Here is a 115343-nt window from a genome sequence, read left to right on the forward strand (position 1 = left end):
CCTTCGAGGTGCGCGAGTTCCTGGACGGCGTGCTGCGCGGGGTCACCGTGGACGGCGCGACGGCGGGCGGGGCCTTCTCCCGGCGCGGGGACGTCCGGCTGGCCCTGGAGGTCAGTCCGGCCGGCCTGACCGGCGTGGCGGACCCGGAACGGCTCCACCAGGTGGTCGCCAACCTGGTCGACAACGCCTGCAAGCACTCGCCGCCCGGCGGCACCGTGACGGTGCGCGCGCGCCCCGGCGGCGAGGACGGCGCCCTGCTGCTGGAGGTCCAGGACGAGGGCCCGGGCATCCCCCTGGCCGACCGCACCCGGGTCTTCGAGCGGTTCAGCCGCAGCGGCACCGCGACCGCGTCCGGAGCGGGCGCGGACGGCGGCACCGGCCTGGGCCTGGCCATCGCCCGCTGGGCGGTGGAGCTGCACGGCGGACGGATCGCGGTGGCCGAGTCGCCGAGCGGCTGCCGGATCGAGGTCCGCCTGCCCGGGCAGCGTCAGGACGACGGCCGGGACATTTGTCACAGATCCGACACAGACGCATACGAAGATCGTTAGAGGATTTCCGCAGGTCTTTGTCCGGTTTCATCCGGATATAGACGCAGTTCGGGGCCGATCGCTTCCCTGCAGATACGGCTTTCTAACGCACTTTTTCAGCCAAAGTGCAGGTCAGGACTGTGATCTGGACGACGCCTGGCCCCCGGGGACTGCGCGATCACCGGTCAGGGGCGTAGCCTTAATCCCCGCTGTCCAAACATCCCAAAAGGAAGCGGAAGAGGGCGGTTGCCGCCGTGTCGCCACAGTCCCCTGAAACCCCCAACAGCTCGGCTAGCTCCACAGGCTTCGGCCCCAATGAGTGGCTCGTCGACGAGATCTACCAGCAGTACCTCCAGGACCCGAACTCGGTCGACCGAGCCTGGTGGGACTTTTTCGCCGACTACAAGCCCGGTACCGAGGTGACCCCAGTGACCCAGGCCGCGACCCAGGCCGGCCCCACGCCGACCCCTGCCGCTGCCCCCGCGCCCGCCGCCGCTGCTCCGGCCGCGACCGCCCCCGCCGCACCGGCCGCCCAGGCCGCTCCGGCGCCGGCTGCCGCCCCGCTCGCCGCCGCGCCCGCCGCGCCCCCGGCTCCGAAGGCCGCCGCCCCGGCCGCGGCCGCGCCCGCCGCCACCGCCGGACCCGAACTGGTCCAGCTGCGCGGCCCGGCGAAGGCCGTCGCCACCAACATGGACGCCTCGCTGGAGGTGCCGACCGCCACCTCGGTCCGCGCCGTGCCGGCAAAGCTGTTGATCGACAACCGCATCGTCATCAACAACCACCTGCAGCGCGCCCGCGGTGGCAAGGTCTCCTTCACCCACCTGATCGGTTACGCCCTGGTCCAGGCCATCAAGGCCGCCCCGGGCATGAACCACAGCTACAAGGTGGAGGACGGCAAGGCCTTCCTGGTCAAGCCGGAGCACGTCAACCTCGGCCTGGCCATCGACCTGGTCAAGCCGAACGGCGACCGCCAGCTCGTCGTCGCGGCCATCAAGAAGGCCGAGACGCTCGACTTCTTCGGCTTCTGGCAGGCCTACGAGGACATCGTCCGCCGGGCCCGCGCCAACAAGCTGACCATGGACGACTTCACCGGCGTCACGGTCTCGCTGACCAACCCCGGCGGCATCGGCACCGTGCACTCCGTGCCGCGCCTGATGCAGAACCAGGGCACCATCGTCGGCGTCGGCGCCATGGAGTACCCGGCCGAGTTCCAGGGCTCCGCCCCGGAGACCCTGTCCCGCCTGGGCGTCTCCAAGATCATGACGCTGACCTCGACCTACGACCACCGCGTCATCCAGGGCGCGGCGTCCGGCGAGTTCCTGCGCGAGATCCACCGTCTGCTGCTCGGCGAGAACGGCTTCTACGACGAGATCTTCGAGTCGCTGCGGATCCCGTACGAGCCGGTCCGCTGGGCCACCGACGTCGCCACCACCCACGACGACGAGGTCAACAAGACCGCGCGCGTCATGGAGCTGATCCACTCCTACCGGGTCCGCGGTCACCTGATGGCCGACACCGACCCGCTGGAGTACAAGCAGCGCAAGCACCCCGACCTGGACGTCACCACGCACGGCCTCACCCTGTGGGACCTGGAGCGCGAGTTCGCGGTCGGCGGCTTCGGCGGCCAGAAGATGATGAAGCTCCGCGACATCCTCGGCCTGCTGCGCAACACGTACTGCCGCACCGTCGGCATCGAGTACATGCACATCCAAGACCCGAAGCAGCGCAAGTGGCTGCAGGACCGCCTGGAGAAGCCGTACTCGAAGCCCGAGCGCGAGGAGCAGCTGCGGATCCTGCGCCGGCTGAACTCGGCCGAGGCGTTCGAGACCTTCCTGCAGACCAAGTACGTCGGGCAGAAGCGCTTCTCGCTGGAGGGCGGTGAGTCGCTGATCGCGCTGCTGGACGCGACCATCGACGCCGCCGCCGAGCACCGCATCGACGAGGCCGTCATCGGGATGGCCCACCGCGGCCGCCTGAACGTGCTGGCCAACATCGTCGGCAAGCCGTACGGCAAGATCTTCGGCGAGTTCGAGGGCAACCTCGACCCGAAGTCGATGCACGGCTCCGGCGACGTCAAGTACCACCTGGGCGCCGAGGGCACCTTCACCGGCCTGGACGGCGAGACCATCAAGGTCTCGCTCGCCGCGAACCCCTCCCACCTGGAGGCCGTGGACCCGGTCGTCGAGGGCATCGCCCGCGCCAAGCAGGACATCCTGGACCAGGGCGGCACCACCTTCCCGGTGCTGCCGATCCAGATCCACGGCGACGCGGCCTTCGCCGGCCAGGGCGTCGTCGCGGAGACCCTGAACATGTCGCAGCTGCGCGGCTACCGCACCGGCGGCACCGTGCACGTCGTGGTGAACAACCAGGTCGGCTTCACCGCCGCCCCGGCGTCCTCGCGCTCCTCGATGTACTGCACCGACGTGGCCCGCATGATCGAGGCCCCGATCTTCCACGTGAACGGCGACGACCCGGAGGCCGTGGTCCGCGTCGCGCGGCTCGCCTTCGAGTTCCGCCAGGAGTTCCACAAGGACGTGGTGATCGACCTCATCTGCTACCGCCGCCGCGGTCACAACGAGGCCGACAACCCGTCGTTCACCCAGCCGCTGATGTACGACCTGATCGACAAGAAGCGCTCGGTGCGCAAGCTGTACACCGAGGGCCTGATCGGTCGCGGCGACATCACCATGGAAGAGGCGGAGCAGGCGCTCCAGGACTTCCAGGGCCAGCTGGAGAAGGTCTTCGCCGAGGTCCGCGACGCGGCCCAGGCGCCGGCCGACGCCACCGCCGGCAAGCCGGTCGCCGACTTCCCGGTCTCCATCCAGACCGGCATCTCCCAGGAGATGGTCAAGCGGATCGCCGCCTCCCAGGTCAACCACCCGGACTGGCTGACGGTCCACCCGCGTCTGCTGCCGCAGCTGCAGCGCCGCGCCGGCTCGGTCGAGGACAACACCATCGACTGGGCGATGGGCGAGACCCTCGCCATCGGCTCGCTACTCATGGAGGGCCACCCGGTCCGCCTGGCCGGCCAGGACAGCCGCCGTGGCACCTTCGGCCAGCGGCACGCCGTCCTGATCGACCGCAAGACCGGCGAGGACTACACCCCGCTGCAGTACCTCACCGAGGACCAGGCCCGCTACACCGTCTACGACAGCCTGCTGTCGGAGTACGCGGCCATGGGCTTCGAGTACGGCTACTCGCTGACCCGCCCGAACGCGCTGGTCATGTGGGAGGCGCAGTTCGGCGACTTCGTCAACGGCGCGCAGACCATGGTGGACGAGTACATCGCCTCCGCCGAGCAGAAGTGGGGCCAGCACTCCGGCGTCACCCTGCTGCTGCCGCACGGCTACGAGGGCCAGGGCCCGGACCACTCGTCCGCCCGCCCGGAGCGCTTCCTGCAGATGTGCGCGCAGGACAACATGACGGTCGCCATGCCGACCCTGCCGTCGAACTACTTCCACCTGCTGCGCTGGCAGGCGCACAACCCGCACCACAAGCCGCTGGTCGTCTTCACCCCGAAGTCGATGCTGCGTCTGAAGGCCGCGGCGAGTGCGACCGAGGAGTTCCTGTCCGGCTCGTTCCGCCCGGTCATCGGCGACACCACCGTCGACCCGGCGCAGGTCCGCAAGGTGGTCATCACCGCCGGCAAGTTCTACTACGACCTGGAGGCGGCCCGCACCGAGCGCGGCGTCACCGACACCGCGATCGTCCGGGTCGAGCGGCTCTACCCGCTGCCGGTGGCCGAGCTCCAGGAGGAGCTGGCCCGCTACGGCGACAACGTCCAGTTCGTCTGGGCGCAGGAGGAGCCGGACAACCAGGGTGCCTGGCCGTTCATCGCGATGAACCTGGTCGACCACCTGCAGGTCGCCATCGGCCGCAGCGCCGGCGGCTCCCGCCTGCGCCGCGTCGCCCGCACGACGGCCTCGTCCCCGGCGGTCGGCTCGGCCAAGCGGCACATCGCCGAGCAGCAGGCGCTGATCGAAGAGGTCTTCTCGCTCTGACGCCCTGAGGCTCCGGTGCCCTGACGCACCGAAACGACGCGGCCCCCACTCTCCCACCCGGGAGAGCGGGGGCCGCGTCGTTTCGGGGAGAACCGTTTCACCGCCGGGCCATGCCAAGGTCCCAGCTCTGCAACCAAACCAGAGCCCCGGTGCACGGGATCCTGACGGATCGATAGGTTATGCCTCGCCAGTAGGACGCCGGACGCCCGTCATCGCGCCCCGCCGACTCGGCCGTACCGCCTCACCGCTCTCCCAGGGGGATCACCACATGACCGCCGACACGCCTCGGGACGCCGAAAAGCTCCCGCCGGTCTTCCAGCCGCTCCTCCCGGACGACCCCAAGGAGGTCGGCGGCTACCGGCTGTTCGCCCGGCTCGGCGCCGGCGGCATGGGCCGGGTCTACCTGTCGTACACCCCGGGCGGGCGCCCGGTCGCGCTCAAGGTGGTGCGCCCGGAGTTCGCCGAGGACGGCGAGTTCCGCCGCCGCTTCGCCCAGGAGGTCAGCAACGCCCAGCGGATCCACGGGCTCTACACCGCGCAGGTGATCGACTCCGGCGGCCTGGACTCCGACGCCCCCTGGCTGGTCACCGCGTACGTCCCCGGCCCGTCCCTGCAGCAGGTGGTGCGCGAGCACGGCGCGCTGCCGGTACGCACCGTCCTGCTGCTGATGGGCGGCATCGCCGAGGCCCTGCAGGCGATCCACAGCGTCGAGGTGGTCCACCGCGACCTCAAGCCCGCCAACGTGCTGGTCGCCGGCGACGGCCCGCGGGTCATCGACTTCGGCATCGCCCGGGCCGCCGACGCCACCGCGCTGACCGGCACCGGCTACCGGATCGGCTCCCCCGCCTTCATGTCCCCCGAGCAGGCCCAGGGCCGCCCGGTCAGCCCGGCCACCGACGTCTTCGCGCTCGGCGCCCTTGCCGCGTACGTGGCCGGCGGCACCGCGCCGTTCGGCGACGGCCCGGACACCGCGGTGCTCTACCGGGTGGTGCACGAGGAGGCCGACCTGTCGGCCGTCCCCGCGGACCTGCGCGAACTGATCCAGCGCTGCCTGGCGAAGAGCCCGGAGGACCGCCCGAAGCCCGCCGAGATCATCCAGGTCGCCCGCAACCACCCGGAGGTCGGCGGCCAGCTGCGGTTCGGCGACGACTGGCTGCCGCGCCAGGTCAACACCGAGATCACCCGCCGCTCGGACCTGCCCAAGACTCCCCCGACCCCGCTGCCGGCCGCGCCCGCCACCCCGCCGACGCCGGTGCCCGCGATGCCCGCCGCCCCGGCCACTCCCCCGCCGCCGCCCGTCGCGCCGACCCACCCGGCCACCGTCCCGATCCACCCGGCGAACGCCGCGCACCCGCCGCAGCAGCCCGCGACGCCCCCGACGGGCTTCGCGCCGCCGCCGCTCGGCTCGTACGGCGCCCCGCAGCCGCCCACCGAGTCGCCGACCGCCCCGGTGCTGACCTCGCCGCCGACCGTCCACCTGCAGCCGGAGCCGCCGTCCTTCGACACCCCGCCGCCCGGCCCGGTGGTGACCGCCGACCCGGCGCCCGAGCCGGAGCCCAAGCGCAAGGGCGGGGTGTCCTGGAAGGTGCTGCTCACCGTCGCCCTGGTGATGGCGGTCGGCGGCACCGCGGGCGGCGTGGTGCTCATGAAGAAGCTGGACGACGGCAAGAAGAAGGACACCAGCAGCAGCCAGTCCAGCCAGACCAGCCAGTCCGGCCCGAAGCCGGCGCCCAGCCAGAGCGACGGCACCTCCCCCAGCCCGAGCAGCACGTTCACCAACTCGCCGGTGACGGCCGCGCCCTCGAAGTCCGCCCCGGGCACCGTCTCGGCCCCCGCCCGGCCGAACGGCTACTCCCTGATGCTGGACAAGAAGTCGCTGGCGATCCCCGGGGCCGACTACTCCTCCGACTCCTACCGGATCGACCTGGACGCGGGCACCGTGGTGCCGCGCTCCAACGACATCAAGTGGGGCCTGGGCGTGGTCAACGCCGGCGGCGGCAGCGGCAGCAAGGCCAACTCCTTCACCAGCTACGGCGACAACAAGTCGGACTTCGCGGTGATCACCGAGCTGTCCGTCACCGCCGAGCAGTGCGCGGCCGCGATCGACTCCCGGCCGGACACCGACCTCTCGTACAACCGGGTGGCACCCGGCCGCCTGCTCTGCGTCCGCGACCGGGTCACCCACAACATCGCCATCGCGGCGATCGAACAGGCCGACCCGACCACCGGGGCCGCCAAGGTCACCGTCAGCACCTGGCGGGCCAGCTGACCGGTCTATCCTGACCAGGTCAATCCCCATCGGACCGGAGCGAACCGTGTACTTCACCGACCGAGGCATCGAGGAGCTGGCGAACCGGCGCGGCGAGGAGGAGGTCACCTTCGAGTGGCTGGCCGAGCGCCTGCGCGAGTTCGTCGACCTCAACCCGGACTTCGAGATCCCGGTCGAGCGGCTGGCCACCTGGCTGGCCCGGCTCGACGACGAGGACGACGAGTGACCCGGTGACGGCCGTCGAGAGGCCCGGGAGGCAACCGCCTCCCGGGCCTCTCGCGTGTCTCCGGGCGGTCTTCGCGGGTGTCCTCCCCCGGTGTCCCGTAGGGGAAGCCTCGGGGGCGGTTCGGGGTCGGGATCGGGGTCCGGCACACTTGACTCTCCCGGCACGCGATATATCGTCTTTTGCAGGGAACGCGATACATCGCGATCGGCAACGGGAGGCGGCAGAGATGAGCCAGTGGACGATCGAGGGGCCGGGCCGGACCACCTTCGACGAGGAGGTCCGCGCGCTGCACGTACGGATCATCGAGGGCACGGTGAACGTGGTGGCCGCCGAGGGCCCCGCCCGTCTGGAGGTCACCGAGCTGGAGGGTGACCCGCTGCACGTGACCGTGGTGGACGGCGTCCTGACGGTCACCTACAAGGACATCAACAGCTGGGGCGAGTTCGGCGACTGGCTCAAGTCGGTCGGCTCGGTCAAGAGCTTCTTCGGCACCCTCAAGCGCAAGCGGGTCGCCGGCATCACCCTGACCGTCCCGGCCGACGCCGACGTCAAGGTCGGCACCGTCTCCGCCGACGCCACCGTCTCCGGCATCGCCGGGCACGTCTCGGTGCAGAGCGCCAACGGTGACACCACGCTGGTCGGGCTGACCGGCCGCACCGACGCCAACACCGTCACCGGCGACATCGACGCCCAGGCGGTCGGCGGCCGGCTCCGGGTCAACAGCGTCTCCGGGCAGCTCACCGTGGTCGCCGGCACCGCCGACCGGATCCACGCCAACGCCGTCACCGGCGCCGTCACCCTGGACCTCGACGTCGACGGCGAGGCCGACGTCAAGGTCACCACCGTCAGCGGCCCGGTCGTGCTCCGGATCCCCTCCCGCACCGACGCCAGGGTCGAGGCCGGCTCCACCAGCGGCGACATCTCCAGCAGCTTCGAGCAGCTCAAGCTGAGCGGCAGCTGGGGCGCCAAGAAGCTGTCCGGCCAGCTCGGCGAGGGCCGCGGCAGCGTCAACGTCACCACCGTCTCCGGCGCGGTCACCGTGCTGAGCCGCCCCGAGCCCGAGGACGAGGGCCCGGCGAAGGAGCTTCCGGCCGCCCCCGGCAAGCCCGACCTCACCAAGGAGGCATGAGATGACCCCCGTGTTCGGCCACGGCCGGCTCCGGCTCTACCTGCTGAAGCTGCTGGACGAAGCCCCGCGGCACGGCTACGAGGTGATCCGCCTGCTGGAGGAGCGGTTCCAGGGCCTGTACGCCCCCTCGGCCGGGACGGTCTACCCGCGGCTGGCCAAGCTGGAACAGGAGGGCCTGGTCAGCCACAGCACCGAGGGCGGCCGCAAGGTCTACCGGCTCACCGACGCCGGTCGCGCCGAACTCGAAGCCCGGCAGACCGAGTTGGAAGAGCTGGAGCTGGAGATCCGGGACTCCGTGGCGCAGCTCGCCGGGGCGATCCGCGAGGACGTCCGGGACAGCGCCAAGGACCTGCGCGAGGAGCTGTGGAAGGCCGCCAAGCAGGCGCCCCGGCCGGACCGCGCCGAGAGCCCGGGCGACCCGTGGGCCGGCCCCTGGGGCGACAACGAGTCCTGGCAGCGCGCCAAGGAGGAGTTCGCCCAGTTCAAGCGGCACGCCAAGGAGCAGGCCAAGCGCGCCCGGGAGCAGGAGAAGGCCGCCAAGGCCAAGGCGAAGGCCGCCGAGGAGGAGGCCCGCCGGCTGCGCGAGCAGGCCAAGGCCTCACGCACCGCCGCGCAGCAGGAGGCGCTGCGGATCAAGCGCCGGGTCGAGCAGCAGGTGCGCGAGCACGCCGCGAAGGGCGACTGGCCGACCGGGCTGGCCGAGGGCCTGGCCGAGCTGACCAAGGGCCTGTCCGGCCTGGCCGACGCGGCCCGCTGGGGCCACCCGTCGGACGGGCCCGCCCCGTCGGACGAGCGGATCTCCGTGACCCGGATCGACCTGGACAAGGACGCCCCGGACACGGACGAGCGCACCGCCCCGGCCGACCTGCCCTCGTGGGCGCGCACCGACCCGGCCGAGGACCCGGCCCGCGAGCTGGAGCGGCTGCTCGACCGCTTCCGCGACCAGGTCCGCGACGCGGCCCGGGACGGCGGGGTGAGCACGGACAAGCTCGCCGAGGCCCGCTCGGTGCTGGGCGCCGCGGGCGAGCGGCTGAAGCGGCTGCTCGGCTGACGGCCGCAACGGCCGGCGTGCGAAGGATCCGGGCCCGGTGCTCCCGCGAGGAGCACCGGGCTCCTCGCGTCAGGGGTTGAGGACGATCTTGCCGAAGACATCGCCCTTGGCGAGCCGGGCGAAGCCGTCCCTGGCCTCGCTCAGCGGCAGCACCGAGTCGATCACCGGGCGGACGCCGGTGGTGGCGCAGAGCGCGAGCAGCCCGGCCAGCTCCTCCTTGGTGCCCATGGTCGAGCCGACCACCTTGAGCTCCAGGAAGAAGATCCGGTTCAGCTCGGTGGCGCTCGGGTTGGGGCCCGAGGTGGCACCCGAGATGACGATGGTGCCACCCGGGCGCAGCGACTTCACCGAGTGCGACCAGGTCGCGGCGCCGACGGTCTCCATCACCGCGTCGACCCGCGCGGGCAGCCGGGCGCCGCTCTCGAAGGCCGCGTCGGCGCCGAGTTCGACCGCCCGGCGGCGCTTGGCCTCGTCCCGGCCGGTGACCCAGACCCGCAGGCCGGCCGCCTTGCCGAGGACGATCAGCGCGGTCGCGACGCCGCCGCCCGCCCCCTGCACCAGGACGGTGTCACCGGGCTTGACCCCGGCGTTGGTGAACAGCATCCGGTAGGCCGTCAGCCAGGCGGTGGGCAGGCAGGCGGCCTCCTCGAAGCTCAGCTCGGCGGGCTTGGGCAGCAGGTTCCAGGTGGGGACGGCCACCTGCTGGGCGAAGGTGCCCTGGTAGCGCTCGGTCAGGATGGAGCGCGGCTCGGCGGGGCCCACCCCGTGGCCGGTCTGGCCGATGACCGAGTGGATGACCACCTCGTCGCCGTTCTCGTCGACGCCGGCCGCGTCGCACCCGAGGATCATCGGCAGCTTCTCGGCGGGCAGGCCGACCCCGCGCAGCGACCACAGGTCGTGGTGGTTGAGGCTGGCGGCCTTGACCGTGACCACGCTCCACCCGGGGCGGGCCTGCGGCTCGGGGAGCTCGCCCAACTCCAGTCCGCTGAGCGGGTCGTCGGCATCGATACGTGCGGCGTAGGCAGCAAACATGATCCGGACGATAGCGGCGACGGCCGGGGCCGGGAACCACGCGTAGGTGTGACGCGTGTCCCTGCTGTCACTCCCCCCGCTCGCCTCCGGGGCGCTCGGATCCGCTGCCGACGCTCGTCGCTCCGGCACTCGTTCCTCGCTTGTCGCTCCTCGCTTTCGGCAGCGGCGCGCCCTTCGGCTCGGGGGGCCGGCCCGGGGGCGCGGGGGAGCGGCCGTCGTGGCGGGCACGCTCCCCCGGGCACCGGTTCAGATCCGGGCGACGCCCTCCGCCCGGGCGGCCTCGGCGACGGCCTTGGTGACCGCCGGCGCGACCCGCTCGTCGAACGGCGAGGGGATGACCTTCTGCGGCGTCAGCTCGTCGGCGACCACGCCGGCCAGCGCCTTGGCGGCGGCCAGCTTCATGCCCTCGGTGATCCGGCTGGCCCGGACCTGGAGGGCGCCGGCGAAGATGCCGGGGAAGGCCAGCACGTTGTTGATCTGATTCGGGAAGTCGCTGCGGCCGGTGGCCACGACCGCCGCGTACTTGTGCGCGACCTCGGGGTGGATCTCCGGGTTGGGGTTGGCCATCGCGAAGACGAACGCGCCCTCGGCCATGGTGGCGACGACCTCCTCAGGCACGGTGCCGCCGGAGACGCCGATGAACACGTCGGCGCCGGCCAGCGCGTCGGCCAGCGAGCCCTTGAGGCCGGTGCGGTTGGTCCGCGCGGCGATCTCGGCCTTGACGTCGGTGAGGTCGCCGCGGCCTTCGTACACCACGCCCTTGCGGTCGCAGACCGCCACGTCGCCGATGCCGGCCGCCGCCAGCATCTTGGCGATGGCGATGCCGGCCGCGCCGGCGCCGGAGATGACGGCCCGCAGCGAGCCGATCTCGCGGCCGGTCACCTTGGCCGCGTTCCACAGGGCGGCGGTGGTGACGATCGCGGTGCCGTGCTGGTCGTCGTGGAAGACCGGGATGTCCAGGGCCTCCTGGAGCCGGCGCTCGATCTCGAAGCAGCGGGGGGCGGAGATGTCCTCCAGGTTGACGCCGCCGAAGGAGGGCGCCAGCCGGACCACGGTCTCGACGATCTCGTCGACCCCGGTGCAGGCGAGCGCGATCGGCACCGCGTCCACGCCGCCGAACTGCTTGAACAGGATGGCCTTGCCTTCCATCACGGGCAGCGAGGCCTGCGGGCCGATGTCGCCGAGGCCCAGCACCGCGGTGCCGTCGGTGACCACCGCGACGGTGTTGGCCTTCCAGGTGTAGTCGTTGACCAGCTCCGGCTGCTCGGCGATGGCCGTGCAGACGCGGGCGACACCGGGGGTGTAGGCGAGGGACAGGTCGTCCGCGTCGCGCACCGGGACGGTCGCCCGGATCTCCATCTTGCCGCCGCGGTGGAGCGCGAAAACCGCGTCGACCGGATCGTCGGTGTCCTGGGTGCTGCTGATGATCTCCGCTGCCACGATGACCTCTTCGTCATTGTTCTGGCGAGGACGCGTGACCGACGGGCAGGGCGACCCGGCCGAAAACCGGAAACCGGGTGCGCGAAGGCGGACCCGGGGCGGGGTCGGGGCGCTGCCGTCGGGCGGCGCCCTCGGATGAGGGTTTTTATGGGGTCTTGTGTTTGTCGGCGTCAGTACTACCGGGCCGAGCCTAGGTCGGACGAAGGCATCGCACCTATGCCTTTTCGTCCTCGTCACGTGCGGTTCATCGCCGCGCTGTCGCGTCCCAGGGGCCCGGTTTCGGAAGCGCCGGGCTCCGGCGGCGGCAACGGCATGAGCACACGCGCACCCGCAGGAGTGAACGCAGACGCAAGGGGGAGTCGGCACTCCGGATACGGAGTCACGTGAGGACTTCCGGTCCCGAGCACCCCGGGCCTGTCAGGGCCCGGCGGTCTGGTTCGAGCGTCCGGGGGTCACCCGGTACCGCATTCTGACATACCCGCCGCCGGGCCCGGCAGGCCGGGATGGCAGGATCGCTTGTCCGCCATTTCGCGTACACCACCGCGACACCGTGGCGACCGCACGTCCCTCCCACAGGAGCAGCCCTCATGCCTCACCCCCTTCCCGTCCGTCGTCCGGTCCTGGCCGGCGCCGTCCTGGCCACCGCCGGTGCCCTGCTGCTGACCGGTTGCGGAGGCGGCGGGCAGGCCGCCGCGGACGACCCGGTCAAGGACGTCCGCGACAAGCTGCCGAAGGCGCAGCGCTCGGCCGGGGTGCTGCGCATCGGCATGGACGTCAACTACGCGCCGGTGGAGTTCCGCGGCCAGGACGGCAAGCCGACCGGCCTCGACCCGGACCTCGCCACCGCCCTGGGCAAGATCCTCGACGTGCGGATCGAGTTCGTGGACACCACGTTCGACAAGCTGATACCGAACCTGCAGGGCAAGCAGTACGACGTGGCGATGTCGGCGCTCAGCGACATCCGCCAGCGCCGCGACGGCCTGGACGAGACCGGCAAGCAGGTCAACCCGGGCGTGGACTTCGTGGACTACTTCATCGCCGGCAGCTCGATCGTCGTGCCGAAGGGCAACCCCAAGGGGATCAAGACCCTGGACGACCTGTGCGGCAAGACCATCGCCTTCCAGCAGGGCACCACGCAGGACGAGATCGTCACCCGCCAGGTGGCGGTCTGCGCCCGCACCGGCCGCCTGCTGACCACGCACAGGCTGGAAAGCGACGCCAAGGCGCTGGCCGAGGTCGCCTCCGGTGCCGCCGCGGCCGGGCTGAACGACTTCCCGGTGGCCGCCTACGCGGCGAAGACGACCGACGGCGGCAGCCGCTTCGAGGTGACCGGCGGGCAGTCCACCTCCAACCCGTACGGGATCGCGGTGCGCAAGAGCGACACCGACCTGCGCGACGCGGTGGCCAAGGCGGTCGACCAGCTGATCCGCGGCGGCGAGTACGACAAGATCCTCACCAAGTGGGGCGTCAGCGCCGGCGCGGCGCAGAACGCCGTGGTCAACGGGGGCATCTGAGCGGGAGGGCGGCGGGCCTCCGGGGCTGAGCACAGAGGGATCTGCATACTTATGCGCAGGGTGACAGGGGCCCGGAATAAGTCCGAATAGCGGACAGTGCGACCCCTCGTTATCCGATTTTGATCTGGATGAGGGCCACCTGACCGTCATCAGATGGCAGGATTCCCCCCATCTCGGATCGAGCCGACCACTGGTCGAGGCGGTTCGGTCACGTCCACCTCGGCGGAGGGTGGCGGCAGCAGTACTCGTAGAACCCTGGGCGGTCCCAGCGTCCAGGCACTGCAGAACCCGGCCCGCACGTACGACGACTACGACGCACACCCGTACAGCGCCGTACGGCTCGCACCCCCGGTGCGCCGCTCCCGCGGCGCGTCCGCCCGACCTTCTCTCCCAGGAGGAGATCCCCCTCATGACCGCCCGTACCAAGCGCAACCGGCTCTTCGCGGCCGGTGTGGCTGCCGTCTCCGTCTCCCTCGCGCTGACCGGTTGCAGCAGCAGCAAGAGCGAGGGCAGCGGTGCCCCCAACGCCTCCGCGACCGTCAACGAGGTCAAGGCCGACCCCAATCTCGCCGCGCTCGTCCCGGACGACATCAAGGCGGCCGGCAAGCTCGTGGTGGGCGCGGACGCCTCGTACGCGCCGGACGAGTTCAAGGACGACAGCGGCAAGATCATCGGCATGGACGTCGACCTGGCCAACGCCATCGCCACCAAGCTCGGTCTGAAGGCCGAGGTCCAGGACTCCGGCTTCACCGCGATCATCCCCGGCATCCAGTCGAACAAGTTCCAGCTCGGCATGTCGTCCTTCACGGACAACAAGGAGCGCGAGCAGATCGTCGACATGGTCACCTACTTCAACTCCGGCAGCGCTGTCGCGGTGAAGAAGGGCAACCCGGAGAAGATCGACCCGAAGGACCTCTGCGGCAAGAAGGTCGCCGTCCAGACCGGCACCACCCAGGCCGACGAGATCAAGGACACCCGCAACCCGGACTGCGCCAAGGCCGGCAAGCCGGGCGTCCAGAACGACGGCGACAAGTTCGACCTCCAGACGGACGTCACCAACGCCGTGGTCTCCGGCCGCGACCAGGCGATGATGGCCGACTCCCAGGTCGTCGACTACGCGATCAAGCAGTCCGGCGGGCAGCTGGAGAAGGTCGGCGACACCTACGGCGTGGCCCCCTACGGTGTCGCCCTGGCCAAGGGCTCCAAGCTCAGCCCGGCCATCCAGGGTGCCGTCCAGTCGCTGATCGACGACGGCACCTACAAGCAGATCCTCACCAAGTGGGGCGTCGAGGCCGGTGCGATCGACAAGTCGACCGTCAACGGCGCCGTCAGCTGACCCCTCGTACGCTTCATCTCTCCCCCGAGGCCACACCGTGAACTCTTTGGACAAGGGGACGGAGGGACGGGGACGGCCTGAGACCATCAAGGCCGTCCCGGTCCGTCACCCCGGACGCTGGGCGGGCGCCGTCGTCATCGCCCTGCTCGCGGCGATGCTGCTGAGCGCTCTCTTCACCAACCCCGCTTTCAAGTGGGACATCGTCGGTCAGTACCTGTTCCACGACAGCATCCTGCACGGCATGGTCGTGACGCTGGAGCTGACCGCGCTCTCCATGCTCATGGGTGTGGTCGGCGGCGTCATCCTCGCGGTGATGCGCCTGTCCCCGAACCCGCTGCTTGCCGGCACCGCCTGGGTCTACATCTGGATCTTCCGCGGCACCCCGGTGCTGGTGCAGCTGGTGTTCTGGAACTTCCTCGGCCTGATCTGGGCCAAGCTGTCGATCGGCGTCCCGTGGGGACCGGAGTTCTGGTCCGGGCAGACCAACGTCCTGATCCCGACCTTCGTCGCCGCCCTGCTGGGCCTCGGCCTCAACGAGGCCGCCTACATGGCGGAGATCGTCCGCGGCGGCATCCAGTCGGTGGACGAGGGCCAGAGCGAGGCCGCGCACGCGCTCGGCATGAGCCGGTTCCAGACCATGCGGCGGATCGTCCTGCCGCAGGCCATGCGGGTGATCATCCCGCCGACCGGCAACGAGACCATCTCGATGCTGAAGACCACCTCGCTGGTCTCGGTGATCTCCCTGGAGGAGATCTTCCGGGCCGGCCAGGTCATCTACTCTCGGAACTACCAGAACATCCCGCTGCTGATCGTGGTCAGCCTCTGGTACCTGTTCTTCACCTCGGTGCTGACCATCGGCCAGTACTACATCGAGCGCCACTACGCCCGAGGCTCCAACCGCACCCTCCCGCCCACCCCGCTGCAGCGACTGCGGGGCCTGTTCGCCGGGAAGCCCGCCCCGAAGACGGACGCCGACGTCGTCCCGGGGCTCGAGGGAGGTGGTCACGTATGACCGATCTGACCAAGACCCCCGCCGACGGCGCCGGGTCGGCCGAGCCCATGGTCCGCGCCGAGAACGTGCACAAGTCCTACGGCCTGGTCGAGGTGCTCAAGGGCATCGACCTGGAGGTCAAGCAGGGCGAGGTGTTCTGCCTGATCGGCCCGTCCGGCTCCGGCAAGTCGACCTTCCTGCGGTGCATCAACCACCTGGAGAAGATCAACGGCGGCCGCCTCTGGGTGGACGGCGAGCTGGTCGGCTACCAGCAGCGGGGCGACAAGCTCCACGAGCTCAAGGACCGCGAGGTCGCCCTCAAGCGGCGCGACATCGGCATGGTCTTCCAGCGCTTCAACCTGTTCCCGCACATGACCGCCATGGAGAACGTCGTCGAGGCGCCGGTCCAGGTCAAGGGCGAGAGCAAGGCGGACGCCCGCGAGCGCGGGATGGCCCTGCTGGAGCGGGTCGGCCTCGCCGACAAGGCGAAGAACTACCCCTCCCAGCTCTCCGGCGGCCAGCAGCAGCGCGTCGCGATCGCCCGCGCGCTGGCCATGAAGCCCAAGCTGATGCTCTTCGACGAGCCCACCTCGGCGCTCGACCCGGAGCTGGTGGGCGACGTCCTCGACGTCATGCGCGGCCTCGCCGAGGAGGGCATGACGATGGTGGTCGTCACCCACGAGATGGGCTTCGCCCGCGAGGTCGGCGACGCGCTGGTGTTCATGGACGGCGGTGTGGTGGTCGAGTCCGGCAACCCCCGTGAGGTCCTCACGAACCCGCAGCACGAGCGCACCAGGGCCTTCCTCTCCAAGGTGCTCTGAATCCCTCCCGTCGGCGCCCGGCAGGCAGCTCCTGCCGGGCGCCGACGTTTTCCCCCTTCGGGTAATAGGCTGGAAGCAGCCAGCCCGTTACCGATCTTCTGGAAGGACCGCCGTGGAGCTCGCCTCGTACGCCGACCTCGCCGTTCGGCTGGTGAACACCGAGGAGCCGGAGCGCGGCACCGACACGCTGACCTCCGTGGAGGCGGTGCGCGCCCTGTTCTCCGACTCCTCCCGGGCCGCCGCGCTCGCCGACGAATCCGACCTGCCCCGGCTGCGGGCGGTCCGGACCCGGCTGCGCGGGGTCTTCGAAGCCGCCGCCGAAGGGGACGAGATCCGGGGCGTCGACCTGCTGAACAGCCTGCTGATGGAGTACCCCGTCAGCCCGCTGATCTCCGGGCACGACTACCTGGACGACGCCGGACGGCCGCGCTGGCACCTGCACCTGGCCGACAACTCGCCGACCGCCACCGCGCACTTCAGCGCGGTCGCCTGCATGGGCCTGGCCGTCCACCTGACCGAACTGGGCGCCGACCGGCTGGGCATCTGCCAGGCCGCGCCCTGCCGCAACGCCTACCTGGACACCTCGACCAACCGCTCCCGCCGCTACTGCTCGGACCGCTGCGCGACCCGGGCCAACGTCGCCGCCTACCGGGCCCGCAAGCGTCAGGAGGCGGAGGCCGCACTGGGCACCGGGGCGTAACAGCCGGGGCGCAGCGGTGGGGCGCAGCGGTGGGGCGCGCGGCTAGACCTCCTCCACCCAGACGCCGAGGCGGCGGGCCAGGCCCGGCACCCGGGCCAGCCGCGGGGCGAGCAGCAGCCGCTCCAGCCGGCGGCCCGGCGCCAGCCAGACCGGGCGCGGGCGCAACCGCAGCAGCACCCGGCCGAGCACCAGGTCGTCCGGGACCGCGCCGTAGCTGCGGCTGTCGCTGTCCACCGGGCGGTTGTCGGAGAGCAGCCACCAGCCCCCGGACCGGCGCTCGGCGGCCCGCTTCACCACCAGCAGGTCCTGCTGGAAGGGGTGCCGGAAGAGCACCACCGCCCCCGGCCGGATCGGCGCGCCGTAGCGGACCAGCAGCCGGTCGCCCTCGCGCAGGGTCGGGACCATCGACCGGCCCACCACGTCGACCAGTCCGAACGGCAGCGCGCCGCCCCGGGCCCGGCCCTCCGGTTCCGTGCTCCGTGCCACGACTCCTCCTCCGCGCCGACCGTCCCCAGTCTGCCGTACGGACCGTCACCTGTTCGATGTCCGGATTACCCCGGTTCCGGGTCCGCCTTTTGCCCTAGGCCCACCGCCCGATCGCGAAACCGCGAGGGCGGAAGGGTAATCTCGGGCGCGGGAAGACGATCTAAGGAAGGACTCCCATGTTCTCTCGTCTGTTTGCACCGCGTGCCACCGCTCACGCCCACTGTGACCTGCCCTGCGGCGTGTACGACCCGGCGCAGGCCCGGCTCGAGGCCGAGTCGGTGAAGGCCACCCAGGAGAAGTACCAGGCCAACGAGGACCCGCACTTCCGCGCCCGCGCCATCATCATCAAGGAGCAGCGCGCCGAGGCCGTCAAGCACCACATCTCGGTGCTGTGGAGCGACTACTTCAAGGCCCCGCACTTCGAGAAGTACCCGCAGCTGCACAAGCTGATCAACGACACCCTGAAGGCCGCCTCGGCCACCAAGGCGTCCACCGACCCGGCCACCGGCCAGGCCCTGCTGGACCTGATCGCCGAGGTCGACAAGATCTTCTGGGAGACCAAGCAGGCCTGAGCCTGACGCGTCGCCACCTGACCGCCCCCGTCCGCACCGCCGGACGGGGGCGGTCGTGCGTTCACGTCCGACCCGACCCCGGTAAGGGTTGCTGACCATGAGTGCCTGTTATGCTGCCGGGGCGTCCGAGGGGGAAGTCCGGTGTGAATCCGGCGCTGACCCGCAACGGTGAGCGCGGCCCGTACCAGCGGTACGGCCGCGCCAGCCCGATCGCCCCCGGCCGCTGACCTCCCGACAACTCGCCGCGGACTGCGAGGGGAACGGCGCCCGGGCACGCCTCCGGCCGGCGCCCGCCCCGGCGCACCCGCGGCCCGAGGCAAGGCGCACCCGTGAACCGCCCACCCGTGAACCGCGCAACCGGCGGCCCGCCCGTCCGCCGCATACCCGCGCTCCCGCTCGCCGTCGGCCTCGCCGCCGCCCTGCTGCTCTCCGTGGTCTGCGGAGTCGCGTTCGGCTCCTCCGGGATCGGACTCCCCCACGTGCTGCGGCTGCTGGGCGCCGGGCTGACGGGCGGTCGGCTGGACACGGACGAGGCGGCCGCGTACGCCATCGTCTGGGAGATCCGGCTGCCGCGCACCGTCCTGGCCGCCGTGGTCGGCGCCGGGCTGGCCGCCACCGGCGTCACCGTCCAGGCCCTGGTGCGCAACGCGCTCGCCGACCCCTTCGTCCTCGGCATCTCCTCCGGCGCGGCCGTCGGCGCCAACGCCGTCCTTCTGTTCGGCGCCTTCGCCTCGCTCGGGGTGTGGGCGGTCTCCGCCTCCGCCTTCGGCTCCGCGCTGGCCGCGATGACGCTGGTCTACCTCGCCGCCCGTACCGCGTACGGGCTCACCCCGCTGCGACTGGTGCTCACCGGCACCGCCCTGTCCTACGGCTTCTCCGCCGCCACCACCCTGATGGTCTTCGCCGCCGACCGCGGCGAAGCCGCCCGGGACGCCATGATGTGGCTGCTCGGCAGCCTCGGCGGCGCCACCTGGGGCTCGGTGCCGATCGCCGCCTGCACCGTGCTGGCCGGCCTGGCCTACCTCGCCCGCACCGCCGGCCGGCTGGACGCGCTCGCCATGGGCGACGAGACCTCCGCCTCGCTCGGCGTGGACCCGGACCGGCTGCGCCGCGAGCTGTTCGTGGTGACCGCCGCCGTCACCGGCACGGTGGTCGCGGTCAGCGGGGCGATCGGCTTCGTCGGACTGCTGGTGCCGCACCTCGCGCGGATGCTGGTCGGCGCCGGGCACCACCGGGTGCTGCTGGTCGCGCCGCTCGCCGGGGCCCTGCTGCTGGTCTGGGTGGACATCGCCTCCCGCACCCTGCTGGCGCCCGCCGAACTGCCCGTCGGGGTGTTCACCGCCGTGCTCGGCGTGCCCGCCTTCCTGCTGATGATGCGCCGCCGCGGCCAGGCCTTCGGAGGCCGACGGTGACCGACGCGGCCCGCACGACCGACCGGGCCGACGCGGCCGACCTGACGACGGCCCAGGACCTCGACGTCGACACCGTCTCGGTGGAGCTGGCCGGCACCCGGCTGGTCCACGAGGTGAACCTGGCGGCCGCCGCCGGGCAGGTGGTCGGACTGGTCGGACCCAACGGCAGCGGCAAGTCGACCCTGCTGCGCTGCGTCTACCGGGTGCTGAAGCCGGCCGGCGGGGCCGTCCGGCTGGCCGGCGACGACCTGCACGCGCTCTCCGCCCGCGAGACGGCCCGGCGGGTGTCCGCGCTGACCCAGGAGCACTCCGCCGAGTTCGACTTCACGGTGGCCGAGGTGGTCGCCATGGGCCGGCTGCCGCACCGGCGCGGCCTCGGCGGCCCGACCGACGGGGACCGGGAGCGCTGCGCCGGGGCACTGCGCAAGGTCCGGGCCGGACACCTCGCCGACCGGGGCTTCCTGAGCCTGTCCGGGGGCGAGAAGCAGCGGGTGCTGTTCGCCCGCGCGCTGGTCCAGGAGCCGCGGCTGCTGGTGCTCGACGAACCCACCAACCACCTCGACATCGCCCACCAGTTGGAGGTCCTGGCGCTGGCCCGGGAGGCCGGCCCGACGGTGCTCACCGCGCTGCACGACCTCAACCTGGCGGCGAGCCACTGCGACCTGCTGTACGTCCTGCGGGCCGGCCGGATCGTCGCCTCCGGACCGCCCGGCGAGGTGCTCCGGCCCGCCCTGCTGGCCGAGGTGTTCGGCGTCCGGGCCACCCCGGTCCGGCACCCGGAGACCGGCGCCCTCCAGCTGCTGTTCGACCGCCTCGACCGCTCCCCCGACGCCTGAACGACCGAAGCCCGGACCCCCGAAGCCCGAAGCCCTAACCACCGAAGCCTGACCCACCGAAGGAACCACCGTGCGCACCAAGGCCGTTGCCACCGCCGCCCTGCTCGTCCTCGGGCTCACCGCCTGCGGAGCGGAGATCGCCCCGAGGGAGGCCGCCGTCGGCTCCGCCCACTACCCGGTGACCGTGGAGAACTGCGGCGACCGGCTGACCTTCCCGCAGAAGCCCGCCCGGGTGGTCACCAACGACGTCAACATCACCGAGCTGATGCTCTCCCTGGGCCTCGCCGACCGGATGGCCGGCTACGTCATGCCCGACGACAAGGGCAAGATCGACCAGGTGCCCTGGAAGGACGGCTACCAGCAGACCACGTGGCTCTCCAAGCAGCGGCTCACCAAGGAGATCGCGCTGGACGCCAGGGCCGACCTCGTCTTCGCCGGCTGGCACTACGGCTTCGACGAGGGCACCGGCGTCACCCCGCAGGCGTTCAAGGCCCTCGGCATCGACTCGTACGTGCTCAGCGAGTCCTGCCGCAGCGGCAAGGGCGCCGAGCGCGGCGTGATGGACCCGCTGGAGGCGCTCTACACCGACCTGGCCAACCTCGGCGAGATCTTCGACGTCAAGGACCGCGCCGACCGGCTGATCGCCGACTCCAGGGCCCGGATCGCCGCCGTCCCGCAGCCCGGGCACCGCCCGTCCGTCTTCCTGTACGACAGCGGGCAGGACAAGCCCTACACCGCCGGGAAGTTCGCCGCCGCCGACGAGATCATCGCCAAGGCCGGCGGGACCAACATCATGGGCGACCTCGCCGACACCTGGGTCACCGCCGGCTGGGAGAGCGTGGTGCGGCGCGACCCGGAGGTGATCGTGATCAACGACTACGCGACCCCGGGCGCCGAGGAGAAGCGGAAGTTCCTCATGTCCTTCCCGCCGCTGGCCGACGTCTCCGCGATCAGGAACGGCCGGATCTTCGTACTGGACTACGTCGACCTGGTGGAGAGCCCGCGCAACCCCGCCGCGATCGCCACCCTGGCCGACTACCTGCGCACCGCACCGGCCCGCTGACCGGCCCGGATCCGGCCCGCTCCGGTCCGCGGCGCCGGGCGTACGCTCGAGATACGAGCCGACGGACCCCGACCGGAGGAGCGAGATCATGACCACCATGGCGGCCCCCGCCGCCTTCGACACCCGCGCCCTGCGCGAGGGCATCGAGCGCTGCGACGCCGAGGCCCTCCTGGCGCTCTACGCGGAGGACGCCGAACTGCGCATGGTCGACCGCAAGACCCAGCCCAGCCACCCCCTGGTGATGCACGGCCGGGAGGAGATCGGCGCCATGCTGGGCGACATCTACGGCCGCGAGATGACCCACAAGCTGGAGCAGGTGGTCGTCCAGGACGACCACGTCGCCTTCCTGGAGTCCTGCCGCTATCCGGACGGCGTCCGGGTGCTGATGTCCTCGATGGCCGACCTGCGGGACGGGCGGATCGTCGACCAGACCTCGATCCAGGCCTGGGACGAGACGGTGCCCGAGCAGTAGGCTCGCAGGCATGATCCGCACCGCTGTCGCCACCGACGTCCCCGTCATCCACGCCATGATCCGTGAGCTCGCGGAGTACGAGAAGGCCGCGCACGAGGCGGTGGCCACCGAGGAGCAGCTGCGCGAGGCGCTGTTCGGTGCCGACCCGGCGGTGTTCGGCCTGGTCGCGGAGGACGAGGGCACCGGCGAGCCGGTGGGCTTCGCGCTCTGGTTCCGCAACTTCTCGACCTGGCGCGGCACCCACGGGATCTACCTGGAGGACCTGTACGTCCGCCCGGAGGCGCGTGGCGGCGGCCACGGCAAGGCCCTGCTGCTGGAGCTCGCCCGGATCGCCGTGGAGCGCGGCTACTCCCGGGTGGAGTGGTCGGTGCTGGACTGGAACCAGCCGTCGATCGACTTCTACAAGTCGCTCGGCGCGGTACCGATGGACGAGTGGACCGTGTACCGGCTCACCGACGAGGCGCTCGCCTCCGCCGGCCGCCGCTGAACGGACCGGAACAGTCCGGGAAAGGGTCTGCCACCCTGCGTCGCAATGCCTTACCATCAGTAACTCCCGAACCGGGTGCGGTAGGACAGAGCGATGGCGGACCCGCGAACCGGTGCCCCCTGACAAGGGGTGGCAAGGTGCCCCTTTAGGGGGTGGCCGGCAGGGGTAACAAGCGGGTACCAAGCAAGCACAGTGCGTCACCCAGGAGGCAAGGGTGTCCAAGATCGACAGCGATCTCGGTGTTCAGGATTTCGTGGAGGTCCGGCTCCCCGCGGCGGGGGCCTACCTCTCCGTGCTGCGAACAGCGACGGCCGGGTTGGCGGCCCGGCTGGACTTCACCCTCGACGAGATCGAGGATCTGCGGATCGCGGTCGACGAGGCCTGCGCCATCCTGCTCCAGCAGGCGGTGCCCGGCTCCGTACTGTCCTGCGAATTCCGACTGGTCGGCGACTCGCTGAAGGTGACCGTCGCCGCCCCGACCACCGACGGCAAGGCCCCCGAGCGGGACACCTTCGCCTGGACCGTGCTCTCCGCGCTGGCCGGCGAGGTCGACTCCTCGGTCGGCGAGGACAAGACCGTGTCCATCAGCCTGCACAAGAAGCGCGGCGGGTCCACCGCCCACTGACCGGGCGCCGAACCGCACCGAGCAGCACCGAGCAGCACCCGCGCAAGGGCCGTCCACCGCACTCCCTCCGGGGCTCGGCGGGCGGCTCCCGGTACCGCCTCCGGGCGGTACGACCAACGAGACGATTCCGGGGCCCTCGGCCCCGGTGCTCCCGGAACGGAACGGGGGAATGGCCGTGAGTGATCTGGACCGTACCGGCCTCGCGACGGCGGGACCTGCCGTACCGACCCAGGCGAGCGTTCCCGGCCTCGCCGCCAACGACGAAGCGCACCCGAAGGACGCCCACCGGATGAGCCACCCGACCGAGCCGACGTCTGAGCCGACGCCCGACTCCGTACCCCCGCCGGATCCGGCGGACCGGGCGGAGGAGACGGCCGAGGCGGAGCCGCACGCCCCTGCGGTGCCCGCCCAGGGCGCGCACCGCAGCGGCGCCCCGGACCGGGAGGCCGCCCGCGCGCTGTTCGTCCGCCTGTCCGGGCTGCCCGAAGGCTCGCCGGAGCGGGTCGAGCTGCGCAACCAGCTGGTGCGGATGCACATCCCGCTGGTCGAGCACCTGGCCCGGCGCTTCCGCAACCGGGGCGAGCCGCTGGACGACCTCACCCAGGTCGCCACCATCGGCCTGATCAAGTCGGTGGACCGCTTCGACCACGAGCGCGGGGTCGAGTTCTCCACCTACGCGACGCCGACCATCGTCGGGGAGATCAAGCGGCACTTCCGCGACAAGGGCTGGGCGGTGCGCGTCCCGCGCCGCCTGCAGGAGCTGCGGCTGTCGCTCACCACGGCGACCAGCGAGCTCTCCCAGCGGCACGGCCGCTCCCCCACGGTGCACGAGCTGGCCGAGCACCTGGGGATCTCCGAGGAGGACGTCCTGGAGGGCCTGGAGTCCGCCAACGCGTACTCCACGCTGTCCCTGGACGTGCCGGACAGCGACGACGAGTCGCCGGCCGTCGCGGACACCCTGGGCGCCACCGACGAGGCGCTGGAGGGCGTCGAGTACCGCGAGTCGCTCAAGCCGCTGCTGGCCCAACTGCCGCCCCGGGAGCAGAAGATCCTGGTGCTGCGGTTCTTCCGGAACATGACCCAGTCGCAGATCGCCGCCGAGGTGGGGATCTCCCAGATGCACGTCTCCCGGCTGCTCGCCCGGACGCTGGCCCAGCTGCGGGAGAAGCTCCTGGTGGAGGAGTAGGACTGACGGCCGCTCAGCTCCGGCTGCGCGGCCGTCCGGTCCCCCGGCGGTCCTGCGTGCTCAGTCCTCGGACGGGGCGTACAGGGCCGCCGTCGACTTCGGGCTCAGCAGCGAGCCGATGCCCACCAGCCCGAGCAGGCCGACCAGCACGCCGACGCCGATCATCGCGCCGCCGCTCTGGATCATGTAGTAGGCGACCGGCAGGCAGATCGAGTTGGTCAGCACCGCCGGGCTGCGGCCCCAGCGGCGCTCCTTCAGCAGCGCGCGGGCGGCCAGCACCGGCAGCACGCCGAGCAGCACGATGACCACGCCGCCGAACTCGTTCAGGGCCAGCTGCTTGGACTGGCCGGACAGTGCGGCCACCATGTCCCAGACGCCGACGACGGCCAGCGCGGCGCCCTCCAGGGCGGTGATGGCGGCGCCCAGGGTCAGGGACGCCGGACGGCCGGAGTCGGCCGCGGGTACGGGTGCGGAGGTTTCTGCGGTCACTCCAGCAGGGTAGCCGCCGGTTGGTCCGTACCGACCCGTAGGCTTTCCCCATGCGCGCTCTCCTGGTCGTGAACCACAAGGCCACCACCACCAGTGGCCGGACCAGGGACGTCCTGATCCACGCGCTGCGCAGCGACCTCAAGCTGGAGGTGGCCGAGACGCAGTACCGGGGGCACGCGCGCGACCTGGCCCGCGAGGCGGCGGAGGACGGCACGGTCGACCTGGTGGTGGCACTGGGCGGCGACGGCACCGTCAACGAAGTGGTGAACGGGCTGCTGGCGCACGGCCCGGGCGAGAAGGTCCCGCGACTGGCCGTGGTGCCGGGCGGTTCGACCAATGTGTTCGCCCGCGCGCTGGGCCTGCCCAACGACCCGGTGGAGGCCACCGGCGCCCTGCTGCACGCGCTGGAGGGCAAGCGGGAGCGCCCGATCGGGCTGGGCAAGGCGATGAGCGACGGGCTGCCGGACCGCTGGTTCACCTTCACCGCCGGGCTCGGCTTCGACGCCGGTGTGGTCGGCCGGGTCGAGGAGCAGCGCCGGGCCGGGCACAGGTCCACCCACGCCCTCTACGTCAAGCAGGCGATCCGGCACTACTTCACCCAGCGTGAGCACCGCCGATCCGGCCCGGTTTCCCTTGAGCTGCCGGGCCACGAGGCCGTTCCGGGGCTCGTGCTGTCGATAGTCAGCAACACCTCGCCGTGGACGTTCCTCGGCAACCGTCCGGTCTATCCCTCACCGCTCGCCTCCTTCGACACGGATCTCGACGTCTTCGGGATCACCCGAATGACGGCGTTCGGTACAGCTCGAACGATCCGTCAGATCCTGCGGTCGCACGCCCCTTCGAGCGATGGCGCACCGCCGGCCGGCCCGTCCGGGAAGCACGTCGTCTCCTACCACGACGTCCGACACTTCACCTTGGTTTCAGAGGAACCGACCCCGTTCCAGGTCGACGGCGACCATCTTGGGGACAGGAGTCGCGTCAGTTTCACAGGCGTACGGCGGGCACTGCGTGTGATTGTGTGACCGGAAGTGGGGTTCGCCCTTCTTCTCGAACGCACAAGCCCCCTTCACTCCATAGAAGTACTGGCTGTGAGCTAGGCGACACCGAAGAATCAAAAATTCCTCCCCGAAGGGGGTTGTATCCGAGCCCGAGGTTTGCGAACCTCTACATGGCGATCGGGACACATCGCAGCGACGGCAACTCCGGAACCACGGAGCGCCGACCGCGGGGTGTCCCTCGAATCGCCGAATCCCCCCCAGCACAGACCACCCGGGCCCGGTAGGCCTTTGGTCTCTTTTGCTGTTGCGGGATTCGTGAAAGCGTTCACATTCACAAGCCATCGATTATGTCGTCGGGTGACCCCCGTCGGCAGGAGGAGTTGGACGACCATGGACTGGCGCCACCGCGCTGTCTGCCGCGAAGAGGACCCGGAGCTGTTCTTCCCGATCGGGAACACCGGTCCTGCTCTGCTGCAGATCGAGGAAGCCAAGGCCGTGTGCCGCCGCTGTCCGGTCATGGAGCAGTGTCTCCAGTGGGCCCTCGAGACCGGCCAGGACGCCGGCGTCTGGGGCGGCATGAGCGAGGACGAGCGTCGCGCGATGAAGCGCCGCGCCGCCCGCAACCGCGCCCGCACCGCCTGATCGCGCTGATCACACCGCGTAGCACCAGCAGTGACACAGCAGTGATCGCAGTACCGATCAACACATGATCAAAGGCTTCCCTGCACCTCCTGGTGAAGCCTTCCACACAAAGGACCTTGCTCGACTCGGTCCGGCGACACCAGACCTGTCCAGGCACTTGATACTGTTCACTTAGAGCAATATTGTGGAGCTATGGCGCTCACCGTGTGCAACGCACCGGCGAGGTGTCGCACTACCCAGAGCCCCCGTTCCGGCCGACTCCCCCCGACGGCCGGAACGGGTTGAGAGGCCCTGTCGACCCACCCCCCCCCGGTCGACAGGGCCTCGTTTCTGTTTCCGCACTCCTTCCGCGCTCCGGCGCCCTGTTGCTGCACACCGGCGCTCTGTTGCTGCACACCGGCGCGCGGAGCACATACCCGGCGTGCCCGCCGGACGCGCGCCCCCGCCACGCACCTTCGCAACGGGATTCTCAGCAGAATCTCAGCGGACCAGAGCCTCGGCAGACCGGGGCCTCAGCGGACCGGGATCTCCAGGATCACCTTCGTACCGCCGTTCGGGCCGGCCACCATGTCGAAGGTGCCGCCCAGCTCGCCGGTGGCCAGCGTCCGGACGATCTGGAGTCCGAGGTTCCCCGCGGTCTGCGGGTCGAACCCCTCCGGCACGCCGCGGCCGTCGTCCTGCACGGTGATCAGCAGGTACTCCTCCGGGCGGGCGCCGCCGTTCCAGCTGTCCGACCAGCCCATCCCGGTCGCCGGGGCCCGGCCGCGCAGCGCGCTGATCTCCAGGTTCCCGGAGGCCGTCGGACCGAACGCGTGTTCCAGGGCGTTCTGCAGCAACTCGGTCAGCACCATCGACAGCGGGGTGGCCACCTCGGCGGACAGGATGCCGAAGCTGCCGGTGCGGCGGGTCGCCACCCGGCCGTCCTGGGACAGCTCCATCGCCATCGCCAGCACCCGGTCGGCGATCTCGTCGAAGGCCACCTGCTCGTCCAGCGCCTGGGAGAGCGTCTCGTGCACGATCGCGATCGAACCGACCCGGCGCACCGCCTCGTCCAGCGCGGCCCGCCCGGACTCCGACTCCATCCGGCGGGACTGCAGCCGCAACAGGGCCGCGACGGTCTGCAGGTTGTTCTTCACCCGGTGGTGGATCTCCCGGATGGTGGCGTCCTTGGTCATCAGCTCGCGGTCACGGCGGCGCAGCTCGGTGACGTCGCGGCAGAGCACCAGCGAACCGGTCAGGATGCCCTTGGGCTTGAGCGGGATCGCCCGCACCGTCACCACTCCCCCCTGCGCCTCCACCTCGGTCTGCCGGGGCGCCCAGCCGCTGGCCACCTTCACCAGCGCCTCGTGGACGGCACCCCGGGACGGCGGGGCGAGTTCGGCGGTGGTACGGCCGAGGTGGCTGCCGACCAGGTCGGTGGTGAGGCCGAGGCGGTGGTAGGCGGAGAGCGCGTTGGGGCTGGCGTAGGTGACGATGCCGTCCGCGTCCAGGCGGATCAGGCCGTCGCCGACACGGGGGGCGGCGTCCATGTCGACCTGCTCGATGCCCGGGAAGGGGAAGCTGCCGGCCGCGATCATCTGGGCCAGGTCCGAGGCGCTCTGCAGGTAGGTGAGCTCCAGCCGGCTGGGGGTGCGGACGGTCAGCAGGTTGGTGTTGCGGGCGATCACCCCGAGCACCTTGCCCTCGCGCCGGACCGGGATCGACTCGACCCGGACCGGGACCTCCTCGCGCCATTCCGGGTCGCCCTCGCGCACGATCCGGCCCTCGTCGAAGGCCGCGTCCAGCAGCGGGCGCCGGCCGCGCGGGACGAGGTGGCCGACCATGTCGTCCTGGTAGGAGGTCGGCCCGGTGTTGGGCCGCATCTGCGCCACCGAGACGTAGCGGATGCCGTCCCAGGTGGGGATCCACAGCACCAGGTCGGCGAAGGAGAGGTCGGAGAGCAGCTGCCACTCCGAGACCAGCATGTGGAGCCATTCCACGTCGGCCCCGGTGAGGGTGGTGTGGCGGCGGACGAGTTCGTTCAGCGAGGGCACATGGCGAGGGTAGCGCCGCCGGTCCGGGCGGGGCGCGGCGGACCGGCAGGGCGGACCGGCGGGGCGGACCGGCGGGGGCTCGCCGGAGCCCGGTCGGGGGGCGTGCCGGGTCGGCCTGAGTTGTTTAGACCAATTCACTGAGCGGCCTGGACAACCGAGATTGGTCTAGTCCACAATGAAAGAGCACCAAGGAGAGGCCCCCGCGCAACTGCCCTGACCGCGCGCGGCCTTTCCTCGGTCGGACGCCGCCGAGCGAGGACCCCGCACAGTCCTCGATCGTCCCCGGTGCCCGACGACAGCTCCGGGCTGCGGTGCCGCATGGGTTGAGGGTCCCGTGTCGGCGCCGTGGCCCGTAGTGCTTTCCGGCTGCCGGCCGTCCCCCGAACCATGTTCCGCCGCTCAGCGGACCGGCCCCCGTCCACAGCCTGTGGACGGGGGCCGGTCGCGCTCGGGCCCGCCCCGAGCCCCTCGGCTCGGAGGCGAGCGGCCGAGTAACCCCCTGCTACCGCGTCTCGGTGACCTTGGCCAGGGCGCGTGGGGCGTCCGGGTCCTGGCCGCGGGCGATGGTGACCTCGTAGGCCAGCAGCTGCAGCGGCAGGATCTCCAGGATCGGCTGCACCTCCTCGGGCACGCCGGCCGGCAGCGCGAAGCCCGCCGAGGCGGCGTCGACCTGCGCCTGCTGGCCGACCACCACCAGGTCCGCGCCGCGGCCGCGCAGGCGGTCCAGCACGGGCTGGAGGGCCTCCCCGCCCTTGCCGTCCGGGACGATCGCGATGACCGGCGAGACGTTGTCCACCATGGCCAGCGGGCCGTGCAGCAGGTCCGCGCCGGAGAACGGGCTGGCCGGGATGTAGGTGGTCTCCATCAGCTTCAGCGCGGCCTCGCGGGCGGTCGGGTAGCCGTAGCCGCGCGAGGTGATGACCAGGCGCTGGGCGAAGCGGTAGCGCTCGGCCAGCGCCTTCACCTCGGCCCGCCGGGCCAGCACCCCGGCGGCCAGGCCCGGCAGTTCCTTGGCGGCCGAGTCTCCCCCGGCGTTCGGCCGGGGGTGTCCCCAGGCCTCCGCGAGGCCCTCGACCAGCAGGTAGAGCGACAGCAGCTCGGCGGTGTAGGTCTTGGTGGCTGGCAGTGCCTTCTCCGGGCCGGCCAGCACGTCGATGTGGAACTCGGAGACCTCGGCCAGCGGCGAGGAGGCGTTGTTGGTGACCGCGAGGGTGATGGCGCCGGCCTCGCGGGCGGCCTTGGTGGAGGCCACCAGGTCCGGCGAACCACCGGACTGGCTGACGGTGATCACCAGAACGTCGGTGAGGTCGGGCTTGGAGCCGTACGCGGTCGTGGTGGACATCGAGGTCAGGCCGGCCGGCTTGCCGAGCAGGATCTCGACCAGGTACTTGGCGTACAGCGCGGCGTTGTCGGACGTGCCGCGCGCGGTGAGCAGGACGAAGCGCGGGTTGCGGGTGGCGATCTCGGCCGCGATCTCGCGGATCTTCGGGGCGCCCTCGTCGAGGATGCGCTGGAGGACGGCCGGCTGCTCGGCCATCTCCGCCGCCATGATCCGGCCGGGGACGGAAACAGTCTGCGGGTCGGACATCTGGGTCTGCCTCCGATGAGATGGTTCGACCCCGCCCGGGCGGCTGCCCGACGGGGGACCTCTACGGCGGCGAGTCCGCACACTCGCTGCGGTTCTTCGTGCCCCGCAATCCTACGGGCGCGCCTGTCCCGGGGCACCTCCCGGTGCCCCGGCGCACGCGGGTCAGGACGCCTTGTTGATCAGCTGGTCGATCGCGGCGTCGGCCTCCTTGGTGGCCTGGTCCACCGACTTGCCCTTGAGGATCGCGGTCAGCATGTCGGGGATGATCTTCTGCTTCTCGACCGCGCCCCAGCCGGGGGCCAGCGGGGTGAACCAGGCGTCCGGGACGGCGTTGGCCGCGGCGGCGGTGGACGGCTTGTTCTTCAGCTGGTTCAGCTGGGTGAGGTTGTTCGGCAGGATGTCCTTGTCGGCCAGCGCCTGCTCGGACTTGGTGCTGGTGAACATCCGGACCCAGTCGGTCGCCAGCGCCACCGACGGGGACTTGGCGGTGACGGCGAGGTCGGAGCCGCCGATGAAGGTCGGCAGCGGCTTGCCGTCCGGGCCGGGCATGGTGGCCACCTTGACGGCGTCCTTGAGGCTCGCGTCGCCGGTGACCGGCGCGGTGACGCCGGCCGCCTCGTAGCCGTTGCCGTAGAAGGAGGCGGCGTGTCCGCGGGCCATCGCCTCGTACTGGTTCTGCTCGTTCACCGTCAGGTCGCCCTTGTTGTACCGGCGCACCAGGTCGGCGAAGTGGCCGATGCCCTCCTGGGACTTGGGGTCGTGCAGGGTGCCGTGCCAGTTGCCGGCGCTGTCGAACTTGGCGATGCTGCCGCCGGACGCGGCCACGTAGCTCATCGCCGCATACCAGTACGGGCCGGGCAGGTAGAGCGGGGAGAAGGTCCTGTCCGCCTTGTTCTTGTCCGCGATCTTGTCCAGGGCGGCCAGCAGTTCGGGCTCGGTCTTCGGGAACTCGGGGTTGCCGGTGGCCTGTTGGAAGGCCGTGGAGTTGTAGATGGCGACCCGGGAGCCGGCGTAGTAGGGCACGCACCAGAGCTTGTCCTGGTAGGTGCAGGTGTTGGCGAGCGCCTTGATCCAGCTGTCGGCGTTCTCGAAGGTGGTCCGGTCCACCGGGGCCAGTGCGCCGGACAGCACGTACTTCATGGTCTCGGTGTTGCCCAGCTCGACGACGTCGGGGGCGCTGCCCTCGGCGATGGCCTTGTCCAGCTTGGTGACCTTGTCCGCCCAGCCCTGGTACGCGAGCTTGAGGGTGACCTTCGGGTACTTCGCGGCGAACTCGTCGTTGACCCGCTGGACGAGGTCGGGCCAGTTCTTCTGGGCGTCGTCCATCAGCCAGACGGTGACGATGCCGGTGGCCGCCTTCGGGTCGGCGGCGGCGCTCCTGCCGTCGCCCGACGGTGAGCCCGACGAGGAACAGGCCGTCAGGCCCGCCGCCAGTGCCATGGTCCCGAGCGCCGAGACGAGCTGACGCTTCTTCACGCCGTCCTCCGAGGGTGTTCTAGAGCAAGTGATGCCCGCCGGCAGCGTGAGGGGCGCCCGCAGCGGAGAGTCCGGGCAGGGGGCGGCGACGTGCTTGGGGGTGGGCCGATACCACATCCGGCGAGGTTGAAACTCGAACCGGATGCTTGGACTCTGGCCTAGACCACTGGTGGTGTCAACGGCCAAAAGCCTTTGTCACCACGGCCGTTGCAGAGCCGTTGTAGCTTGTGGCACCCAGTCGCAGCACCATCACCCTAGGTAGGACTTAAGGTGGATTTAAGGCCCACTTGAGGGAACACGGTCACCCCGCGAATCCGCAGGTCGACGCCGGGAAAACGGAACGGGCCCGCCATGCGACATGCGCATGACGGGCCCGTCGGCTGACGCCTTCCCGGACCCGGCCGGTGGCGTCCTGCCGGTCGGTTCAGCCGACCGCTCCCGGCTGCCCGGTGAGGACCTCCACCGCCGCCAGCCCGCAGACCCGGGCGGCGCCGTGGGTGGCGATGTAGAGCGCGCCGACCGGCTCGGACTGCGGCAGCCCCATCTCGACCACGGCGGCGTCCGGGCGGGCCGCCACCAGGCGGCTCAGCACGGCGGACATCCACGGGTAGCGGTGCGCGTCCCGGACCACCAGCACCAGGCGGCGCCCCTCGGCGCCGGCCACCAGCTCGTCGACCAGGGCGTCCAGCAGCTCCGGGGTCGCCTCGGCGGCCGACACCGCGCGGGTGCGGGTGCCGGGGAAGCGGTCGGCGAGCATGCCGGCCACGCCCCACGGGGTGACGTCGCCGACGGCGATGTTCGGCTCGTCCGAGAACGAGGCCACGTACGGGCGCTCGCTCACCGGAGGCGTCAGCAGGCCCGGCGCCCGGACCACCTTCAGCGCCCGGCGCGCGGCCCGCAGGCCGACCGCCAGGTCCGGCTCCGGCCGCTCGCCCTGGGCCGAGATCCGGCCCCAGCTGCCCAGCGCCCGGACCCGCGCGGCGGCGTCCGCCAGCCGCTCCTCGCCGAGCCTGCCGGCCCGCACGCCCGCCACGATGGCGTCGCGCAGCATCAGCACGGTCTCCTCGTCGGCCAGCCCGCCGCCGACGCAGATCGCGTCCGCGCCGGCCGCCAGGGCCAGCACGGTGCCCTCGCCCATCCCGAAGGTGTCGGCGATCGCGCCCATCTCGATCGCGTCGCTGACGATCAGGCCCTGGTAGCCGAGGCCGCCCTCGGCCGGGGCGGCGCGCAGCAGGTCGCGCAGCACGGTCGGGCTCAGGGTGGCCGGCAGCTTCGGGTCCAGCGCCGGGATCATGATGTGGGCGGTCATCACGGCCTTGGTGCCGGCCGCGATCGCCGCCTGGAACGGGATCAGGTCACGGGCCCGCAGCACGTCCAGGTCGACGTCGATGACCGGCAGGCCGTGGTGCGAGTCCACCGCGGTGTCGCCGTGGCCGGGGAAGTGCTTGGAGCAGGCGGCCACGCCGGCCGACTGCAGGCCCTCGACCCAGGCAGCGGTGTGCCGCGCGCACAGCTCGGGGTCGGCGCCGAAGGAGCGGACGCCGATGACCGGGTTGCGCGGGTTGGAGTTGACGTCCGCAGTGGGCGCCCAGTTGTAGTTGACGCCGGCCGCGGCCAGCGCCCGGCCGAGCTCGCGGGCGACGTCCCGGGTCAGCGCCGGGTCGTCGATCGCGCCGAGCGCGAGGTTGCCGGGCCAGGACGAGCCGGAGCCCGCCTCCAGCCGGGTGACGTCGCCGCTCTCCTCGTCGATGGCGATCAGCAGGTCGGGGTTCTCGGCGCGCAGCGTCCGGGTGAGCGCGGACAGCTGGTCGAGGTCGACCACGTTGCGGTCGAACAGCGCGACCGAGCCCAGCCCGGCGGCGAGGTGGCGCAGCAGCCACCGCGGCGGCTCGGCGCCGACGAAGCCGGGCTGCAGGACGGTCAGGGCGTCGCGGTGCAGCTGGTCGCTGTCCGGGGCGGTGGGTACGAGGATGCTCACGGTGGCTCAGCCCTTCACGGCGCCGTCGGTCAGACCGCCGACCGCCTTGCGCTGCAGGAAGACGAACAGGATCAGCACGGGGACGGCGAACATCGTGGAGGCCGCCATGGTGGCGCCCCAGTCGTTGCCGAAGGCGGTCTTGAAGGACGACAGCCACAGCGGGAGGGTCTTGCCCTGCTCCTTGTTCAGCCACAGGACGAGCGGGAACTCGTTCCACGCCGTGATGAAGCCGAACAGCGAGGTGGACATCAGGCCCGGGGCCAGCAGCGGGAAGATCACCTTCGTGAAGGCCTGGGTGCGGGTGCAGCCGTCCACCATCGCCGACTCCTCCAGCTCCTTCGGCACCGCGGCGATGAATCCGCGCAGCGTCCAGATGGTGAAGGGCAGGATCATCATCATGTAGAAGAGCGTCAGCGGCAGCAGGCTGTTCAGCATGTCGTTGTCGCGGGAGATGATGTAGGCGCCGATGGTCATGACCTCCCAGGGGGCCATCTGCGCGAGCATGATGACCAGCACGAAGGTCTTGCGGCCGCGGAACTTCATCCGGGCGATGGCGAAGGACGCCAGGGTCGCGATCACCAGCGAGATCAGCACCGCGCCGACGGTGACGGTGACGCTGTTGGTGACGTACGTCCAGAAGTCCGGCGCGTTCACCGCGGTGGTGAAGTGGTCGAACGTCCCGTCGAAGGGGATGAAGACCGGCGTCTTGCTGATGACGTCGCGGTCCTGCTTGAACGCGGTCGCGATCATCCAGTAGACGGGGAAGATGAAGAAGACGATGAGGACGACCGCGATCACGTTCGGCCAGGTACGTCCGAAGAGAGAGCGCCTCACAGCTCGTCCTCCTGCTTGATCATGATGCGGAAGTAGTAGGCCATCAGGACGCCCAGCATCAGGATGGTGAGCACCGCGATCGCGGCGCCGACGCCGTAGTGCTGGCTGCCCTGGCCCTCCAGGAAGGCGTGCACGGGAAGGGTCCGGGTGAGCTTCTCGGGGCCGCCGCCGTTGATCGCGTAGATCTGGGTGAAGGACTTGAACACCCAGATGACCTCCAGGAAGGTCGTGGCCAGGAAGAACGGCTTCAGGTTGGGGAAGATCACCGAGCTGAAGATCTTGCCGGAGCCGGCGCCGTCCATCCGGGCCGCCTCGTAGAGCTCCTTCGGGATGGTGGTCAGACCGGCGTACATGTTGAACGCCACGAAGGGGATCGACTGCCAGACGATCAGCAGGATGACGACGAAGAAGGTCGAGTACTCGTCGCTCATCCAGTTGTAGTCGGCCATCGAGTGCCAACCCAGCTGGTCCAGGAACCAGTTGACGACACCCCACTGGTCGTCGAACAGCCAGGTGTAGACGGTGGTCGCGGCGACCACCGGCATGGCCCAGGCCATCAGCAGCGCGATCGACAGCGCCAGGCGCATCTTCTTGCCGAGGCTGTTGAGCAGCAGGCCGATCAGGGTGCCGCCGAGCATGATGAGCACCACGTTGACCAGGGTGAAGGCGACGGTGCGCCCGGTGACCGACCAGAACTCCGGGTCGGTCAGCTGCTCCTTGTAGTTGTCGAACCCCGTCCACTCGGTGAGGTGCATCACCAGCTGACGCCGGTTGAGGTTCTGGAACGACAGCAGGACGGTCTTCAGCAGCGGCCAGCCCAGCAGGACGATGGTCGCCACGATGGCCGGCAGCAGCAGCAGGTACGGGGCGAAGCGGGCGCCCAGGCCGGGGCCGCCCGCGGATCTGGTGCGCTTCGGCGCGGCGCCCTTGGCCCCGCCGCCGGCGGCACTGGTGTCAATCTCGGCCACAACAGCCTTCCCTGACTCCGGGGACTGTGTCTGCACCCGCTCCGAATGCACAGCCATCGTTCTCACTTCCTCACAACCCGGCCACGACGGACAGGCGCCGCCCACCGGCCCCCCGCCGGGGACCGGTGAGCGACGCCGCTCAAGTGCTTAGTTCTTCTCGTTGAGCCGCTTGGCGATCTCGTCGTCGTACTTCTTGGCGGTGGCCGCGTAGTCGCCGCCCTGCAGGGCCGCGGTCAGGAAGTCCTTGATCGGGTTCGGCTTGTTCTCGACGCTGGCCCAGTTCGGGGTGTTCGGGGTGATCCCGCCGACCGCGGCGGCCGTCTGGGCGGCCTTCGCGAAGTCACCGGTGAGCTGGCTGTTCAGCGCGGCCTTGTTCGGGATGTTGCCGGACGCGGCGACCAGGCCCTCGTTCTTGTCGTTGAGGGCGATCTTCAGGAAGTCCTTCGCCATGTCGGTGTTCTTGCTCTGCGCGGCGATCGCGAGGTTCGAACCGCCGAGGAAGACGCCGGAGGGCTTGTCGGCGGTCTTGCCGGGGAGCGGGAAGAAGCCGATCTTGTCCTTCGGCAGGTCCTTCTCGGCCGGCAGCTCCCAGCCGAGGGCGATCATGGTGCCGACGTTGCCCTTGGCGAAGACGTCCTTCTGCTGCGGGGTGGCCTCGTCCTTGTCCTTCGGACCGGTGGCCGAGTAGCCCTGCAGCTTCTTGTACGTCTCGAAGGCCTTCTGGGCCTCGGGGGACGACAGGCCGCCGACCCACTTGTCGCCGTCCTTCTTGGCGATCTTGCCGCCCTCACCGGTGAGCAGGCCGAAGTAGGTGTACCACTCCTGGCCCGGCAGGTAGATCGGGTCGACGACGCCGTCGGTGGCCTTCAGCTTGTCCAGGTCGGCGTAGAACTCGTCCAGGGTCGTCGGGGCGGCGGTCAGGCCGGCCTTGGTCCACAGGTCCTTGTTGTAGGCGACCACGCGGTTGGAGACCCACCACGGGGCGGCGTACTGCTTGCCGTCCAGGATCGCGGCCTCGTTCTGGTTGGCGGCCCAACCGTCGCCGCCCAGCCCGGCCTTGTCCTTGGTGATGTCGAGCAGGCCCCCGGTGGAGGCGTAGCCGGCGGTCTGGGTGTTGCCGATCTCCAGAACGTCGACCGAGCCCTCGGACAGCGCCGCGGTGACCTTCGGGCCGATGTCGGTCCACTCCTGGGTCTGGAAGTCGACCTTCGAGCCCGGGTAGGTGGTCTCGAACTCGGTCTTGACCGCGTCGGTCCAGCCCTTGGGGGCCGAGCCGGTCATCGTCCACACCTTGAGCGTCTTGCCCTTGTACTTGTCGGCGGCCGAGGACGACGACGAGCTGCTGTCGTTCTTCTTGCCGTCCGAGCCACAAGCCGCGAGACCGACGACCATTGCTGCGACGCCGACCGCCGCGATGAGCTGACGCTTCACGCCATCCTCCTGAGGGATGCCTGGGTTACCCCCGTCGGGTGGCAGCGGCAGACCCACACAAAGCGGGGGAAATGGCGCCGCGGGCCCCGTCGAACGGGTGGGGGGATTCGTAGTGACCGGCCTAGTGGTGTAGACCAGATGCCTGGAGCTTGGCCTAGACCAATGGGCGTGTCAACGGCTGTTCGACCGATCCCGACCACCCGTTATCAAGCCGACACCGCACATCGTTCATCGCGTGATGAGGTATTCGTTCCGTAGCCATACATGCAACGATGTGACCCGTTAACGATGTGGCAGGGTCTGTGAAGGCCCTGCGAGAAGCGGGAGAACAGGTCCGATGAGCAGCGACGGGGGAACCACCGCCCAGGCCGACGACCCCGAGGTGAAGAACCTCCCGACGCAGACCGGCACCGACCCGACCGCGCGCGTCCCCAAGTACTACGGGCTCAAGCGCCACCTCCTCCAGCTCACCGAGACCCAGCCGGCCGGCACCCCGGTCCCGCCCGAGCGCGCGCTGGCCGCCCAGTTCGACACCTCGCGCACCACCGTCCGCCAGGCCCTGCAGGAACTGGTCGTCGAAGGCCGGCTGGAGCGCATCCAGGGCAAGGGCACCTTCGTCGCCAAGCCCAAGGTCGCCCAGGCGCTGCAGCTCACCTCCTACACCGAGGACATGCGGGCCCAGGGGCTGGAACCCACCTCCCGGCTGATCGAGATCGGCTACATCACCGCCGACGACCGGCTCGCCCCGCTGCTCGACATCAAGCCCGGCGGCCGCGTCCTGCGGATCGAGCGGCTGCGCCTGGCCAACGGCGACCCGATGGCCATCGAGGTCGCCCACCTGTCCGCCAAGCGCTTCCCCGCCCTGCGGCGCAACCTCGCCAAGCACAACTCGCTGTACGCGGCGCTGCGCGAGGTCTACGGGGTCACCGTGGCCGAGGCCGAGGAGACCATCGAGACCACCCTGGCCGACCCGCGCGAGGCCGGGCTGCTCGGCTCCGACCTCGGCCTGCCGATGCTGCAGCTGTCCCGGCACTCCTTCGACGCCGAGGGCAACCCGGTCGAGTGGGTCCGCTCCATCTACCGGGGCGACCGCTACAAGTTCATCACCCGTCTGAAGCGTCCGGAGTAGGCGTTTCGGAGAGGCGTACGGAGCAGGCGCCTCGGGGCAGGCGCACTCCCCCCTCGCACCACGGGCACCGGCGCGCGCGACCCGCGCGCCGGTGCCTTCTGCATTCCGTGACAGTGCTTTTCGCGTTCCGTACGGGTGCTTTTCCGGGGCCCCGACGGCCGCATGCGTCCGGATGGCGGGAAGTTGCGCCAATCCCGGTGACATGGATCACCCCATGCTCTAGATTGCGCAGCCAATACTGACTGCCGATCACCGATGGTGCTGCTCGGCGGGCTCGCGGGGGCAGGGACGCCACCCGGGCTGCGGCGCCGACGGGGACAACCCTCCGGAGCGGAGCCGAAGTTGCCGTCTGATCCCGATACCTTCGAAGATGTCATGCCCGAGCCAGCCGGGGCACCCGTCCCGGCGGTGACCCCCGAGCGGGTGCTGGCCGGTCTCGCCCTGCTCGTGCCGATCGTGGCGATGCTGTGGGTGTCCTCCTACAACAAGCCCGACCCCGCGGTGGCCGGGGTGCCGTTCTTCTACTGGTACCAGCTGCTCTGGGTGCCGGCGTCGGCCGTCTTCACCGTCGCCGCCTACCTGCTGATCAACCGGGACGAGAAGGCCCGCAAGGCGGCCCGGAAGGGCGGTGCGCGATGAAGGACGTCAACGTGCCGGCCCTCGTGGTCTTCGTGCTGTTCTTCGCCCTGGTCACCGTGATGGGCTTCCTCGCCTCGCGCTGGCGCCGCGCGGGCGACGCGGCGCACCTGGACGAGTGGGGCCTGGGCGGGCGCAGCTTCGGGACCTGGGTGACCTGGTTCCTGCTCGGCGGCGACCTCTACACCGCGTACACCTTCGTCGCCGTCCCGGCCGCGGTGTACGCGAGCGGCTCGGCCGGCTTCTTCGCGGTGCCGTACACGATCATCGCCTACCCGCTGGTCTTCCTCTTCCTGCCCCGGCTCTGGTCGGTCTCCCGGGTGCACGGCTACGTGACCCCGGCCGACTTCGTGCGCGGCCGCTACGGCTCGCGGCCGCTGTCGCTGGTGGTCGCGCTGACCGGGATCCTGGCCACCATGCCGTACATCGCCCTGCAGCTCGTCGGCATCCAGGCGGTGCTGGACGTGCTGGGGGTCGGCGGCGGGGAGAACGCCAACTGGTTCGTCAAGGACCTGCCGCTGTTCATCGCCTTCGGCGTGCTGGCCGCCTACACCTACTCCTCCGGCCTGCGCGCCCCGGCGCTGATCGCCTTCGTCAAGGACGCCCTGGTCTACATCGTGATCATCGTCGCGGTGATCTACATCCCGATCCGGCTGGGCGGCTACGGGCACATCTTCGACGCGGCCGCGCAGCACTTCAAGGAGGCCAAGGCCGGGTCGATGACCGTCCCGGACAACAAGCAGTGGACGTACGCCACGCTGGGCCTCGGCTCGGCGATGGCGCTGTTCATGTACCCGCACTCGGTGACCGGGGTGCTCGCCTCCAAGTCCCGCAACACCGTGCGCCGCAACATGGCGATCATGCCCGCGTACTCGCTGATGCTGGGCCTGCTCGCGCTGCTCGGCTTCATGGCGATCGCGGCGGGCGTCGGCAAGGGCGTCAAGGGCTACAACGCCCAGCTCTCGGTGCCGCAGCTGTTCGCGAACATGTTCCCGGACTGGTTCACCGGCGTGGCCTTCGCCGCGATCGGCATCGGCGCGCTGGTGCCGGCCGCCATCATGTCCATCGCGGCGGCCAACCTGTTCACCCGCAACGTCTACAAGGACTGGTTGAAGCCCTCCGCCACCCCCTCCGACGAGACCCGGGTCGCCAAGCTGGTCTCGCTGCTGGTGAAGGTCGGCGCGCTGGTCTTCGTGCTCGGCATGGACAAGCAGGCCGCGATCAACCTCCAGCTGCTGGGCGGCCTGTGGATCCTGCAGACCTTCGTCGCCATCGTCGGCGGCCTGTTCACCCGCTGGTTCCACCACTGGGCGCTGTTCGCCGGCTGGGCGGCCGGCATGGTCTACGGCACCTGGAAGGCGTACGGGATCGCCAGCCCGGCGACCAAGCACTTCGGCGGCAACTCGGCGGAGATCCCCGGCATCGGCGAGATCGGCTACATCGGTCTGACCGCCTTCGCGCTGAACCTGGTCGTCGCGGTGGCGCTCACCCTGGTGCTGCGGGCCGTCAAGGCACCCGAGGGCCCGGACGAGACCAGGCCGTCCGACTACAGCGCCGAAGCCGGCGACGACGAGCTGAAGAGCGCGCCGGAGCCCGTAGCGGCGCACTGATTCGCGCGGTACGCGCCCTGTGATCGCGCCGCCTTCTCCGTCAACACTGGAGAAGGCGGCGCGATCATATGTATGAACAGGCGTGCACGCCGGGCACCACCAGACCGGACCGGCAACCGGCCGGAACCTGATCGACCACGGGGAGCTCGCGGCCATGGCAGAACTCGGTACCACCCTCAACGGCCAGCACCAGTCCACCCAGAACCAGTCCGCCCAGCACCAGCCCCAGAACCAGCACCAGCACGCCGGCGCCCAGAGCCACCACGTCACCGCCCACCGCCCGGCGACGGCCACCCGGCTGCCGTCCGTGCTGATCGCCACCCGGCACGGCGAGTCCACCGCCAACGTCGAGTTCCAGCTGGCCGAGGCCGCCGGTGCGCTCAGCGTCCCGATCAGCTGCCGCGACGCCGACATCCCGCTGTCCCTGCACGGGCGGCAGCAGGCCCAGGCGCTCGGCCACTGGTGGGCCGCCCTGCCCAGCGCCGACCGCCCCCGCAGCGTCTGGTGCTCGCCGTACGTGCGCACCGCCGAGACCGCGAGAATCGCGCTCGCCCAGGCCGCCGGACTCGGCGCCGTCCCGGTCACGCCGGCCGTCCGCTACGACGAGCGACTGCGCGACCGCGAACTCGGCATCCTCGAGATGCTGCCGAAGGCCGCCATCGAGGCCAAGCACCCGGAGGAGGCGGCCCGGCGGCGCAAGATGGGCGAGCTGTACTACCGGCCGCCCGGCGGCGAGTCCTGGGCCGACGTCGCGCTGCGGGTGCGCAGCCTGCTGCGGGACGTCTGCGAGGAGGAGGCCGGCCGGCCCGTCCTGCTGGTCGCGCACGACTGCACGGTGCTGATGCTCCGCTACGCGCTGGACCGGCTCACCGAGGAGCAGCTCACCGCGCTCGGGCCGGTGCACAACTGCTCCACCAGCCTCTGGCGGGCCCAGGACGGGCGGCTGCGGCCGGACCGCTGGAACACCGTCGACCACCTGACGGTGGAAGCCGGCTGACGCACGGTCACTTCATGGCCGGGTCGGCGAAGCAGCGGCGGTAGGCCAGCGGCGTGGTGCCCAGCCGGCGGCCGAAGTGGTGCCGCAGGGCGGCCGCGTTGCCGAAGCCGCAGCGGGCGGCGATCGCGTCCACCGGCTCGGTGGTGGACTCCAGCAGCCGCTGGGCGAACAGCACCCGTTGCCCGACCAGCCAGCGGTGCGGGGTGGTTCCGGTCTCCTGCTGGAAGCGGCGGGCGAAGGTGCGCGGCGACATGTGCGCCCGGACGGCCAGCTGTTCGACGGTGGCCTCCGAGTCGAGGTGGTGGCGCATCCAGTCGAGCAGCGGGGCCAGCGAGTCGCCGTCGCATTCCGGCAGCGGGCGGTTCACGAACTGGGCCTGCCCGCCCTCCCGGTGCGGCGCCACCACCATCCGGCGGGCGATCTCCCGGGCCACCTCGGCACCCTGCACCTTGCGTACCAGGTGCAGGCAGGCGTCGATACCGGCCGCCGTCCCGGCGGAGGTGATCACCGGGTCGTCGTCCACGTACAGCACGTCCGGCTCGACGGTGGTCAGCGGGAAGCGCGCCGCCAGGTCCTCGCTGTGCCGCCAGTGGGTGGCGCAGCGGCGGCCGTCCAGCAGCCCGGCGGCGCCCAGCACGAAGGCGCCGCTGCAGATGGAGAGCACCCGGCCACCGTCCGCCACCACCCCGCGCAACGCCTCCAGCAGCGGCTCGGGGTAGCTGGGGCGGATCCTCGCCGCGGTGACCACCGCGAGGTCGGCCCCGGCCAGCCGCTCGGGGCCGTACGGGACGTCCACGGCGAAGCCGGCATGGGTGGCGTGCGGCCCGGGGCGGGCGCCGGCGAGCGCGAAGTCGTAGCCGGGCAGCCCGTCGTCGGTGCGGTCGAGGCCGAAGACCTCGCAGGCCACCCCGAGTTCGAAGGGGTGGATCTCCTCCAGCACCACCGCGACCACGTTCTTCAGCGTGCCGTCGCTCCTCGGCGCGCCGTCGTTCTTCAGCATGCCGTCCAGGATGCCCGGTCCGTCCGTCGCGGCGGAAGACGCCGACTGGCAGGATTTCGAGGCAATCGGTCATTCCTGCCACTCGTGGGCGCCGTCCCGCCCGACCAGAGTGGAGGCCATGGACAGCGACACCCTTGCCGGCGCACTCGCCCTGGCCGGAATCGTCGGCGGCTTCGGCCTGCTCGGCGTCCTGATCGGCCGCGAAGTCTCCCGCGGCCCGGCGGCCCGCCGCGACAACTACCACCGCCCGGGCGGCTACCCGGCCGACCCCGCCCGCCCCGAGCGGCTGTACGGCACCATGCCCGCCGCCTCCCTGCGCCCCTCCGCCGATCCGGCCACCCTCCCGGTCCGTTCGACCCCGGAGCTTTCCACCCCGCACGGCTCCGGCACACTGGCCGCATGGACTACCTCATCCGCCCGGCCCTCCCGGAGGACCTCGAAGACGCCGGCCGCATCACCGTCGAGGCCTTCGTCGGCGGCGGCTTCACCTCGCCCGGGAGCGGCTACGCCGAGCTGCTGCGCGACGCCGACCGCCGGGCCCGGGAGGCCGAGCTCCTGGTCGCGGTCGACCCGGCCGCAGGGCGGGTCCTCGGCTGCGTGACCTTCGCGGTCGGCGGCACCGAGTGGGCGGACATCGCCACCCCGCGCGAGGGCGAGATCAGGATGCTCGCCACCGACACCGCCGCCCGCGGCCGCGGCGTCGGCGAGGCGCTGGTGCGCGCCTCCCTCGCCCGCAGCCGCGAACTCGGCCTGGCCGGCATGGCGTTCTCCACCCGCCCGGAGATGACCGCCGCCCACCGCGTCTACGAGCGGGTCGGCTTCCGGCGCACCCCCGAGCGGGACTGGGCGCCGTACCCGGGGATGGACCTGATGGTCTACACCTTGGCGTTCTGAGGCGGCGTCGACTGGTACGCCCAGCCCATGACTTGAAATGACCATCCGATCGGCTCGCTGCTAGTATCCGCCGCATGACGACGGGGAGTCCGCCTAGCGGCTGGTACGAGGACCCTTCCGGGCAGCCCAATACGCTGCGCTGGTGGGATGGTTCGACCTGGACCGACAAGGTTCAGGCCAAGCCGGGAGGCGGCGGCATGCCCGCGAGCCCGTTCCCCGGCCATGCCGTCCAGAACGCTGCCGCGCCGACGGCCGTCAGCCCGGCGGTGCAGGTTCCGCCGGCGCCCACGGCGCCGGCCGCTCCGACGCTGGCCACCCTGCCGACCCAGACCTCGGGACCGGGCCAGACGTCCGGACCGGGCCAGACGTCCGGACCGGGCCAGGCCCCGGGACCGGCCCAGGCCCCCGGGCCGGCGCCGCAGCAGCCCGGCCCGCCGACCCCCGGCCTGCCGACGCCCAAGCCGATCCCCACCTCGGTGGTGTTCGAGACCGTCGAGCCGAAGAACACCAAGCGCCGGGTACTCGTGGCCGTCGGCGCCGTGGTGCTGTCGGTCGTGATGGCGGGCGGCGGCTACGTCCTGGGCCACAAGACCGCGAAGCCCGGCTCGGCGAAGGCCGATTCGACCACGGCCGCGACCCCCACCGGTGACCCCAAGAGCCCGAACGGCTTCATGGGCACCGCCCTGACCGGCGGTCAGCAGCTCCCCGGCGGGCGGCAGATCACCGGCCAGGACTCGAAGATGAACTTCATGCTGCCGCAGGACTGGCAGGTCCAGGTCGACGCCAAGGCCCCGAACGAGGTCCGCTACGCGGTCAACCCGTACGCCTGCGTGGGCCACGGCAACGGGGCCTGCACCCGCGGCGTGGTCGTCCAGAACCTCCGGGTGTTCAACGGCGGCTGGTCCGACCCGAAGTCCCTGGTGCTCGGCATGGGCCAGCTGCTCTACAACACCCGTTACGGCTCGGACGCGCCGACGCCGCCGGACCCGGTGAAGCAGTCGGCCGTCAAGATCCAGGGCATGGACGGCTACCTCGCGCTGTGGCACGTCCCGATGTCCAGTGCCTCGTCCACGCCGGACAGCTACTGCGGCGTCCTCGAGGTCACGCCGGCGGCCGGGGCGACCACCGTCCCGGTGCTCCAGATCTGCCTGGACCAGGCGGCGGAGGCTCCGCCGCTGGCGCTGATGGACCAGATCGCGAACTCCGTCAAGATCACGCCCTGACGCTCGTCCCTCCCGTAGGCCCCGCCCTTCCGCGGGGCTTGCGGGAGCCTTGGCATTCCCGGCCCCGGCAGAGAGCGCTCGGCCACGGCCCGTATGCTGACCGCTTGAACGACAATCAGCCAAGCCCATGAGTGACGCCGCCACGCCGTACGACCGTCGACCCGACGGCCCGGTGTCGGACGTCGACGGGCGGTGACCGAGCAGGGAACCAGCGGCTCCGGTACGACCGGGCAGCTGTACGGGGGTTGACCGGTGGACTCCACCAACGAACACACGGCGACGCAGGGCAACCGGGCGCGCGGACGCCACGGGCGCGTCCTGCCCCGGGCCCGGAACGAACGCCGCATCGTCCGCAGGGAGCTGCGCAACAGCGCCGCCCAGCGCGCCTACGTGGCGTGCGCCGAGACCGCCGGCCCGCTGACCCCCGGCGAGGACGGCGCCGCCGTCCGTTACCGCTCGGTCTCCTCGCGCGGCGTCAAGTTCGTCATGACCGTCCTGGTGGCGGTCAACGCTCTGGCCGGCCTCGTCTTCGTCGGCTGGCTGCTCCTCCCCGAGCACATCCCCAGCTCCCACGTCGGCTGGTCCCCGGACTGGCGGATCAACCTGGCGCGGATCTGCTTCTGTTCCGTTATTACGGTGGAAGTGATCCGGCTGGTTCAGAACCTCGCCGTCTGGGTCTTCGCGTTCCGCGCCAAGGACCCGGTGCCGGTCACTCCGCCGCCCGGGCTGCGGGTCGCGGTGCTGACCACGATCGTGCCTTCCAAGGAGCCGATCGAGATCGTCGAGCGGACCCTCGCCGCCATGCTGCGGATCGAGTACGACGGCCGGGTCGACGTCTGGATCCTCGACGAGGGCAACGACGACCGGGTCAAGGAGATGGCCGCCCGGCTCGGCGTCCACCACTTCAGCCGCAAGGGACGCCCCGAGTACAACCAGGCCGAGGGCGAGTTCCGGGCCAAGACCAAGTCCGGCAACCACAACTCCTGGCGCGCCGAGCACGAGCACGGCTACGACGTGGTGGCCCAGATGGACCCGGACCACGTCCCGCTGCCCTGCTTCCTGGAGCGCACCCTCGGATACTTCCGCGACCCCGACGTCGCCTTCGTGGTCGCCCCCCAGGTGTACGGCAACATGTACGACAACTGGGTCGCCCACGGTGCCTCCGTGCAGCAGTACCTGTTCTCCGGCCTGGTCGAGCGCGGCGGCAACGGCATGGACGCGCCGCTGCTGATCGGCACCAACCACCTGTACCGGCCGGTCGCCTGGCAGCAGATCGGCGGCTACCAGGATTCGATCATCGAGGACCACCTCACCAGCATGCGGGTCCAGGCCTCCGTCAACCCGGAGACCGACCGGCACTGGAAGGGCGTCTACACCCCCGACGTTCTCGCCGTCGGCGAGGGCCCGACCTCCTGGACCGACTACTTCAACCAGCAGAAGCGCTGGGCGTACGGCATCTGGGAGATCCTGCTCAAGAGCCGGCTGCGCTCCGGCATCAAGCTGCGCCTGCGCCAGCGGGTGCTCTACGGCCTGGTCCAGTTCTACTACCCGAGCGTGGCGATCAACACCGTCCTCGGCAGCCTCGCCACCTCCGTCTACCTGGCCCTCGGCGTCACCTCCATCCACCTCAACAGCACCCACTGGATGGCCCTGTGGGGCGCCAGCATGGGCAGCTGGTTCGTGCTGTGGCTGTGGCTGCGCCGCTTCAACCTGGCCGCGCACGAGCGGCGCGAGATCGGCGTGGCCGGCATGGGGCTGGCCATGTTCGCCGGCCCGGTCTACGTCGCCGCCGCGATCGCGGCGCTGCTGCGCCGCCCGCTCGCCTACGCCGTCACCGCCAAGGGCGACCTGCGCAGCGCCGAGTCGCTGTCGACCTTCCGGCTGCACCTGCTGTGGGCGGCGGTCGCGGGCGGGCTGCTCGGCGCGAGCTTCACGCTCCACCACGACATCTGGATCCTGCGGTTCTGGGCCGGCGTCAGCCTGTTCACCGGTCTCGCGCCGCTGGTGATCTCCTTCGTCAGCGGACGCCGCGAGGCCCGGGCCCAGCGGGCCGCCGAGGCGCCCGCCGCCGACCGACTGCCCGGCCACCTGCCCTCCCAGCGGACCGAACCGCCGCGCACCGGGGCAGCCGTCGGAGGACCCGTCGGAGAAAACGTCGAGGACGCCTTCGGAGAAGCCGTCGAGGAATCCGAGGAACCCGTCGAAGGAGCCCTCGCCGAGGACGAGTTCGAGGAGCTGCTGGAGCCGGCCCGGGCCGGCTCCCGGACCGAGCGGAGGAGCCGCTGATGCTGCGGATCACCGTCCCCCGGATCGCCGCCCTGGTCGCCCTGGCCCTGATGGTCGGGTACACCTTCGTCCTGGCGCCCCGGCTCTCCCGTGCGCACGACCTGGAGCCGTACACCTTCGCCGGCGCCGCCCCGACGGCGATGCCGAGTTGGCTGACCACCGCCCTGGCCGCGTCACCGACCGCCACCCCCGCGACGGCCGGCCAGAGCCCGACGGCGGCCGCGACGCCCACCACACCGCCCCCGCCCCCGCAGTTCCCGCCGGCCGGCGGCGCGTTCACCGGCATCATGACCAAGCCCGGCCCCTACGACCTCGGCCCGCTCGACGAGTTCACCGCGGCCGTCAAGCACCAGCCGAACGTGCTGGAGTTCTCGGTCGGCTGGTGGGACCGGAAGTTCGACCGCCGGGTCTTCGACACCGTCGCCGAACGCGGCATCATGCCGATGGTCGCCTGGGAGCCCTGGGACTACCGCAAGGAAGCCAAGGAGGACAAGCTCCGCGGCGAGCAGCCGGAGTACTCCCTCTCCAACATCATCGACGGCAGGTTCGACGACTACATCAAGACCTGGGCCGACGGCATCAAGGGCCTCGGCTACCCCGTCGCCCTGCGCTTCGCCCACGAGATGAACGGCTACTGGTACCCCTGGGCCGAGCAGTCCAACGGCAACAAGAAGGGCCAGTACGTCCAGGCCTGGCGGCACGTCCACGACATCTTCAAGCAGGCCGGCGCCACCCGGGTCACCTGGGTGTGGAGCCCCAACGTCGACTACGAGAACGCCACCAGCCTGAACACGCTCTACCCCGGCGACGACTACGTCGACTGGGTCGGCCTGTCCGGCTACTACGGCACCACCGGCGTCGAGAAGTACAAGTCGTTCGACCAGATCTTCCAGCCGACCATCGAGCAGATCCGGGCGTTCAGCCACAAGCCCGTGGTGATCACCGAGACCGGGGCCACCGACACCTCGGGGCTGAAGGCACAGTGGATCACCGAGATGTTCTCGCAGCTCGCCCAGCACCCCGACATCATCGGCGTGATCTGGTACGAGGCGAGGAAGGAGGTCGACTGGCGGGTGGCCGCGTCCCCCGCCGCCGCCCAGGCGTTCGCCGCCGGGGTCTCCGCGCCGCGCTACAACACGCCCTGGACCGTCCACTCCGAGCCGGCCCTGACCGTCACGGCGCCGGCCCCGGCACCCGCCCCTTCCCCCGACGCGCCGGCCTCCCCCAGCCCGTCGGCCACCACCCAGAAGCCTCCGGTCAAGAAGCCGACCTCGCCCGCGACCAAGCCCCGGTCGAGTTCCACGCCCGCCGGGTGAGCACGACCCCGCCCCGGCCCGCGTACCGGCCTACGACACCACCGCCCCGGCCCGCGCACCGGCCGCAGACACCGCAGCAGGGAGGCGAGAGCCCCATGACCCACCCCGTCGTGCCCGGAACCGGGCGCCGCGGCCTGCGCCCGTGGTGGTGGCTCGCGCCGACCATCGCGATCGTGCTGGCCCTGTGCGCGGTGCTGATCCCGCACGACTCGCGGGACCCGCAGGCGCCCGTCCGGGCGACCACGGCCGTCACCCCGTTGCCGGCCGCGACCGCCGGCGAGATCTGCTCCACCGGGCAGAACCGCTACCCGTCCCAGGCCGTCGACTCCGGCCGCTACCTGATCAACCCGAACGAGTGGAACGCCACCGGCGGCCTCTGCATCAGCAGCAGCGGCGCCGGCACCGACTTCCGGGTGACCCGCAGCGGGATCAGCCCCGCCAGCCTCACGGACCCGGACCGCGGCCCCGGCGCCTACCCGCACATCAGCACCCAGCTCCAGCCCGGCACCGGCCCGCTGCCCATCCCGGTGGACAACCTGCGGTACGCGACCAGCAGTTGGCAGACCACCCAGGTCGACGGCGGCGTCTACAACGTCTCGTACGACGTCTGGTACAGCAACAGCCGGACCAGCTGCTCCTTCACCGAGAGCGCCGAGCTGATGATCTGGCTGCGCGGCAACGGCAAGACCCCGTTCGGCCAGCGGACCGGCGACCTACAGGTCGGCGGCACCTCCTACCGCGTGTACGAGGCCCCGAAGAAGAGCAGCCACACCCTGATCACCTACGAGATGGCCACCGGCACGACCTCCGTCACCGACCTGGACCTGCGGGCCTTCACCCGCGACGCCATCCAGCGCGGCTACGTCCCGGCCGGCTCCTACCTGTGCGCCGTCCAGGCCGGGTTCGAGATCTGGGACGGCGGCGCCGGCCTCGGCAGCGACTCCTTCTCGTTCCAGGCCGCCGCCGGACAGCCGAGCGGCGCGATCACCTCGGCCCTGCCCGGTCTCTGTCTGGACAGCCGGGTGGCGGGCGATCCGGCCGCGGTCGGCGCCGGCACCTGCGACGGCTCGCCGGCCCAGACCTGGACGATGGGGGACAACGGCTCGATCGGGCAGAACGGGCGCTGCGTCGAGGACCCGGGCCTCGGTTTCCCCGTCCTCACCGGCTGCACCTCGCGGCCCGACCAGCGCTGGCGGGTGACCCCCACGGGACAGCTCGCCAACCAGGACACGGGGCGCTGCGTCGAGAATCCGGGTGCTGCCGGGAGTGCGGGTCCGAGCGCTGCCGCCAGTGCCGGTCCGAGCGCCTCCTCGAGCGGGACTGCGAGCGCCTCCGCGGGCGCCTCTGCGAGCGCCTCCGCGGGCGGGACCACCCAGGTGCGGATGCGCCCGTGCGATGCCCGTACGGGCCAGGGATGGCACCCTCCAGCCTGAGCAGATTATCGCACGATGAGTCGAACAGTCGTGCCCCGCGACACTACATGTGGGGCTGCATCGGACTCGCGCCACTAGATGTATGCTCATCCCTGCTGTCGATGCAGGGGAACCCGGTGGGAATCCGGGACTGCCCCGCAGCGGTGAGCGAGCGGCTCCAAGAGCCCTGCCCGCGAGTCCGATGACCTGCCGACAGCGTGCGCCACGGCCCTCCCGCAGAGGCCGCGCCAGCACCAGCAGTACCTTCCGGGCCTCGCGGGCGGGCCGGGGATGCCACCGTCGCACGGACGCCGCTTGCGCCCGCGCGCGTGCTCCCCTGCCCCGATCGCCCGGTACTCCGATCACCGCCGACGATCGCCGCCAGGAGAGAGCGCCTTGACCACCGCTGCCTCAGCCACCCTGCCCGCCCAGGGCTCCGGTACCGCCTTCACCGACCCGAAGGTCTCCGACCCCGGCGGCGCCCTGCTGCGGCTGCTCACCGACCGCAGCGTCGACCTCACCGAGGTCGACCCCGGCCATGTCGCCGCCGCCGCGCTGCGCGGCCGCCACGCCGGCTCGGACTTCGCCGAGCTGCGCGGGCTGGCCGTGGACGCCGCCGCGTCGATGATCGCCGAGGACCCCCAGTACTCGAAGCTCGCCGCCCGCCTGCTCGCCCTGGAGATCGTCGACGAGGCGAACAGCCAGGGCTCCACGTCCTTCTCCGCCTCGATCACCGTCGGCCACGCCGAGGGCCTGATCGGCGACACCACCGCGGAGTTCGTCGCCAAGCACGCCGCCGCCCTGGACGCGCTGATCGACACCAAGGGCGACGACCGCTTCGAGTACTTCGGCCTGCGCACCGTGCAGTCCCGCTACCTGCTGCGCCACCCGATCACCCGCAAGGTGATCGAGACCCCGCAGCACTTCCTGCTCCGCGTCGCCTGTGGCCTGGCGGTCGGCGACAACGAGCAGTCCGTGCGCGAAGTCGCCGAGCTGTACGGCCTGATGAGCCGCCTGGAGTACCTGACCTCCTCGCCGACGCTCTTCAACTCCGGCACCCGCCACCCGCAGATGTCGAGCTGCTACCTGCTCGACTCCCCGCTGGACAACCTGGACTCGATCTACAACCGCTACGCGCAGATCGCCCGCCTGTCCAAGCACGCCGGCGGCATCGGCCTGTCCTACTCGCGCATCCGCTCGCGCGGCAGCCTGATCCGCGGCACCAACGGCAAGTCCAACGGCATCGTGCCGTTCCTGCGCACCCTCGACTCCTCCGTCGCCGCCGTCAACCAGGGCGGCCGTCGCAAGGGCGCCGCCTGCGTCTACCTGGAGACCTGGCACGCCGACATCGAGGAGTTCCTCGAGCTGCGCGACAACACCGGCGAAGAGGCCCGCCGCACCCACAACCTCAACCTGGCGCACTGGATCCCGGACGAGTTCATGCGCCGGGTCAACGCCAACGCGGACTGGTCGCTGTTCTCCCCGGCCGACGTGCCCGAGCTGGTCGACCTGTGGGGCGCCGACTTCGACGAGGCCTACCGCAAGGCCGAGCTGGCCGGCAAGGCCGTGCGCACCATCCCCGCGCAGACCCTGTACGCCCGCATGATGCGCACCCTCGCGCAGACCGGCAACGGCTGGATGACCTTCAAGGACGCCTCCAACCGCGCCGCCAACCAGACCGCGCTGCCGGGCCGCACGGTGCACTCCTCCAACCTGTGCACCGAGATCCTGGAGGTCACGGACGACTCCGAGACCGCCGTCTGCAACCTCGGCTCGGTCAACCTCGGCGCCCACGTGGCCCCCGGGGCGTCCGCCGACGACCTGCTGGGCGCCATGGACTGGGAGCGGCTCGACGCCACCGTGCGCACCGCCGTCACCTTCCTCGACCGCGTCGTGGACATCAACTTCTACCCGACCACCGAGGCCGGCACCTCCAACTCCCGCTGGCGGCCCGTGGGCCTCGGCGTGATGGGCCTCCAGGACGTCCTCTTCAAGCTGCGGCTCGACTTCGACTCCGCCGAGGCCGCCCGGCTGTCCACGCTGATCGCCGAGCGCATCATGCTCACCGCCTACGAGCGCTCCGCCGACCTGGCCGAGCGGCTCGGCCGCCACGAGGCGTACGGCGAGACCCGCGCCGCCCGCGGCGAACTGCACATCGACCACTTCCCGACGGCCGCCCCGCAGTGGGCCGACCGCTGGACCGCGCTGCGCGCCCGCATCGCCGAGACCGGCCTGCGCAACTCGCTGCTGCTGGCCATCGCGCCGACCGCGACCATCGCGTCCATCGCCGGCGTGTACGAGTGCATCGAGCCGCAGGTGTCCAACCTGTTCAAGCGCGAGACGCTCAGCGGCGAGTTCCTCCAGGTCAACCCGTACCTGGTGCGCGAGCTCAAGGAGCTCGGCGTCTGGGACCAGCAGACCCGCGACGCGCTGCGCGACGCCAACGGATCGGTGCAGGAGCTGAACTGGCTGCCCGCCGAGGTGCGGTCGCTGTACCGCACCGCGTGGGAGCTGCCGCAGCGCGCGCTGATCGACCTGGCCGCGGCCCGCATGCCGTACCTGGACCAGAGCCAGTCGCTGAACCTGTTCATGGCGGCGCCGACCATCGGCAAGCTCAGCTCGATGTACGCCTACGCGTGGAAGGTCGGTCTCAAGACCACCTACTACCTGCGTTCGCGCCCGGCCACCCGCATCGCCCAGGCCGCGTCGGGTACCGCCCGCGCCGCCGCGCCGGTGCCGGCCAACACGATCCCGGTGGGCACCCCGACCCTCACCCCGGAGGAGGAGGCCGCGCTGGCCTGCTCCCTGGAGAACCCCGAGTCCTGCGAGGCCTGCCAGTGAGCACCCCCGAAGACCGCAAGATGCTGCTCGACCCCGGCTTCGAGCTGACCCTGCGCCCGATGCGCTACCCGTCGTTCTACGACCGGTACCGGGACGCCATCAAGAACACCTGGACGGTCGAGGAGGTCGACCTTCACTCGGACGTCGCCGACCTGGCGAAGCTGAGCGAGGGCGAGCGCCACCTCATCGGGCGCCTCGTCGCGTTCTTCGCGACGGGCGACTCGATCGTCGCGAACAACGTGGTGCTGAGCCTCTACAAGCACATCAACTCCCCGGAGGCGCGGCTCTACCTGAGCCGGCAGCTGTTCGAGGAGGCCGTGCACGTCCAGTTCTACCTGACGCTGCTCGACACCTACCTTCCGGACCCGGAGGACCGCAACGCGGCCTTCGCCGCGGTGGAGAACATCCCCTCCATCCACCAGAAGGCCCAGTTCTGCTTCAAGTACATGAACGCGGTCGACCACATCGACTCGCTGCAGACGAAGGAGGACAGGCGGGCGTTCCTGCTCAACCTGATCTGCTTCGCGGCGTGTGTGGAAGGCCTGTTCTTCTACGGCGCGTTCGCCTACGTGTACTGGTTCCGGAGCCGGGGCCTGCTGCACGGTCTCGCGACCGGTACCAACTGGGTGTTCCGCGACGAGTCCATGCACATGGACTTCGCGATGTCGGTCGTCGACACCGTGCGCGAGGAGGAGCCCGACCTCTTCGACGAGGAGATGGCCAAGCAGGTCACGGAGATGCTGGAGGAGGCTGTCGAGGCCGAGCTCCAGTTCGCCCAGGACCTGTGCGGCGACGGTCTGGCCGGCATGAACACCGACTCGATGCGCCAGTACCTGGAGGCCGTGGCCGACCAGCGCCTGGCCCGCCTGGGCATGCCCATCCGGTACGGGTCCACCAACCCGTTCGGCTTCATGGAGCTCCAGAACGTCCAGGAGCTGACCAACTTCTTCGAGCGCCGGGTGTCGGCGTACCAGGTGGCTGTCGAGGGCTCGGTCTCCTTCGACGACGACTTCTAGAAGAGCCGGATACGACAGAGGTGCCCCGCACGGCCACAGCCCGTGCGGGGCACCTCTGTCGTATCAGTCGGTAGAAAACTCGCCGGACTTGACCCCGGCGAGGAAGGAGGACCACGCGTCAGCCGGGAAGAGCAGAGCCGGCCCGTCAGGGTCCTTCGAGTCACGTACCGGTACGACACTGCTGAAGGAGTGGGCTTCCCGCCATCGGGAAGCGGCTCAGGGTCTGGGCCGATAGCCGTCGCTCGACGAGCACCCCGGCCGGCCGGGCCTTGGTGGCGCAGGAAGTCGGCCGGTTCGACTTCCTGCGCCACAACGAAGATGCGCGCACCGGTCGACGCACCACGGCAGTGCTATCGGCGTGCTCCACCCGTCCGGCTGAACTCCCGGGGCCACACCGGCACCGCACGCACACGTACCGCCCACCTCCGGTTACGGTCCGGCGCACAGCCGTACGACGAGACGAGAGGGGCCCACGGTGACGACGACCGGAATCCTGGACTACGAGAGCGACGCGATCGTCCAGCTGATGAACATCGCGGAGAAGGACTGGACGGAGCAGGAGCTCAAGGACGCGCTGCAGCGGGCGATCATGCTGGAGCTGTCCACCATCCCGCCCTACGCCACCGCGCTCTGGTCGATCACCAGCCAGGACAGCACCCAACCCGTCCGCAACACCATCCGGGAGATCATCTTCGATGAGATGTCGCACTTCGGCCTGGTCTGCAACATGCTCACCAGCATCGGCGGCACCGTCGTCCTCACCGACCCCGCCACCGTCCCGAAGTACCCGGGCGAGCTGCCCGGCGGGGTCAACCCGGGGCTGGTCGTCTCCCTCAGCGGGCTGACGCGGGAGTCGGCGGGCCTCTTCTCCGACATCGAGAAGCCCGAGAACCCCCTCGCCTTCGCCGCCGACGGCAACACCATCGGCGCCTTCTACCAGCGGATCGCCGACGTCTTCCCCAACTTCGCCCACCTGCTCACCGGTCAGAACCAGGTGACCTTCCCGCTCTCGAGCCACGGCGCCGGCAACGACATCGTCCCGATGAACACCATCGACGACGTCCTGAAGGCGATCCACATCATCCAGACCCAGGGCGAGGGCACCACGGCATCCCCGGACAACCCCTTCCCGGGCGCCCCGGGCGAACTCGCCCACTACTACGCGTTCAAGGAGATCGCCGTCGGCAAGAAGCTGGTCAAGAACCCCACCACGGGGAGGTTCGAGTTCACCGGCCCCGACGTCCCGCTCCCGGACACCGCCCCCGTCGCCCGTGTCCCCGAGGGCGGCTGGGCCAACGACCCCGCCAACACGCCCGACCAGGCCACCGCCACCGCGCTGCACGACTTCAACAAGACCTACAGCGACATGCTCCGCGCCCTCTGCTCGGCCTGGAGCGGCAACCCGAACTCGCTCTTCGACGCGATCGGGCACATGGGCGATCTGGGCGACGCCGCACGGACGATCAACGCCATCAAGCTCCCATCGGACCCCCACCTCGTCTACGGCCCGGAGTGGCTCTTCGTCGCCAACTGACCGGACGCGTGCCCCCGCCCGCCCGGCACGGAACGCCGGGCGGGCGGGGGCAGGGCAAGCGGGGGCAGGGCAAGCGGGGGCAGGGCAAGCGGACAGGTCACGCCTCCGCGACGGCCTCCAGCGGGCTCAGGGCCGCCGCCCGCCGGGCCGGGACGGCCGCCGCGACCGCGCCGAGCGCGAGCGATCCCAGGCAGACGAGGGTCAGCGTCCCCCAGGGCAGCGCCAGCGCGTACTGCTCCATCGCACCGCCCGCCAGCGCCCCGACCGCCCAGGCGCCGAACAGCCCGCCGGCCAGGCCGAGCAGGGTGCCGAACGCGGCGACCGTCACGGCCTCCAGGCGGATCATCCGACGGACGCCGGCCCGATCCATGCCGATGGCCCGCAGGACACCGATCTCCCGCGTCCGTTCGGTGACGGACATCGCCAGCGTGTTGACGATCCCGAGCGCGGCGATCACGACGCCGATCGCGAGCAGCCCGTACATCAGCGTCAGCAGGTCGCTCATCGTCCCCGCCGCCTCGCGCACCAGCGCGGCCCGGTCCTGCACCTTGAGCAGCGGGTTGTTGCCCACCGCCGTCCGCAGCCCGTTCTCCGTCGCGCCTTCGCCGCGCACCAGGACCCGCTGGACGGTGCCGGGCCTGTAGCTGTCGCGCTGCACCTCGTCGCGGGTGCCCAGCACATCGTGGGCGGTGGGGTTGTCCCGGTAGACGCCCACCACGGTGTAGTGCGCGAACTCCTCGCTCCGCCCGATGCGCGCGTCGACCTGCCCGCCCGTGCTCACCCCGGTCTCCCGGGCGACGCTGCTGGAGACGGCGATCCGGCCGGGCCCGAGGTCCTTCGCCGAGCCGCTCACGAAGTCGAGGTTCATCACCTGGTCGAGGGCCGCCGGGTCGACGCCGGAGATCTCCCGGACGCGACCGCCCACGACCGCCGTGGAGTCCGCGACCGCGCTGACGCTCCGCACTCCCGGGGCGCCGGCCACCCGCTGCACGGCGGCCGGGTCGATGCCGGTCATGGTGTTGCCGGTGCTGATCACGTAGTCGGCGCCGAGCCCGTCCGCGACCTGCCGGTCCAGGGCCTGCCCGGTCGAGTTGCCGATGGTGGCGAGCCCGCTGACCAGCGCGGTGCTGATGAGCAGTGTGGCGGCGGTCGCCGCCGTGCGCCTCGGGTCGCGCAGCGCGTTCTGCTGGGCCAGGAGGCCAGGGGTGCCGAATCGCCGGATCACACGCCCGGTCACCCGGATCACGGGGGCGGCGAGGGCCGGCGCCAGCACGATCAGGGCGACGACGAGGACGCCGCAGCCGAGCATCGCACGGCGCAGGTTCTCCTCCGAGGCGTCCTTCGCCGAGCCCGCGAGCGAGACCAGCAGACCGACGCCGAGCAGCAGCAGGACCGCCCCGGCGATCGGACGCAGCCACGAGCGCCCACCGGGCTGCGCGGCGGAGCGCAGCGCCTCGATCGGTGCGATCCGCGCCGCCCGGCGCGACGGCAGCCAGGCGGCCAGCACGGTCACCCCGACGCCGACGAACAGCGCCGCCGCCACCGGTCGGGGCCCGATCACCAGTGGGCCCTCCGGCAGCCGGTTCCCGTCGCCGCTCAGCAGCCGGGGCAGCACGGACGCGATGCCGAGTCCGCCGATGAATCCGATCACCGACGCGGCGAGCCCGACCAGCACGGCCTCGGCCAGCAGGGAACGGACCACCTGGCGGCGGGTGGCGCCGACCGCCCGCAGCAGCGCGAGCTCCCGGGTGCGCCGGGCGACGAGCATGGTGAAGGTGTTGACCACGAGGAACGAGCCGATGAACAGGGACACGCCCGCGAAGACCATCGGCATCTTCTGGTAGCCCCGGGTCAACACCCCGACGTAGAGGGCCTGTTGGTCGGCCTGCGCCTGTCCGGTGGTGGTCTCGGCACGGTCCGTCGGGAGCATCCCGGCGATCCGCTGCGCCAGCTCGTACGGCCCGGTGCCCGGGGCCGCCGAGACGTCGATGCCGGTGTAGTGGCCGGGGGTCGCGAACAACCGCTGTGCGGTGGCCCGGTCGAAGAGGGTGAGCGTACCGCCGGCCGTGACCCGGGTGTCCCGGGTCGTGACGATGCCGACCAGGCGCGCCGTGAGGGCGGGGCCGTCCGTCGCGAGCGTGACCGTGTCCCCCAGGTGGAGGCGGCCCGCGGCGGCGGTGCCCCGGTCCACGGCGATCTCCTCGGCGGCGGCGGGGGCGCGCCCCTCGACCAGGGGGTATCGCCCCTGGTCGTACGCGGCCGCGAGGTTCGTCCCCGGCTTGACCCGCAGCGGTGTGCCGTCGGCCGCGTTCAGGACGGCGCTCCCGTCGGCGGACGGCCGGACCGCGGCGACCCCGGGCACGTCGGCGAGACGGCGCGCGAGCGCGTCCGTCAGCACGCTCGGCTGGTCGGGCGCGGCGGGGGACTCCTTCGCGGTGACGGTGACCGCGATGTCGGCGAAGTTCCTGGTGGCGGCGGCCCGGTGGGCGGCGGCGGTGGAGTCCGCGAAGACGAGGGTGCCGGAGACGAAGGCGACGCCGAGGCAGACCGCGAGGACGGTCATCAGCAGACGGGCCTTGTGCGCCAGTACGTTGCGCAGGGCTGTGGTCAGCATGAGCAGCTTTCGGAGGTGTCGGGAGGAGAAGGGGCGCGGACTCGGCGCCGGCTCAGCCGGCGAAGGACTTCATGACGTCGAGCACCCGGTCCGGCGTCGGGTGCGCCATCTCGTCGACCAGCCGCCCGTCGGCCAGGAACACCACCCGGTCCGCGTAGCCGGCGGCCACCGGGTCGTGCGTCACCATGACCACCGTCTGGCCCAACTCCCGTACGGAGTCCCGCAGGAAGCCGAGGACCTCGGCCCCGGCCCGGGAGTCGAGGTTGCCGGTCGGCTCGTCGCCGAACACGATCGCGGGCCGCGCGACCAGCGCCCGGGCGACCGCGACGCGCTGCTGCTGCCCACCGGACAGTTCGGCCGGGCGGTGGCCGAGGCGCTGGGACAGCCCGACCATCGACACCACGCGCTCCAGCCACTCCCGGTCCACCCGCCGCCCGGCGAGCGACAGCGGGAGCGTGATGTTCTCCAGCGTGGTCAGGGTGGGCAGCAGGTTGAACGCCTGGAAGATGAAGCCGACCCGGTCCCGCCGCAGCTGGGTGAGCTGCCGGTCGCCCAGGCCGCCCAGTTCCGTCGTACCGATCCGGACGGAGCCCGACGTGGGGGTGTCGAGACCGGCGGCGCAGTGCATCAGGGTGGACTTGCCGCAGCCGGACGGGCCCATGATCGCGGTGAACTCGCCCTCCCGGAAGGCGATGCTCACCCGGTCCAGCGCCGTGACCCGGGTGTCGCCGTTGCCGTAGACCTTCGTCAGGTCGGCGGTGGCGGCCGCGATCCCGGGTGTGGTGTGCAGGGTGAGGGAGTTGGCGGTCACGAGGGGACTCCGTCTTCGAGGTGCGGATCGGTGCACGTCGAAGGGTGTCCGGTGCACGTATCAGGCCCCTGGGCCGCCGTGTATCAGCGCCCGCGCCAGTCGGCAGCAGTTCGGTAGCAAGCGGCTGTCCAGCACGCGTTGTGCAGCAAGCAGTTCCGTAGCAAGCGGTCGTGCGGCAGCGCGTCAGTCCGGCAGTCGCAGGGTGGCCACCGCGCCGCCGTCCGCGGCGTTGGCGAAGCTCAGCTCCGCGCCGAGCAGTCGGGCCTGTCCTGCCGCGATGGTCAGGCCGAGCCCGTGGCCCGTGCCGCGCTCGGCGGCGCCGGTCCGGAACCGGCGTGGGCCGTGCCGCAGCAGGTCGGCGGGGAAGCCGGGGCCGTGGTCGCGCACGACGACGGTGCGTCCCTCAACCGTGACCAGCACCGGGGCGGCCCCGTGCCGGTGCGCGTTGACGACGAGGTTGCCGACGATCCGTTCCAGCCGCCGGGGGTCGGTCTCCACCGACGCCGACGGCGAGGATGCCGCCGACGCCGTGTCAGCCTCGGCAACCGCTGCCACGCAGACCTCGGCCTCGAACCCGGTGCGCGCCACGGCCTCCCGGACGACGGCGCCCAGCGGCACCCGGGCCCGTACGGGCTGTTCCGCCCCGGCGTCCAGCCGCGAGATCTCCAGCAGGTCCTCGACCAGTCCGCGCAGGTCGCGCACCCGCGCCCGGATGAGGTCCTCCGTCTCGCCGGGCGGCAGCAGGTCGGCGGCGGCGAGCAGCCCGCCGATCGGGGTGCGCAGCTCGTGTGCCACGTCGGCCGTGAACTGCCGTTCCGTCCGGAGCAGTCGGCCGAGGCTGTCGGCCATCGCGTCCACCGTCGCCGCGATGTCCGCCACTTCGTCGTCGCCCTTGGTGGGCCCGGTGCGGGCGTCGAGGTCCCCGGCGGAGATGCGGTCCGCGGTCTCGGCGACCCGCCGCAGTCTGCGGGCGAGCAGCCCGGCCCCGTACACCGCGGCCGGCGTGGCCACGGCGAGGGCGAGCAGCGAGGCCACCGCCATCGCCACGTCCAGCCGGGGCAGATCGGACAGCTCCGGGCCCATGTTGATCCGTACGGCCAGCACCGGGCTGCCCGGGCCGCCGGTGCGCTGGGCGGCCCAGGCGCTCGGGCCCGCGTTGCCCTCGACGCGTCCGTCGTACGCGGTGTGCCGGTTCCCGTCGGCCGGGTGCCGCAAGCCGGCGGGCAGGTCGGCCGGGTCGAGTTCGGCGCCGTCGGCCAGTGCTCCGGTGCGCCGGTAGACGTCCACGGCCGAGTACACGGCGTTGAAGGCCCGCGCCTCGGCCCGGCTGCGGATGTCCTGGGCGGTCCACAGGTGCACCAGCACGCCGACCGCCGCCGCGACCAGGCAGGCGGTGGCGGCGGCGAGGGCGGCGATCTTCCAGCGCAGCGAGGCCCGACGCCGACGGAGCGTACGCATCGCGTTCAGCGCTTGAGCTTGTAGCCGAAGCCGCGGACCGTCTCGATCCGCTCCCGGCCGAGCTTGCGGCGCAGCCGCTGCACGCACAGGTCCACCACCCGGCTGTCGCCGTCCCAGCCGTACTCCCAGACGTTGCGCAGCAGGGTGTGCCGCTCCAGCACCACGCCGGGGTGGGCCGCGAACTCCAGCAGCAGCTTGAGTTCGGTCGGGGTCAGCGCGACCGGGAGTCCGCCGACGGACACCTCCATGCCGGCGGTGTCGACGGTCAGGTCCCCGAACACCAGGACCTTGCCCTCGCCCTCGGCAGCGGCAGCGGCCTCGGGCGAGGGGACGGGTGTGTACGTCGCCCGCCGCAGCAGCGAGCGGATGCGCGCCACCAGCACGAAGGTGTCCACGGGCTTGACCACGTAGTCGTCCGCCCCGGCCTCCAGTCCGGCGACGACGTCGAGCCCGTCGCCGCGCGCGGACATCATCAGCACCGGCACCAGGCTGGTCTCCCGGATCCGGCGGCACAGGCCGATCCCGTCGAGTCCGGGCAGCATCACGTCGAGGACGAGCAGGTCGAACTGCTCGGCCCGGAACAGCTCCAGCCCCGTGAGGCCGTCGGCCGCGGCCGTCATCTCGTAGCCGTAGCGTTCCAGCGCGACGGTGAAGGAGCGGCGCATCAGGTCGTCGTCCTCCACCAGCAGCACGCGGACCGGGCGCGGGGACGGTGCGGGCGAGGACACGGGCGGCGGGCTCCAGTTCCCTCGGCGGCGGACAAGGGAACGATACGGCAGATACCGGACGCGCCCGCCGTGTGGAACCGGTCGACGGCAGACCGAGCGCTCGTTGATACCCACCCGATACGGAACCCCGCCCGAGGAGCCCGGCTCACCCAGCGCTGCCGCCGGGGCCGTCCGCGCGCAGCCCCTCGGCGAACGCGCGCGCCGCCGCCAGGTCGTCGCCGTCCGGCCGCGCCTTGTTGATGCCGCCTACCAGCTTGAAGGGGAGCCAGGTGTCGAAGGCCCGGCAGGAGAAGGCGCCGGCCACCTCGAAGCCCTTCCGTTCGAGCTGCCGCACCAGGGGGCGGGTGAAGGGCCGGACCGGCAGCTCCGGCAGCCCGCTGGTGGCGAACACGAACGCCCGCTGCCGCTGCCCCTGCCGTTGCCCCTGGGGAGCCCGCTCGGGAACCGACCGGACGAAGTGGCGCAGCCGTGGGTGGAACTGCCCCGTGAAGATCCCCGAGCCGAAGCCCACCAGGTCGTAGCCGGAGAGCCCGGCCGCGTCGACCTGTTCGGGCTCGACCACCGGGGCCGACAGCACCCGGCCCATGGCCTCGGCGATCCTCCTCGTGTTTCCGTGGGACACGGACGCGCACACGATGACGGCCTTCATGACGGTTCCCCTTCCGTTCGGTCACTTCCGAGGAATGGACCGGACGGGGCGGGAGAACGTGACATCGTCGGCCGGGAACGCCGAAGGCCGGCGCGGAAGGGTCCGCACCGGCCTTCGTCGAAGTCCGACAGCCGCTCCGCCGTCAGGCGTTCGGCACGGTCGCGTACTTCGCCGTGCCCTCGGCCATCTGCTTCAGGGCGTCCTTGCGGTCGCGCTTGGACAGCTTGTCGATGTAGAGGGTGCCGTACAGGTGGTCGGTCTCGTGCTGCAGGCAGCGGGCGAAGAAGCCGGTGCCCTCGACGCGGATCGGCTTGCCGTCCTTGTCGACGCCGGTCACGGCCGCGTAGTCCGGGCGCGGCAGCTCGGCGTAGGCGGTGGGGACGGACAGGCAGCCCTCGTTGCCGTCGTCGAGGAGGCGCCGACGGTCGGCCGGGTACTCCTCGAGCGTCGGGTTGATCACGTGGCCGATGTGGCGCACGCCCTCGTCGTCCGGGCAGTCGTAGACGAAGACCTTGAGGTCCACGCCGATCTGGTTGGCGGCGAGGCCGACGCCCTCGGCGGCGTACATGGACTGGAACATGTCGTCGATGAGCGCGGAGAGCTCGTCGTCGAAAGCGGTGACGTCCTTGACCTCGCGGTGCAGGACGGGGTTGCCGACGACGGTGATCGGACGGGCGGTGCCCCTGCCGAGGTCGGGCTCCTCGCCGACCACCTTCACGGGAGCCTCGGGCGCCGCCCCCTCCACGTCGTGCTCGTGCTCGTGCGAGTGGTCGTGCTGCTCGGCCTGGTCCGCCATGTCTTCCGCTTCCATAGGTCTACACGTACCTCACCAGGGTACTCAGCAGACTTCTTCGAGATCCCGGTAAGCCCGGGTTCCCGGGGAGCCGGTGACCCAGCGGTCCAGCAGCACCCGCACCAGGTGGGCGGGGGCGGCGATCCCGCACTCGCGCTCGACCAGCCAGGACATCCCGGCCGCGCCGCCCTGGCTGAGGTGGCTGAGGTGGCCGGGGTGGGCGGCGTCGCCGTCGTCGTGCGGGTCGTGGTGGGCGGCGACCCCGTCGTCGGAGGCCATCCGGCTCTCCGAGCAGGCGCGGCAGAGCAGCCGCACCGAGGAGGTCCAGTCCTCGGCGGCGTAGCCGGCGTCGGCGACGAGCCGCTCCAGGGCGTCACGGTCCCCGGCCGTGGCGGCCTGCAGCAGCACCACGTAGGTCGGCACCGGGGAGGGCGCCCACAGCTCGATCTCGTCGAACACGGGGTAGGCGACGCCGTCGGTGACCCGCTCGCCGTGCGGGGCGCCGTCGTGCAGCACCACCTCGCCCCAGCGGCGGCCGGAGGAGGGCAGCGGGATGGAGAGGACCTCGATCCGGGCCGGGTCCAGGCGCCGGCCCCAGACCACCTCGGACTCGCCGTCCGGGGAGAGCCGCACCGGGGTGGTGCCGAGGTCCAGGCTGACCGGACCGTCGGGCTGCCCGCCGGGGCCGCCCGGCAGCTTGAGCCCGTACGCCTGCCAGGCGCGGCGTGCCAGCGGCCAGTCCTGCAGGGCGGTGGCGGTGATGCCGAGGTTCCACCAGTCGGGGGCGCCGTGTTCGCGGTCCAGTAGGGCTACGGCACGCAGGCCGGCCGAGCGGGCCTGCTCCCAGTCGCGGCGGAACTTGTGCAGGAGGGCGAGGTTGAACCAGGAGTCGGAGAGCCAGGGCTCCAGGTCGGCGGCCATCACCAGCAGCGCGCCGGCGTCCTCGTAGCGGCCGTCGCCGATCAGCGTGAAGGCCCGGTCGGTCGTCTGCCGCCAGGTGGCGGACGGCCGGTGCCGTGCCCGGTGGAAGATCCTCACGTTCGTCCCTGCCGTCGTCGTCCGCTCAAGTCCCGTGCCACCCGTGCCCGTACCGTCTTGGACGGCGTACGGGGCTCGGTGCCCCGGGTCGGTGTTCCACGCTACGACCGCATCCAACCACGCTCGCCCCCGCCCGCGCTCCCCACCGCCGAGGTTGGGGCCGCCCCTCCCCAGCCTGCCCGCCCGATCGCGCCCTCTCAACCCCTGGCGGGGCGGACCCCGTTCGGCGGACCGAAAACCCCGGGCCGACGGCCCCGCTCCCCCGCCCGCCCCGGCCACGGGCCCCGGCCCCGACGTCCGGCCCGCGGCCCCGAGCCGAAGCCCCGAACTGCAGCCCCGAACCCCGGCCCTGACCTGCAGCTCCGAACCTCAGCCGCGGGCCTGTCCGCCGACCCGGGCCAGGGCGTCCACCACCCGGGCGTCGTAGACCCGGCCGCGGCCCAGCCGGATCACCTCCAGCGCCTCCAGCCGCCCGACCGCCTCGCCGACGCCCCGGCCGCGGGCCGCGGTGAGCAGGTCGTCGTGGGCGTTGGCGACCCGGATGATCCGGGCCGCGAGCGGCACCGGGCCCTCGCCGCCAGCCGGCCCGGCGCAGGGGTCGGCCAGCCGGGCGACCTGCTCGGCGACCTGCCGGGGCACCCCGGTGCGGCTGATCACCTCGCTGCCCAGCCGGGCGATCCGCTGCTGCTCGGCGCAGGGCAGCACCGCGGTGGCACCGTCCGGCACCGGTTCGACCAGGGAGAGCTGGCCGACGTCGTGCATCAGCGCGGCGTACTCCAACAGGGCGAGCTCGCGGGTGCCCAGGCCCAGCTCGCGCCCGAGGGCGCACGCCGTGTCCGCGACCCGGCGCGCGTGCCCGTGCGGGGTGTAGCCGGCCACCTCGGTGGCCCGGGCGAGGCTGGCGATGGTCTGCCCGGTGGTGGCCCGCACCGCCGCGGCGCGCCGGAAGGACACCTGGGCGAGCAGCAGCGGGGTGCAGAACAGCGGCAGCGCCCAGAGTCCGACCTCACCGGCCGCGAGGCTGACCAGCATGCCGGTGGCGACGATCGCCGAGCCGATGCCGAACAGCGAGCGCAGCTCGTCCTCCAGGGCCGCCGGGAACCGCAGTCCGCCCCCCGAACGGCGCAGCAGGGCCGCCAGGGTCGCGTCGCACAGCGCGGCCAGCGCGGCGACGGCCGTCAGGAACGCCCCGTACGCCGGGCCCTCGGGCGAGAAGCGGTCGACCAGGCCGCCGTTGTACAGCGGCTGGAAGACGGCGGCCGCGAAGCCGACGGCGAGCAGCCGACGGGCGGCGCTGTCGCGACGGGCCGGGTCGGCCCAGGGCGGGCGGCGGTGCGGGCGGTCGGGGTGGTGCGACAGGGCGAGCCCGGGCAGCCAGGCCAGCAGCAGGCCGACGCCGGTCGCCGCGACCACCTGGAGCGTCCCGTGCGCGGTCGGCACTCCGCGCAGCGGCCCGAGCAGCGCGTAGGCCAGCGCGCCGGCCGCGCCGATGGGCGCCTGTTCGCGATCCCCCGGAAGGGTGATGCGGACGCATTCGCCGAGCGCGATCAGCACGATGAACGCCAGCGCGACCCTGGGCTCCGCGACCCCGCGCACCGCGACCGCGCCCAGCGCGAGCGCCAGCAGCGCGGCGGCGGCCACGTGCACGGCACGGGCGGTGGGCCCGCACGCCGTCCGGCCGGGGAGCGTCCGGCCGCGGGCCCTGCGGCCGAGGACCGCGCGCCCGGGCGCCGTCACGACTGCCCGGCCGCGGGGACGCCGCCCTGGGACGGCACCCGGGAGGGAGCCGCCCGAACGGGTTCGGGCACCCCGAGCGGGATGTCCGGGACGGCCCGCACGCAGTCCTCGGAGTGCACCACGGGCTGCCAGTCGTGCACGGCCAGCGCGTCGATCAGCGCCCGCACCATCACCGGGTCGAACTGGCTGCCCGAGCAGCGTTCCAGCTCGGCCACCGCCTCGGCGACCGGGCGGCCGCGCCGGTAGGAGCGGGTGGAGGTCATCGAGTCGAAGGCGTCGGCGACCGAGATGATCCGGGCGAACTCGGGGATCTGCTCGCCGGCCAGCCCGCTCGGGTAGCCGCGGCCGTCCATCCGCTCGTGGTGGTGCAGGATCCCGGCGTGCGCCTCGCCGAGGAAGTCGATCCCGCGCACCAGCTCGTACCCGTACACCGGGTGGATCTCCACGGCCCGGCGCTCCGCCTCGCTGAGGGGACCGTTTCTGCGCAGCAGCTCGGTGGCCACCCCGAGCTTGCCGACGTCGTGCAGGATCCCCGAGAAGCGCAGGGTGCGCAGCCGCTCGGCCTCCATGCCGAGCTGAGTGGCGATCAGCACCGAGGCCCGGCCGACCCGTTCGCTGTGCCCGCGGGTGTACGCGTCCTTGATCTCCACGGCCTGCACCAGCGACTGCACGGTGGCCTGGTGGGCGTCCTGCTCACGCTGGCCCTGGGCGAACACCCAGGCGGAGATGGACAGCGGCAGCAGCGCCAGCAGCGCCGCGAACGCGCCGTACGGGCCCTGCCACAGCACCGCGACCATCAGCCCGCCGGCCGCGTGCACCAGCACCGGCAGTCCGCACACCGAGCAGGCCCCGCGCAGCAGCACCCCGGCCCCGCGGCCCTCGCTGAGCATCACCATCACGCCCACCACCACGCCGTTGACCAGGCAGAACGCGGCGACGGCGGCGAAGCCGGGCAGCAGCGCGGCCGGGAAGCGGGAGCCCAGCAGCAGCTGCGGGCCGCACAGCAGGTGGAACACGACCGAGGAGGTGAAGGCGCACAGCGCGAGCTGGGAGCCGTTGAACAGCTGCCGCCCTCGGCAGCCGGGCCCGCTCGGGCCGCCGAGCAGCGCGGCCGGGGCGGCGACCAGGGCGGCGGCGGCCGGAGGGAGCATCAGGACCCCGGCGAACAGCACCGGGAAGAAGGCGTTCGCCCCCGGTCGGGCGGGCACCCGCCCGGGCAGTGCCGGGCGGCGCAGCAGTCGGCGCACCAGCACCAGGCAGGGCGTCGGCAGGCCCTGGGCCAGTGACTCCCAGCAGCCGTGCAGGAAGGCCAGCAGGCCGACCTTGGGCCAGTCCACCGGTTCGCCGAGCCAGCGCGGCACCCCCGGGGTGGCCCCGGCGGGCAGCAGCGGCACCAGGCAGCACAGTGCCGCCACCGGGACGGCCACCAGGTAGCGCGCCGCACCCGGCGGCAGGGTCGCGCCTCCACTGTCGGTAGCGATCTCGGCCTCCCCGCCGTCCGGGCCCGTGTTGCCTCAGCGCGCCGGGCGAACCGACGGTGAGCGTCCGTCAGGAGGATAGGCCGCCGTCCGGGCGCGGGGACGCATGGTCGCGCAATGGCGCAGTTGGCGCACCGCCAACTCACCCGTACGAGTGACGGCGCATGCGAGCAGAACGGGAGCGGCCCCGGGAGCGCACGCTCCCGGGGCCGCTGAACTCCCTGATGACCGAACTCGCTGACTACCGCGCTCGGCCGGTGACCGCCCGGACGGCGTGACGGCCGGTCACTCCGCCGGGGCGCCCGCCTCGACGGGCGCGCCGGGGCGCCCGGCCGGCTCCTCGCCGGCCCCGCCCTGCGCCGCCTTCGGCGTCGGCCTGGGCGCCGGCCGGGCGGACTCGACGTGCACCTCGACGGCGCTCTCCGCCGCGACCACCACCGGCTCGCCCGAGCGCTGCCCGGCCCGGATCGAGTCGATCCTGGCGAGCACCTTGCTGCGCAGGTCGGCCGGGGTGTCGTCGCACCCGCAGGAACGCTTGATCAGCGCCTTGATCGCCTGTTCCAGCCCGTACTGCTTCAGGCAGGGCGAGCACTCCTCGAAGTGCACGCGCAACTTGGCGCAGTCGCCCTCGGCCATCTCGTTGTCGAGGAATTCATAGAGGTGGTCGAGGACCTCGCCACACTCGGTGTCGTGCGGATCGCCGCAGCTCATGAGCCCGAGCCCTTCGCTTCCTGCCCTGCCCCGCTGCCGGCCGGGACCAGCCCGCGCTCACGGGCGTAATCCTCCAGCATGCCGCGCAGCTGACGGCGGCCGCGGTGCAGTCGGGACATCACCGTACCGATGGGAGTACCCATGATGTCCGCGATCTCCTTGTACGCAAAGCCTTCTACGTCCGCGAGATAGACGGCGATCCGGAATTCCTCCGGGATGGCCTGGAGCGCGTCCTTCACATCGCTGTCGGGGAGGTGGTCGAGCGCCTGGGTCTCCGCCGAGCGCAGACCGGTCGACATGTGCGACTCGGCCCTGGCCAGCTGCCAGTCCTCGATCTCCTCCGCCGCGGTGCGCTGGGGCTCCCGCTGCTTCTTGCGGTACGAGTTGATGAACGTGTTGGTGAGGATGCGGTACAGCCAGGCCTTGAGGTTCGTGCCCTCGCGGAACTGGTGGAAGGACGCGTACGCCTTGGCGAACGCCTCCTGGAGCAGGTCCTCCGCGTCGGCCGGGTTGCGCGTCATGCGCAGCGCCGCCGAGTACATCGGATCCAGGTAGCCCAGGGCGTCGCGCTCGAAGCGCTCCCGCCGGGCCTGCTCGCTCTCCTCCGCCGACACCCGGTAGGTGTCCTCACCGATCGCCTCGGCCAGCTCCTCACCGGTGAGCGCCTCGCCCGCAGGCCGGACCTCCTCCGGGCCACCGCCCGGCTCGGCCTCGTGCTCGGTCCCGACGACCGGACCCACCTCCTCGGCATGACGGCCACGGCCCACAGCGGGCCGCCCAGAAATGGAGGATATCGGGCTGACGGGCTTCTCGCCCGCGTCAATCCACTCCGACCAGGAGGGGACGAACGCCGTGGTGGCCTCGCGCTCCTCAGGCCGTTCGGGGCACGCGATCGAACCCATCTGCCCTGCCTCTCACCGGTGATCGTGCTGACGACGGTGTCAACCACACCGGCCCCGCCCGCATTCCCGCCTCACCCGCGGACCTCACTCCCAGGGGTGAGCGACCGGAAACTCCCTGCTCACAGCGGTCGCGGCGGCCACGGCCTCACCCGCGGGCCACCAGGGCCAGCACCCAGTCCCCCACCGCCGCGCAGATCAGGTCCAGCACCTCGTCCTGGCCCACCGGCGCCCGCTTGGGCACCTCGAAGCCGTGGCTGCCGTACGGCACCGCCACCAGCTCGTGCCCGGCCGGCAGCCCCGGGAACTCCTCCGGCCCGCCGAACGGATCCGCCACGCTCTGCACCACCAGCGTCGGCAGCCCCGACTCCAGCAGTTCCTCCGCCCGGCTCTTCTCCGGCTTGCCCGGCGGGTGCAGCGGGAACGCCAGCGCCACCACCCCAACCGCCCCGGTGGCCACCCCCGTCCGGCAAGCCACCCGCGCCCCGGCGCTGCGCCCGCCCACCACCAGCGGCAGCCCCTGCCCGGCCAGCCGCTCGGCGACCGGCCGCCAGCCGAGGTCCAGCGTCTTCGGCGCCGGGCCCAGCTTCTTGCCCGCCACCCGCCAGGGCTGCTCGACCAGCGCCACGGTGATCCCGCGCTCCGGCAGGTTCCCGGCCAGCGCCACCAGGTCCCGGGCCCCGATCCCGCCGCCCGCGCCGTGGCCCAATGCCAGGACGGCCTTCGGCGCGGCCGCCCGGTGGTAGGTGATCCGGGCCTCCCCGGCCTCGGTGGGGACGGGTTCGGTGGGGACGGGTTCGGTGGTCATCTCCGCTTGCTCCCAACGCGCTTCAGCACAGGTCAGAACAGGTTGCAGGACAGGTTGCAGGACAGGTTCAGGACTGCCAGGAACAGCTCAGAACAGGGTGGTCTCGTACTCGACCTCGGTCCACGGCTCCTTGAGCTCCGGGCCGTTGTTGCGGATGCTGCCGACCGCCGGCGACACCGGGGTGGCCAGCAGCGCGCCGGGCGGCGGGGGTATCAGCAGCCGGCGCAGCCCGTCCGGGTCGGTCAGCCGCGGATCCAGCCACTCGTCCCAGTCCTGCGGGTCGAGGAACAGCGGCATCCGCTCGTGGATCGGCGCGAGCGTCTCCTCGGCGTCCGTGGTGACGATCGTGAACGTCACCAGCCAGGCCTCCGGGTGCCCGGGCGGTACGGCCCGGTCGCGCCAGAACTCGTACAGCCCGGCCAGCGCCAGCGGGGTGCCGTCCGCCCGGGAGACGAAGTACGGCTTCTTGCGCGCCTTGCCCCGCTCGCCCGGCACCGTCTGCCACTCGTAGTAGCCGTCCACCGGCAGGATGCACCGGCGCGCGGCGAAGGCCTGCCGGTAGGAGGGCTTCTCGTGCACCGTGTCCGACCGGGCGTTGATCATCTTCACCGCCGTCTCCGCGGTGCTCGACCACTGCGGCACCAGCCCCCAGCGCAGCACCCGCAGCTGCCGCACCGCCCGCGGCCGCTCCCGGCCCGTCCGTTCCAGGACCACGAACGCGCTGTCGGTCGGCGCGACGTTCCAGTTCGGGTCCAGGGTCTCCTCGGGGTCCCACTGCTCGACGTCGAACAGCTCGACGATGGCCTCGGGCTTACTGCTGGCTGCGAACCGACCGCACATGCGGGCCAGCTTGCCATGCCGCCCGTTCTCACCACCTCTTCATCCCCGGACCAGAACCGCCCGCTCCCGCCCGCCCGTCCCCGCATGGGAGGCTGCCCCGAACGGCCCAACGCAGCGAACGGAGGCGGGGAAGATCACATGAGCACCGACGACCAGACCCTGAGCGCCCTGTGGGACCACGTCACCGGCAGCCAGCCCGCCCCGCCCGGCTGGCTGGTCCTGGCCACCGGCGCCGCCGCCCTGCTCGCCGTCCTCGCCCGCCCGCTCTGGCACGTCACCCGCAACGCCGTCACCATCGCCCACGAGGGCGGCCACGGTCTGATCGCGCTCGCCACCCGCCGCAAGCTCGCCGGCATCCGGCTGCACTCCGACACCTCCGGCCTGACCCTCTCCTACGGCCGCCCCACCGGCCCGGGGATGATCCTCACCGCCGCCGCCGGCTACACCGCTCCCGCCCTGCTCGGGCTCGGCTGCGCCGCCCTGCTCGCCGCCGACCGGATCACCCTGCTGCTCTGGCTGGCGATCGCCCTGCTGCTCGCCCTGCTCCTGCGCATCCGCAACGCCTTCGGCCTCTTCACCGTCCTGGTCGCCGGCGGCGCCTTCTTCTTGGTCTCCTGGTTCGGCAGCGCCGAGGTCCAGGCCGGCTTCGCCTACCTCGGCTGCTGGTTCCTGCTCTTCGGCGCCGTCCGTCCCGTCCTGGAGCTCCAGCACCAGCGCCGCATCGGCTGGGCCCGCGACTCCGACGCCGACCAGCTCGCCCGGCTCACCCACGTCCCGGCCCTCGCCTGGGTCACCGTCTTCCTGCTCACCGCCCTCGCCTGCCTCGCCCTCGGCGCGAGCTGGCTGCTCCAGCCGCTGCATTAGAGGGCGCTCGGGCGGCCCCTAGACTTGCCACATGACCGAGACCCTGTGGCCCGCCCCCGTCGCCACCAGCCCCGTCGACGCCACCGTCACCATCCCCGGCTCCAAGTCGGTCACCAACCGGGCCCTGGTGCTGGCGGCTCTCGCCGAGAAGCCCGGCTGGGTGCGCCGTCCGCTGCGCAGCCGCGACTCCCAGCTGATGGCCGACGGCCTGCGCGCCCTCGGGGTCACCATCGAGGAGACGGTCAACAACGACGCGGGCGGCACCGGCGGCGGCGAGGCCTGGCGGGTCATCCCCGCGCCCGCGCTGCTCGGCCCCGCCTCGGTCGACGTCGGCAACGCCGGCACGGTCATGCGCTTCCTGCCCCCGCTCGCCGTCCTCGCCGACGGCCCGGTGCACTTCGACGGCGACCCGCGCTGCTACGAGCGCCCCCAGCACGGCGTGATCAACGCCCTGCGCGCGCTCGGTGCCCGGATCGACGACGGCGGCCGGGGCGCGTTCCCGCTCACCGTCCACGGCACCGGTTCCCTGGACGGCGGCCCGGTCGAGCTGGACGCCTCCTCCTCGTCCCAGTTCGTCTCCGCGCTGCTGCTCTCGGGCGCCCGCTACAACCACGGCATCGAGGTCCGGCACGTCGGCGGCCCGGTGCCGTCGCTGCCGCACATCCGGATGACCGTGGAGATGCTGCGCCTGGCCGGGGCCCAGGTCGACGCCCCGGAGGACGGCGGCGAGAAGGACGTCTGGCGGGTCACCCCCGGCGCCCTGATCGGCCGCGACCTGGTGGTGGAGCCGGACCTGTCCAACGCCGCGCCGTTCTTCGCCGCCGCCCTGGTCACCGGCGGCCGCGTCACCGTGCGGGACTGGCCCAAGCACACCTCCCAGCCCGGCGACCAGCTGCGCGAGATCTACACCCGGATGGGTGGCGCCTGCGAGTTCACCGACGAGGGCCTGCAGTTCACCGGCACCGGCCGGATCCACGGCATCGAGGCCGACCTGCACGACGTCGGCGAGCTCACCCCGGTGATCGCCGCGGTCGCCGCGCTCGCCGACTCCGACTCTCACCTGTACGGCATCGCCCACCTGCGGCTGCACGAGACCGACCGGCTCGCCGCGCTCGCCAAGGAGATCAACGACCTCGGCGGCGACGTCACCGAGACCGAGGACGGCCTGCGGATCCGCCCGCGCCCGCTGCACGGCGGCATCTTCCACACCTACGAGGACCACCGGCTGGCCACCGCCGCCGCCGTGCTCGGCCTGGCCGTGCCCGGTGTCGAGGTCGAGAACGTCGCCACCACCGCCAAGACGCTGCCCGACTTCCCCGGGATGTGGGCCGAGTTGCTCGGCGAAGCGGCGGCGGGCGCCTGAGCGGAGACTTGAGCCATGCGCCGCTACGGCAAGGACGCCGACGAAGACGACATCCGCAACCGCCCCGCCCGCCGGGGCTCCCGGCCGCGGACCCGCATCCGGCCCAAGCACGACGACGCCGCCGAGGCGATGGTGCTGACGGTCGACCGCGGCCGGGTCACCTGTCTGGTCGACCCGGGCACCAAGCAGGAGCGCGAGGTCGTCGCCATGAAGGCCCGCGAGCTGGGCCGTAAGGGCGTCGTCGTCGGCGACGTCGTCAACATCGTCGGCGACCTCTCCGGGGACGCCGACACGCTCGCCCGGATCGTCCGGGTCGAGGAGCGCAGCTCGGTGCTGCGGCGCACCGCGGACGACGACGACCCGTACGAGCGGATCGTCGTCGCCAACGCCCAGCAGCTGGCGATCGTCACCGCGCTGGCCGACCCGGAGCCGCGCCCCCGGCTGATCGACCGCTGCCTGGTGGCCGCCTACGACGCGGGCATGGAGCCGCTGCTGGTGCTCACCAAGTCCGACCTGGCCCCGGCCGCGACACTGCTGGACTCCTACGCCTCGCTCGGCATCCAGTACGTGGTCACCCGCCGCGACGAGCTGGAGACCACCGGCGCCGAGGCGGTCCGCGCGTACCTGCGCGGGCGTTCCACGGTGTTCATCGGCCACTCCGGCGTCGGCAAGACCACCCTGGTCAACGCCCTCGTCCCGGACCGCCAGCGGCAGACCGGCCACGTCAACGCGGTCACCGGCCGCGGCCGGCACACCACCGTCTCCGCTCTCGCGCTGCGGCTGCCGCCGCCGCTCGGTGCCAAGCCGGGTTCCAAGAAGGCGCTGAACCCGGGCTGGGTGATCGACACCCCGGGCTTCCGCTCCTTCGGCCTCTCGCACATCGACCCGTCCCGGGTCATCCTCGCCTTCCCCGACCTGGAGCCCGGCACGGCCGAGTGCCCGCGCGCGTGCAGCCACGACGAGCCGGACTGCGCGCTGGACGCCTGGGTCGCCGACGGCCACGCCGAGGCCGCCCGGCTCTACTCGCTGCGCCGTCTGCTGGCCAGCAAGGAGACCCGCGAGGACGACTGAGCCTTCGCTCACTCCCGGGATCCGTGGCCCCTTCGAGGTGTCGGACCGCGCCCGCCTGGCGATCATAGGAAAGTCGGGCCGGGCACGGTCCGACCCGTCGATCGACTGGGAGGGCACGCGATGGCATGGGCCCTGGTGGTCCTGGCCGGCCTGCTCGAGACCGGCTTCGCGATCAACCTCAAGCTCAGCGAGGGCTTCACCAAGCTCTGGCCCACCGTCAGCTTCTGCGTGTTCGCCCTCGGCAGCTTCGGCCTGCTCACCCTCTCCCTGAAGAGCCTGCCGATCGGCCCCGCCTACGCGGTGTGGACGGGCATCGGCGCGGCCGGCACCGCCATCTACGGCATGGTCTTCCTGAACGAGGCCACCTCGGTGCTCAAACTGGTCTCGATCTCCCTGGTGATCACCGGTGTCATCGGCCTCCAGCTCAGCGGCACCGCGCACTGATACTCGCCCGCTCGCCTCCGGGGCGCTCTGACCCGGTGCCGACGGTCGGCGCTCCGGCGCTCGTGCCTGGCTTGTCGCTTCTCCCTTTCGGCACCGGCCCGCGCCCCTTCGGCTCGGAGCGGTTGCTCGCCCACTCGCCGACACGGCGCGCCCCCGGACGGCCCCGTCCCGCTCCGCGAGCCCCGCTGTGCCGATCGGGGCGGGCTCGCTAGGGTTTCGGACATGGCCGACTACCACGACGATCTCCGACTCGCCCACGTCCTCGCCGACTCGGCCGACTCGGTCACCCTGGAGCGCTTCCGCGCCCTCGACCTGAAGGTCGAGACCAAGCCCGACCTCACCCCGGTGAGCGACGCCGACAAGGCCGCCGAGGAACTCGTGCGTAGCGTGCTGCAGCGCGCCCGCCCGCGTGACGCGATCCTGGGCGAGGAGTTCGGCCTGCAGGGTTCCGGCCCGCGCCGCTGGGTGATCGACCCGATCGACGGCACCAAGAACTACATCCGCGGCGTCCCGGTCTGGGCCACCCTGATCGCCCTGCTGGAGGACGGCCCGGACGGCGTCGAGCGCCCGGTGGTCGGCATCGTCTCCGCCCCCGCGCTGCAGCGCCGCTGGTGGGCGGCCAAGGACCTCGGCGCCTTCGCCGGCCGCAGCCTGACCAAGGCCTCCCGGATCCACGTCTCCGGCGTCTCCCGGATCGAGGACGCGTCCTTCTCCTACTCCTCGCTCACCGGCTGGGAGGAGCGCGGCCGCCTCGACCCGTTCCTGGACCTCACCCGCGCCTGCTGGCGCACCCGCGCCTACGGCGACTTCTGGTCCTACATGATGGTCGCCGAGGGCGCCGTGGACATCGCCGCCGAGCCCGAGCTGTCGCTGTGGGACATGGCGGCCAACTGCGTCATCGTGGAGGAGGCCGGCGGCCGCTTCACCGGCCTGGACGGCATCCCCGGCCCCGGCGGCGCCGACGCCGTCGCCTCCAACGGCGTGCTGCACGAGGAAGCGCTGCGCCGCCTGAGCGTCTGAACGCTTGAACGCCTGAACCGCCCTGACATGGTTGCAGGCCCTGTGACCAGTGGGAGCTGGTCACAGGGCCTGCCGCTTTCTCGGCCCGGCTGCTGCTACTGCTTGCGCAGCTCCCGGACCGCCGTCTCCAGCCGCTGCCCGTAGTCGGCGTCGGCCTGGCGGAAGTTGTCGATCGCCCGCTCCACGATGTCCTCGCGGTCGGCCGAGACCTTGGCGATGAAGCCGGCCAGGTTGGCGATCAGCCGCTGCTTCTCGTCCTCCGAGTACAGCCGGTACAGGTTGCCCGCCTGCACGAAGTCGTCGTCCTCGGCGTGCGCGGGCGCCACGTGGGTGCCGGTGAGGCCGTCGACGGCGGTGGCGGCCCACAGCGGGCGGCCGGTCTGGACCGGGCCGCCGAAGCTGTTCGGCTCGTAGTTCTTCTGCCGCCCGTGGCGTCCGTCGTACAGGTGGCCGTCGCGGCCGTTGGTGCGGGCCTCGGTGGCGTGCGGACGGTTCACCGGCAGGTGGTCGGCGTTGATGCCGACCCGGTAGCGGTGGGCGTCGGCGTACGCGAACAGGCGGCCCTGGAGCATCTTGTCCGGGGACGGGCCGATGCCGGGCACGAAGTGCGCCGGGGAGAAGACCGACTGCTCGACCTCGGCGAAGACGTTGTCGGGGTTGCGGTTGAGCTCCAGCCGGCCGATCTCGATCGGCGGGTAGTCGGCGTGCGGCCAGACCTTGGTCAGGTCGAAGGGGTTGAAGCGGTAGGCCGCCGCGTCGGCCGCCGGCATGATCTGGACCTGCACCGTCCAGCTGGGGAAGTCGCCGCGCTCGATGGACTCGCGCAGGTCGCGCTGGTGGCTGTCCGGGTCCTCGCCGGCGAGCGCGTTGGCCTCGGCCTGGGTGAGGTTGCGGATGCCCTGGTCGGTCTTGAAGTGGTACTTGACCCAGAAGTGCTCGCCGGCCTCGTTCTGCCACTGGAAGGTGTGCGAGCCGTAGCCGTTCAGGTGCCGGTAGGAGGCCGGGATGCCGCGGTCGCCGAACAGCCAGGTGACCTGGTGGGTGGCCTCGGGCGACAGGCCCCAGAAGTCCCAGACGTTGTCGGCCTCCTGCGAGCCGCTGTACGGGTCGCGCTTCTGGGTGTGGATGAAGTCGGGGAACTTGATGGCGTCCTTGATGAAGAACACCGGGGTGTTGTTGCCGACGAGGTCGTAGTTGCCCTCCTCGGTGTAGAACTTCAGCGCGAAGCCGCGCGGGTCGCGCACCGCGTCGGCCGCGCCGAGGTTGCCGGCCACGGTGGAGAAGCGCAGGAAGACCTCGGTCTGCTTGCCGATCCCGGAGAGGAAGGCCGCCCGGGTCCAGGGCGTCACGTCGGCGGTGACCGTGAAGGTGCCGTAGGCCCCGGCGCCGCGGGCGTGCACGACGCGCTCCGGGATCCGCTCACGGTTGAAGTGCGCGAGCTTCTCGAACAGCAGCTGGTCCTGGATCAGGGCCGGGCCGCCGATGCCCGCGGTCTCGGTGTTCTGGTTGTCGGCGACGGGGGCACCCGCCTCCGTGGTGAGGGTCGGGCGCAGCTCGTCCTGCGTGGTCATAACGGGTGCCTCCACGGGGTCGGTCGTGATGACACGATCCTAACTTGGACTTTGTCCAAGTCAATACTGGAATCAATCCCGGACTGTGACTTACTCTGGTGGCCATGAACGACCTGCTGGAGAGACTGCGCGAACGCGGCTGGCGGCTGACCTCGCAGCGCCGGGTCGTGGCCGAGGTCCTCGACGGCGAGCACGTCCACCTCACCGCCGACGAGGTGCACGCCCGCGCGACGGACCGACTGCCCGAGATCAGCCGCGCCACCGTCTACAACACGCTCGGTGAACTGGTCGCCCTCGGCGAGGTCCTGGAAGTCGCCACCGACGGCCGCGCCCGGCGCTACGACCCCAACGCGCACCGCGCCCACCAGCACCTGGTCTGTTCCGGCTGCGGCGCGATCCGCGACGTCCACCCGCACGGCGACCCGCTCGCCGCACTGCCCGCCGCCGAGCGCTTCGGCTTCACCGTCACCGCCGCCGAGGTCACCTACCGCGGCCTGTGCCCCGACTGCCGCCCGTAGCGCGACAGTTGAGCGCACCCTTACGCGCCCAGCCCGAACGTCCGGCCCCCGAACGGGCAGCTCCCGAACGCCCAGCCCCCCGAACGGGCGGCCCGCTACGCGCTCAGCTCGGCGTGCAGCGCGCCCAGCAGGCGCCCGGCCCGCTCCGCCACCTCGGCCGGGCCGTAGTCGATCGCCCGCCGGCACCAGTTCTCCGCCTGCACCGGCTCGCCCCGGCGCAGCGCCAGCAGCGCGAGGCGCAGCGCCGCCCGCCCGTGCCCGGCGTCGGCGGCCCGGGTGTACCAGAGCATCGCCTCGGCCTCGCTGTCCTGCCGGGCCAGCAGCAGCCCCAGGTTGAACGCGGCGCTGCGGCTGCCGGCCTCGGCGGCCCGCCGGTACCAGCTCTCGGCGATCTCCAGCGCACCGCGCTCGGCCGCCCGCACGCCCATCCGCACCTGCGCCCGCCGGTGCCCGGCGTCGGCCGCCAGCGCGTACCAGTGCTCGGCCTCGGCGTCCGCGTCACCGCGCCGGTCCAGCAGCGAGGCCAGCCGGAACGCGCCCTCGGCCGAGCCGCCCGCCGCCGCCTGCCGGTAGCGGTCCAGCGCCCCGGTCAGGTTGCCGCGCTGCTCCTGGACGACGGCGAGCTGCAGCGCCGCCTCGCCGTGCCCCTCGGCGGCGGCCCGCGCGTACCACTCCTGGGCCTGCCGCTGCTCGCCGCGCCCGGCGTGCAGCACACCGAGGTTGAAGGCGCCGTCGACGCTGCCGGCCTCGGCGGCCTTGGAGAACCACGGCTGGGCCCCGGACTCGTCGCCGCGCTGCAGCAGCAGCACGGCCAGCGCGTTGCAGGCCTCCCGGTGCCCGGCGTACGCGGCCCGGCGGTACCACTGCTCGGCCTGCTGCTCGCGACCGGTGCCGGCGCAGAGCAGGCCGAGGTTGAAGGCGCCGTTCTGGTCGCCCGCGTCCAGCGAGACGCGGTACCAGCGCTCGGCCTCCTTGGCCTCGCCGCGGCTCGCGTACAGCGCGCCCAGCGCGTTGGCCGCGTTGCCGTCCCCGGCCTCGGCGGCCTCCTGCCACCACTCGGCGGCGGCCTCGATGTCCCCGGAGTCGCGCAGCAGGAAGCCCAGCGCGCAGGCCGCGCGCGGCTCCCCGTTCTGCGCGGCCTGCCGGTACCAGCGGGCCGCCTCCTCCGCCGGGGACCGGTCGGCACGGGCGCGCTCCTCCAGCAGCACGCCCAGGCGCAGCGCGGCGCGGGCGTGGCTGCGGGCGGCGGCGGTGCGGTACCAGGCCTCGGCGGTCTCCTTGTCCCCGGCGGCCTCGCGCATCCGGCCCAGCCGGTAGGCGCCCTCCCGGTGCCCGGCGTCGGCGGAGACCTTGAACCAGCGCTCGGCCCGGACGTCCCGCCGGTGCTCCATCAGGTCGCCCAGGGCGTAGGCACCGAGCGGGTGGCCGTGGTCGGCGGCGAAGTGCAGCCAGTACTCGGCGGCCTCCTCCTCGCCCTGGTCGCGCAGTTGCAGGCCGAGCGCGTGCGCGGCCGGGGCGCTGCCCGCGACGGCGGCCTGGCGCCACCACTGGCCGGCCTCGGCCCGGTGGCCCTGCTGGTGCAGCAGCACGCCGAGGTTGTTGGCGGCGGCGCGCACCCCGGCCGCCGCGGCGGCGCGCAGGTACGGTTCGGCGTCCTCCAGGTCGCCGCGGCGCAGCAGCAGGGTGCCCAGCCGGCCGGCGGCCTCCGGGTCCCCGCCGTCGGCGGCCTGCCGGTGCCGGGCCTCCAGCGCGGCGGACTCGCGGGCGGCGAGCGCGGTTTCGAAGCTGGTGGGGTCCAGGCCCGCCGGGTCGAGGGCGGCGCCGGCGGCCGGCTCCTCGTCGGTCCGCTCCCCGTACGCGCCGACGGCGGCGGCGAAGTGACGGGTGGGCACGTGGACCAGGCTGTCGGGGCCGTAGCCGGGGGTGGGGCGTTCGGACAGTCCGCTGGTGCGCTGGGCCGGCAGGGCTCCGGGACGGCTGTCGGGGGCCTCTGCGCTCTCCGCCCAGGCGTCGGTGTCCGCCTCGGCTGCCGCCGCTGACTTGGCGCCTGACTTGCCGATCAGCCTCATGCCGACTCCCGCTCCCCCAGAGTGTCGCGGCATCGTGCCCCGGCGTGCGGCCGGGGGGACTCCCAGGGGAGGCGCCGGACCCGACGGCCGATCAGCAGCCGTGCACCGTCCCCCACGTGTCCCATCGTCGCATCACCCGCTACCCGCGTACACCTGCCCCGCCCGAATTCCGGTGGGGCCGACCCGAAGCCGACGGAATTGCTTCGACGCTTTGTCGATTTCCCGACACTTCGACCTCACAAACCCCACTGCCGTCTTCCTTGGCGACGGTCGATAGTACCGGAGCGGTTCCCACCGCTTCTGCGCGAAAACACCCCGGGAAACACCAGAGGCCCGGAGGAAGGATCCTCCGGGCCTCTGGCCTTTGTAGCGGGGACAGGATTTGAACCTGCGACCTCTGGGTTATGAGCCCAGCGAGCTACCGAGCTGCTCCACCCCGCGTCGGTAGTTGAACCATAGCACGGGCGCGGGGTGGAACGGAAAACGGTTACCGCAGCTCAGCGGGCCACCGCTGAGGGCTACTGCCGCGGCCTTACGGCTGGGGACTCGGTGATCCCCCGCCGGTGGCTCCCGGGGCGGGGGTACCGGTCGGGGTGGGCGCCGGGCCGCCGCGGGCCGCCTCGGCCGCCTTCAGGGCGTCGCCGAGCGCCTTCTGGGCGTTGCCGTAGGCCACCCAGTCGCCGTTCTTGAACGCGGTCTGACTGTCGTTGTACGCCTTCGCCGCGTCGGACAGCGCCTTCTGCAGCTCCGGCGAGATCGTCCCGCCCGGGGCCGGCGTGGCCGGCGCGGTGGGCGTGGGCGTCGCCGGGGACGTCGGGGACGTCGGGGAGGTCGGCGTCGTCGGCGAGGTCGGGGTCGTCCCGCCGCCCGGGCTGGACGGCGCGACCGGCGTGGCCGGCGGGGCCTGCCCGGCGAACAGCTTCGTCAGCGCGGCCTCCAGGGTGTTCTCGAACGCCACGTTGTCGTCCCCGTACACCGCCAGGACCTTCTGCAGCGTCGGGTACTTGGCGCCGCGTCCGCGCACGTACACCGGCTCGACGTTGAGCAGGCCGCCGCCGACCGGCAGGGTCAGCAGGTTGCCGTACTCGAGCTCGGTGTCACCGCCGGTCTTCAGGGCGTAGATCTGCGAGGCCACCTCCTGACGGGAGTTGAACTTCGACTGCACCAGTCCCGGGCCGGGGGCGCCGGACTCGCCGGTCATCTTCAGGACGCGGATCTTCCCGTAGTCGTCGCCCGGGTCCGCGTTGACGGCCATGAACGCCGCCAGGTTGGGACGGCCGTTGGGCACGAAGGTACTGGTCAGCGAGAAGCTCGCGTTGGCGGCGTCCGGCGTGCGCACCGTCACGTAGTACGGCGGCTGGACCTGCTTGGTGTCGCTGGTCGGGTCCACCGGGACCTGCCAGATGTCGCTGCCGTTGAAGAAGGAGTTGGAGTCGGTCACGTGGTACTGGCCGAGCAGGTCGCGCTGCACCTTGAACATGTCCTGCGGATAGCGCAGGTGCGGCAGCAGCGACTGCGGGATGTCCGCCTTGGGCTCGACGGTGCCGGGGAAGGCCTTCATCCAGGTCTTCAGGACCGGGTCCTTCTCGTCCCACTGGTAGAGCTTCACCTCGCCGGTGTAGGCGTCCACCGTGGCCTTGACCGAGTTGCGGATGTAGTTGACCTGGTTGGCGACGGTCAGCAGCTCACCGCGCTGGTTGGTCAGCGAGTCCTTGGTCGCGGCGCCCAGCGTCGTCTTCGAGGAGAACGGGAAGCCGTCCGAGGTGGTGTAGCCGTCCACCACCCACACCACGTGGCCGTTCTGCACCACCGGGTACGGGTCGGCGTCGATCGACAGCCACGGCGCGACCTTCTCCACCCGCTCCTTCGGCGTGCGGTTGTAGATCACCTTGGCGCCGTCGGTGATCGCCCCCGCGTACAGGATCTGCGGCTCGGCGAAGCGCACCGCGTACGCGGCCCGGGTGACCGGGTTGTCCAGCGAGACACCGCTGTCGCCGCCGTACGTGTACTCCACGTTCTGGCCGGTCTTGGTGTCGGTGTAGTCGATCTCCTTGTTCGCGCCGCCGACGATCGAGTACGTCGTCGTCTTCTCGCCGTAGTAGATCCGCTGCTGGTAGTCGCCGAGCGCGCCGGTGGCCGGCAGACCGGACTCGGTGAACACCGGCCCGCCCTTGTCGTCGACCTGGTTGCCCTTGGCGACCGCCGCGCCGTAGCCGTGGGTGTACTTGAAGTGGTCGTTGATCCAGTTGCGCTGCACGCCGTTGAGGTCCAGCTCGCGCAGGCCGATCACGGTGTCCTGCTTGTCCGCGCCGCTGCCGTACCGGTCCACGTCCAGCGTGCTCGGGAAGGCGTAGTAGTTGCGCTGCTGCTCCAGCGACTGGAACGTCTGCGACACGATGTTCGGGTCCAGCAGCCGCACGTCCGCGATGGTCTGCGCGTCCGGCTTGAGCGCGTCACCGTTGGTCGACCCCTGCGGGCTGTACGGCGTGGTCTGCGCGGCCGCGATCCCGTACGCCTGCCGCGTCGCGTCGATGTTCTTCTGGATGTACGGCGTCTCCTTGGCCTGCTCGTTCGGCTTGACCTGGAACTGCTGCACGATCGCCGGGTACAGGCCGCCGATCAGCACCGCCGACAGCACCATCAGCCCCAGCCCGATCAGGGCCGGCGCCCAGGTGCGGCGGATCGGGGTCAGGAAGAACAGCACCGCGCAGATGATCGCGACGAAGAACAGGATGGTCTTGGCCGGCAGGAACGCGTTGGCGTCCACGTAGCGCAGGCCCGTCCAGCCCGAGACGCCCTTGTACGCGCCGGTCTTGACCGCCAGCGCGTACCGGTCCAGCCAGTAGGCGACGGCCTTCAGCAGCACGAACACGCCCAGCAGCACCGCCAGGTGCCCCTGCGCGCCCGCGCTCGCCCGCCGGCCTGGGCCCTGCAGCCGCAGCCCGCCGTACAGGTAGTGCACCAGCGCCGAGGTCAGCAGCGAGACGATCACCGCGCTGAACGCGAAGCCCAGCACGAACTCGTAGAAGGGCAGGTCGAAGGCGTAGAAGGAGACGTCCATGCCGAACTGGGCGTCCTTCTCCCCGAAGGACGTCGCGTTGGTCCACATCAGCCAGGTCCGCCACTGGCCGGACGCCGCGGCACCCGCCACCAGGCCGATCACCAGCGAGATGCCGATCAGCGCCCAGCGCTTGAACGGCGCCAGGCCCGTCCGGTAGCGGTCCAGGCTCTGCTGCTCCACCGACATCGCCGACAGCGGCGGCCGAAGCCGGTGCGCCAGCCAGATGTTGAAGCCGACGATCGCCGCCATCAGCAGGCCGAACACCGCGAACAGCCCGATCTTCGTCCACAGCTGGGTGGTGAAGACCGAGGAGTAGTGGACCGACCTGAACCACAGCCAGTCCGTCCAGAACCCCGCGAACATGACGAACAGCAGGAACAGCACCGCGAGTACGCCCAGGGTCAGCAGGGCGACCCGCGCCCGCCGGGAGGGCGGGCCCACCCTTCGCCGGAAACCCGGCCCTGAGCGTTCCGGCATCTGGAATACCACGGTGGCACCTCAGCTGTGTCGTCTGGATATCGATCGGTCGTCAGAGCAACTTAACCAGGCTTTGGCCGAGTTCCCACCGTTAGCAGACGGTTACGACGGCGCCCCGCCCCCGGCCGTCTCCGCCCACCGTGTCCCGGGGCCGGTCCGCACCACCCGGCCCCCGCCGGACCGCCCGGGCGAGCGCGTCCCGCCCGGCGTGTGAGGATTGAGGCATGTCCGACGCGTCTGATCTCAACAACTCCCCCGACGACGTCTCCAAGCTCCCGGCCGCCTCCCCGCTCACCCGGGCCGCGCTGGAGATCGACGAGTACGCCTCCACCCTCGGCTGGGACCTCCCGGCCCGGCTGTTCGCCCTGGTGGACAGCGCCGCCCTGCGCAAGGCCGACCCCCGGATCGCCAAGCAGCTCGGCCTCGCCGACAGCGACGAGCCCGGCCTGACCCCGGTCGAGCAGGACGAGCTGCCGGCCGGCATGGAGCTCGACAAGTTCCTCGGCACCATCGCCTGGCCCGACGCCGTGGCCGGCTGCGCCCTGGTCGTCGAGCGCCTGATGCTGCCCCCGGGCGCCGAGCAGTCCCGCCCGCGGGGTGCCAGCGACGCCCAGCTCGCCGACTGGGTGGCCAACCACCCCAAGCGCGAGGAGGTGCGGATCACCGCCGCCGTCCTGCGCGACGGCAAGAAGGAGATCGCCCTGCGGCTGCGTTCCAAGGACGTCGCCCGCGAGGTGCTGACCGGCCCGGACCTGGTGCCCGGCCTGACCGACGCGCTGCTGGCGACCTTCTCGTAGGACGGTCGCCGGGGGCCTTCCCCCGAGCGCTACTTGGCGCAGGACGGCAGCGCGGAGGTCTGCCCGGAGCGGACCTGCTCCAGCGACTTCAGCGCGCCGTCCAGCGTGTCCGTCTTGATCAGGGTCAGCCCGGACGGGACGTTCTTGGTCGCCTCGGCGCAGTTCGAGGACGGGGTGAAGAAGTACTGGGCCCCCGCGTCCCGGGCGGCGATCAGCTTCATCGATATCCCGCCGATCGGGCCGACCTTGCCGTCGTCGTCGATGGTGCCGGTGCCCGCGACGAACCGGCCGCCGGTGAGGTCGCCGCCCGGGGTCAGCTTGTCGATGATGCCGAGCGAGAACATCAGGCCGGCGCTCGGGCCGCCGACGTCCTGCAGGCCGATGTCGATCTGGAACGGGTAGGTGTGCCGGATCCCGGTGCCGATGCCGACCACCGCGAGCTCGGCCCGCTCGGCCGGCGCCTTCGGGTCGAGGTCCCTGGCCCGGACGGTCGGGACGGTCACGTCCGTCCGGTTCCCCGGGGCGGCGCCGTTGCCGGCGGCGTCCTTGACCCGCGGCACGACGGTGAAGACCACCGACTCGCCCGGCTTGTGCTTGGTGACGACGGCGACCACCTGCTCGACCGAGCCGACCGGCGTCCCGTCGACGGCGACGATCTGGTCGCCCGCGTGCAGCTTGCCCTCGGCCGGCGCTCCGGCGGTGACCGACTTGACGATCAGCTCGCTGCCGACCGGGATGCCCAGCTGCTTGAGCGCCGCGGTGCGGGCACTGTCCTCGGAGGAGGCGAACTCCTCGGCGTTCTGCTGCTTCGCGTCCGCGTCCGTCTGACCCTTCGGGTAGACGTTGTCGTGCGGCACCACCAGCACGTCGTCGCGCAGCCAGCCGACCACCGCGTTGACCAGGCTGGGCTCGTACTTGGCCCCGGTGACCTGGACGGTCGTCATGTTGAGGTGCCCGGTGGTCGGGTAGGAGTCGTGGCCGGCGACGCTGATCACCGGCTTGCCGCCCTGGTTGCCGAGCGTGTTGTACGTCGGCCCCGGGCTCATCTCCGTGTACGGCACCTTCATCAGCACCGAGACGCAGAGCAGTGCTATGAGCAGCAGGGTGGCAGCGAGCATCGTCGCGGAGCGGCGTGGCATGCCTCGACAGTACGGGACGCGGGTGACGCGACGCCCGGCGGGCTACCGGCCGGAACGCTCACCGGGGGCGGCGGCCCCCGCTGTGGTGCGCTCCATGGCGGCCATGAACCGCCGGTGCTCGGCGAGCGAGGCAGGGTCCCCCGTGGCTCTCGGGGCCCGCTGAGCCCAGCCCGCCCAGAGGGCCGCGGCCAGGACGGCGACTACCGGAATGATCAACCAGGCGAGCGCACCCATGTCAGTACTCCCAGCTCGTCGTGTCTATGAGCAGATTAACCACTCCGGCGGACAACGCGGCCGGCGCCGTCCGGGTTACGGGACGGCCGATCGGCTCACTTCCAGGGAGTATTCGGGGCGCCGCCGCGAACCCGTTCGAGTGAGGCCCCGGCGCGCCTGACCCGACAGACGCGCGGGACATGCGGGCGGTTCCGCGGCGCAAGCCGCTTCGTGGCAGGTGCGAGCGGCTCCACGGCGAGTGCGGCTCCACGGCGGGTGCGGCTCCACGGCGGGTGCGGCTTCACGGCGGGTGCGACGCCGCGGTGCGGGCGGTCGGCGTCAGCAGCTGCCGGCGCCGACCCACTCCTCCTCGCCGTCGGCGAAGACCTGGTGCTTCCAGATCGGCACCTCGTGCTTGAGGTCGTCGATCAGCCGGCGGGCGGCCGCGAAGGCCTCGCCGCGGTGGGCGCAGGAGACGGCGACGATCACGGCCTTGTCGGTGATCTCCAGCCGGCCGACCCGGTGGACCGCGGCGAGCGCCCGGACCGGGAAGTCGGCGACGACCTTCTCGGCGATCCGGCGCATCTCCTGCTCGGCGTTGGGGTGGCAGCTGTACTCCAGCGCGGCGACCGACTTGCCGCCGTCGTGGTCACGGACCGTCCCGACGAAGACGGTGGTGCCGCCGGCCGCGTCGTCGCCGACCGCCTCGTACACCTCGTCCAGCGAGAGCGGGGTGTCGCGGATGGCGAGCAGGCGGATGGGGTCGTGGTTCTCGGACATGACCCCATGATTCCTCATCCGGACCGGTCGGAGGCAAGTGTCTTCCGCATCACGATGTGGAAATTTCGCATCGTGAGAAAACCGCGCCGATCCGTCGATCGGCACGCCTCAGAAGCGGCGCGCCTCGGACCCGGCACCGCCTCGGACCGGGCACCGCCTCGGACCGGGCACCGCCTCAGAACCGGCGCCGCTTGCGGGCCCGGCGCACCAGCGCCGCCGTACCGACCAGCGCCACCGTCGCCCCGGCCGCCCCCAGGCTGGTCGCGGCCTCCTTGCCGCCCAACCGGCGCCCCGCCACCGCGTGCTTGCCGGACACCTGGGCCAGCAGCTCGGCCAGCACCTGCTCGTTGGTGTGCGCCGGGCGCCACCCCGCCTCGTGCAGCCGGCTGCCGGACACCACCCACGGGTACATCGTGTACGCCAGGTCCCCGGCCGGCGCCGGGGTCAGGCCCAGCCGGTGCAGCCGCGCGGCCGTCCCGAGCGCCAGCGCGGCCGGCAGCTCCATCCGCCGGATCCCCGACAGCCGCTCCACGTCCTCCTGCTCCAGCCAGCCGTCGCAGCCGACCGTCACCTCGCCCTCGACCAGGCCCAGCGCCGCGTACTCCAGCGCCGCCGCCAGGTCGTCCGCGTGGCAGAACTGCCAGCACGGGCGGGAGCCGGCCACCACCAGCAGCCGGGGCGCCTCGAAGTGCCGGGTCAGCACGGTGTCCACACCGGGGCCCACCACCACGGCCGGGCGCAGCACCGTCACCTGCAGCCCGGGGTGGGCGCGCGGCGCGCGGCGGGCCAGCCGCTCGATCTCCAGCAGGTCCCCGACCAGCGAGGCCTCCTCGGTCGCCCGCAGCTCGGAGTCCTCGGCCAGCGGCACCTCGTTGTCGGCCAGCGCGCCGTAGACCATCGCCGAGGTGCACAGCACCACCCGCTGCACCCCGGCGGCCGCGGCCGCGGTCAGCACCGTCTGGGCGCCGCGCACGTTGTAGGCGCTGCGGGCCCGCGGGTCGGACTCCATGCCGAAGTCCATCGCGAGGTGCACCACCACGTCGACCCCGACCAGCCGCTCGGCCACCGCCGGGTCCCGTACGTCCAGCACCCGCCACTGCACGCCCGGGACCTCGCCGCGCCGGTCGTCGACCGCCAGGACCTTCTTCACGTGCGGGGAGGCCACCAGTCGCGCCGCGACCCGCTCCCCCAGCACACCCGCGGCGCCCGTCACCGCCACGGTCAGCGGCCGTCCGCCGTAGGCTGGAGGCGGCGACGCCGTGGTGTCCGACGCCTCCTCTCCTCCGGTCAGCCCAGAGCGAACGTCCGAGGGCGGGGAACTCACCGGCCATCCTCCACGGTTAGCTTATGTGCGTACGGACGTGTGTCACGTACGTCCATCCTGCCCGAGGCGAAGGCCCGGCGGTGCACCCGGCGCGGACCTGCCGCGCGGGAGCCGCCCCCGAGTCCCCCACTCCGCCACCGCCCCGGGCGCAGACTTTTCCGCCACACCCGCATGACGGCCGACCGGATCGAGGACCCCGTGAGCGACCTTCCCTTCGGATTCGGCGTTCCGCCCGAGGAGCCCGAGGACGGCAAGGCCAAGCCCGACGACGCGCAGAAGAAGGACCAGGACCAGTCCGCCTCCGGCCCGCAGCAGTTCGGCTTCGGGGGCGGCAACCCCTTCGGCGCGATGTTCGGGATGCCCGGTGCCCCGGGCGGCCCCGGCGGCGCCGACAACCCCTTCGCCGCGATGTTCGGCGGCATGAACCCCGGCGACCTCGGCGCCGCGTTCCAGCAGCTCGGGCAGATGCTCTCGTTCGAGGGCGGCCCGGTGAACTGGGACCTCGCCAAGAACATCGCCCGCCAGAGCGTCGTCGCCGAGCCCGCCGAGGGCAAGAGCAAGGACCGCTCGGTCAGCGCCGCCGAGCGCTCCGCCGTCGCCGAGGCCGTCCGCCTGGCCGACCTGTGGCTCGACGGCGCCACCGAGTTCCCCTCCGGCGCCGGCACCGCCGTCGCCTGGAGCCGCGCCGAGTGGATCGAGGCCACTCTCCCGGTCTGGAAGGACCTGGTCGACCCGGTCGCCGAGCGCGTCGGCAACGCCATGGGCGGCATCCTGCCCGAGGAGATGCAGGCCATGGCCGGCCCGCTGATGGGCATGATGCGCTCCATGGGCGGCGCCATGTTCGGCACCCAGATCGGCCAGGCCCTCGGCGCGCTCGCCGCCGAGGTGGTCGGCTCCGCCGACGTCGGCCTGCCGCTCGCCCCGGCCGGCCAGGCCGCGCTGCTGCCGCAGAACGTCGCCGAGTTCGGCGAGGGCCTGAGCGTGCCCGCCGACGAGGTCCGCCTCTACCTCGCCCTGCGCGAGGCCGCCCACCAGCGACTCTTCGCCCATGTGCCGTGGCTGCGCGCCCACCTGCTGGGCGCCGTCGAGGCCTACGCGCGCGGCATCAAGGTCGACACCTCCCGCATGGAGGAGCTCGTCGGCCAGCTCGACCCGAGCAACCCCGAGGCGCTCCAGGACGCGCTCGCCGGCGGCCTGCTCCAGCCCGAGGACACCCCCGAGCAGAAGGCCGCGCTCGCCCGCCTGGAGACCGCGCTCGCGCTGGTCGAGGGCTGGGTCGACGCCGTCGTGCACGCCGCCGCCGAACCGCACCTGCCGCAGGCCGGCGCGCTGCGCGAGACCGTCCGCCGGCGCCGCGCGGCCGGCGGGCCCGCCGAGCAGACCTTCGCCACCCTGGTCGGCCTGGAGCTGCGCCCGCGCCGCCTGCGGGACGCCTCCCGGCTGTGGGCGCTGCTCGCCGACGCCCGCGGCGTCGAGGGCCGCGACGCGCTCTGGGAGCACCCGGACATGCTGCCCACCGCCGCCGACCTCGACGACCCGGACGCCTTCGTGCACCGGGGCACCGCGGACGGCCTGGAGGGCGGGCTCGACTTCGACGCGATCGACAGGCTGCTCGGCGAGGCCGCGGCCGGCAAGCCCGACCTCACCAAGGGCCCCGACCTCGGCAAGGACGACGACCTCTCCGAGGACGACGGCAAGCCGAAGACCGACGGCACCGACACCGACGGGAAGGGCGAGCCCACCGCATGACGGACCCCGGAACGTCCGCGTCCCCCTTGCACGCGGACGCCGTCCGCACGCTGTCCGCGTGGCGCCCCGCCGAGGAGGACCAGGAGCGGCTGCGGCTCGACTACCTGGCGCACCTGGCCGCGCAGCCCGAGGGCATGTACCGGTCCTGCCTGCCCGCGCACATCACCGCGAGCGCGGCCGTCGTCGACCCGGCCGCCGGGCGGGTGCTGCTCACCCTGCACCCCAAGGTCGGCATGTGGCTGCAGATGGGCGGGCACTGCGAGCCCGCCGACCGCGACCTCGCCTCGGCCGCGCTGCGCGAGGCCGTCGAGGAGTCCGGCATCCCCGACCTGGTCCTGCTGGAGGCGGACGGCGCCCCGGTCCCGGCCAAGCTGGACCGGCACGTGGTCCGCTGCACCGGCAAGGACCGGCCGGAGAACACCCACCTCGACGTCCAGTTCATCGCGGTGGCCCCGGCCGGCGCGCAGGCGCTGATCAGCGAGGAGTCGCTGGACCTGCGCTGGTTCGACTACGACGGGCTGCCGGAGCTCACCGACCACTCGGTGCGCGATCTGGTGGCCCGGGCGCGGCAGCTGACCGGCTGAGGTGCGACAGCGGAAGGGGGCGCGGGCCGATACGGCCCGCGCCCCCTTCTTGTCGTCCTCCGGTCGGCTTCCGCCGCCCCCCGGGGCGCGTCAGCCGCAGGAGGTGGCCGGGTCGGACCCCTGGTCGGCGTGCCGGGCACCGGGGATGTGCGGCAGCCGGGCCGCCGAGACCACGCCCTCCAGGTAGCCGCGGGCCCGCTCGGTCCGGGGGTAGGCCTCCAGCAGGGCCCAGAACGCCGGACCGTGGTCCGGCACCAGCAGGTGCGCCAGCTCGTGCAGCAGCACGTAGTCCAGCACGTACTCCGGCATGCCCTGGAGACGGTGGGAGAGGCGGATCGTGCCCTCGCTCGGGGTGCAGGAGCCCCAGCGCGAGTTCTGGTTGGTGACCCAGCGGACCTGGCGGGGATGGGCGCGGGCCTCCAGGTAGGCGGCCGACAGCTCACGGGCCCGGGTCATCAGGGCCTCGTCCCCGGGGATCCGCCGGGACTCCTGGGCGGCGAGCTTCTCCAGCATCTGCGCGACCCAGCGCTGCTCCTCGGCGTGCGACATCCGGGCCGGGATCAGCACCACGGTGCGGTCGCCCTCGCGGTAGGCGGAGACCGTACGACTGCGGCGGGCGCTGCGCCGCACCTCGACCCGGCTGCGGTCGAGCGCCTCCGGGGAGACCGCCCCGACGGGCGGATGCGGCGGCGCCGACCTCGGCTGCTGCTCCGGGTGCAGCTGGTCCGGGTGCAGCTGGTCCGGGCGGCCGCGCGTGTTCGGCGTCGCGATCTGCGACCCGGACGCTGCACGGGCACGCCGACGCGACGCCGGTGGATGGGAGTCCCGCTCGGCTGCCATGGCACACGACGTTACCCGGTGGCACGGACAGAAGTCCGCTGCCATGGCCGGAATCTTTCATGGAGTGATCGGGAACGAAATGTCGACGGCGGGTGTCCGGAAACCGACGCCGGGGAGGATGGCCGGTTATCCACAGGGCGTGCGAACCGCTGGTCCGATCATGTGCACGGACCTGTGGAAAACCTTCGACGCCCCGTCGGCCCGATGGGGCATGCTGCGGTCAGCCGTCCGGAAACGATCGGGAGGAAGATCGCCGTGCGCCTCGCACTGAAGCCCGCCCTGTCCCGCAGTTGGCGGGACTCCGAGACCCTGCAGTTCGGCACCGTCACCCGCCACGCGGGGGTGCTCGGCAATGCCGACCCGACCCTGTGCGAGTTCCTCGGGCTGCTCGACGGCACGCGCGACCGGCCCGAACTCCTGGCGGCCGGCGAGCGGATCGGCCTCGGCCGCGAGCCGACCGACACCCTGCTGACCGAGCTGGCGGAGACCGGGCTGCTGGACGACGCGGAGGCCGCCGACCGGACACTGGCCCGCTTCCCCCAGCCGCACCGGGAGCTGCTCGGGCCCGACCTCGCCTCGCTCTCCCTGGTCCACTCCGGCCCGGGCGCCGCACCGGCGATCCTGGCCCGACGGGCCGACGCGCGGATCGAGGTACGCGGCGCGGGCCGGGTCGGTGCCGCCGTGGCGGCGGTGCTCGCCGCCGGCGGCACGGGCACGGTCACCGTCGTGGACGGCGGCCGGGTCACGCCGGGCGACTGCTCCCCGGCGGGGCTGCCGCCCGGGGACGTCGGGCGGCTGCGCTCGACGGCGGCCCGGGAGGCGGTGCAGCGCGCCGCGGGCCGTCCGCCGGCTCCGGCACCGCGCCGCGGGCCCGGCGACCCGCCACCGGACTTCGTGGTCCTCGCGCCCCGGGACGGCAGCGCCGCCTTCGCGGGCGGGACGTACGAGGCCCGGCTGCTGCTCCGGGCCGGGGTGCCGCACCTGTACGTGGGCGTGGTCGAGGAGTTCGGCGTCGTCGGGCCGCTGGTGATCCCCGGGATGTCGGCGTGCGGGCACTGCCTGGTGCTGCGCAGGGAGGACGAGGACGCGGCCTGGCCTCGGGTCCTGGCCCAGCTGGCCCACGAGGGCCCGGGCCGCGCCCGTACGCCGGCCTGCGACACGGCCCTGGCCACGGCGGTCGCCGGACTGGCCGCGCTGCAGGTGCAGGTGTACCTGGACGGTGGCCGGCCGCCGAGTGTGGACGGGTGGTGCGAGGTGTCGGCGGGTGACGGGATGGCCCGGCGGCTGCGGCTGCGGGGGCACCCGGACTGCGGGTGCCTGTGGCAACCGCTGCCACCGGGCTGAGGGGCCGCCGGGCTGAGGGGTCGAGGGGCCGAGTCACAGCGCCGAAGAACGCCGAAGAGCGCCGGAGGCCGGCACCCCGCAGGGTGCCGGCCTTCCCGGTGCACGCGCCGACCGGACTCCGTCCGACCGGGACTCAGGCGGCGACCACCGCCTCCTCGGTGTTCTCCTCGGCCCCGGCCTCCGCCTTCCGGTCCCGCATCACCAGCGTGGCCACCAGCGCCGCCGCCAGCACACCGATCGCGCTGACCGTGAAGGTGGTCGTCATCGCCCCGGTGAAGGCCTCCCGGGCGGTCCGGACGAGCCCGGAGTCCCCGTTGGCGATCGCCAGCGCCCCGGCGATGGAGTGCTTCGCCTGCTCCGGCGTCCCGGCCGGCATCCCGTTCGCGAAGCCGCTCGACAGCAGCGAGCCCAGGATCGCGATGCCGAGCGCGGTGCCCGCCTGCTGGATGGTGTCGTTCAGCGCCGAGCCGACGCCGGCCTGCTCCGCCGGGATCGTCCCCATCAGCGCGCCCACCGCGGCCGGCATCGCCAGGCCCGCCCCGAGGCCGAGCAGACCGAGCGCCACCGACGGGACGGCGAAGCCGGTGTCGGCCGAGACGGTGGTCAGCAGCGCGAACGAGGAGGCCATGACGAGCATCCCGGCGAGGATCAGCAGCCGGTTGCCGAACTTCGCCGCGAACTTGGCGCCGAACCCGTTGCCGAGCAGTGCCGCGACGGCCAGCGGCAGGAACGCGAGGCCCGCCTTGACCGGCGAGTACCCGAGCACGAACTGGAGGTACTGGGTGAGCACCAGCAGCAGCCCGCCGTTGCCGATCTGGACCAGGGTCAGCGACAGCGAACCCCCGCTGAAGTTGCGGGCCTTGAAGAGCGCCAGCGGCACCATCGGCGCGGCGGTGACGTTCTCCCACACCACGAACCCGACGAGCGCGGCCACCGCGACGACCAGGGTGACCAGCGCCCGGCCTGCGAACGCGCCGTGCTGCGGGATCTCGATGATCCACCAGATCAGGGCGGTCATGCCGACGGCCGACAGCACCGCGCCCAGCGGGTCGGGCTTCTGCCACGGCCCCTTGGACTCCGGCATCAGCAGCAGGCCCGCCAGGATCGCCAGCGCCACCACCGGGACGTTGATGAAGAAGATCGAGTGCCACGAGAAGTGGGCGATCAGCACGCCGCCGAGCACCGGGCTGCCGACCAGCCCCAGCATCGAGACCGAACCCCAGGCGGCCATCGCCTTGTTGCGCTCGTCCCCGTCGAAGACGGTGATGAGGATCGACAGCGTCGAGGGCATGATCAGCGCGCCGCCGACGCCCATCGCGATCCGGGCGACGATGACCTCGGCAGGGCTGGCGCAGAAGGTCGCGGCGAGCGAGGCCGCTCCGAAGAGCAGCAATCCGATGATCATGACCTTCCGGCGGCCGAAGCGGTCGCCGAGGCTGCCGGAGGTGAGCAGCAGGCCGGCGAAGACCAGGACGTAGGAGTCGAGGATCCACTGGGTGTCCTGGGCACTCGCGCCGAGGTCGGTGGTCATCGAGGGGACCGCGACGGTCAGGGCCATGCTGTCGATCACCAGCACGAGCGAGCTCAGGCAGAGCACGATCAGGATCCACCAGCGGTGCGGGTTGCGGCCCCCGGCCTCGGTCACGTTGTCGGCTGACATTAGCTTCCCCTCCCCAATCGCGCACACCGTTCCTTCGGTGCGCACTGCGTTCCGTCGATGCGAACACTGTACGCATGGCGGAACAGTGTGCGCAACCACTGACTCCTGTACGCTCGATGCGAACGGTGTACGCAGCACGTAGGAGGAGGAGCAGCCCATGGCCGCCCGAACGAACCCGATCCCGTCCGTGTGGGCCCGCCAACAGCGCGAGCCCGACCAGCCCGCCCTCAGCCGGGCCTCGATCGTGCGCGAGGCGATCACCATGCTGGACGCCGACGGCACCGAGGCCCTGAGCATGCGCAAGCTCGCCACCCGCCTCAACGCGGGCGCCACCTCCCTCTACCGGCACGTCGCGACCAAGGACGAGCTGATGGAACTCGCGGTGGACGAGGTCTTCGGCGAGATGGCCCTGCCGCCCGCCGACAGCCCCGACTGGCGGGCCGCCGCCACCGAGGCCGCCGAGGCCTTCCGGACGACGGCCCTGCGCCACCCCTGGCTGTCCTCCGTGCTGGGCCAGGCCGGCCTCGCCTACCTCGGCCCCAACCTGGCGTCCTACGGCGAGCGGCTGACCGCCTTCTTCGCCGCCGTCGGTTTCCCCGAGCCGGTCCGGGCGATCGACACGCTCATCTCCTACGTCGTCGGGATGAGCACGACCGAGGCGGCCTGGCTCACCACCGTCGCCCGCTCCGGGGAGAGCGAGGCCGACTTCATCGCCCGCCTGATGCCCGCCGCCCAGCAGGCCAGCGCCGACTACGCCCATCTCGCCGACGCCTACGCGGCCGCCGCCGCGCTCACCGACCCGGCCGAGGTCCGCAACGCCAAGTTCGCCTACGGCCTGGAGGTCGTCCTGGACGGCCTCGCCCTGCGCCTGCCCCGCTGACCCCGGCCGCCCCTCGGCCTGCCCGGCCCACCCCGGCCGACCCCGGCCGACCGGACCAAGCCGCCCAACTCCCCGCAAAGGGACGGCGCTCCCCGCCCCACCTCGCGGAATTCCGGCGGGCGCGGCGCGGGGAGCGGGCACAATGGCGTAGTGATGGTCGGCCGTCCGGTGTCGGGGGGCCAGGGATTGGAGGCCAGGGGTGAGCGATCTTCCGCGCAAGGCAGTGACCCGCACGGCACGGCTCGCCGCCCTGCCGCTGGGGATAGCCGGTCGCGCCACGCTCGGCCTGGGCAGGCGGATCGGCGGCCGCTCCGCCGAGGTGGTCACCGCCGAGCTGCAACAGGCCACCGCCGACCAGCTGTTCAAGGTCCTCGGCGAGCTCAAGGGCGGGGCGATGAAGTTCGGGCAGGTGCTGTCCGTCTTCGAGGCCGCACTGCCGGAGGAGGTCGCCGGTCCGTACCGGGCGGCGCTCACCAAGCTGCAGGACGCCGCTCCCCCGATGCCCGCCGCCAAGGTGCACACCGCGCTCGCCCAGCGGCTCGGGGACGACTGGCGCGAGCTGTTCCGGGAGTTCGACGACCGGCCCGCGGCCGCGGCCTCGATCGGCCAGGTGCACCGGGCGGTCTGGCACGACGGCCGCCGGGTCGCGGTCAAGGTGCAGTACCCGGGCGCGGGCGACGCGCTGCTCGCGGACCTGTCGCAGCTGAGCCGGGTGGCCTGGCTGCTGGGCCCGCTGATCCCGGGGCTGGACATCAAGCCGCTGATCGCCGAACTGCGCGAGCGGGTCTCGGAGGAGCTGGACTACGAGCTGGAGTCGCAGGCCCAGCGCCGGCACGCCGAGGAGTTCGCCGGCGACCCGGACATCGTGGTGCCGGGCGTGGTGGCGCAGGCCGACCAGGTGCTGGTCACCGAGTGGATGGACGGCACCCCGCTGGCCGAGGTGATCGCGCGCGGCACCCAGGAGGAGCGCGACCGCGCCGGGCAGCTGCTGGCCCGGTTCCTGTTCGCCGGCCCGTCCCGGACCGGCCTGCTGCACGCGGACCCGCACCCGGGCAACTTCCGGCTGCTGAAGGACGACGGCCCGGTGTCCGGCTGGCGGCTGGGCGTGCTGGACTTCGGCACGGTGGACCGGCTGCCGGGCGGCCTGCCCGCGCCGATCGGGGCCTCGCTGCGGATGGCGCTGGACGGGGACGCGGCGGGCGTCCTGAAGATGCTGCGCGAGGAGGGCTTCGTGAAGCCCTCGATCCGGCTGGACGCGGACGCGGTGCTGGACTACCTGCTGCCGATCATCGAGCCGGCCGCGGTGGAGAACTTCCACTTCACCCGGGCGTGGATGCGTGCCCAGGCGGCCCGGATCGCCGATCCGCGCTCGCCCGCCTACAACCTGGGCAAGCAGCTCAACCTGCCGCCCGCCTACCTGCTGATCCACCGGGTGACGCTGAGCACCATCGGTGTGCTCTGCCAGCTGGGCGCCAAGGCGCCGTTCCGCGCGGAGATGCTGGAGTGGCTGCCCGAGTTCGCCGACCGGGCGGTCCGGCCGCGACGGCCGCAGCGACCGGAGAAGACGGAAAAGCCGGAAAAGCCGCTGGTTCCGGAGAAGCCGAAGGCCCGCAAGAGCACCGGCTCCCCCCGCGTCCCGAAGAGCTGACGGAACGCGCCGGCCCCGCCGCCGGCCCCAACGGCCGCAGGCCGCTCCCCACCTTCGGGGAGCGGCCTGCGGCACGACGGGGGTCAAGCGAAATGGCCCGAGGGCCCGCTGGCACTACATCAGCGCCACGGCGAGGGCCTTGCGGGCCCGCAGCGAGGCCCGCTCGGCCCGCTGCCTGAGCTTGTGGGCCCGGACGACCCGGCTGACGAGCCGTTGGTTCTCGGCCTCGTGGAGCCTGTCTTGCATATGGGCTCGGGCCAGGGATTCGTGGAGGAGTTGCATTTCGAGGATCCTGTTCTGGGTCTGACGTTCGGTGGCCTGCTCGGCGCGGGCGGTGGGATCGACGGCGGCGGGGTTCATGTCGTGGTCCTGCTCGGGGTGCGTGCTCGGGAACGGGGTACGGGCTGCGGCGTCGGCCTTGGCGGCGGCGATCCGCACGGATCGGCGGAGGGCGCTGTCCAGCGGGGGCTGCTCTCCCCGGCGGACGACCCTGGCCTGGTCGGCGGGGTTCACGCCATGACCTCGGTCTTGCGCGGGCGGCCACGCGGCCGCTTGCGGGCCACGACGACACCCTGGACGAACAGCTCGCCGCCCCAGACGCCCCACGGCTCACGCCGCTCGAGGGCGCCGGTCAGGCAGGAGTCCTTCACCGGGCAGGTACCACAGAGGGACTTCGCGTACTCGACGTCGGCGGGCGTCTCGGCGAAGAAGACCTCGGGGTCGAAGGCGCGGCACGGGATGGGGAGACCGAGCGCTTCGGCCTGCTCGATCGAGGTGATCTGCATGGAAAGAACCTCCGGGGGGTCGGCCTGGTCGGCCTTGGTGATCTGGCTTGTCGGCGGTACGGACGGGGTGGGCGGTGTGATGACCGTGGACACTGTGGCGTCTTCCTCGTCTTCTCAGTGGTTCCGGCCCAGTCGACTGGTGGTGCTGGGCCGGAGGCCCCGGAGGGCCTGGGTGGTCTTGCGTACCGGACAAAACAGAAGGGCCGCGGATCCCGGTGGTGACGGGTTCCGCGGCCCTGGAGGTGCCGACCTGAGGCTGACTCAGGTTCGTTCTCTCCAGGGTTCAGGCCCGCGGAAGGCCCGCATCCGGATGGCCTTGGCGCCGTTGAAGGCGGCCATGGCCTGGTTGATCTGCTGCTCGTTCTGCTTCTGGGGGTTTCCGGCACCGATGACCTGCGCATAGCCGCCATGCAGGGCGGCGGCTACGGCTGCCTTCGGTGCCTGGGTCGGTCGCTCATCGCGCGGGGAGCGCGACGTGCCGACCGGCGCCCAGTCACGGGACAGACCGGTCTCGACGACGGCGCCTTCGATGCTCCTGCTGCCCGTGAGGCACAGATCAGTGTGTCCGAGACCACTGACAGCGGAGATGACGGAGACACCGGTGGTGTCGAGACCCAGACCGGTTCCACCGAGCTCGGCGAGCGCCCGCAGACGGGCGGCACGCAGGGAGGCAGCGACAACGGTCTGGCCAGTCATTTTGGTGATCATGATGTTTCCCACTGTGCTCGCCTCCTCTCGGCGTCTCGCGGAGCCAGGTTTCCCCGGCTCCGAATGTTCGGATGTCTGTCTCGGTAAAGCAGTGAAGCAGTGAAGCTGTGGGTGCAGGGGAACCGGCACAGGTGTCACCCCGTGCGATCGCGTCCCCTTGACCGCCCCGGCAGGCTATTGCGCTCCCGGTACGCCGCGCAAACTATTTTTCGCGGTGAGTTCCACGGCGCGCTCCGCAGCCGGTTTCGAAGTCCCCCGAGCAGTCCCCTGGACCGCGCCCGTGCCGGCTCACGCCGGATCGACCGAACCGTCGTCCTCGACGCCGTCCGGATCCTCCTCGGGCTCCTCCCCCGCACACAACGAGAGCACGGCGGCCCCGTACTTGTCCAGCTTCATCGCGCCGACCCCCGAGATCGAGGCCAGTTCCCCGCGGCTGGCGGGCACGTCCTCGGCGATCGCCATCAGCGTCGCGTCGGTGAACACCACGTAGGCCGGGGCGCCCTGCTCCTTGGCCTGCCGGGCCCGCCACTCGCGCAGCCGCTCGTAGAGCCCCTCGTCCATCGTGGACGGGCAGCTCTCGCAGCGGCGCAGCTTGCGTTCGACGGCCTCGGTGAGCACCCGGTCGCAGACCCGGCACGTGACCGGTCCGCGGACCCGCCGGGCGGCGGAGCGCTCGCCGGGCTCGACGCCCCCGCGACCGCCACGCGCGCCGGTCCGCGCGCCGGGTGCGGAGGAGCCCGGCCGCAACCCGTCGAGGAAGCGGCTGGGCTTGCGGCTGGCCCGGCCGCCCGGGGAGCGGGAGAGGGCCCAGGAGAGGCTGAGGTGCTTGCGGGCGCGGGTGACGCCGACGTAGAGCAGACGGCGTTCCTCCTCGACCTGCTCGTCGGTCTTGGCATAGATGATCGGCAGGGTGCCCTCGGTGAGGCCGACGAGGAAGACGGCGTCCCACTCGAGGCCCTTGGCGGCGTGCAGGGAGGCGAGGGTGACGCCCTCGACGGCGGGGGCGTGCTGGGCGGCGGCGCGGGCGTCGAGTTCGGTGACGTAGGCGGCGAGGTCGGTGCCCTGGCCGGCGGCGGTGCGGGTGCGCTCGAACTCCTCGGCGAGGCGGACGAGGGCGGCGAGGGACTCCCAGCGGTCGCGGACGGCGCCGGAGCCGGCCGGGGGCTCGGGGGTGAAGCCGCGGGTCGCGAGGACGGCGCGGACCTGTCCGGCGAGGTCGGGGGCGCCGTCGGTGAGCGGGTCGGAGGCGGCGCGGGCGGCGCCGCGCAGCAGGACTCCGGCGTCGCGGACCTCGGGGCGCTCGAAGAACCGTTCGGCGCCCTTGAGCTGGTAGGGGACGCCGAGGTCGGCGAGGGCCTGCTCGTAGACCTCGGACTGGCCGTTGGTGCGGAAGAGGACGGCGATCTCGCTGGCGCGCACGCCGGTGGCCAGGAGGTCCTTGATCCGGCGGGCGGTGGTCTCGGCCTCGGTGGGTTCGTCCTCGTACTCGGTGTAGACGGGTTCGGGGCCGGCTTCGCGCTGGGAGACGAGTTCGAGGCGGTGGCGGGCGGCTTCGCCGCGGGCCTGGGCGAGCAGTCCGTTGGCGAGGTGGACCACCTGCGGGGTGGAGCGGTAGTCGCGGACGAGTTTGACGACCGTGGCCTCGGGGTGGCGGCCGCGGAAGTTCAGCAGGTAGTCGGGGGTGGCGCCGGTGAAGGAGTAGATGGTCTGGCTGGCGTCGCCGACGACGCAGAGGCTGGCGCCGCCGTCGGGGCCGGTCCACTGGTCGAGCAGGCGCTGCTGGAGCGGGGAGACGTCCTGGTACTCGTCGACGGTGAAGTGCCGGTACTGGGAGCGGACCTGGTCGGCGATGTCCGGGCGGTCCTCCAGGATGGCGGCGGTGAGGAGCAGGACGTCCTCGAAGTCGATGTTGCCGCGGCGGCTCTTGGTCTCCTCGTAGACGCGGTAGACCTGGGCGGTCTCGGCCGGGTCGCGGGCGGCTTCGCGGCCGGACTTGGCGACGGCGACGGGGTAGTCCTCGGGGCTGATCTGGGTGACCTTGGCCCATTCGATCTCGGCGGTGAGGTCGCGCAGTTCGGTGCGCTGGACGCGCAGGCCGCAGCGGCCGGCGGCCTCGGCGACGAGCTGGACCTTGCGCTCGAGGAGCTGGGGGACCGGGCCGCCGACGGCGCGGGGCCAGAAGTACTGGAGCTGGCGCAGGGCGGCGGCGTGGAAGGTGCGGGCCTGGACGCCCTCGGCGCCGAGCTGGCGCAGGCGGCCGCGCATCTCGCCGGCGGCGCGGGCGGTGAAGGTGACGGCGAGGACCTGCTGGGGGTGGTAGACGCCGCTGCGCACGCCGTACGCGATGCGGTGCGTGATGGCGCGGGTCTTGCCCGTGCCGGCGCCGGCGAGGACGCAGACCGGGCCCTGCAGGGCGGTGGCGACGGCGCGCTGCTCGGGGTCGAGCCCGGCGAGCACGGCGTCGGGGCCCGTCGCGGCGCCGGGGTCGGCCCAGGGGGAGCCGTGGGGGGCGTCGTACGGGCTGCCGCTCAAGAGGTCTTCCTGCATGCGTTCCATCTTCTCAGCCCGGTGGGACAACGGGGGCGGGGTTGTCCACAGGCCCGGTGTGATCGCAGGATGATCACTCCGCAGTGCGGTCGATGGCGGTCCGGAATGCCCGTCGTCCGGTGAACGTTCCCTCCGGAGACCGTACGCACCTCTCTTTCGAAGGAGCCCCCTCGATGTCCGGCACCGTGACGATGTACAGCACGACCTGGTGTGGGTACTGCAACCGACTCAAGAGCCAGCTGGACCGTGAAGGCATCGGCTACACCGAGATCAACATCGAGGAGGACCCGGCCTCGGCGTCCTTCGTCGAGTCCGTGAACAACGGCAACCAGACGGTGCCGACGGTGCTGGTGACGCCGGTGGGCGGCGGCGAGCGGGTCGTGATGACCAACCCGAGCCTGTTGCAGGTCAAGAAGGCCCTGGCGGCCTGATCCGGCCGGGTCGCCCGGGCCGGCGCGCGTCACGTCGCGTCGGCCCGGGCGGGGTCGACGGGCGCGGCGGGCGCGGGCAGGGTGGTGCGCGCGCCGAGGTCGCCGACGCCGTAGACGAGCCGGCTGCGGTCGGCCGAGTAGCGGGTCTCGATGACCCGGACGGGCCCGCGCCGGTCGTAGGTGACGCGGGTCTGCACCACGAGCGGCACGCCGGGGCCGCCCTGGAACCACTGGGCCTCCTCGGGGCCGGGCATCCGGGCGACGAGGTGGTCGACGGCACCGATCTCGGTGCGTCCGAGGGTGGCGAGCACGGCCTCGTCGCCGCCCTCGACGGGGTCGGGTTCCATCAGCGGGGTGCCGGCGGCCAGGCCGGCCCGGTAGTGGCTCTCCTCGATGGAGTACGGCTCGCGGTCGAGCAGCCGCAGCTGGCGGCGGACCACGATGGCCTCGCCGGGGCGCAGTCCGAGCCGTTCGGCGATGTCGACCCGGGCCCGGACGATCATCATCTCGAAGTCGGTGCTGAGTTCGCGCCCGGCTTCGGCGGCCTCGCCGAGGTAGACGTCGGAGGGCCCGGCCAGGCAGTCGCGCGGCGCGGGGGCCGGCGTGGGTCCGTAGGCGTGGTGGTCCAGGACCGGGTGTTCGCGCAGGTAGGTGCCCTTGCCCTGGAGCCGGACCAGCCGGCCCTCGTTGACCAGGACGTCGACGGCGAGGCGGACGGTGTTGCGGGCGACGCCGTACTGGCGCTCCAGTTCGCTCTCGACCGGCAGGGCGGCGTCGGCGGTGAACTCGCCCTCGGCGATCCGACGGCGCAGGTCGGCGGCGAGGCGCTGGTATTTGGGGGATTGGGCGGTGCCCCGGGGGATTGTCACCGAGTGAATGTAGCGAGCTCGGTGACACGGTTTCAGCCGTTTCCGGCAATGTCGTCCGTGCGGGTTGACGACGGGGATCCGCAGGCGCCTTCCGGTAGCAGACCTGGCCCGTCCGGATACGAACATCCGGTTGTGAGGAATCCGGAAAGGGATCGGAAAGAAAAAAGGGGGCGCGCGGCATTGGCCGCACGCCCCCTTTTCGTACGGAATTACCAGCGCGCCGCCGACGGCAGCGGCTCGCCGTACCAGAGCTCGACCAGGTGCCGCGCGATCGAGATTCCGGACGGTGGCAGGATCTCGCCCGCCTCCATCCCGGCCCGCAGCTCCTCGCGGGAGAACCAGCGCGCCTCGGCCAGCTCCTCGCCGTCCACGGTGATCTCGGTGCCGCCCGGCAGCGCCTTGCCCGTGAAGCCGAGCATCAGGCTGGACGGGAACGGCCACGGCTGGCTGGCGACGTAGTGCACCTCGCCGACCTGCACACCCGCCTCCTCGTGCACCTCGCGGGCCACCGCCTGCTCGATGGACTCCCCCGGCTCGACGAAGCCGGCCAGGGTCGACCAGCGGCCCTCCGGCCACAGCGCCTGACGGCCGAGCAGGCAGCGGTCCTCCTCGTCGGTGATCACCATGATCACCGCCGGGTCGGTGCGCGGGTAGTGCTCGGCCGCGCAGGAGGTGCAGCGCCGCACGTGCCCGGCGCCGGCCTTCTCGGTCGGGTGCCCGCAGCGCGAGCAGAAGCTGTGCAGCCGGTGCCAGTGCTCCAGCGCGACGGCGTGCACCAGCAGCCCGGCGTCGCGGTCGGACAGCAGCCCGCCGACCTCGCGCAGCCCGGCCGGACGGGCGTCGCCGTCCAGGCGCCCGGGCAGGCTCTCGCCGGCCAGCGCGAAGTACGAGACGCCGTCCCGGTCGGTGCCGAGGAAGTACCGGTCGCCGCCCTGCGGCGCCTCGAAGGAGGGCAGCAGCACCAGTTCGGTGCCCTGCGCGGTGTCGACGACGAACGCCTCGCCGCCGGCGATCGGCAGCACCCGGGTGTTCGGGTGGCTCCAGGCCGCCGCCAGCCAGGGCTCGTCGAACCGGTGCTCGGCCGCCCGGTCCACCCCGGCCCGGGCCAGTACCAGGTGCAGCGGGCGCTCGGTCTCAGGCACGGTGCTCACGTCGTTCCATCCCCACGTGGTGAATCATCCGGATGAGTGATCTGACAGCCTCGGTGCGCGGCCCCTCGCTCACGCGCCGGGCCGGAAGTTCTCGGCCAGGTCGCCCCACAGGTACGCGGCCGTCTCCACGCCCTTGGCCAGCAGGTCGAGTTCGACCTTCTCGTTGACCGAGTGCCAGCCGTCCGAGGGCACCGAGATGCCGAGGAACAGCACCGGCGCGCCCAGCACGTCCTGCAGGTCGGCGGCGGGGCCGGAGCCGCCCTCGCGGGTGAAGAGGATCTTCTGCCCGAAGGCCCGCCCCATCGCGCGGACGGTGGACTGCAGCGCCGGGTGGTCCAGCGGGGTCAGGCAGGGCCGGGTCGCGCCCGGGAAGACCAACTCGTACCGGACGCCCGCGGGCACCCGCTCGGCCACCCAGGACCGCACCGCCTCGCGGACCTTCTCCACCTCCTGCCCGGCGACCAGCCGGAAGGACAGCTTGAGGTGCGCCGACGCGGGGACGATGGTCTTGCCGCCGGGGCCGGTGTAGCCGCCCCAGATCCCGTTGACCTCGGCGGTCGGGCGGGCCCAGATCCGCTCCAGGGTGGAGTAGCCGGCCTCGCCGCGGGTGCCGGACGACTTGGCGACCTCCAGCCACTGCTCCTCGTCGAACGGCAGCTCGGCGAACAGCTCGCGCTCGCGGTCGGTCAGCTCGATCACGCCGTCGTAGAAGCCCGGGACCGCCACCTTGCGGTCGGCGTCGTGCAGGGCGGCGGCCAGCTCGGCCGCGACCTGGGCGGGGTTGGGGACGGCGCCGCCGAAGGAACCGGAGTGGATGTCGGTGTCCGGCCCGTACAGGTCGATCTGGGCGTCGGCGAGGCCGCGCATGCCGGTGCAGACGGTCGGCGTGGACGCGGACCACATGCCGGTGTCGGAGATGACGACCACGTCGGCGGCCAGCCGGTCGGCCTCGCGGCGGACCAGGTCGGCGAAGTTCGGCGAACCGGACTCCTCTTCACCCTCGATCAGCAGCTTGAGGTTGACGGCCGGCGCGGTGCGGCCGGTCGCGGCCAGGTGGGCCCGCACGCCCAGGGTGTGGAAGAACACCTGGCCCTTGTCGTCGGCGGCGCCGCGCGCGTACAGCCGGTCGCCGACCACGGTCGGGGTGAACGGCTCGGTGTCCCAGCCGTCCTCCTGGGCGGCGGGCTGCACGTCGTGGTGCCCGTAGACCAGGACGGTCGGCGCGGACGCGTCCCCGGAGGGCCACTCGGCGAACACCGCCGGCAGGCCGTCGGTCTCCCACACCTCGGCGACCGGGAAGCCGGTGTCGCGCAGCTTGCCGACCAGCCACTCGGCGGAGCGCCGCACGTCGCCGGCCCGGGCCGGGTCGGCGGAGACCGACGGGATGGCCAGCCACGCGGAGAGGTCTTCGAGGAAGGCGGCCTGGTGCCGGTCGATGTAGGAGCGGACGACGCTGTCCGGGGTACTCGTCATACCGACGACTGTAGTTCGCCCGTGCGGGTGCCCGCCCCGGCCCTCCGGCTCAGGGGCGTTCCCGGGGCTGTAACCTCCGTCACCCCCGCCGCGCACGGGCGCGGACGGGGGTGACGGAGGGGGTGCGGGCCTCAGCCCGAGCGGCGCAGCATCGTGATCCGCGAGCGGGTGAGCACCGCCGCCAGGCCGGCCGCGAGCAGCGGGAGCACCACGACGGTGGCTCCGATGGTCAGCCAGGGGAAGACCACGGTCGCGCCGTTGGCGATCTCCTCCGGGCTCATGCCGGGGTAGCTGCGCGCCGCTCCCTCGACCTTGCGCAGTGCCACGCCCGGCACGACGCCGCAGACCACGCCGAGCAGGGCGCCCATGGCGGCGATCACGCCGCACTGGAAGCCGGACAGCGAGCGGCGGATGCGCGGCTCGGCGCCGACCGCCGCGAGGGTGGTCAGGTCGCGCTGGGAGTCGGCGGCGGCCAGTCCCGTGGCGATGCCGGCGGCGCCCAGGGCGACCAGGCCGGCGAAGACGCTCAGGCCGAGAGTGACGAGATCGGCCTGGGACTGGTAGCCGCGCTCGACGGTGAGGACGTCGCGGTCGCTGATCTTGGCGAGCGCGCCGTCGGCCTTCTGCTGGGCGCCGTCGGAGGGCACGGTGCCGGGCAGCCAGACCGAGCCGGCCACCGAGGTGGTGAACCCGAGCGCGGCCGCGGTGTCCGGGCTGATCACGGCCTGCCCGGGGGCGGGCAGCGTGGCGTCCGCGAGGACCGCGTCGACGGCGATCTCGTGCCGGACGGGCTTCTTGTCGGCGCTGCCGCCCGCGGTGTACGAGCTGAAGGAGACCGGTTCGGTGTACTGCAGCGCGACCTTGCCGTCCTTGAGGTACCGGGCGTCGAAGACCACGGCCTTGCCGGCCGCGAGGGCCTGGCCGGCGGCCGGGTCGGTGACGCCGTAGAGGTTGTGCAGCAGGGTGGCGTCGCCGGCCGACAGCGGGCTGTAGGGGCTGCCGCGGCGGTTGTTGGTCTGGCAGCGCTTGTCTGTCTGCAGGATCCGCTCGACCTCGCCGGGACCGAACGCGCGGTCCGTGTCGGTGACGGGGCAGCGCATCTCCTTGGGCACCTCGACGCTGATGTAGCCGCACCCCCCGTCGTCGGAGCAGCTCTCCTTGTAGTGCACGCTCTGGACGTCGGCGCGCGGGCCGAGGTCCGGGATGCCGCGTTCGACGGCCTCGCGCATCTGCGGCAGCAGCTTGGTGTCGGCAGCGGACAGCCAGCCGGTGCCGAGCAGGACGGCACCGGCGGGACCGTGGGCGACGTACTCGCGCCGGTACTGCTCCTCGAAGCTGGCGGTGTACACGCTGACGGCGACGGAGCCGGCGACGGCGGCCATGACGGCGGCGACGGCGGGCGCGGTGCGGCCGCGGTGGCGCACCGAGTCGCGCAGGGCGAGCCGGGGGCCGAGCGAGAGCCAGCGGCCGAGCCGGCCGAAGAGGCCGACCAGGTAGGGCGTGAGCGCGACCATGCCGAGTTCGGCGATGGCCGAGCCGCCGAGGACGGCGAGGCTGCGGTTGCCGCTGGTGGCACCGAACAGCGCGAGGGCGGCACCGCCGCCGAGCATCACCAGGCCGAGCACGGCGAGCTTGCGGCTCGGCGGCTTGAGCGAGTCCCGGCCGGTGAGCGCGGATACGACGTCCTGGCGGGAGGCCTGGACGGCGGGCACGACGGCCGCGAGCAGACCGGTGACCAGGCCGACCAGGAGCACGCCGAACAGGTCGAGCGGCTGGACGGCGAAGTGGCCGAAGCGCCGACCGGAGGACTCCTCGGCCTGGGTGCGCAGCAGCGCGGCCAGGCCGACGCCGAGACCGAGGCCGACCACAGCGCCGGTGACGCCGAGGACGATGCCCCCGCCGAGGACGACGGCGCGGACGTTGGCGCGCTCACCACCGGCGGCGGCGAGCAGGCCCAGCTGCCGCCGGGAGCGCCGGGCCCCGACGGCGAAGGCGGGGCCCGCGAGGAGGACGATCTCCAGCAGGGCCATGCCGACGACGGTGGCGAGGATGACGACGCCGGTCTGGTTGAAGTACGCGGTGTCGCCGACCTGGTGCCGGTCCTGTTCGACGTAGTACGGGACGTCGGCGCGGGCCGGCGGGTCGATCAGGACGGCGCGGGAGGTGAGGTTGAAGCCGTACTCGTTGAGTTCGGTGACCTTGTGCCAGTCGAGGCCGGCGCCGCCGGGGAGCTTGACCAGCCAGCGGGTGGGCTCACCGGTGCCGCCGGCCGGGCCGCGGGTGGCGCCGGGGGTCTTGGCGAGCTGGTCGATGACGGCGCCGGGGCGGGCGATGAGTTCGGTGCCGTTCAGTTCGCCGGGGTACTCGTAGACGCCGGTGATCGTGAAGGGGGTGCCCTCCAACCCGCGGACGGCGGTCCGGTCGCCGAGCTTGAGTCCGGAGCGCCTGAGGAAGTCCGGGGTGACGGCGGCCTCGCGGTCGCCCGTGGGGGCGCGGCCCTTGACCCGGTTCATCCGGCCGTTCCAGACCGGGTCGGTCAGGTCGGCCTCGCTGACGCGGGTGCTGAGCAGGCCCTCGGTGCTGCTCGCCGCGGTGTACGGGCCCTGCCGTTCGGGCACGAGGGTGGCGCCGGCCGGGAGCAGTTGCCGGGCCAGGTCGGCGGGTGCGGTGTCCAGGGCGCGCTGCTGCGCGGGGGTGACCTGGGGAGCGGCGCCATCCTTGGCGGTGTCCTTGGGGTTCTGGATGGTGAACCCCGTGTCCGGGTCGGGCGCCTGCTGGACCGAGGAGCCGCGTTCGACCATCTCCAGTGCGCCGGCGGCCTGGCCCATGACCCGTACCGCGTGTTCGACGGGCGTGAGATCGGCGCTGCGGAAGACCACGTCGGCGCCGGTGACACCGAGGACGGGCAGGGCGACCATGGCGATGACCAGGGCGCTGCGGCCCTTGGCGCGCAGGGCGTCACGGCGGGCGATGCGCAGGGCGACCCGCCAGGCGCTGAGCTTCACTCGTCCACCTTCATGCTGTTGGTGGCGGCGCTGACCAGGAGGCTGGCGGCGTCCTGGCTGACGGACTCGTCGACCATCCGGCCGTCGCGCAGGAAGACGACGCGGTCGGCCCAGGCGGCGTGCCGGGCCTCGTGGGTGACCATCATGGCGGCGGCGCCGGCGTCGCAGCGGGCGCGCAGGACGGCGAGGACGGCCTCGCCGGTGGTGGAGTCGAGCGCGCCGGTGGGTTCGTCGGCGAGGACCAGGCGGCGGTCGCCGATCAGGGCGCGGGCGATGGCCACCCGCTGCTGCTGGCCGCCGGACATGTCGTCGGGGAAGCGGTCGGCGAGTTCGGGGATGCCGAGTTCCTCCAGGGCGGCGAGGGCCTCGCGGCGGGCCGCGCGGGCCGACAGGCCGTCGAGTTCGCGCGGCAGCGAGATGTTCTCGGCGGCGGTGAGGGCCGGTATCAGGTTGTAGTCCTGGAACACGTAGCCGACGGAGCGGCGGCGGACCTGGGCGAGCCGCTTGCGGTTGAGGTCGCCGAGGGCGACGCCCTCGACCAGGACCCGGCCGGTGCTCGGGCTGTCGAGGCCGCCGGCCAGCGTCAGCAGGGTCGACTTGCCGGAGCCGGAGGGGCCCATGACGGCGACGAACTCGCCGGGGTGGACCTTGAGGTCGACGCCGCGCAGGGCCTGGACCTCGGCCGCGCCGTGGCCGTGGACGCGGGTGACGTCCTCCAGGTGCAGCACCGGCGCCTGCCGGGACTCTTGGGTGTGGGACACGATTCCCCCCTAGTACTGGGTGTGGGCCCGGGGTCGGGGCCCGGGCCGGTGGTTCGGTGCCGGGGCGCTCAGGTGCGCAGGCGGCGGCCGCGTTTGGCGGGTGCGGCACCGCCGTCGCGGGCGGCCTCGGCGGTACGGGTCTGCAGGAGTTCGGCCTGCTGGGCGAGCCGGGTCTCGCAGTGGTCGAGCCAGCGGATCTCGGCTTCGGTCTGGAAGATCAGCTGGTCCAGGACGAGCAGCCAGGCGAGGTCGTTGCTCGCCGAGGGCACCGCGCCCGGCCGGCCCCCCTCACCGGGCCGAGGGGCGCCGGCGAGGGCGCGGCCCTTGAGCCGGGTGTAGTCCTGCAGCGCCTTGATGCTGTGCCGGCGCTGCCCCTGGACGACGGCGGAGACGTCCACCCCCGGGACGGTGACGGCCATGGCGAGCTTGATCGCCAGTTCGTCGCGCGGCGGGTTGGTCCGGGGTACCGGGGTGTCGAACCAGGCGCGCAGCTCGGTGCGGCCGGCCTCGGTGACGGCGTAGAACTGGTGGCCCTCCCCGTCCTCCCCGGCGGGCTCGACCAGGCCGTCGCGTTCCAGCCGGGAAAGCGTGGTGTAGACCTGCCCGACGTTGAGTGGCCAGGTGGCGCCGGTGCGCGCCTCGAACTCGGTGCGCAGTTGGTAGCCGTAGCGAGGGCCCTGGTCGAGCAGGGCGAGCAGACCGTGACGGATGGACATACTCAGTATGTATACCCGGTATGCCCTGCCGTCTCAACCCGCACCCCCCTCCCCCGGCGACCGGGTACCGTCGTGCGGTGTGAGCCAGTTGCGCATCGCCACCTTCAACCTGTTGCACGGTCAGCCGCTCGCCCCGGACGGCACGCCGCGGCCCTATCCGGCCGACGCCGGCGAGCCGTTGGCCGCGGCGGTGGCCGCGCTGGACGCCGACGTACTGGCGCTCCAGGAGGTGGACCGGCGCCAGGCGCGCTCCGGCGGCACCGACCAGGCGGCGGTGGCGGCCGCGGCGATGGGCGCGAAGGACTGGCGCTTCGCCGCCGCACTGCACGGCCGCCCGGCACCGGTGGCGGGCTGGCTGCCGGATCCGTCCGGGCCCGACGGCCTGCGGGTGTACGGGCCGGGCGAAGTCGGCGACGACGCCCCGCCCTCGTACGGGACGGCCCTGCTGACCCGGCTCCCGGTACGGCACTGGCGGGCCCGGCGCTTCGCCCCGGCGCCGTTCGGGCTGCCGCTGCGGGTGGCCGGGCGGCGCGGACTGACCCCGGTGCCGGACGAGCCGCGGGCCGCGCTGGCGGCGGTGCTGGAGGGCGATCGCGGGCCGTTCACCGTGGTCGCGGCACACCTGTCCTTCGTGCCGGGCTGGAACATGGCGCAGCTGGCGGGCATCCGGCGGTGGATCGCCGACCTGCCGCAGCCGTACCTGGTGCTGGGCGACTTCAACCTGGTGGGCGCGGTGCCGCGCACGGTGCTCGGCGGGGCGACGGCGCTGGAGCGCACCGCGCCCAGGGCGCGGGTGCGGGAGCTGCGGGCGAGCCGGCGGGCCCGGCCGCTCCTGGCCGAGCCGCGCCGGCGGCGGGTGCGCGAGCCGCGGCCCCGCCTGCAGGGCTGGTACGACCTGGCGCGCACGCCGACGTACCCCTCGCACCGGCCGGCGGTGCAGTTCGACCACGTGCTGGCGATCGGCGTGCCGCGCACGGCGGTGGGCCCGGCCGCGGCGCCGCGCGCGGCGGTGTCGGACCACCGGCCACTGCTGGTCGAGGTGTCGCTCTAGGGCTTGTCAGACAAGCCCTGGGGTTCTCGCTCCAGCGTTCTCTGGGGCAGCTGCCGCGTCAGGACCCCGGCCTGCTGCGGGACGTGGATGCCGGCCGTCGGGGCCGGGTCGTACTGCAGGAGCAGCATGGCCGCGTCGTCACCGAGCTGGCGTCCGACGTGCCGCACCACGTCCTCGTGCAGGCGCTGCAGGACGTCGGCGGGACGACCGTCGGCGCAGCGCGGGAACCGTTCGGCGAGCGGGTAGAAGGCGCCCGCGCGATCGCGGGCCTCGATCACCCCGTCGGTGAACAGCAGCACCCGGTCGTCGCCCTGCAGCGACACCCGGTGGACCGGCGGGCGGACGTCGGCCGGGTCGAGGACGCCCAGCGGCGGCACGGTCTCGGCGAGTTCGAGCGGGCGGACCTCGCCGCCGCGCAGCAGCAGCGGCGCGGGGTGCCCGCAGTTGACGATCTCGGCGGCGCCGTCGGGCCCGACGCCGATCAGCACCAGGGTGACGAACTCCTCCTCCACCCCCGGGTGGTCGTTCTCGTGCAGGGCGCGGTCGAGGCTGACGGCCAGCCAGCCGGCCACCCGGTCCAGCGCGGGCTCCTGGTGGGCGGCCTCGCGGAAGGCGCCGAGCACGGCGGCGGCCGTCTCGACCGCGCCGAGGCCCTTGCCGCGCACGTCGCCGACCACGGCCCGTACGCCGTGCCGGGTGTTGACCACCTCGTAGAGGTCGCCGCCGATGCGGGCGTGCGCGGCGGCGGCCTCGTAGTGGACGGCGGCCCGGACGGTGCCGACCCGCTCGGGGACGGGCCGCAGCAGGACCCGGCGGGCGATCGAGGCGACCAGCTGGGCGTCGGCCAGCGCCCGTTCCTGGCGCAGCCTCAGGGTGGCGCTGACCCAGCCGATCATGGCGACGAGCAGGATGGCGATGACGCTGGCGGCGTGCACGGACGAGCCGAGCGTGTCGCTGCGGAAGGCCATCAGGAAGGCCGCCGCCTCGGCGCACAGGCCGATGACGAACGGGTACCAGGTGCGGCGGCTGACCACGGCGGCCAGCGCGGGCACGGCGGTGAGGGCGGGTTCGACCGTCACCCCGGTGCCGCTGAGGTAGTCGAGGACGACGATCAGCGCCATGCCGATGAACGGCAGCGCCAGCGCCGTCCTCGGCCAGGTGCCGGTCGTGTTCGGAGCGGGACCCGGGGTCGGCCCGGTGAACCGCTCTCTGATCCATCCGGTCGCGCTCAACTTCGGTTCTCCAGCAGAAGGCGCCGATGCCGGGGGCACCTGCGGTGATGACTGAGGGTTAGGGAATACGGGCCTCGCTGGCGGCCGGAGCACGGGGGTTGACCGGTTACCGACCCCACAATAGGCGCGAAACGTGCACGACGCACAGGTTTCGGGCACTGGCGTGATGACTTGGATGCTCTGCGTGACTCATTAGTCACTGTTCCCGATCAGGAGCCGTTCCAACTCTTTTCGGTCGGGAAGTCCTGCCGGACGGACGATCCGCCCGCTGCGGACGTACAGGAACGAAGCCGTGACCTGCTCGGGATCAACGCCCATCTGCTCGGCCCAGGCCAGCCGGTAGACCGCGAGCTGCAACGGGTCCGCGGTCTCCTCGCGATGGGTCTTCCAGTCGACCACTTCGTAGCGTGACACACCACCGGATCCTGACACCACGTCACCGTCACGGTAGACCGCGTCGATCCGGCCGCGCACCACCCGCCCCGCCAGCACCAGTTGGAACGGCGCCTCGACCCGGTAGGGCTTGCGCTGCGCGTACGGGGTGCGCAGGAACGCCTCCTTGAGCCGCTCCAGGTCCTGCTCGTCCTCGATGCCGTCGTCGTCCGCGCCGGGCAGCGCGCCGGGCTCGATCAGCAGCAGCGGCTCGATCCGGCCCTGCACCCAGGCGTGGAAGCGGGTGCCGCGCCGGGCGGCGGGCTGCGGGGGGCGCGGCATCGGGCGGGCCAGGTCGCGCGCGAAGCCGTCCGGGTCGGCGGCCAGGCGAAGCAGTTGGGTGGCGGACAGCGCGGCGGGCAGCGGCACCTCGCGCGCGGTGCGCCGGGAGCGCTCCAACTCGCCCAGCAGCGCGGTCAGATCGCGGTCCCAGGAGGCCAGCTGGCGCTGGTCCTCGGCGGCCATCGGCTCCGGTTCGGGGGCGGGCGCACCGGCCAGGCGGGCTCGCACCACCCCGGCGACCCGGCGGCGGGCGTGCTGCGCGGCCGGGTCCAGCGGCAGGGGCCAGGGCCGGTCGACGGAGGTGGTCAGCGCCGGGTTCTCGGCGCCCTTCTCCGGCTGCTCGGCCCAGTGCTCGACCTCGCCCGCGCCGGCCTGCTCGCAGTGCTCGCGCAGCTCCTCCAGGAAGGCGGACGGACCGCGGACGGTCTTCTGGCTCGGCCCCCACCAGTGACCGGAGGCCAGCAGCAGCGAGCGGGGGCGGGTGAACGCGACGTAGCCGAGGCGCAGTTCCTCGGTGGCGGAGTGCTCGGCCAGCTCCTTCCTGAAGGCGGTCATCGTCCTGCTGTTCCACCCGCCGCGCACGTCGGGCAGGGTGGCCGCGTCGCCGCGCAGGGCGTGCGGAAGCACACGCTTGGCGCTGGTCCAGCGTTCGCGCGGGGTCGAGGAGGGGAACGCTCCCCGTACCAGGCCGGGGACGGCGACCACGTCCCACTCCAGGCCCTTGGACTTGTGCGCGGTGAGCACCTTCACGGTGTCCTCGCCGCCGGGCAGGCTGCTGTCCAGGCCGCGCTCGTACTCCTGGGCGGCGCGCAGGAAGCCGAGGAAGGCGGCGAGGCCCGGGTCGCCGTCGAGGTCGGCGAAGGAGGCGGCGACGTCCAGGAAGGCGTGCAGGGTCTCCCGCCGCCGGGCGGCCAGGGCCTGCGGGGAGGCGGCGAGCTCGACCTCCAGGCCGGTGACCGCCAGCACCCGGTGCAGCACGTCCATCAGCGGGTCGGCCAGCGAGCGGCGCAGCTCGCGCAACTCCTGGGCGAGACGGGCGAAGCGCACCCGCGCCTCGGCGGAGAACGGCAGGTCGTCGGGCTTCCCCTCCTCGCCGAACGGGGAGTCCAGGAAGCTCTCCACCGCGTCGGCCAGCGACACCACCTCGGTCGGATCGGCCTCGGCGACGGCGGCGGCCAGCGCCTCGACGTCCTCGGGCCGGTCGGTGCGGACCAGCTCGGCGGCCCGGCGGCCGAGCAGCGCGAGGTCGCGCGGGCCGATCCGCCAGCGCGGGCCGACCAGGAGGCGCACCAGCGCGGCGTTCGCGGTCGGGTCCTGCAGCACCTCGCAGACCGCCACCAGGTCGGCCACCTCGGGCAGTTGCAGCAGCCCGCCGAGGCCGACCACCTCGACCGGCACCTCGCGGGCGACCAGCGCCGCGTGGATGTCCGGGAAGGCGGCGCCGCCCCGGCACAGCACGGCGATCCGGCCGGGCGCGGTGCCGGTGCGCACCAGGTGGGCGATCGAGTCGGCGAGCCAGTCGACCTCCTCGGCGTGGGTGGGCAGCAGCGCCGTCCGCACGAAGCCGTCCCGCTCGGCGCCGGGCGCCGGGCGCAGCGCCTCGACGCCCTCGTGCATCCCCCGCAGCGGCGCGGCGAGGGTGTTGGCGAAGGCGAGCAGGCGCCCGCCGCTGCGGCGGTTCTCGCTGAGCGCGTAGCGCTCGGCGGGGCGGCCGTCGGCCTTGGGGAAGTGCCGGGGGAACTCGTCGAGGTTGGCGACGGAGGCGCCGCGCCAGCCGTAGATCGCCTGGCAGGGGTCGCCGACGGCGGTCACCGGGTGGCCGCTGCCCGCACCCTCGGGGCCGGCCCCGAAGAGCCCGGCGAGCATCAGGCGCTGGGCGACCGAGGTGTCCTGGTACTCGTCCAGCAGCACGACCCGGAACTGGCCGCGCAGCAGCTCGCCGACCTCGGGGCGCTGCTGGGCGAGACGGGCGGCGGCGGCTATCTGGTCGCCGAAGTCCATCAGCCCGGCGGAGCGCTTGCGGCGCCGGTAGTCCTCGACCAGGCGCAGCAGCTCCAGCCGGGCCCGGGCGGTGGCCGGGACGGCCCGCAGGTCGTCGTTGGTCAGCTTGACGGTGGCGAGGGTGTCCAGCAGCTCCTCGTCGAAGTCGCGCAGGGCCTGTGGCTCGACGAGGTGCTCGGCGAGTTCGCCGTCCAGCGCGGTGAGGTCGGCGACCAGGTTGGCGAAGGTGCCGGTGAGCGCGGGGAACGGGCCGCGGGCGGTGCGCAGCACCTTGGCGGCGAGCTGGAAGCGGGTGGCGTCGGCGAGCAGCCGGACGTCCGGCTCGATGCCGATCCGCAGGCCGTGCTCCTTGAGGAGGCGGCCGGCGAAGGCGTGGTAGGTGGAGATCTCCGGGTCGCCGAGCGGTTCGCCGCCGTCCCGGTCCGCGACGCCGGCCCTCAGCAGGGCGGCGCGGACCCGTTCGGAGAGCTCGCCGGCGGCCTTGTTGGTGAAGGTGAGGCCGAGCACCTCCTCGGGCCGTACGGCGCCGGAGCCGACCAGCCAGACGACCCGGGCGGCCATCACCGTGGTCTTGCCGGAGCCGGCGCCGGCCACGATCACGGCCGGCTCCAGGGGCGCGCCGATGGCCGCCATCTGCTCCCGGTTGAACGGGATCCCCAGCAGCTCCTTGAGCTGGTCGGGATGGCTGAGCACGGCGGTCACCCCGCAACCGTAACCGGAGCGACGGACAAGCCTCGCCTCACCGGGTCCGCAGGGTCCGCAGGGTCCGCAGGCCGCGCGGGCCCGCTACTCGACCAGCTGCGCCCCGTCCCGCTGGGCCGAGCAGCTGCGGCGGAAGGCGCAGCGGTCGCAGCCGCCGCCCGTCTGCGGGACGAAGCGCTCGGCGAGGACCTTCCCGGCGGCCTCGGCGAGCAGGCCCTCGATCCACGGCTCGCCCTCCGGAGGCTCCTGCCGCTGCACCTTGGGGGCGTCCCGGGAGGCCTTGGCGGCGGGCTCGCGCAGGTGGACCAGTTCGGCGCCGCCGGTGGCCGGGGGGTGTTCGGCGAAGCCGGGCAGCTCGTTGAGGGCGCCGGCCCGGACGGCGAGCTGGTAGACGGCGAGCTGCTTGTGCTCGGGCAGGGACTTGTCGGTGGGGATCTGCTTGCCGGTCTTGAAGTCGACCACGTAGGCGCGCCCGGCCGCGTCCTTCTCGACCCGGTCCATCGAGCCGCGGATGCGCACCGAGACGCCGCCGACGTCGAGGGTGACGTCGAAGCCGTGCTCGGTGGCGACCACGTCCCGGCCGCGTTCCAGGACGTGCCAGTTGAGGAAGCGCTCCAGGGCGGCCCGGGCCTCGCTCTTCTCCTGGTGGGACTTCCAGGGCGCGTCGAAGGCCAGCGCGTCCCAGACGGTGTCCAGGCGCTCCATGAGGACGGCGAGGTCGGCGGGCGTGCGGCCGGAGCCGACCTCGTCGGCGAGCGCGTGCACCACGTTGCCGAAGCCCTGGGCGGCCGAGCCGGCGGCACGCGCCTTGACCTCCTTGTCCAGGAACCACTGCAGCGAGCAGCTCTCCAGCTGCTCCAGGCCGCTGCCGGACAGCCGCACCGGCAGGTTGGCGCTGCGCAGCGGCTCGGGGGCGGCGGTCGGGTCGTCCAGGCCCCACCAGCGCTCGGGGTGGGCGGCGGGCACCAGCGGCAGCCCGTCCTCGTCGGTGGCGGCGGCGAGGATGGCGAGCCGTTCGGCGGCGGCGCGGCGCAGCTCGGGCGTGCGGGCGGGGTCGACGGTGACCGCGCGCAGCTCGGCGACCAGGGCGGCGACGGACAGCGGGCGGCGCGGGCGGTGGGTGACGTCCTCGACGGTGACCGGCGGGGTGCGGCGCACCACCTTGCCGGTCCGCGGGTCGACGTCCTCCCGGTAGAGCTCGCGCAGGAAGCGGGAGGGTTCGTCGCCGTCGTCGGCGGGGGCCTTGACGGCGGTGACGATCAGCCGCTCCTTGGCGCGGGTCGCCGCGACGTAGAAGAGGCGGCGCTCCTCGCCGAGCAGGGCGGCCGGGGAGAGCGGTTCGGCGAGGCCGTCGCGGCCGATCCGGTCGGCCTCCAGCAGGGAGCCGCGGCGGCGCAGGTCGGGCCAGAGGCCGTCCTGGACGCCGGCGACGACGACCAGGCGCCACTCCAAGCCCTTGGAGCGGTGGGCGGTCATCAGCCGGACGGCTTCGGGGCGCACGGCCCGGACGGTGAGGGTGTCGGCGGCGATGTCCTGGGCGTCGAGTTCGGCGAGCAGGTCGAGGGCGCTGCGGTGGCCGGTGACCTGTTCCTCGGCGCGGGCGGCGGTCTCGAACAGGGCGCACAGCGCGTCCAGGTCGCGGTCGGCGTTGCGGCCGCCGGCGCCGCCGCGCAGGGCGGCCCGTTCCAGGCGCTCGCGCCAGCGGCGGCTGCCGTCCCACAGCTCCCAGAGCGCCTCCTCGGCGGTGCAGCCGCCGGCCAGCAGCTCGCGGACCTTGCGCAGCAGGGTGCCGAGGTCGCGGGCGCGGCGGGCGTAAGCGGGGTCGAGGGCGACCAGCCGCTCGGGTTCGGCGAGGGCCTCGCGGATCAGTTCGCCGGCCGGGCGCAGGGCGGCGGTGGGGCGGCCGTCGGCGCGCAGCGCGGCGCGTTCCTCCTCGCGCAGGGCGCGGCCCAGGCGGCGCAGGTCGGAGCCGTCGAGGCCGCCGAGCGGGCCGGTGAGCAGGGCGTGCGCCAGGTCGGTGGTGAGCGGGTCGGGAGTGTCGGCGGCCTCGCCCCCGGACTCGGCGTCGGCATCGGCGTCGCTGTCGGTGTCGGCATGGGTGTCGGCGTGCCGGTCGCGGGCCGCCTGCCACGCCGCCTGCTGGGCGCAGACCCGCAGGGCGAGCAGCAGCTGGGCGACGGCGGGCTCCTCGCGCAGCGGCAGGTCGTCGCCGTCGATCTCCAGCGGGACGCCGGCCGCGCCGAGCGCCCGCCGCACGCCCGGTATGGAGCGGGCACCGGCCCGGACCAGCACGGCCATCTCGCCCCAGGGCACGCCGTCTTCCAGGTGGGCGCGACGCAGCAGGTCGGCGATCGAGTCGAGCTCGGCGCCGGGGGTCGGGTAGGTGTAGACCTCGGCCCGGCCGCCCTCGCGGGAGGGCAGCAGGGCGCGGTGCTGGGCGAGCTTGTCGGCGGGCAGCCGGCCCATCGGCATCCGCCGGGCGATCTCCCGGGAGGCGGCGAGCAGGAGGGCCCCGGAGCGGCGGGAGACCCTCAGCACCCTGACCTCGGCGGGTTCGCCGTCGGCGCGGCGGAAGGTCTGCGGGAAGTCGAGGATGCCGTTGATGTCGGCGCCGCGGAAGGCGTAGATCGACTGGTCGGGGTCGCCGACCGCGACCAGGTCGCGGCCGCCGCCGGCGAGCCGGCGCAGCAGCCGGACCTGGGAGGGGTCG

At 72.6% G+C, this 115343-nt stretch carries 95 protein-coding genes, 1 tRNA gene, 1 pseudogene and 1 riboswitch (2 of these 98 cut by a window edge); of the genes and pseudogenes, 48 read left to right on the top strand and 49 right to left on the bottom strand.

The annotated features are described in order from the left end of the window. The 6 genes from ACZ51D_RS04710 to ACZ51D_RS04735 form a co-directional block, all read left to right on the top strand. On the top strand, positions 1-548 hold the final stretch of the coding sequence (locus ACZ51D_RS04710; protein WP_360498556.1) for a sensor histidine kinase. The gene continues 640 nt to the left of window position 1, outside the view; only the last 548 of its 1188 coding nucleotides appear in the window; its start codon lies beyond the left edge, outside the window; its stop codon occupies positions 546-548. A 233-nt stretch (positions 549-781) separates the two neighbouring features. After that, a complete protein-coding gene (locus tag ACZ51D_RS04715) occupies positions 782-4528 on the top strand; it encodes a multifunctional oxoglutarate decarboxylase/oxoglutarate dehydrogenase thiamine pyrophosphate-binding subunit/dihydrolipoyllysine-residue succinyltransferase subunit (protein ID WP_465617588.1) in 3747 nt (1248 codons plus the stop codon). A 268-nt stretch (positions 4529-4796) separates the two neighbouring features. Then, positions 4797-6797, top strand: a complete 2001-nt coding sequence (locus ACZ51D_RS04720) for a serine/threonine-protein kinase (RefSeq protein WP_360510026.1) — start codon at positions 4797-4799, stop codon at positions 6795-6797. Positions 6798-6843: 46 nt separating this feature from the next. Further along, positions 6844-7023, top strand: a complete 180-nt coding sequence (locus tag ACZ51D_RS04725; RefSeq protein WP_360253909.1) for a DUF6104 family protein — start codon at positions 6844-6846, stop codon at positions 7021-7023. Positions 7024-7249: 226 nt separating this feature from the next. Further along, positions 7250-8152: a DUF4097 family beta strand repeat-containing protein gene (locus ACZ51D_RS04730; protein ID WP_465617585.1), complete on the top strand. Its 903-nt coding sequence runs from the start codon at positions 7250-7252 to the stop codon at positions 8150-8152. Position 8153: 1 nt separating this feature from the next. Continuing rightward, entirely contained in the window at positions 8154-9203 is a 1050-nt protein-coding gene (locus tag ACZ51D_RS04735; protein WP_465617583.1) for a PadR family transcriptional regulator, read from the top strand. 69 nt (positions 9204-9272) lie between these two features. Here ACZ51D_RS04735 and ACZ51D_RS04740 read toward each other — a convergent pair whose 3' ends face one another. Continuing rightward, positions 9273-10235 (bottom strand): zinc-binding dehydrogenase, encoded by a 963-nt coding sequence (locus ACZ51D_RS04740; protein WP_465661221.1) that lies wholly within the window; start codon positions 10233-10235, stop codon positions 9273-9275. Positions 10236-10481: 246 nt separating this feature from the next. After that, positions 10482-11675 carry an NAD(P)-dependent malic enzyme gene (locus ACZ51D_RS04745; protein ID WP_360510030.1) on the bottom strand — a complete coding sequence of 398 codons (1194 nt, stop codon included), beginning with the start codon at positions 11673-11675 and terminating at the stop codon, positions 10482-10484. A 587-nt stretch (positions 11676-12262) separates the two neighbouring features. On the opposite strand from ACZ51D_RS04745, the gene ACZ51D_RS04750 reads away from it, so the two are divergent. From ACZ51D_RS04750 to ACZ51D_RS04770, 5 genes are all read left to right on the top strand, one after another. After that, complete coding sequence (locus tag ACZ51D_RS04750) at positions 12263-13189, top strand: ABC transporter substrate-binding protein (RefSeq protein ID WP_465661223.1); 927 nt, start codon at positions 12263-12265, stop codon at positions 13187-13189. A gap of 409 nt (positions 13190-13598) precedes the next feature. Then, positions 13599-14525: an ABC transporter substrate-binding protein gene (locus ACZ51D_RS04755; protein WP_465617577.1), complete on the top strand. Its 927-nt coding sequence runs from the start codon at positions 13599-13601 to the stop codon at positions 14523-14525. A gap of 37 nt (positions 14526-14562) precedes the next feature. Then, complete coding sequence (locus ACZ51D_RS04760) at positions 14563-15537, top strand: amino acid ABC transporter permease (RefSeq protein ID WP_465617575.1); 975 nt, start codon at positions 14563-14565, stop codon at positions 15535-15537. Continuing rightward, positions 15534-16337: an amino acid ABC transporter ATP-binding protein gene (locus ACZ51D_RS04765; RefSeq protein ID WP_360510034.1), complete on the top strand. Its 804-nt coding sequence runs from the start codon at positions 15534-15536 to the stop codon at positions 16335-16337. Before ACZ51D_RS04760 ends, ACZ51D_RS04765 begins: the two co-directional genes overlap by 4 nt. A gap of 112 nt (positions 16338-16449) precedes the next feature. Next, positions 16450-17037, top strand: coding sequence for a CGNR zinc finger domain-containing protein (locus ACZ51D_RS04770; RefSeq protein ID WP_360505761.1), 588 nt, complete (start codon positions 16450-16452; stop codon positions 17035-17037). Between the two features lie 42 nt (positions 17038-17079). Here ACZ51D_RS04770 and sodX read toward each other — a convergent pair whose 3' ends face one another. Further along, a complete protein-coding gene (gene sodX / locus ACZ51D_RS04775; RefSeq protein WP_396287770.1) occupies positions 17080-17442 on the bottom strand; it encodes a nickel-type superoxide dismutase maturation protease in 363 nt (120 codons plus the stop codon). A 257-nt stretch (positions 17443-17699) separates the two neighbouring features. Between sodX and sodN the strand changes: the two genes are divergently transcribed. The 8 genes from sodN to ACZ51D_RS04815 all read left to right on the top strand — a co-directional run bounded on the left by sodN (position 17700) and on the right by ACZ51D_RS04815 (position 24176). Further along, positions 17700-18095 carry a superoxide dismutase, Ni gene (sodN, locus tag ACZ51D_RS04780; protein ID WP_218203467.1) on the top strand — a complete coding sequence of 132 codons (396 nt, stop codon included), beginning with the start codon at positions 17700-17702 and terminating at the stop codon, positions 18093-18095. Between the two features lie 344 nt (positions 18096-18439). Next, a complete protein-coding gene (locus ACZ51D_RS04785; protein WP_465617572.1) occupies positions 18440-19507 on the top strand; it encodes a FecCD family ABC transporter permease in 1068 nt (355 codons plus the stop codon). Positions 19508-19548: 41 nt separating this feature from the next. Beyond that, entirely contained in the window at positions 19549-20343 is a 795-nt protein-coding gene (locus ACZ51D_RS04790; protein WP_465617778.1) for an ABC transporter ATP-binding protein, read from the top strand. A 70-nt stretch (positions 20344-20413) separates the two neighbouring features. After that, complete coding sequence (locus ACZ51D_RS04795) at positions 20414-21406, top strand: ABC transporter substrate-binding protein (RefSeq protein WP_465661225.1); 993 nt, start codon at positions 20414-20416, stop codon at positions 21404-21406. Positions 21407-21494: 88 nt separating this feature from the next. Then, on the top strand, positions 21495-21878 hold the full coding sequence (locus tag ACZ51D_RS04800) for a nuclear transport factor 2 family protein (RefSeq protein WP_465617568.1): 384 nt from the start codon (positions 21495-21497) through the stop codon (positions 21876-21878). Between the two features lie 10 nt (positions 21879-21888). Continuing rightward, positions 21889-22365, top strand: coding sequence for a GNAT family N-acetyltransferase (locus ACZ51D_RS04805; protein WP_360505745.1), 477 nt, complete (start codon positions 21889-21891; stop codon positions 22363-22365). A 214-nt stretch (positions 22366-22579) separates the two neighbouring features. After that, positions 22580-22990, top strand: a complete 411-nt coding sequence (locus ACZ51D_RS04810) for an ATP-binding protein (RefSeq protein ID WP_360505742.1) — start codon at positions 22580-22582, stop codon at positions 22988-22990. 175 nt (positions 22991-23165) lie between these two features. Then, positions 23166-24176: an RNA polymerase sigma factor SigF gene (locus tag ACZ51D_RS04815; RefSeq protein WP_465617566.1), complete on the top strand. Its 1011-nt coding sequence runs from the start codon at positions 23166-23168 to the stop codon at positions 24174-24176. Between the two features lie 60 nt (positions 24177-24236). Here the strand turns inward: ACZ51D_RS04815 and ACZ51D_RS04820 are convergent, their stop codons facing one another. Then, positions 24237-24665 (bottom strand): hypothetical protein, encoded by a 429-nt coding sequence (locus ACZ51D_RS04820; protein WP_360505736.1) that lies wholly within the window; start codon positions 24663-24665, stop codon positions 24237-24239. A 50-nt stretch (positions 24666-24715) separates the two neighbouring features. Between ACZ51D_RS04820 and ACZ51D_RS04825 the strand changes: the two genes are divergently transcribed. Together ACZ51D_RS04825 and ACZ51D_RS04830 are read left to right on the top strand one after the other, a co-directional pair. Next, the gene (locus ACZ51D_RS04825; protein WP_360505733.1) at positions 24716-25687 is read left to right on the top strand and encodes a diacylglycerol/lipid kinase family protein; all 972 of its coding nucleotides are present in this window, start codon (positions 24716-24718) and stop codon (positions 25685-25687) included. Positions 25688-26053: 366 nt separating this feature from the next. Continuing rightward, positions 26054-26305 (top strand): WhiB family transcriptional regulator, encoded by a 252-nt coding sequence (locus ACZ51D_RS04830; protein ID WP_014138019.1) that lies wholly within the window; start codon positions 26054-26056, stop codon positions 26303-26305. Between the two features lie 512 nt (positions 26306-26817). Here ACZ51D_RS04830 and ACZ51D_RS04835 read toward each other — a convergent pair. From ACZ51D_RS04835 to ACZ51D_RS04865, 7 genes are all read right to left on the bottom strand, one after another. Then, positions 26818-28338 (bottom strand): sensor histidine kinase, encoded by a 1521-nt coding sequence (locus tag ACZ51D_RS04835; RefSeq protein ID WP_360505730.1) that lies wholly within the window; start codon positions 28336-28338, stop codon positions 26818-26820. 502 nt (positions 28339-28840) lie between these two features. Beyond that, positions 28841-29926, bottom strand: coding sequence for an SIS domain-containing protein (locus ACZ51D_RS04840; protein ID WP_465661227.1), 1086 nt, complete (start codon positions 29924-29926; stop codon positions 28841-28843). Between the two features lie 162 nt (positions 29927-30088). After that, entirely contained in the window at positions 30089-31366 is a 1278-nt protein-coding gene (locus ACZ51D_RS04845; protein WP_465661411.1) for an extracellular solute-binding protein, read from the bottom strand. Between the two features lie 460 nt (positions 31367-31826). Continuing rightward, a complete protein-coding gene (locus tag ACZ51D_RS04850; RefSeq protein ID WP_465661229.1) occupies positions 31827-33380 on the bottom strand; it encodes a glycoside hydrolase family 3 protein in 1554 nt (517 codons plus the stop codon). A gap of 6 nt (positions 33381-33386) precedes the next feature. Next, positions 33387-34214, bottom strand: coding sequence for a carbohydrate ABC transporter permease (locus ACZ51D_RS04855; protein ID WP_360505718.1), 828 nt, complete (start codon positions 34212-34214; stop codon positions 33387-33389). Continuing rightward, positions 34211-35239: a carbohydrate ABC transporter permease gene (locus tag ACZ51D_RS04860; protein WP_396287749.1), complete on the bottom strand. Its 1029-nt coding sequence runs from the start codon at positions 35237-35239 to the stop codon at positions 34211-34213. The genes ACZ51D_RS04855 and ACZ51D_RS04860 overlap by 4 nt, the downstream gene beginning before the upstream one ends. A 90-nt stretch (positions 35240-35329) precedes the next feature. Then, entirely contained in the window at positions 35330-36613 is a 1284-nt protein-coding gene (locus tag ACZ51D_RS04865) for an extracellular solute-binding protein (RefSeq protein WP_360505712.1), read from the bottom strand. Positions 36614-36950: 337 nt separating this feature from the next. Here ACZ51D_RS04865 and ACZ51D_RS04870 point away from each other — a divergent pair, with 337 nt between their 5' ends. From ACZ51D_RS04870 to ACZ51D_RS04885, 4 genes are all read left to right on the top strand, one after another. Next, complete coding sequence (locus ACZ51D_RS04870) at positions 36951-37742, top strand: GntR family transcriptional regulator (protein WP_360505710.1); 792 nt, start codon at positions 36951-36953, stop codon at positions 37740-37742. A gap of 375 nt (positions 37743-38117) precedes the next feature. After that, complete coding sequence (locus ACZ51D_RS04875) at positions 38118-38381, top strand: DUF3311 domain-containing protein (RefSeq protein ID WP_360505707.1); 264 nt, start codon at positions 38118-38120, stop codon at positions 38379-38381. Continuing rightward, on the top strand, positions 38378-39988 hold the full coding sequence (mctP, locus tag ACZ51D_RS04880; protein WP_360505705.1) for a monocarboxylate uptake permease MctP: 1611 nt from the start codon (positions 38378-38380) through the stop codon (positions 39986-39988). Before ACZ51D_RS04875 ends, mctP begins: the two co-directional genes overlap by 4 nt. Before the next feature lie 154 nt (positions 39989-40142). Beyond that, a complete protein-coding gene (locus ACZ51D_RS04885) occupies positions 40143-40985 on the top strand; it encodes a histidine phosphatase family protein (RefSeq protein ID WP_465617559.1) in 843 nt (280 codons plus the stop codon). Between the two features lie 7 nt (positions 40986-40992). Here the strand turns inward: ACZ51D_RS04885 and ACZ51D_RS04890 are convergent, their stop codons facing one another. Continuing rightward, on the bottom strand, positions 40993-41985 hold the full coding sequence (locus ACZ51D_RS04890; RefSeq protein WP_465617557.1) for a helix-turn-helix domain-containing protein: 993 nt from the start codon (positions 41983-41985) through the stop codon (positions 40993-40995). A 399-nt stretch (positions 41986-42384) separates the two neighbouring features. On the opposite strand from ACZ51D_RS04890, the gene ACZ51D_RS04895 reads away from it, so the two are divergent. From ACZ51D_RS04895 to ACZ51D_RS04925, 7 genes are all read left to right on the top strand, one after another. Next, positions 42385-42879 carry a GNAT family N-acetyltransferase gene (locus tag ACZ51D_RS04895; protein WP_465617555.1) on the top strand — a complete coding sequence of 165 codons (495 nt, stop codon included), beginning with the start codon at positions 42385-42387 and terminating at the stop codon, positions 42877-42879. A 74-nt stretch (positions 42880-42953) separates the two neighbouring features. After that, positions 42954-44102 carry a DUF2510 domain-containing protein gene (locus ACZ51D_RS04900; protein WP_465661231.1) on the top strand — a complete coding sequence of 383 codons (1149 nt, stop codon included), beginning with the start codon at positions 42954-42956 and terminating at the stop codon, positions 44100-44102. 252 nt (positions 44103-44354) lie between these two features. Beyond that, complete coding sequence (locus tag ACZ51D_RS04905; RefSeq protein ID WP_465661233.1) at positions 44355-46388, top strand: glycosyltransferase family 2 protein; 2034 nt, start codon at positions 44355-44357, stop codon at positions 46386-46388. Further along, entirely contained in the window at positions 46388-47704 is a 1317-nt protein-coding gene (locus ACZ51D_RS04910; protein ID WP_465617548.1) for a glycoside hydrolase family 26 protein, read from the top strand. Before ACZ51D_RS04905 ends, ACZ51D_RS04910 begins: the two co-directional genes overlap by 1 nt. Positions 47705-47799: 95 nt before the next feature. Next, a complete protein-coding gene (locus ACZ51D_RS04915) occupies positions 47800-49137 on the top strand; it encodes a GH12 family glycosyl hydrolase domain-containing protein (RefSeq protein WP_465617546.1) in 1338 nt (445 codons plus the stop codon). Positions 49138-49219: 82 nt separating this feature from the next. Then, a riboswitch (cobalamin riboswitch) is annotated at positions 49220-49345 on the top strand. Positions 49346-49536: 191 nt separating this feature from the next. Next, complete coding sequence (locus ACZ51D_RS04920; RefSeq protein WP_465661413.1) at positions 49537-51957, top strand: ribonucleoside-diphosphate reductase subunit alpha; 2421 nt, start codon at positions 49537-49539, stop codon at positions 51955-51957. Between the two features lie 20 nt (positions 51958-51977). Then, positions 51978-52973, top strand: coding sequence for a ribonucleotide-diphosphate reductase subunit beta (locus ACZ51D_RS04925; protein ID WP_465617772.1), 996 nt, complete (start codon positions 51978-51980; stop codon positions 52971-52973). A gap of 63 nt (positions 52974-53036) precedes the next feature. Here the strand turns inward: ACZ51D_RS04925 and ACZ51D_RS04930 are convergent. Then, positions 53037-53153 (bottom strand): annotated as a pseudogene (locus ACZ51D_RS04930) (DUF397 domain-containing protein); the annotation flags it as partial. 295 nt (positions 53154-53448) lie between these two features. Between ACZ51D_RS04930 and ACZ51D_RS04935 the strand changes: the two are divergent. Beyond that, positions 53449-54507, top strand: coding sequence for a ferritin-like domain-containing protein (locus tag ACZ51D_RS04935; RefSeq protein ID WP_465617544.1), 1059 nt, complete (start codon positions 53449-53451; stop codon positions 54505-54507). Positions 54508-54604: 97 nt separating this feature from the next. Here the strand turns inward: ACZ51D_RS04935 and ACZ51D_RS04940 are convergent, their stop codons facing one another. The 13 genes from ACZ51D_RS04940 to ACZ51D_RS05000 form a co-directional block, all read right to left on the bottom strand. Then, complete coding sequence (locus ACZ51D_RS04940; protein WP_465661235.1) at positions 54605-57121, bottom strand: ABC transporter permease; 2517 nt, start codon at positions 57119-57121, stop codon at positions 54605-54607. Positions 57122-57173: 52 nt separating this feature from the next. Further along, positions 57174-57911: an ABC transporter ATP-binding protein gene (locus ACZ51D_RS04945; protein WP_465661415.1), complete on the bottom strand. Its 738-nt coding sequence runs from the start codon at positions 57909-57911 to the stop codon at positions 57174-57176. A 204-nt stretch (positions 57912-58115) separates the two neighbouring features. Next, a complete protein-coding gene (locus ACZ51D_RS04950; protein WP_465661237.1) occupies positions 58116-59390 on the bottom strand; it encodes a sensor histidine kinase in 1275 nt (424 codons plus the stop codon). Between the two features lie 5 nt (positions 59391-59395). Then, positions 59396-60118: a two-component system response regulator CseB gene (gene cseB / locus ACZ51D_RS04955; RefSeq protein ID WP_465617538.1), complete on the bottom strand. Its 723-nt coding sequence runs from the start codon at positions 60116-60118 to the stop codon at positions 59396-59398. Positions 60119-60263: 145 nt separating this feature from the next. Then, complete coding sequence (locus ACZ51D_RS04960) at positions 60264-60767, bottom strand: flavodoxin family protein (protein WP_465617536.1); 504 nt, start codon at positions 60765-60767, stop codon at positions 60264-60266. A gap of 142 nt (positions 60768-60909) precedes the next feature. After that, positions 60910-61563, bottom strand: a complete 654-nt coding sequence (def, locus tag ACZ51D_RS04965; RefSeq protein WP_396287753.1) for a peptide deformylase — start codon at positions 61561-61563, stop codon at positions 60910-60912. Between the two features lie 42 nt (positions 61564-61605). Next, positions 61606-62598, bottom strand: a complete 993-nt coding sequence (locus tag ACZ51D_RS04970; RefSeq protein ID WP_360505667.1) for a tetratricopeptide repeat protein — start codon at positions 62596-62598, stop codon at positions 61606-61608. Between the two features lie 369 nt (positions 62599-62967). Continuing rightward, a complete protein-coding gene (locus ACZ51D_RS04975) occupies positions 62968-64245 on the bottom strand; it encodes an HD-GYP domain-containing protein (protein WP_465617534.1) in 1278 nt (425 codons plus the stop codon). A gap of 86 nt (positions 64246-64331) precedes the next feature. Next, entirely contained in the window at positions 64332-65750 is a 1419-nt protein-coding gene (locus tag ACZ51D_RS04980; protein WP_465661239.1) for an HD-GYP domain-containing protein, read from the bottom strand. Positions 65751-66098: 348 nt separating this feature from the next. Continuing rightward, the gene (gene rsrA / locus ACZ51D_RS04985) at positions 66099-66524 is read right to left on the bottom strand and encodes a mycothiol system anti-sigma-R factor (protein ID WP_465617530.1); all 426 of its coding nucleotides are present in this window, start codon (positions 66522-66524) and stop codon (positions 66099-66101) included. Beyond that, positions 66521-67264, bottom strand: a complete 744-nt coding sequence (locus ACZ51D_RS04990; RefSeq protein WP_396287756.1) for a sigma-70 family RNA polymerase sigma factor — start codon at positions 67262-67264, stop codon at positions 66521-66523. Before ACZ51D_RS04990 ends, rsrA begins: the two co-directional genes overlap by 4 nt. Before the next feature lie 307 nt (positions 67265-67571). Continuing rightward, a complete protein-coding gene (locus ACZ51D_RS04995) occupies positions 67572-68231 on the bottom strand; it encodes an alpha/beta hydrolase family protein (protein ID WP_465617528.1) in 660 nt (219 codons plus the stop codon). 87 nt (positions 68232-68318) lie between these two features. Then, complete coding sequence (locus ACZ51D_RS05000) at positions 68319-69071, bottom strand: SOS response-associated peptidase (protein WP_465617526.1); 753 nt, start codon at positions 69069-69071, stop codon at positions 68319-68321. Between the two features lie 138 nt (positions 69072-69209). Here ACZ51D_RS05000 and ACZ51D_RS05005 point away from each other — a divergent pair, with 138 nt between their 5' ends. From ACZ51D_RS05005 to hisN, 5 genes are all read left to right on the top strand, one after another. Then, on the top strand, positions 69210-69935 hold the full coding sequence (locus ACZ51D_RS05005; protein ID WP_465617524.1) for a M50 family metallopeptidase: 726 nt from the start codon (positions 69210-69212) through the stop codon (positions 69933-69935). Positions 69936-69966: 31 nt separating this feature from the next. After that, positions 69967-71298, top strand: coding sequence for a 3-phosphoshikimate 1-carboxyvinyltransferase (gene aroA / locus ACZ51D_RS05010; RefSeq protein WP_465617522.1), 1332 nt, complete (start codon positions 69967-69969; stop codon positions 71296-71298). Between the two features lie 15 nt (positions 71299-71313). Next, a complete protein-coding gene (rsgA, locus tag ACZ51D_RS05015) occupies positions 71314-72369 on the top strand; it encodes a ribosome small subunit-dependent GTPase A (RefSeq protein ID WP_465617520.1) in 1056 nt (351 codons plus the stop codon). A 120-nt stretch (positions 72370-72489) separates the two neighbouring features. Continuing rightward, positions 72490-72813, top strand: coding sequence for a DMT family transporter (locus tag ACZ51D_RS05020; RefSeq protein ID WP_465617518.1), 324 nt, complete (start codon positions 72490-72492; stop codon positions 72811-72813). A 222-nt stretch (positions 72814-73035) separates the two neighbouring features. Beyond that, positions 73036-73833: a histidinol-phosphatase gene (gene hisN, locus ACZ51D_RS05025; protein ID WP_360505639.1), complete on the top strand. Its 798-nt coding sequence runs from the start codon at positions 73036-73038 to the stop codon at positions 73831-73833. Between the two features lie 95 nt (positions 73834-73928). Here hisN and ACZ51D_RS05030 read toward each other — a convergent pair whose 3' ends face one another. After that, positions 73929-75404, bottom strand: coding sequence for a catalase (locus tag ACZ51D_RS05030; RefSeq protein ID WP_465617516.1), 1476 nt, complete (start codon positions 75402-75404; stop codon positions 73929-73931). Between the two features lie 104 nt (positions 75405-75508). Here ACZ51D_RS05030 and ACZ51D_RS05035 point away from each other — a divergent pair, with 104 nt between their 5' ends. After that, positions 75509-75922: a Fur family transcriptional regulator gene (locus ACZ51D_RS05035; protein ID WP_465617514.1), complete on the top strand. Its 414-nt coding sequence runs from the start codon at positions 75509-75511 to the stop codon at positions 75920-75922. Between the two features lie 95 nt (positions 75923-76017). Here the strand turns inward: ACZ51D_RS05035 and ACZ51D_RS05040 are convergent, their stop codons facing one another. The 3 genes from ACZ51D_RS05040 to ACZ51D_RS05050 all read right to left on the bottom strand — a co-directional run bounded on the left by ACZ51D_RS05040 (position 76018) and on the right by ACZ51D_RS05050 (position 81529). After that, the gene (locus ACZ51D_RS05040; RefSeq protein ID WP_465617512.1) at positions 76018-77991 is read right to left on the bottom strand and encodes a tetratricopeptide repeat protein; all 1974 of its coding nucleotides are present in this window, start codon (positions 77989-77991) and stop codon (positions 76018-76020) included. Positions 77992-78358: 367 nt separating this feature from the next. Next, a tRNA-Met gene (locus ACZ51D_RS05045) sits at positions 78359-78432 on the bottom strand. 91 nt (positions 78433-78523) lie between these two features. Further along, entirely contained in the window at positions 78524-81529 is a 3006-nt protein-coding gene (locus ACZ51D_RS05050) for a UPF0182 family membrane protein (protein ID WP_465661417.1), read from the bottom strand. 224 nt (positions 81530-81753) lie between these two features. Between ACZ51D_RS05050 and ACZ51D_RS05055 the strand changes: the two genes are divergently transcribed. Continuing rightward, positions 81754-82326, top strand: a complete 573-nt coding sequence (locus ACZ51D_RS05055; protein ID WP_360505625.1) for a PPA1309 family protein — start codon at positions 81754-81756, stop codon at positions 82324-82326. Between the two features lie 29 nt (positions 82327-82355). On the opposite strand, the gene ACZ51D_RS05060 is transcribed toward ACZ51D_RS05055, so the two are convergent. The 4 genes from ACZ51D_RS05060 to ACZ51D_RS05075 form a co-directional block, all read right to left on the bottom strand. Continuing rightward, on the bottom strand, positions 82356-83465 hold the full coding sequence (locus ACZ51D_RS05060; RefSeq protein WP_360505622.1) for a YlbL family protein: 1110 nt from the start codon (positions 83463-83465) through the stop codon (positions 82356-82358). 42 nt (positions 83466-83507) lie between these two features. Continuing rightward, on the bottom strand, positions 83508-83681 hold the full coding sequence (locus ACZ51D_RS05065) for a hypothetical protein (protein ID WP_465661241.1): 174 nt from the start codon (positions 83679-83681) through the stop codon (positions 83508-83510). Positions 83682-84017: 336 nt separating this feature from the next. Next, complete coding sequence (locus tag ACZ51D_RS05070) at positions 84018-84458, bottom strand: molybdenum cofactor biosynthesis protein MoaE (protein WP_360505616.1); 441 nt, start codon at positions 84456-84458, stop codon at positions 84018-84020. A gap of 175 nt (positions 84459-84633) precedes the next feature. Beyond that, positions 84634-85782: an NAD-dependent epimerase/dehydratase family protein gene (locus ACZ51D_RS05075; protein ID WP_396287760.1), complete on the bottom strand. Its 1149-nt coding sequence runs from the start codon at positions 85780-85782 to the stop codon at positions 84634-84636. 198 nt (positions 85783-85980) lie between these two features. Here ACZ51D_RS05075 and ACZ51D_RS05080 point away from each other — a divergent pair, with 198 nt between their 5' ends. Next, positions 85981-87531, top strand: coding sequence for a zinc-dependent metalloprotease (locus ACZ51D_RS05080; RefSeq protein ID WP_465617508.1), 1551 nt, complete (start codon positions 85981-85983; stop codon positions 87529-87531). Next, positions 87528-88115: an NUDIX hydrolase gene (locus ACZ51D_RS05085; RefSeq protein ID WP_465617506.1), complete on the top strand. Its 588-nt coding sequence runs from the start codon at positions 87528-87530 to the stop codon at positions 88113-88115. The genes ACZ51D_RS05080 and ACZ51D_RS05085 overlap by 4 nt, the downstream gene beginning before the upstream one ends. A gap of 90 nt (positions 88116-88205) precedes the next feature. Here ACZ51D_RS05085 and ACZ51D_RS05090 read toward each other — a convergent pair whose 3' ends face one another. Continuing rightward, positions 88206-88955, bottom strand: a complete 750-nt coding sequence (locus ACZ51D_RS05090; RefSeq protein ID WP_465617504.1) for a M48 metallopeptidase family protein — start codon at positions 88953-88955, stop codon at positions 88206-88208. A 255-nt stretch (positions 88956-89210) separates the two neighbouring features. Here ACZ51D_RS05090 and ACZ51D_RS05095 point away from each other — a divergent pair, with 255 nt between their 5' ends. Further along, positions 89211-90299, top strand: coding sequence for a TOMM precursor leader peptide-binding protein (locus ACZ51D_RS05095; protein ID WP_465617502.1), 1089 nt, complete (start codon positions 89211-89213; stop codon positions 90297-90299). Positions 90300-90432: 133 nt separating this feature from the next. On the opposite strand, the gene ACZ51D_RS05100 is transcribed toward ACZ51D_RS05095, so the two are convergent. Beyond that, positions 90433-91959: an MFS transporter gene (locus ACZ51D_RS05100; RefSeq protein WP_465617501.1), complete on the bottom strand. Its 1527-nt coding sequence runs from the start codon at positions 91957-91959 to the stop codon at positions 90433-90435. Between the two features lie 157 nt (positions 91960-92116). On the opposite strand from ACZ51D_RS05100, the gene ACZ51D_RS05105 reads away from it, so the two are divergent. Continuing rightward, entirely contained in the window at positions 92117-92839 is a 723-nt protein-coding gene (locus ACZ51D_RS05105) for a TetR/AcrR family transcriptional regulator (RefSeq protein ID WP_465617499.1), read from the top strand. A gap of 199 nt (positions 92840-93038) precedes the next feature. After that, positions 93039-94487, top strand: a complete 1449-nt coding sequence (locus ACZ51D_RS05110; RefSeq protein WP_465617497.1) for an ABC1 kinase family protein — start codon at positions 93039-93041, stop codon at positions 94485-94487. 114 nt (positions 94488-94601) lie between these two features. On the opposite strand, the gene ACZ51D_RS05115 is transcribed toward ACZ51D_RS05110, so the two are convergent. From ACZ51D_RS05115 to ACZ51D_RS05130, 4 genes are all read right to left on the bottom strand, one after another. After that, entirely contained in the window at positions 94602-95000 is a 399-nt protein-coding gene (locus tag ACZ51D_RS05115) for a hypothetical protein (protein WP_465617495.1), read from the bottom strand. Then, positions 94997-95365 carry a WhiB family transcriptional regulator gene (locus tag ACZ51D_RS05120; protein WP_396287762.1) on the bottom strand — a complete coding sequence of 123 codons (369 nt, stop codon included), beginning with the start codon at positions 95363-95365 and terminating at the stop codon, positions 94997-94999. Before ACZ51D_RS05120 ends, ACZ51D_RS05115 begins: the two co-directional genes overlap by 4 nt. 168 nt (positions 95366-95533) lie before the next feature. Then, on the bottom strand, positions 95534-95992 hold the full coding sequence (locus ACZ51D_RS05125) for a hypothetical protein (protein WP_465661242.1): 459 nt from the start codon (positions 95990-95992) through the stop codon (positions 95534-95536). 276 nt (positions 95993-96268) lie between these two features. Beyond that, positions 96269-98536, bottom strand: coding sequence for an ATP-dependent DNA helicase UvrD2 (locus ACZ51D_RS05130; RefSeq protein ID WP_465661243.1), 2268 nt, complete (start codon positions 98534-98536; stop codon positions 96269-96271). Positions 98537-98700: 164 nt separating this feature from the next. On the opposite strand from ACZ51D_RS05130, the gene ACZ51D_RS05135 reads away from it, so the two are divergent. Beyond that, complete coding sequence (locus ACZ51D_RS05135; protein ID WP_030236313.1) at positions 98701-98958, top strand: mycoredoxin; 258 nt, start codon at positions 98701-98703, stop codon at positions 98956-98958. Between the two features lie 29 nt (positions 98959-98987). Here ACZ51D_RS05135 and ACZ51D_RS05140 read toward each other — a convergent pair whose 3' ends face one another. The 6 genes from ACZ51D_RS05140 to ACZ51D_RS05165 all read right to left on the bottom strand — a co-directional run bounded on the left by ACZ51D_RS05140 (position 98988) and on the right by ACZ51D_RS05165 (position 106933). Next, entirely contained in the window at positions 98988-99827 is an 840-nt protein-coding gene (locus ACZ51D_RS05140) for a GntR family transcriptional regulator (RefSeq protein WP_465617489.1), read from the bottom strand. Positions 99828-100036: 209 nt separating this feature from the next. Beyond that, on the bottom strand, positions 100037-100978 hold the full coding sequence (gene nudC, locus ACZ51D_RS05145) for an NAD(+) diphosphatase (protein WP_465617487.1): 942 nt from the start codon (positions 100976-100978) through the stop codon (positions 100037-100039). Positions 100979-101047: 69 nt separating this feature from the next. Next, on the bottom strand, positions 101048-102451 hold the full coding sequence (locus tag ACZ51D_RS05150) for a dipeptidase (protein WP_465617485.1): 1404 nt from the start codon (positions 102449-102451) through the stop codon (positions 101048-101050). A 131-nt stretch (positions 102452-102582) separates the two neighbouring features. Continuing rightward, positions 102583-105456: an FtsX-like permease family protein gene (locus ACZ51D_RS05155; protein ID WP_465661244.1), complete on the bottom strand. Its 2874-nt coding sequence runs from the start codon at positions 105454-105456 to the stop codon at positions 102583-102585. Beyond that, complete coding sequence (locus ACZ51D_RS05160) at positions 105453-106217, bottom strand: ABC transporter ATP-binding protein (protein WP_360500044.1); 765 nt, start codon at positions 106215-106217, stop codon at positions 105453-105455. Before ACZ51D_RS05160 ends, ACZ51D_RS05155 begins: the two co-directional genes overlap by 4 nt. 68 nt (positions 106218-106285) lie before the next feature. Continuing rightward, positions 106286-106933: a PadR family transcriptional regulator gene (locus ACZ51D_RS05165; protein ID WP_360500041.1), complete on the bottom strand. Its 648-nt coding sequence runs from the start codon at positions 106931-106933 to the stop codon at positions 106286-106288. Positions 106934-107012: 79 nt separating this feature from the next. Here ACZ51D_RS05165 and ACZ51D_RS05170 point away from each other — a divergent pair, with 79 nt between their 5' ends. Next, positions 107013-107984 carry an endonuclease/exonuclease/phosphatase family protein gene (locus tag ACZ51D_RS05170; protein ID WP_465661246.1) on the top strand — a complete coding sequence of 324 codons (972 nt, stop codon included), beginning with the start codon at positions 107013-107015 and terminating at the stop codon, positions 107982-107984. Here ACZ51D_RS05170 and ACZ51D_RS05175 read toward each other — a convergent pair. Continuing rightward, positions 107981-109105, bottom strand: coding sequence for a PP2C family protein-serine/threonine phosphatase (locus ACZ51D_RS05175; protein WP_465661248.1), 1125 nt, complete (start codon positions 109103-109105; stop codon positions 107981-107983). The two genes, ACZ51D_RS05170 and ACZ51D_RS05175, sit on opposite strands and share 4 nt — an antisense overlap. Here ACZ51D_RS05175 and ACZ51D_RS05180 point away from each other — a divergent pair. Next, positions 109104-109271 carry a hypothetical protein gene (locus ACZ51D_RS05180; RefSeq protein ID WP_360500033.1) on the top strand — a complete coding sequence of 56 codons (168 nt, stop codon included), beginning with the start codon at positions 109104-109106 and terminating at the stop codon, positions 109269-109271. The two genes, ACZ51D_RS05175 and ACZ51D_RS05180, sit on opposite strands and share 2 nt — an antisense overlap. Before the next feature lie 137 nt (positions 109272-109408). Here the strand turns inward: ACZ51D_RS05180 and ACZ51D_RS05185 are convergent, their stop codons facing one another. Both ACZ51D_RS05185 and ACZ51D_RS05190 read right to left on the bottom strand, forming a co-directional pair. Further along, a complete protein-coding gene (locus tag ACZ51D_RS05185; RefSeq protein ID WP_465661250.1) occupies positions 109409-112633 on the bottom strand; it encodes a UvrD-helicase domain-containing protein in 3225 nt (1074 codons plus the stop codon). 84 nt (positions 112634-112717) lie between these two features. Beyond that, positions 112718-115343: the 3' portion of an ATP-dependent helicase gene (locus tag ACZ51D_RS05190; protein WP_465661252.1), read on the bottom strand. Its footprint extends 848 nt past the window's final position; the window shows 2626 of its 3474 coding nt (coding positions 849-3474); its start codon lies off the right edge, out of view; its stop codon occupies positions 112718-112720.

Source organism: Kitasatospora sp. NPDC033851, from assembly GCF_055576085.1.

Excerpts from the sequence above, each read along its gene's own strand:
- ACZ51D_RS04720 (WP_360510026.1), top strand. The coding sequence starts at position 4,797 with ATGACCGCCGACACGCCTCGGGACGCCGAAAAGCTCCCGCCGGTCTTC.
- rsgA (WP_465617520.1), top strand. The coding sequence starts at position 71,314 with ATGCGCCGCTACGGCAAGGACGCCGACGAAGACGACATCCGCAACCGC.
- aroA (WP_465617522.1), top strand. The coding sequence starts at position 69,967 with ATGACCGAGACCCTGTGGCCCGCCCCCGTCGCCACCAGCCCCGTCGAC.
- def (WP_396287753.1), bottom strand. The coding sequence starts at position 61,563 with ATGGCGGACCAGGCCGAGCAGCACGACCACTCGCACGAGCACGAGCAC.
- ACZ51D_RS04765 (WP_360510034.1), top strand. The coding sequence starts at position 15,534 with ATGACCGATCTGACCAAGACCCCCGCCGACGGCGCCGGGTCGGCCGAG.
- ACZ51D_RS05105 (WP_465617499.1), top strand. The coding sequence starts at position 92,117 with ATGGCCGCCCGAACGAACCCGATCCCGTCCGTGTGGGCCCGCCAACAG.
- ACZ51D_RS04845 (WP_465661411.1), bottom strand. The coding sequence starts at position 31,366 with ATGGCACTGGCGGCGGGCCTGACGGCCTGTTCCTCGTCGGGCTCACCG.
- ACZ51D_RS05100 (WP_465617501.1), bottom strand. The coding sequence starts at position 91,959 with ATGTCAGCCGACAACGTGACCGAGGCCGGGGGCCGCAACCCGCACCGC.
- rsrA (WP_465617530.1), bottom strand. The coding sequence starts at position 66,524 with ATGAGCTGCGGCGATCCGCACGACACCGAGTGTGGCGAGGTCCTCGAC.
- ACZ51D_RS04885 (WP_465617559.1), top strand. The coding sequence starts at position 40,143 with ATGGCAGAACTCGGTACCACCCTCAACGGCCAGCACCAGTCCACCCAG.
- ACZ51D_RS04925 (WP_465617772.1), top strand. The coding sequence starts at position 51,978 with ATGCTGCTCGACCCCGGCTTCGAGCTGACCCTGCGCCCGATGCGCTAC.
- ACZ51D_RS04730 (WP_465617585.1), top strand. The coding sequence starts at position 7,250 with ATGAGCCAGTGGACGATCGAGGGGCCGGGCCGGACCACCTTCGACGAG.
- ACZ51D_RS04870 (WP_360505710.1), top strand. The coding sequence starts at position 36,951 with ATGAGCAGCGACGGGGGAACCACCGCCCAGGCCGACGACCCCGAGGTG.
- ACZ51D_RS05180 (WP_360500033.1), top strand. The coding sequence starts at position 109,104 with ATGCCGATGAACGGCAGCGCCAGCGCCGTCCTCGGCCAGGTGCCGGTC.
- mctP (WP_360505705.1), top strand. The coding sequence starts at position 38,378 with ATGAAGGACGTCAACGTGCCGGCCCTCGTGGTCTTCGTGCTGTTCTTC.
- ACZ51D_RS05070 (WP_360505616.1), bottom strand. The coding sequence starts at position 84,458 with ATGTCCGAGAACCACGACCCCATCCGCCTGCTCGCCATCCGCGACACC.
- ACZ51D_RS04735 (WP_465617583.1), top strand. The coding sequence starts at position 8,154 with ATGACCCCCGTGTTCGGCCACGGCCGGCTCCGGCTCTACCTGCTGAAG.
- ACZ51D_RS04890 (WP_465617557.1), bottom strand. The coding sequence starts at position 41,985 with ATGCTGAAGAACGACGGCGCGCCGAGGAGCGACGGCACGCTGAAGAAC.
- ACZ51D_RS05040 (WP_465617512.1), bottom strand. The coding sequence starts at position 77,991 with ATGAGGCTGATCGGCAAGTCAGGCGCCAAGTCAGCGGCGGCAGCCGAG.
- ACZ51D_RS04825 (WP_360505733.1), top strand. The coding sequence starts at position 24,716 with ATGCGCGCTCTCCTGGTCGTGAACCACAAGGCCACCACCACCAGTGGC.
- hisN (WP_360505639.1), top strand. The coding sequence starts at position 73,036 with ATGGCCGACTACCACGACGATCTCCGACTCGCCCACGTCCTCGCCGAC.
- ACZ51D_RS04860 (WP_396287749.1), bottom strand. The coding sequence starts at position 35,239 with ATGGCTGTGCATTCGGAGCGGGTGCAGACACAGTCCCCGGAGTCAGGG.
- ACZ51D_RS05050 (WP_465661417.1), bottom strand. The coding sequence starts at position 81,529 with ATGCCGGAACGCTCAGGGCCGGGTTTCCGGCGAAGGGTGGGCCCGCCC.
- ACZ51D_RS05005 (WP_465617524.1), top strand. The coding sequence starts at position 69,210 with ATGAGCACCGACGACCAGACCCTGAGCGCCCTGTGGGACCACGTCACC.
- ACZ51D_RS04800 (WP_465617568.1), top strand. The coding sequence starts at position 21,495 with ATGACCACCATGGCGGCCCCCGCCGCCTTCGACACCCGCGCCCTGCGC.
- ACZ51D_RS04915 (WP_465617546.1), top strand. The coding sequence starts at position 47,800 with ATGACCCACCCCGTCGTGCCCGGAACCGGGCGCCGCGGCCTGCGCCCG.
- ACZ51D_RS05085 (WP_465617506.1), top strand. The coding sequence starts at position 87,528 with ATGACGGACCCCGGAACGTCCGCGTCCCCCTTGCACGCGGACGCCGTC.
- ACZ51D_RS04995 (WP_465617528.1), bottom strand. The coding sequence starts at position 68,231 with ATGACCACCGAACCCGTCCCCACCGAACCCGTCCCCACCGAGGCCGGG.
- sodN (WP_218203467.1), top strand. The coding sequence starts at position 17,700 with ATGTTCTCTCGTCTGTTTGCACCGCGTGCCACCGCTCACGCCCACTGT.
- ACZ51D_RS04755 (WP_465617577.1), top strand. The coding sequence starts at position 13,599 with ATGACCGCCCGTACCAAGCGCAACCGGCTCTTCGCGGCCGGTGTGGCT.
- ACZ51D_RS05130 (WP_465661243.1), bottom strand. The coding sequence starts at position 98,536 with ATGGAACGCATGCAGGAAGACCTCTTGAGCGGCAGCCCGTACGACGCC.
- ACZ51D_RS05175 (WP_465661248.1), bottom strand. The coding sequence starts at position 109,105 with ATGGCGCTGATCGTCGTCCTCGACTACCTCAGCGGCACCGGGGTGACG.
- ACZ51D_RS05060 (WP_360505622.1), bottom strand. The coding sequence starts at position 83,465 with ATGCCACGCCGCTCCGCGACGATGCTCGCTGCCACCCTGCTGCTCATA.
- ACZ51D_RS04840 (WP_465661227.1), bottom strand. The coding sequence starts at position 29,926 with ATGTCCGACCCGCAGACTGTTTCCGTCCCCGGCCGGATCATGGCGGCG.
- ACZ51D_RS04830 (WP_014138019.1), top strand. The coding sequence starts at position 26,054 with ATGGACTGGCGCCACCGCGCTGTCTGCCGCGAAGAGGACCCGGAGCTG.
- ACZ51D_RS05000 (WP_465617526.1), bottom strand. The coding sequence starts at position 69,071 with ATGTGCGGTCGGTTCGCAGCCAGCAGTAAGCCCGAGGCCATCGTCGAG.
- ACZ51D_RS04805 (WP_360505745.1), top strand. The coding sequence starts at position 21,889 with ATGATCCGCACCGCTGTCGCCACCGACGTCCCCGTCATCCACGCCATG.
- ACZ51D_RS04950 (WP_465661237.1), bottom strand. The coding sequence starts at position 59,390 with ATGCGTACGCTCCGTCGGCGTCGGGCCTCGCTGCGCTGGAAGATCGCC.
- ACZ51D_RS05135 (WP_030236313.1), top strand. The coding sequence starts at position 98,701 with ATGTCCGGCACCGTGACGATGTACAGCACGACCTGGTGTGGGTACTGC.
- sodX (WP_396287770.1), bottom strand. The coding sequence starts at position 17,442 with ATGGTCCCGACCCTGCGCGAGGGCGACCGGCTGCTGGTCCGCTACGGC.
- ACZ51D_RS04750 (WP_465661223.1), top strand. The coding sequence starts at position 12,263 with ATGCCTCACCCCCTTCCCGTCCGTCGTCCGGTCCTGGCCGGCGCCGTC.
- ACZ51D_RS04875 (WP_360505707.1), top strand. The coding sequence starts at position 38,118 with ATGCCCGAGCCAGCCGGGGCACCCGTCCCGGCGGTGACCCCCGAGCGG.
- ACZ51D_RS04895 (WP_465617555.1), top strand. The coding sequence starts at position 42,385 with ATGGACTACCTCATCCGCCCGGCCCTCCCGGAGGACCTCGAAGACGCC.
- ACZ51D_RS04960 (WP_465617536.1), bottom strand. The coding sequence starts at position 60,767 with ATGAAGGCCGTCATCGTGTGCGCGTCCGTGTCCCACGGAAACACGAGG.
- ACZ51D_RS04900 (WP_465661231.1), top strand. The coding sequence starts at position 42,954 with ATGACGACGGGGAGTCCGCCTAGCGGCTGGTACGAGGACCCTTCCGGG.
- ACZ51D_RS05090 (WP_465617504.1), bottom strand. The coding sequence starts at position 88,955 with ATGGCAGCCGAGCGGGACTCCCATCCACCGGCGTCGCGTCGGCGTGCC.
- ACZ51D_RS05165 (WP_360500041.1), bottom strand. The coding sequence starts at position 106,933 with ATGTCCATCCGTCACGGTCTGCTCGCCCTGCTCGACCAGGGCCCTCGC.
- ACZ51D_RS05030 (WP_465617516.1), bottom strand. The coding sequence starts at position 75,404 with ATGACCACGCAGGACGAGCTGCGCCCGACCCTCACCACGGAGGCGGGT.
- ACZ51D_RS04910 (WP_465617548.1), top strand. The coding sequence starts at position 46,388 with ATGCTGCGGATCACCGTCCCCCGGATCGCCGCCCTGGTCGCCCTGGCC.
- ACZ51D_RS05055 (WP_360505625.1), top strand. The coding sequence starts at position 81,754 with ATGTCCGACGCGTCTGATCTCAACAACTCCCCCGACGACGTCTCCAAG.
- ACZ51D_RS04740 (WP_465661221.1), bottom strand. The coding sequence starts at position 10,235 with ATGTTTGCTGCCTACGCCGCACGTATCGATGCCGACGACCCGCTCAGC.
- ACZ51D_RS05035 (WP_465617514.1), top strand. The coding sequence starts at position 75,509 with ATGAACGACCTGCTGGAGAGACTGCGCGAACGCGGCTGGCGGCTGACC.
- ACZ51D_RS04940 (WP_465661235.1), bottom strand. The coding sequence starts at position 57,121 with ATGCTGACCACAGCCCTGCGCAACGTACTGGCGCACAAGGCCCGTCTG.
- ACZ51D_RS05150 (WP_465617485.1), bottom strand. The coding sequence starts at position 102,451 with ATGACGAGTACCCCGGACAGCGTCGTCCGCTCCTACATCGACCGGCAC.
- ACZ51D_RS05020 (WP_465617518.1), top strand. The coding sequence starts at position 72,490 with ATGGCATGGGCCCTGGTGGTCCTGGCCGGCCTGCTCGAGACCGGCTTC.